The sequence below is a fragment of the Haemophilus parainfluenzae genome, from assembly GCF_900450995.1.
GTDB classification, from domain to species: Bacteria; Pseudomonadota; Gammaproteobacteria; order Enterobacterales; family Pasteurellaceae; genus Haemophilus_D; species Haemophilus_D parainfluenzae_O.
In genome coordinates, this window is record NZ_UGHY01000002.1 from 380,172 (window position 1) to 495,514 (window position 115,343).

The following is a 115,343-nucleotide window of genomic DNA, read 5'->3' on the forward strand; positions in this document are numbered from 1 at the left end:
TGTCTTAATAAAAATTGGCTGCATTGTACCTGTTATTTCGGGGATAATCCAATTACACGGGCAAACCAAGGTGAAAAATCCCCTCTCGCCTTTTCAATTTCAATCCCTTTTTCAGTAAAATTTAACCTTATATGACCTGAAATAGCCGTATTTTCGACCGCACTTTGATAACGATTTAGCCGTTCAATCACGGTTGGATGAGGAAAATTCCACGCATTCCATCGTCCACTTGAAATTAAGGCTATATCCGGTTTTGTCTGCGCCAGTAAAATCTCGCCAGTTGAAGTTTTACTACCATGATGTCCTACCTGTAACACGTTAATCTTGCCTAGTTTTTCAGCAAAAGATCTTTCTGTTGCCACATCCGCATCACCGGTTAAAAGAATTTGATACTGTCCATCCGTGAATAAAATCACGCAAGATTGAGGATTCTCCGCCCTGTCTGTAATTTGCGCTGGTGAAAGAATTTTAAAATCAAGCCCTCGCCACTGCCATTGTTTCCCCTGAAGACAAAAAGTGTGGTGCGTTTCGCCATAGTTTTTACGAGAAGGTGTGATTAGTTCAACTTCTGGGTATGCAGCTAAAATCGCTTTAGCACCGCCTGAATGATCATTATCATCATGGCTTAAAATCAAGGTTTCAAGTTCAATGCCTTCCCGTTGAAGATAAGGTAATATCTCTAATTCCGCCATAGAAGAGCTACCTATTCCACTCTGCCATGCGGGCCCTGTGTCATACAATACACCTTTCCCCTCTTTCACAATTAAGGTTGCTAAACCTTGTCCCACATCTAACGTATCTAACTGCCATTTGGGTTTCGTGAAATATCGATATCCTAGCGTACTCATACACATACTAAAAATAAGAATTACGCCCAATAGAGCTTGTTTATAATCTTTTGCTGATAAGATTTTTGTATGATTTAACGTGAAAAATCGACTCGATTTTAACGGTGTATTTTTTGTTTTCCCTTGAGATGCAAAATACAATCCACATAACATTCCGCCAAAAACAAGGCTTAAAAGTGCGGTCAGAATGAGAGATAAATTAATCGAAATCGGCATATACGAGCCTTGGAAAAAACTGAGGCATTGTGTAATACCTTGAGCAATCACATTTGCAAAATGCCAAGAAGAAAATGCACCATGGGTTAATACAGCAAAGAGAATCAAGGGTACAAGTAAGAAGCTATACAAGGGCACTGCGATTAAATTTGCTAAGAATCCATCTAATGCCAAGCCATTAAAAAAGAAAAGCTGAATGGGCGTGAATAAAACCAGCAGCCCAAGCTGTAAATGAAACAAGCCAAAAATCCACCGCACTTTGCTAGATAATTTTTTATGTTGCCACTCCATTATTGATAAGGGAACATATCGGTACCATACAATCAAACAGGTAACAGCACCAACTGAAAGCCAAAAGCTGACCGAAAGTGGCATAAGCGGATCACAAAACAGTAAAAATGCCACCACCAAACACAGCATTTGCGAAGGCGCGTAGTATCGCCGAGAACATTGAAGGATTGCAATAAAAAGCAATGCCATCATTGCACGAAAGGTTGGTAAACTAAATCCGGCTAAATAGGCGTAACCTAAGGCAATCAACACACCAAAGCAAAGCGGAAACCATGGCGAAATAAAGCGTGTTGGCAAGAGTATTTGCAATAATCGAGCAAAGAAAAAACCTAAGCCCATTGCTAAACCGATATGGAGTCCTGAAATAGCAATTAAATGTGCTGTATTCGTTTGTTGGTAAATCAGCCATGTTTTATCATCCAACCAAGCTCGCTCACCAAATGCCAATGCGATAAGTAAACCTTGTAAAGAAAGCCCTTCTGTCTGTTTGAGGCTATTCTGTAAAAAATGTGTGCGGAAAGAAAAATCGTCTCCAATTTTGACCGCTCTTTTCACATTTCCTACGGCAATAATCCTTTTAGAAAAATACCATTGCTGCCGATCAAATCCGCCATGATTTAATCTCGCCGAAATAGGGCGAAGCTTTACATCCACCCGCCAAATTTCACCTACTTGTGGCTTTTCTAGCGCTTTCCAATTAATAAAAATTTGTTGTTCTTTCCCATCAAATAAAGACGTCGTAGCAACCAACGTTTGATAATCTTGCTGATGAAGAATTTCTGAGATGTGGAGTTCTAACGTGATTTTATTCGGTAAACTGGAGATTTTTTCTGCTTGAGTCAATAACGACAAGGCTTGTGAATGCACGTAAGCTAAGGCAAGCAAAAAGCAAATGCCGTTAATGCAAAAATTTCTGACTTTAAAATAATTGAACCAATGGAAACAAAATGCGGTCATAACCAACAATAAAATGCTCAGCCCTGCTCGTTGCCAGGTCAACAGTAAAAAATCAGGCACGATAAGCAAAGAAAAGGCTGAAATGATGAGCATGATACACAGTTGAAATAGCGTGAGTTTCATTTGGAGTGTGATTTATCGCGAGAAAATAAGGCAACCTAGCCTTAACCTCATAAATAAACAAATAATTACGCCATTTTTTGCGATCTCGATCGCAAAATTTAAATTTCCAGGCTAAATTTATTTGCTAAATAGATGAAGTTCTGCTATTTATATCGCCCTTAAAATAACTAGGTTCTTATGTCAGCTATTTTTAGTAATAAGAACTAATCACAAAAACAAGACAGGACGTCATTAAATTCTGTACTATTATTAGGAGTTATCAATGTCTAAGGCATCTCTAAGTTTGCTGGATTTAGCCGGTGTTACACCTTATCAACCTAAGAAAGATGAGGAATACATGAATGAAGATCAAATTCTTCATTTCAGAAAAATTTTAACTGCATGGCATGAGCAAATTGTGGAAGAAGCATCAAGAACTGTTGCTCATATGCAAGATGAAGCGTCAAACTTCCCAGATCCTGCTGACCGTGCGACCCAAGAAGAAGAATTCAGTCTTGAATTACGTAACCGCGATCGCGAGCGTAAATTAATGAAAAAGATTGAATATACATTGAAAAAATTGGACACCGATGATTTCGGTTATTGCGATTCTTGTGGGGAAGAAATTGGCATTCGTCGCTTAGAAGCACGTCCTACGGCTGATCTTTGTATCGATTGCAAAACCCTTGCTGAAATTCGTGAAAAACAAGTCGCAGGTTAATTGATTCAAATAACCCAATGAAAAAGTGCGGTCAAAAATAACCGCACTTTTCGTGTTTTTATCAAATGCGCATTTAACACAGAGAATGGAGTAAATTATTCTTACTTATATAAAAAATTTATTTGGTAAAAAAACTAAAAAAGAAACTGAAACCAATATAAATTCGCCTGTCCCAAAAACGGCGCCCAAAACTGAAAAACCAAACGTTTCAAAAGCAGAGCGTTCACAACCCAAGATCGCCCCGTCCTCTTCTCACCACAAAAAAACGAACACCCAAGCGCATCGTCACGACAAACATATCGTTAAAGCCTCTCATTTTGGTATTAACCCACGTATGTTTAGCCGTAATGCCATTACCGTGGTAGAAAAATTGCAACGTCAAGGTTATGACGCTTATATCGTTGGTGGTTGTTTGCGTGATTTATTGTTAGGTAAACACCCAAAAGATTTTGATGTAGCAACGAATGCACGCCCCGAGCAAATTCAAGCGGTATTCCAACGTCAATGCCGTTTAGTTGGTCGTCGTTTCCGTCTTGCGCATATTATGTTTGGACGCGATGTGATCGAAGTGGCCACATTCCGTGCTAGCCATTCGGATGCACGCAGCGAAAATCAAGCGAAACAAAGCGATGAGGGAATGTTACTGCGTGATAACGTGTATGGCACCATTGAACAAGATGCGGAGCGTCGTGACTTTACCGTAAACGCCCTTTACTACAATCCGCAAGATAATACGCTGCGTGATTACTTCAACGGAATTGATGACCTGAAAAACGGAAAATTACGTCTGATTGGCGATCCTGTAACCCGTTATCAAGAAGATCCTGTGCGTATGCTACGCTCTGTGCGCTTTATGGCGAAATTGGATATGTTCTTGGAAAAACCAAGTGAACAGCCCATTCGTGAGCTTGCACCATTGCTGAAAAATATTCCACCGGCGCGTTTATTCGATGAAAGCTTAAAATTATTGCAGTCTGGCAATGGTGTAAAAACCTATAAATTACTTCGCCAATATGGCTTATTTGAACAGCTTTTCCCAAGCTTAACGCCTTATTTCACCGAAAAAGAAGACAGCCTTGCGGAACGCATAATTTTAACGTCGTTAAATTCAACAGATGAACGTATTGCCGATAAATTACGCATTAATCCAGCCTTCTTATTTGCGGCATTCTTCTGGTATCCATTGCGCGAAAAAGTGGATGTGTTGAAAAATGAAGGTGGTCTAAACAATCACGATGCTTATGCCCTTGCAGGCAATGAAGTGCTTGACCAATTATGCCGTTCATTAGCCGCACCACGTCGTCACACCTCTGTCATTCGTGATATTTGGATGTTGCAATTACAATTGCTTAAACGTACCGGTTCTCACCCTGCTCGCACGATGGAACATCAAAAATTCCGTGCAGCCTTTGATTTATTGGCGATGCGTGCTGAAGTGGAAGGCGGTGAAACCGTTGAACTCGCAAAATGGTGGCATGAATACCAACTCAGCAATCAAGAACAACGTCGCCAATTGGTTCAAGAGCAACAAAAATTGCATCCAGCGCCGAAGAAAAAATATTACCGCAGACGTAAACCTAAGGCGGCTAACTAATGGTTCAAGTATATATCGCCCTTGGCAGTAATTTAAATACGCCTACAGAACAATTAAATTCCGCATTAGAGGCAATTTCTGCGCTACCTAATACCGAATTAAAATCGGTCAGCGGATTTTATCAAAGCAAACCATTAGGCCCGCAAGATCAACCAGATTATGTAAATGCAGTAGCAATGATCGAAACCACTCGCCCACCGTTAGCTTTGCTTGATGAATTGCAACGTATCGAAAATGAACAAGGTCGCGTGCGTTTACGTCGTTGGGGTGAGCGTACACTGGATTTGGATATTCTGCTTTATGGTGATCAAATCATTCAAAATGAACGCTTAACCGTGCCTCATTACGATATGAAAAATCGCGAATTCGTGATTGTGCCGCTTAATGATATCGCACAAGATTTGTTTTTACCGGAAGGCGAAAAAGTCGCTGATTTAGTGAAAGCCTTTGAAAATCATCAAATGCATAAAATCAAAAACAGCGAAAAAATTGACCGCACTTAACTCAAAACAAAAGGGCTGATATTCACTATCAGCCCTTCTTTTTTACCTATCAAATTAGGCGGCAACAGAAACAAAGATTTCAGTGCCGATAATCACACAAATAAAACCAACCAACATTGGGACAGACATACGTTTTACGATTTCAAATGGTGAGATTTTTCCCATACCGGATACCACCACAACCACACCAGAAACTGGTGATAAACCACGACCTAGGTTAGAGGCTTGTAACATTGGAATGGTTAAGAACGCTGGGTTGACGCCAATTTGAGTGGCTAATTAGCGATTGAATTGGCAGTTGTAAATCAGTTCAATACGAAAATTGGAGATAGAGCACAAAAAGAGTTTTGGGGAGAAAGTGCGGTTGGTTTTGGAGGGATTTTTGAAGTTAAAAAACGTTTGAGAAAACGACCGCACTTTTTTAAAAACAGAACGATGGTTCAAGCGTCCTCGCTTGGACCAAATAAGCATAAGCGTGGACGCTTGCGTTATCTTGGGGATATTATTCTAATTTAATTAATATATTTAATTCTAAAGTATAGCCCTTATTACTTATAAAATTCTCTTTAGTAAAATTTATAATATAATTATCCACTTCCATTGAGAAAGGAATTTTCATCAAACACTCACTTGCTTGAATAGAAGTGCTCTTTGTTGAATTAACTAGTAAATGATCAAATACTTTTAAAATAACATTCTTTGTAGACTCTGATATCGATACATTATTAATATCCACTTTTAATTTTAATTCACTAACAATATTTTCATCCCCATATATATAATATGTAATTATATCTGAAAACAAATTTTCTTGTTCTATTAGTAATGGTCTACTATATGCCCACCATTTATCATCACAGCCTGAATGATAATCATTAGTTACCAAATTATCCTTTTCTAGAAAATTTCTAGCCAAATATGGAGACCATCCTTTATTTGAAGAAACAAAAGGAGGATTAGATTCTAGATCTTTTAATTTCTTTATATCACATACACTTTTTTCTAAATCAACTTTACTTCTCACCTGGTTAAGTCTGAGATTTCTGTTCCATCGTCTTAAGTAATCAACATTTAACTTAAACGATTTTAAACTTAATTTTTTTGCATATTTAAATAGGTCGTCATCATTAAAATATATTTTCAATGATGAAAACACTCTCTCATACTCCATATATATAGATAAGGAATATAAAAAAGGAATACATATTAAAGATAGAATTACTGGCAAAAATAATTCTATAACATTACTCAATAACCAATTAGCATTAAATAAACCAATTGATAAATATATTGAATGTAAAAAATATGCAACCATCCAAAAAACCAGAATGATATTAATAAGAAGTTTTATCTTAACATCATTCTTACTCAAACTATTATAGTTAACATATACGAACAATAATACTGAGATAGGAATCATAATAAACTCTATAAAAAATGAAAAAGAATGGAGCTCAATAACAAATGTCAAAAAAACACCAATATTAATATTTTCATTAAGCAATGATAAAAAATATTTCTTTTTATCCTCAGACTTACTACCCCCTATAATCATTGTAATTATTGAGAATGCAAACCATGTTAAGGTTGTTTTTATATTATTCCATTGCCAAATATTCATCTCATATAAAATGAATACGCCAATGCTCATCCATATAGCAGATAAGGCTATTACAAACAAAACCTTCTTATCAAAAAAGCATTTAATTACGTTACAGAAACTATCTCTTACACTCCTATGATAATAAAATAAGTATAAATGAGATTACAATCCATATTACAGTTGCTAATTCTCTATTATTAATATCCATATTAAAAACTTAGGTAATTGAATTACCGCTAACTACTTTAAAATGTTCCAATCATATTCAAAATCCGCTTCTCCGACACCTGATACTTGGTCCCCAACTGCTGCGCAAATAAACTCACCCGCAATTCCTCGATCATATAACGAATCTCCGCCACCTCATCAGAAATCGGTTTGGATTTCGGCAGTTTGGCAAGAAGTTGTTGGTAGGCCTGTTGCACCTGTTCTACGCGTAGCATCGCCGCACGATCACGGTTTACATCTTGAGCTAATTTATCAATACGTTTATCAATGGCTTGCAGATAGCGCTGTAAATCTGGTAGGCGATCATAACCACTCTTTTGCACAAAACCGGGATAAATCAGTCCGCTTAATTGCGCCTTAATATCAGAAAAGGCAAAGGCCATCGTGAAATCCATTTTACCTTTTAAACGTTGGTTTAAGGCATGATTGAGAGAGAGGATTTGTTCCACTCTCTGCGCAATATCCACGGTCACTTCATTCAGATTTTCTCGAACAAAATCACGCAATTTTTCAAAGCCTGCTTCATCCCAAACAAAACCGCCAAAATCGGCAATCAGTTTATCCACCGCACAAGCAATACAGTCGTCAATCAAATCCAACACACGACCGAACGGGGTAAAATATAGCCCCAATTTGGCTTTATTCGGCAATTTTTCATGCAGATATTTAATCGGTGACGGTACATTGAGCAACAATAAGCGGCGCAAACCTTGTTGCATTGCTACTGCTTGCTCAAACTCTGTTTCAAACAGTTTGATACCTACGGCATCTTTTTCATCTACGATGGCTGGGAACGCTTTGACGCTGAAACCACGTTGTTTTTGTTCGTAACATTGTGGCAGCTCTGCAAAGCTCCAAATATGCAGCCCACTTTGTTCAATGCCATCGTCTGCCACGGCGGAAATGCTTTCTTGCACACGGTCTTTTAAGCTAAATTTCAGCTCGTCCAAATTCATGGATTCGGCGATTTTCTTGCCGTTTTCATCCACCACACGGAACGTCATTTTCAAATGGCTTGGGATTTGTTCCCAATTCCAATGTTCTGCTTCTACGGTGACACCCGTCATACGACGTAATTCATAAATTAGCGTATCCAATAACGGTTTCTCCAATGGCACGGCACGACTTAAAAAAGCTTGAGCATAATTAGGTGCAGGCACAAAATTACGACGATAAGATTTCGGCAGAGATTTAATCAGCGCAATCACCAATTCTTCACGCAGGCCTGGAATTTGCCAGTCAAATCCCGTCATTTCCACTTGATTGAGCAACGGCAACGGAATATGCACGGTCACGCCGTCTGCATCCGTGCCTGGTTCAAATTGATAAGTCAGTTTGAGTTTTAAATTGCCTTGATGCCAGAAATTCGGGAAATCCAACTTGCTCACTTTTTCCGCATCATCATTAATCAAGAATGAACGTTCAAAATTAAGCAATTCAGGATCTTTTTGCTGTGCCTTTTTCCACCAGGTATCAAAATGTTTTTGAGAGACAACTTTTGTGCCAATACGCTGATCGTAAAATTCAAACAGTGTGCGATCATCCACCAAAATATCGCGGCGGCGACTTTTGTGTTCCAACTCTTCAACTTCTCGAACGAGTCGTTGATTTTCTTTGAAGAATTTATGCTTGGTATTCCAATCCCCTTCCACCAAGGCAGATTGAATAAAGATCTCACGGCTCACTATTGGGTCAATCGAGCCATAATTCACCGGTCTGGCTGCTACAATCGGCACGCCATATAGACTCACTTTTTCATCGGCAATCACAGCGCCACGAGATTTTGACCAACGGGGTTCTGAATAGGATTTTTTGATTAGATGCTCGGCAAGTGGCTCGATCCATTCTGGCTCAATTTCCGCCACCATGCGCCCCCAAAGTTTGGAGGTTTCCACTAACTCTGCCGCCATCACCCATTTCGGTTGTTTTTTGAAAAGCACAGAATTGGGGAAAATTGCAAAATGGGCATTACGTGCGCCAAGATATTGTTGTTTCTCCGCTTCTTTTAAACCGATATGAGAAAGCAAACCGCTTAAAAGTGCGGTATGAATTTGCTGATATTCTGCTTTTTCGGAATTAATCGGCAAGCCCATTTCACGGACGGTTAAACGAATTTGATGATAAATATCCTGCCATTCGCGGATGCGTAAATAATTTAAGAAATCCTTTTGGCATTGGCGGCGGAATTGGTTTTTACTCAATTCTTTTTGTTGTTCTTGTAGATAACGCCAAAGATTGAGGAAAGCTAAGAAATCTGATTTTTTATCGGCAAAACGACGATGTTTTTCATCGGAAGCTTGTTGTTTTTCTTGTGGGCGTTCACGCGGATCTTGAATAGACAATGCAGCGACAATAATCATCACTTCATGCAACGCACCTTGTGAGACAGCACTCAGCAACATCTTCGCCAAACGAGGATCCACTGGGAGTTGAGCTAATTGACGGCCTGTAACTGTTAATTGACGTTTCTCACCTGATTTGGTGCGAACAATTTCAAATGCACCTAATTCTTCCAATAGTTTTATACCATCTTGAATATGGCGTTTATCTGGTGCATCGACAAATGGGAAAGCTTCAATATCATCCAAACCCAATGCCGTCATTTGCAAAATAACGGAGGCTAAATTGGTGCGTAAAATTTCAGGATCGGTAAACTCAGGACGAGAATTAAAATCCTCTTCCGAATATAAACGAATACAAATCCCTTCACTTACACGACCACAACGACCTTTACGCTGATTAGCAGATGCCTGCGAGATAGGTTCAATCGGTAAACGTTGTACTTTGGTGCGATAACTATAACGGGAAATGCGCGCAGTACCTGAGTCAATCACATATTTAATGCCCGGCACGGTCAATGAGGTTTCTGCGACGTTGGTCGCCAACACGATGCGATTTAATCCGCTCGGATGGAAAATTTTATTCTGTTCTTGCGCAGACAAGCGTGCAAAGAGCGGTAGAATTTCCGTGTGTTTTAAATTTTGCTTTTGCAAAGCTTCGGCGGTATCACGAATTTCTCGCTCACCGTTCATAAAGATCAAAATATCGCCTCGACCTTCCGCTTGCAGTTCATCCACCGCGTTAAGAATACCTTGTAGCTGATCTTGATCGTCTTCTTCCACCACGGGACGATAACGCACTTCAACAGGATAGGTTCTGCCCGAGACTTCAATAATCGGGGCATTGTTAAAGTGTTTAGAAAAACGTTCCACATCAATAGTCGCGGATGTGATGATAAGTTTTAAATCACGACGACGTGGTAAAAGCTGTTTCAGATAACCGAGAATAAAATCGTTGTTTAGGCTACGTTCGTGGGCTTCATCGATAATCAGACAAGAATATTGATTGAGAAAGCGATCGTTTTGAATTTCCGCTAACAGGATCCCGTCAGTCATTAATTTGATTTGTGTATCATCACTGATTTGATCGTTAAAACGAACCTTATAACCAACTAAACCGCCAAGCTCCGTTTCCAGTTCTTCCGCAATACGCGCCGCCACAGAGCGTGCAGCAATACGACGAGGTTGAGTATGACCAATCATGCCTAAATTGCCGAAACCTAATTCCAAACACATTTTCGGCAATTGGGTGGTTTTACCCGACCCCGTTTCCCCTGCCACCACAATGACCTGATGTTCAGAAAGCAGTTTTTGGATTTCTGCTTTGCGTTGACTAACTGGCAAACTCTCTGGAAAAATGATGGGATTTTGCACCGCACTTTTACGATTTTCTACACGTAATTGAGCCTGTTCAATCTGCATCTGGATTTCTGCGGCAACGGCTTGTTGGGCCTCTTGGCTTTTAATTTTTCCAATACCATGAATGCGGGCGGATAAACGACGTTGATCCACCAGCATAATATCCTTGAGTTTCGAAAAGAGAGATTGTTGTATCGGATTTAATTCACGTTTGACTGATTTGTTCTTCATACTGATTTACTTTTAAAACCACCGTAAGCCAAGCAAAGCCAAGCAATTAAAAATAACGTACCGCCAATCGGTGTCACCCAAACGAGGAATTTGCCTGCACCAAGCGCAAGTGCATAAAGGCTACCGCTAAAGAGCAGAATACCGTACGCCCAAGTCCCTGCAGCAAGATTAACTATTTTGTTTGCAACCAATGATTCACGGCATAATTGCAAAATGCCAATCGCTAAAATCGCAATGGTGTGGAACATTTGATATTTTACACCCGTTTCAATCCAGGCTAATTCTTTAGGTTCTAAAACCTTGCTTAATCCATGTGCCGCAAAAGCACCAATCGCCACACACAAAAAACCGCTTAATCCCGCGATAAATAACCATTTGTTTTTCATTTAAATTTTCCTATTAATACCGCTAAAATCCCTGCAGCGATTAAAGGTCCCACCGGAATACCGCCCAAGAAAGACACACCAATAATCGTACCAATTAATAACCCTGTGACTAAAACAGGTTGTTCACTCATTAATGGCACGCCTTTCCCCGCGAGCCATGCGACGAATATTCCCGTTGCAATAGACACACCCATTTTCCAGTTTAAAAATGAACTTAAATCTGGAAGCTGAATTTTTCCCGACACTAACGGTGCAAGCACACCAATCGTTAAGATGATGATCCCGATTTTGACACCGTATTGTTCGAGTATGGGAATGTATTTGGATAATAAGGTTTGCTGCATAATTAACAGCACAGCGGCTGAGATGGTAATCGCACTATTTTGGCTAATTAAACCTAAAACAATTAAGAAAACCAATAACAACGCGACCATATTGAATTGTAATGTCATAGTACCTCTAAAGTGCGGTCAAAAAAACGTAGGTTTTTCAACGTTGGCTTTGCCAACGGCCCCACAAGGGGTGAACAAGCGAACGGGTGAGCTTGTGAATAAAAAACTGACCACTTTTATGCGTGTAAAGTTTTTGTAAATTATACCAATTTCTTGCTTTTCTGTGTTTTTTTATTTAGTGAAAAAAGGCTAGAATACAAGTCAACTTTCTTCTCATACTCCCTGTTTTTACTAAGGTTTTTTGCCCTATGTCGAATGTCGTCAGCCCTGAATTAATTAAAACTGTTGTCCTGCTTGCTACCAGTGTCACTATCGTGCCGCTTTTTAAGCGCATTGGCTTAGGTAGCGTATTAGGTTATTTAGTAGCGGGTTGTTTAATTGGTCCTTCAGTGTTTGGAATGATAGAAGATGCTGAATCAGTTCTCCATATGGCAGAACTGGGGGTGGTGATGTTCTTATTCATTATCGGTTTGGAGATGCACCCAGAACGTTTATGGGCGATGAGAAAAGCAATTTTCGGGCGAGGTTTTCTACAAGTCGGGCTATGTGGTGTTCTGCTTACCTTTGCGGGTATCTATATTTTAAATCTTCCTAAAGAGGTCGCATTTATTGCGGGTATGGGCTTTACCCTTTCTTCCACCGCTATTGTTATGCAAGTATTAGAAGAACGCGGGATTACGAATACACCAAAAGGCCAACGCGTTATTTCTACCTTAATTTTTGAAGATTTATCCATTGTACCACTATTGGCTTCTATTGCCTTTTTAACGCCTGAAACCAAACATATTGAACATCACACAAACTGGACATCTATTGCTATTGCACTCGGTGCCGTTGTCGGTTTAGTGGTTGCGGGTAAATGGTTAATGAATCCAATTTTCCGTTTGATTTCCAAAGCTCATATTCGTGAAATGATGACAGCAGCTGCTTTGCTTGTGGTATTAGGTGCGGCATTAGCCATGGAAGCGAGTGGCCTTTCAATGGCAATGGGCGCATTCGTTGCGGGGGTAATGCTTTCAGAATCCGCATTCCGCCACCAATTAGAAGCCGATATTGAACCATTCCGTGGTTTATTGCTCGGTCTCTTCTTTATGGGCGTGGGAATGTCGCTTGACCTCAGCTTAGTCTTCAATGATGCAGTTTGGTTGTTAGGTATCGTATGCCTTTACATCATCGGCAAAGCCTTAGCCGTTTATACCGTGGCACGTATTACGAAACTAGACCGCACTGAATCCGTTGGACGAATGACCATCATGGCACACGGTGGTGAATTTGCATTCGTACTCTTCTCTGCAGCGACTACTGCAGGCGTGATGACAAAAGATCAAAATGCGACTTTTACCGCTGCGGTCATTATCTCGATGTTATTCTCCCCACTAATTGGTTTATTGATGCGTAAAATCAACCAACGCAAATCAGCGAATCAAGAGGAAAAAGTCGATACTAGCGATCTCGACCCAATTGTTGATTTAGAAGATAGCGTGCTCGTAATTGGTTTTGGTCGTTTCAGCCAAATCGTGTGTCAATCGCTTCTGGTTCGTGGCATTAACGTATCGGTGATTGACCGTAATATCGAAAACATCCGTGCAGCAGCCAAATTTGGTTTTAAAGTCTATTACGGTGACGGTATTCGCCTTGATGTTTTACGTGCAGCGGGTATCGAAAAAGCTAAATGTGTTGTCATCGGGATTAACGATACACAACGTATTGAAAACATCGTTCAGAATTTGAAAGATGCTTATCCGAAACTCCCTATTTTGGCGCGAACTTATGACCGCAAAACAACCGTGAGTCTTATTAAGCAAGATGTAGACTTTATCGTGCGTGAAACCTTTGAATCTGCATTGACGCTCAGTCGTGCAACACTAATGCAATTAGGTATCAATAAAATTGAAGCTGATGAGGTCATTGCAGAAGTTCGTTACTTAGATCAAGAACGATTGAATGAAGAAGTTTTACATGGTTTTTCTACAGACATCATCCGAAAATATTGGATGCCAAAACCTTTCATTAAACCACATTCTGATGCTGAAGCACTCAATGAAGAAACGGCTGAGATCTTAGAAAAAGAAGATGACACCAATGACGAAGCAGCAGTTGAAACCCTTCTTCATGATGATTCAGAAACAGAGAAACAAAAAGAAGTCGAATAATAAAAAAGCCCGATAAATCATTATCGGGCTTTTTTATTAGGCTTTCAGTGTTACAATCCAGCAATTATGGATTTGTTTATTACGCTCAAAATCAAGCGGTAAAGTTTTCGCTGAAATTTCGACCGCACTTAATCCCAATTCATCTAACGCCTCAAAGTCCATTTTAAAACTACGTTTATTGTTCGAGAACACGACGGTGCCGTTATGGCGTAAAATACGTTTGAGATTACGCATCAATTTAATATGGTCACGTTGCACATCCCAACTATCTTCCATACGCTTAGAATTCGAGAATGTTGGCGGATCCACGAAAATCAAATCAAACTGTCGATCACATTTCTCTAACCACTGCAAACAATCTGCTTGTATGAGCTTGTGCTGTTTGCCTTCGATATCATTTAAAATCAGGTTTTGCTCTGCCCAGTTTAAATAGGTGTTCGACATATCCACGGTCGTCGTCGATTTTGCCCCACCTAATGCCGCATGCACTGTTGCGGAACCGGTATAAGCAAAAAGATTAAGGAAGTCTTTACCTTTTGCCATTTCACCAAGCATTTTACGGGTTAAACGATGATCTAAGAATAATCCTGTATCCAAGTAATCCGTTAGATTCACCCAAAGCTGTGCGCCGTATTCATTCACATAGAAATATTCGCCTTTATTGGCCAATTTTTCATATTGATTCGTGCCTTTTTGTTTTTGACGGACTTTCAAAATCAGTTTATTGGTTTCAATACCGGTGACTTGTAAAGTTGCAGTCACGGCATCCAATAAACGTTGACGCGCTTTGTTTTCATCAATATTTTTGGGTGCGGCATACTCTTGCACCACAATATGATCACCATAACGATCCACCGCTACGTTATATTCCGGTAAATCGGCATCATATAAACGATACGCATCAAGGCCTTGCTGCTTCGCCCATTTTTCAATTTTCTTGATATTTTTCTGCAAACGATTCGCAAAATCCACCGCTACCGTTGAAGTGCGGTCAAATTCAAGTGGATTTTCATCCGCACTTTCTTTACGTTCTGAAATTTGATAATTCTTCTGAACACAATCTAACGGGCCATTTTTCGCTTTAAATTGACGATATGAACGCATACGCAAGCAATCAAGCAACGTAGATTCACTACTGAAAATCGATGCATTCCAACCACCAAATTCATTTTTAAGACGTTGTCCAAAGACTGAATATAGTGCAATCAACGCTGGAGTTGTGCCTAAACGCTCACCGTAAGGCGGGTTACAAATCACTGTTCCCACTTCATCTGGACTTGGATTTTTTAATGCAGCGACATCACCTTGTTTCCAATGAATTAAGTGTGCTACGCCTGCATTTTGTGCGTTCTTTTGCGCTTTTTTCAGTACGCGATGATCGAGATCGAAGCCATAAAAATGCGGTTTTAGATTTTGATTAAAATAAGTTTCAGCTTGCTGTACCGCTTCTGCTTTCACCTTATCCCAAGCATCTTGATTATGCCCTTTCCAGCAATCAAAGCCCCAATGTAAACGATGTAATTGCGGTGCAATTTGTGCTTCCATTTGTGCAGCTTCGATTAACAAAGTACCCGAACCGCACATTGGATCCACTAATGGTGTCCCTTTTTTCCAACCTGAACGAAGCACTATCGCAGCGGCTAAGGTTTCACGTAAAGGCGCTTGCCCTGTATCTTCACGATAGCCACGTAAATGCAATGCTTCGCCACTTAAATCGAGTGAAACGACGAGTTCTTCTTTATTTAAATAAACATGAATTCGCACATCTGGATAGTCTTTATCCACATTTGGACGCGCTTTCCCTTGGCGTTCAAAATAATCCACAATGGCATCTTTCACTCGCATCGCACCAAATTGAGTGTGACGAATTTCTTGGTTTGTCCCGTTGAAATCAACAAAAAATGTGGCTTTCTCATCAAAATAACTTAACCAATCCTGCCCTGTCACAATTGAATACAAATCTAAATCACTATATACCTTGCCATTTACAATCGGTAACAAAATACGCGAAGCCAAACGTGACCATAATAAGCTGCGATAAAGTGTTTCATCATCAGCCTGAAAATGTACGCCGCCTTGTGCGATTTTACATTCTGTTGCACCAAGCTCTGTCAGTTCGACTTTTAAGAGTTCTTCAAAACCACGGGCAGTTGTGGCAAATAGTTGTTTCATGTGTTTTCTCGATAGGGAAAAATTGGGCGGATTATAGCACGAAAGTGCGGTTAAATTTGGGGATATTTCAAGAATATTCCCCCTCTTTTATAAAGAGGGGGGTAAGAGGGAGATTTTTGATTATTTACTTAAACATTGAGCATAGCTATCAGCGGTGGCTTGAAGGAAATTCGCATAAGAATTTGGACCAAGCTGTACGTTATCGCCAATAGGATCTAAACGACCAACATTAACTTTTGTACTTTGCGCAAGAGTATCAATCACTTTTGGTGTGAATTGAGGCTCCGCAAAAAGACAATTTACGCGATGTTCTTCAATTTCTTCTTTAATGTGAGCAATGGTTTTTGCACCAGGTGCCACTAATGGATTAATGGTGAAATAACCGGTTTGATTTAAACCATAAGCCTCATTGAAATAGCTATAAGCATCATGGAATACAAAGAAGCCTTTATCTTTAAGTGGGGCTAATTGCGCTTTGATCTTATCGTTTTGCTCGGTCAGAGTACGGTTAAAATCGGCTAAGTTTTTCGCGATGAGCTCTTTTTTATCCGGATATTGTTCTGTTAATTTATCCGCCACTTTCTGTGCCACAATTTGACTAATGGCTGGAGAATACCATAAGTGCCAGTTCACACTTAACCCATTTTCATCTACATCGTGGTGGTGATCGTGATGCTCATGAGCATGTTCGTGTTTATGATCGTGTCCATGCTCATGTTTATGGTCGTGCCCATGTTCATGTTTATGATCATGGCTGTGGCCATGCTCGTGTTCATCCCCCTCATGATAATGCTCATGATGAACTTTACTTAAAAGCGGTTTAATTTCTGGAATCTCAGAAATATTGATGACTTTTTTGCTATCAATTTGGCTAATTGGTTTTGCTAAAAAAGCATCAATATCTTCACCAACCCAAAGCACTAAATCCGCCGATTTCACTTTTTGCACATCTGAAAGTTTTAAGCTGTAATCATGAGGAGAAGCACCAGCAGGCACTAAAATTTGCGTATCCGTTACACCATTAGCAATAGACGATGTAATAAAACCGAGGGGTTTTACGGATGCCAATACATCTGCATTTGCCATCATTGGAAGCGTTAAAAGTGCGGTAGAAATTGCACTCATTTTTAATACTTGTTTCATTTTTGTTTCCTTACTTTTATTGGGAATTATTCTCAAAGCCAACATAGACTACGCCTTTTTGATAAAATTGCAACATTTCAAATTAAAAAAATGAAGTGATATTTCTTCATCTTATTGAATACTTTTATTCATAAAGAAAAAGCAACGTTTTCACGTTGCTTCATTTCTTTATTTTAATAACTTGTCTATTACCCTAGAAACGGCAAAAAATCCAAAAGTTGCAGTTATCATGGTTGCTGCACCAAAGCCATTTGCACAATTCATGGTGGCTGATACTTCACAGCCATCACCCATTTTAGGGAAAATCAGAGGCTGACTAGAAAACACCGCATCAACTGCGAACTTACGTTGTGGATTTTGGGTAAAATTAAAATCCTTACGTAAAACTGACCGCACTTTTGCCAATAATGGATCTTGGATCGTTTTGCTTAAATCGGCTATTTGGATTTTGGATGGATCTGTCTGACCACCTGCGCCCCCAATAGTAATAATCTTGATTTTATTACGTTTGCAATAGGCAATCATCGCCGCTTTAGTTTTTACATTATCAATGGCATCAATGACATAATCATAGCCACGATTTAAGTATTCGGCTTGATTATCCGGTGAGATAAAATCATCGATAATATTCACCACACATTCTGGATTAATCAACTTAACGCGCTCTGCCATCACTTCCGTTTTAAGCTTACCAATATTGCCGCTTAATGCAGGAAGCTGACGATTAATATTAGTGACACAAATATCATCCATATCAATCATGCTAATCTGCCCTACGCCACTTCGCGCAAGCGCTTCCACCACCCACGAACCTACGCCGCCAATACCAATGACGCACACATGAGCCTGACGCAAACGCGCCAAGCCTTCTGGTGTATAAAGGCGACCAATGCCGCCAAAACGTTGTTCGTAGTTATCGACACGAGCCATTATTGTAGTACCCAAACACGTCCATAGTGTTTTGATAAACCAGCAATGTGACCTGCTTGATCGCCAATACCACGGTATAAGTCAAAGTGGTGACCATTTACCGCGCCGCCCACATCAAGCGCCACCATTAAGTGTAATTTGTGTGTGCCCATCCAGTTACCATTGTTATCAATATCTGGCACTTCAACCAATAATACGGTACCAGAAGGAATGACATTGCGATCAGAAGCAACAGCAGCCATAGGCACTAAAGGTACACCAGCTGAACCTTTTACTTTACCTGTTGGATCGTTTTTAAAGAAAACATAAGATGGATTACGTTCTAATAATTCCTGTACACGAGATGGGTTTGCTTTACCCCATTCACGAATCGCTTGAATAGACATTTTTTCTTTTGGAATTTCACCATCTTCTACTAACAAACGGCCAACCGCTTGATACTTATAACCATTTTGTCCTGCATAGGCTAAATAATTTAAATTTCCATCGCCGTAATCAACATAACCACTACCCTGTACACCAAGTAAGAAGTTATCCATCATTGAATCACTATAAGCAAGCTCTAAGCCTTTTCCTGCCAATGCACCATTATAAATTTCCGCACGGCTATAACGTTTATAACTTGGCATCGCATAAATTGGGTATTGGTATTTGCCTTGTGCCATACGGCGAGCATGAATAACCGGCGAATAATAACCCGTCATCAAGACATTTTGGTAACCATCAAAACCTTTCATAATTTGAGGATTAATGCCATATTGTGCTAATTCATTCACATTGGCTCCTGCAAGTACCCAGTTAGTGATTTTGCCATAATTAGCAGCAAAGCGATTAGTAATTGAGTTTGAATAGCCGCGTACGTTAGAAAGCTGCGTTAAAAAATCACCTTGGTTTACAACCGCACTTCTGTTATCCACAGAAGCCACTGGGCTTAAAATAGCTTGTTGATAATTACGTCCGCTATACTTTGCCCCAAATTTTTGTGGATCATCACCTGTCGCGGTACGCGGTACGCTTGAATTATTTTTTGAAGAGACTTTACTTGGTGCTGAACCACATGACGCAAGCACCGAAACTGCCGCCATTACAGAGAGCATTTTTACAGCGAGATTTTGACGAAATTTCATTCTTATTTTCCTAAATTAAACTAACTAATACAAAGTTGCATACGCTATCAAAAATTCCCTTTTAGAACTAGCACTATTTCATAAAATGGTTAATTAATATTCATTTTGTTTATTTTCTTAACAAATAGAAAGTTAAATTCAGTTTAAATCTTGCAATAATTTTTGAAACGAGTATATTACGCACTCTCAGACGCGGGGTGGAGCAGCTTGGTAGCTCGTCGGGCTCATAACCCGAAGGCCGTCGGTTCAAATCCGGCCCCCGCAACCAAATTACAAAGCACCGAAATTTCGGTGCTTTTTTGTATTCAAAGTGACTGTTTTCTATTCTAGAATGTTGCCGTCACCCCAAATTTAATCGTTCTCCTCGGCGCAGGCATGGAGGAACGTGTCATTGGATCAAGATAATAACGATCAGTTAAGTTTGTCGCAGACAATGACAGTGCAAGATTCTCATTTACTTTGTAATTCATATACGCATCAACCAAGAACACAGGTTGCCAACGTGGGTTGTCATTGCTATTGGCAAACTAGCCTGCATCACGTAAAGATTTGTTACGAGTTTCTTTCACATTAGTGTGATATACCATACGAGTGCCGACTTCTAATCGCTCATCTAAGAAACGTACACCAAGATTTGAGGTAATGCTGTATTTCGGCAAAATGGCATTTTTTAAGTAGCCGTTTTCATTACCACCATTAACACATTCAGGATAGGCTTCAAATGTATGTATATCACCTATACGACCAACATCTCGAATTGCTGAACTTTTATCGCAGAATTTATTTTTGATGTTGTAGCTAATACCGATATCACCGAAGATGCGACCTTGATTATAACGAGCGGATAATTCTATACCTTCTAAAATCCGTTTATCAAACTGCTTCATCTCATAATTAATATCACGGTCAAAAATATTTTTCGTGGTATTTTTGTACCAATTTAGGCGAATATCCGCACGGCGTAAACTTGGGAAGAAACCACGTAAATCATGCACATAGCCCACTTCAATATTTTTGCTGTGTTCCGGTTTGCGTTTATAAAGTGGCGTGAGAATATCAATGGAATAGCCAATGGTATCTTCAAAAATACTTGGCATACGTTTGGTTTCATCATAGCGCACATAAATTCTGGCGTTATCACTTAAAAATGCGGTAGCACTAAAGGAAGGTGCCCAAGCGTGATCTTTACGCTCTGCCTTTTTCATTTTTTCCCCACTGTTCTTTGGTTATTGGTGTTTTTTCTGGCGAACCGGAAAAATCAGCACCAATGTCATATAAATAATCTTCTTTCCCGGTTCATGGATGGATTACTTTTTTTTCTAACATTTCTTTTGTAATACGTCCATCCGTAAGCGGAAAATGCTCAACAGAAAAATTACCATATTCATCCCGTTCCCAATAAATGGTCTGCGTTGCTGATTCATCCCATTGACCATTATTACCACTGAGCATTGACCAACTATCATATTCCTCATCTGTGGTTGGAGTCCAGCCATGTGAAACAACATACTCATCACGATCATCAAGCCATTTTTGTAATTCTGGTGAATCATCAGCAGGTATTGGATGTAATTTTTCAAATTCTGCCTCAAGTGAAGCTCTTAAATAATTTTTTCTTTCAAAATTTATATAGTCTTGTGTTATTTCAGGGGCGACTTGTTTCAATTTTCTTACTGTAAATGGAATTCGTGATTCGGTTAATACCTCTTCCTGTTTTAAGTTTGCAATTTTTTCCTGCAAACCGCGATCTTTAGATTTGTAATGGGTATATTTCATCCCGGCAGTCAGTAATAACCAATCAGTTGGTGAATATTCAAATTTGAAGCCTGCATTAAATTCATTTCGGTTGCCTTTTCTATTTCCTGAACGAGCAGAGTTTGATACTCGGCAAATACCATGCAAATCGCCTTCCATACAGGTAAATTGTTCCCCTTCTGTTTTAGCATCAGTCTCGTATTGATTAAATGCAGTAAGTTGATATTTATCCCAAAGCTCATAAACATTGGTACTGTCTAAAGTTTCACGACGATAATTTGTCATGATGCTGAAGCGAAGTTTTGGACTTAGTTCCGTGACATTGCTAAAGGTTATTCCCATATGATTATCACGGGCAAATTGCACTTGCGCGGGTTGAGTATTAAAAATCCCATCAATATTTTTAAATTTAGGGTTTTTCATATATTCCTTTATTTTGCTATTAAAAATTTCGTAAAAACGATCTTTTATACGTTTATATTCAACGGGATCTTTCACTTGATCTAATTCATAGGCTTTATCACCAAACTCATTTGCGAGATCAATTTGAGATAAAGTACCAATCATTTGAGTATTATAATCACTAAAAAGTACATCGCCCGGTGAGCCGCCTGATGTATTAGTTGCCGTATCATTTTTTACTGCCCAGATACCTATTTTTAAATCAAGCCATTTGTTATCGGGAGGATTATAGGAAAACTCAACATTACCTGTTTTTTGTTTTACATCTGCTAGTGGCCATTGTGTGACGGTATTACGCGCAGCATAGTTATAGCCAAGTCGGGAAGGCATTATGTCACCATAATTTATTTGCGTGTCTCGGAAGTTCGCAGAAAGTGAAGCATATTTATTAAAGTGGAGTTTCCCCTTTAATAACCAAGATCGGCTTTCATAAGATGTATTTGGTACTTCTTCACCCGGTTTATAAATTCGAGCAATGAGTGGAATATAAGGGTCATCGGAGTTTTTATCTAAATCAAGCGGGCCGGTTGTTCCTTCACCGTATTTTTTCCCTCCCCGTTTACCGGCAAAATAATTTCCTTTGTTACGATAAGCATACGCCCCTAAGACTTCATAACCATCATCTTTTGCGGCTAACGCCAAACGTATGGCATTATCGCGTAAAGGTTTGTTTCTGCCTTTTTTTCTTGGGCTAATCCGATCATCATCTTTCAAATATAACGCCCATTCAGCTAATTCAGCACGCCCATCTGGTGAAACAAGTCGATAATCCTGACCAATAGGTACACCTTCATAAGAATGAGCCTTAATGGAATTGTTGGCAGTCTCCGTTTTAAGTTCAATACCCCATTTTTGGCCCGGTTTAATAATATCGTCAGGATTTAAAGTGGTCATACGAATCGTGCCTGCCGCACCGGAACGTAAAGAACGGTCTAAATTGGGGCCTTTTTCCACATTCACTTCACTCACTAAAAATGGATCAAGATAGTTACGATTGCTTACTCCAGAATAACCACGCCAAATGGTAATCGCCTGTTCAGTATCATCAACTAACACGGGAATCCGCCCTTGCCCCAAGAACTTCGAATAATAGGATCAATCGCACCGCCATTACGTGCATCACCACTATAGACACCCGTAATACCACTTAATAAATCAGATACAGATTGAGAATGATAAGTTTCAATTTCTTTTTTGCTTTTATATTCAGTGACATTGTTTTTACTATAAACCTCATCTTTACCCGCTAATATCTTATTTTCTGCCGTTGTATTAACATTAATGGTTTCCAATTGATTTATTTCTTCCGCTAGGGCTACTAAAGGGGTTATCCCCATAAAAGAAAAAAGCAATAAAGTTGCGGTGGTGTAATTTTTTTGAGTCATCCATCTCAACCCTCCTTAATTTAATAACGAAAATGATTATTATTATATATTAATCATTAAAAAAACCTAGCGTATAGATTGGGTTTATATTAAAAAATGAGAACAAGATCACAATTTTAATTTTTATAGAATACTAAAAAATAAAAAGGCACAATGTCGTGAAACATTATGCCTTTATCTATCAATCTTATTAGATTTGGTACTTTGTCTTATCGCCAATATCAAAGTGCAATGGCATTCGCCATTTTTGAACCGCAAGAATCAATAATAATCCGCCGACAATCAACGATAAAATTCGAGTAATCCACCCCCCTTCAAATACCCAAGCAAACCAAAGTGTGGCGACAAATGCTGGTTGTAAATTTAATAGCGGTACTCTAAAACAGAAATACTCTTTAAAACATAAACCGCCCAGTGTGACTAATGCACCACCTAACGCTAATTCATACCAACCTAAAAGCGCACATAAGAGTGCAAGCCACGTGGCAAATTGAAATGTTAAGCGGAAATGCTTTAAATAAATATGAAGCGATGATGCACAGCAAGTTGCTGCAATCAATACGGCAATTTGAGCCGGTTGAGGATACCATGTTAAAGCCAAGATGCTAAATGCCGCAATCACAAAGCCTGTGCGATAAATAATAACGGTGAGTTTATCCCAAACATCCATTGGAGATTGAATATGTGGATCAGCCATGCTATTTCCTTATTTTTGATGATAAAAAGTGCGGTCAAAAACACTCTCATTTTTGACCGCACTTTACATTGAGATTATTTTAATCTATCTAAAATCTTTTGATGAATGCCACCAAAGCTACCGTTTGACATCACAAGAATCTGATCTGTTGGTTTCGCTTCAGCCACTATCATATCCACTAATTTATCAATATTTCCTGTGTAATGTGCTGGTTGAATACATTGTCCCGCAATTTCAGCCACATCCCATGGAATATTATCTGGTTGTAGCATAAACACCGCATCAGCTCGCCCAAGTGCTGGTGCAATTTCATCTTTATGCACGCCCATTTTCATGGTGTTTGAACGAGGCTCTAATACGGCAAGAATACGTACGCCACCACCTACTTTGTCACGCAACGCAGTAAGTGTCGCCAGAATTGCTTCTGGATGGTGAGCGAAGTCATCATAAACCGTAATACCATTGACTTCCCCCTTCACTTCTAAACGACGTTTTGCATTGATAAAGCTGCCCAATGCATGACATGCATCTTCAATTTTGACACCCGCATGGTAAGCCGCCGCAATCGCCATTAAAGCATTGTGCATATTGTGCTGTCCGACAATATTCCATTTCACTTCAGCCACTTTTTTACCGTGATGGAATACGGCAAATTCAGAACAATCATTAGTAATACGTTCCGCAAACCATTCTTTATCTTTACCGATAAATTGCTGTTCTGACCAACATCCCATATTGAGGGTTTCTTTCACGCTCTGTTCATCTGCAAAAGAAAGAACGCGTCCTGTGGAAGGAATGGTTCTAATCATATGATGGAATTGACGTTGGATCGCATGAAGATCATCGAAGATATCAGCATGATCGAAGCTAATATTGTTAATGATCAAGGTTTTCGGATTGTAATGTACAAATTTAGAACGTTTATCAAAGAACGCCGTATCGTACTCATCCGCTTCAATCACAAAGAACTCACTTTCTCCTAAACGAGCAGAAGTACCAAAGTTGCCCGCAATTCCACCGATTAGGAAACCTGGTTTTAACTCATTTTGTTCTAAAATCCAAGTCAACATACCCGTTGTTGTGGTTTTACCATGTGTACCTGAAACCGCTAACACCCAACGATTACGCAATAAGTGGTCGTGTAACCATTGTGGACCTGATGTGTAAGGCAAGGCATTATCCAAAACATATTCCACGCAAGGATTACCACGCTTCATTGCATTCCCGACAATCACCATATCTGGCGCAGGCTGAAGTTGAGCTACATCATAATTGGGAATAATTTCAATGCCCTGCTCTTGTAAAAAAGTGCTCATCGGTGGGTAAACATTGGTATCGGAACCCGTTACTTTATAGCCCATTTGTTTGGCAATCATCGCAACGCCGCCCATAAAGGTACCACAGATGCCTAAAATATGAATATGTTTCATTATTCTTCTCTAGTTGCTAAAAATGCTGACTATGATAAATCAACTCAAAGATTGAGTAAATAAGGGCTGTTTACATAAACAGCCCCTTTATTATTTGATTCGGTCAAAGCCCGCTTGAAGATCAGCTATTAATTCATCTGTGTCTTCAAATCCAATATGCACACGAATTAATGAACCCGTTAATTTACGCTCAATACCTGGGCGAATTTTTGTAATTTCTTCTGGTTGATTGCATAAAATAAGCGATTCAAACCCACCCCAAGAATAAGCCATTGTGAAAAGATCAAAATGATCCATAAAGGCGGAAAGCTCTTCATCGTTTAAACGTTTATGTAATTCAAAAGAGAATAAACCGCTTGCGCCAGTAAAATCACGTTTAAAGTTTTCATGGCCTGGACAGCTTGGCAACTCAGGATGATACACTGCTTTAACTTGTGGTTGTTCACTTAACCATTTGGCCACTTTTAAACTGCTTTCATGATGTTGTTTTAATCGCACACCTAAGGTACGAATACCGCGTGCTGTTGTATAAGCAGAATCCGCATCAACCATTTGCCCCATTAAATAGGAATGTTCGCGCAATTTATCCCAAGTACGTGCATTAGCCACCGCAGTACCAATCATAATATCAGAATGCCCCACTAAATATTTCGTTCCTGCTTGAATAGAGATATCAATACCATGTTCTAATGCTTTAAATAATACGCCTGCCGCCCATGTATTATCGATCATAATGACAATTTCAGGACTCACGGCTCGAACGGCTTTAACAATCGCAGGAATATCTGGCACTTCCATTGTTAAAGAACTTGGTGACTCTAAAAATAAGACTTTCGTATTTGACTGCACAAGTTTCGCAATCTCTGTGCCTATCATTGGATCATAATAGGTCGTATCAATATGCATTTTTTTCAAAATCACATTGCAAAAATCTTGTGTCGGCTCATACGCCGCTCCTGTCATTAAAACGTGATCGCCCGTTTCTACAAATGATAAAATAGCGTTTGTTACCGCTGCAGCACCACAGGGATAAAGATAACAACCTGCCCCGCCTTCCATTTCACACATTAAATCTTGAAGTGCAAAGTGCGTTAACGTGCCACGACGACCGTAGAAAAGCTCTCCCTTGTAACGATTTTTTGTGCAATGTTTTTTATCCGCAATGGTCTCAAATACTAAAGAAGATGCGCGTTGAACCACGGGGTTAACAGAACCTTGAGTAAAACGTTTTTTACGTCCTGCATGAACCAATGTGGTCGATAAAGTATGATGTTCTGACATATATTTCACCTATAACTTAGACAATATTAATTAATTCAATAGATAAAAACAGCTGTTAAAGTGCGGTTAATTTTTTTAAAATACTACCCGCATTTTGCATCCGCAAAATTTTTATTAACATTCATATAGGAATTATGACTATGGTATTAGTAACTCGTCAAGCTCCAGATTTTACTTCCTCTGCAGTTTTAGGCAATGGTGAAATCGTTGATAACTTCAATTTCAAAAAACACATCGAAGGTAAAGCAGCGGTATTATTCTTCTACCCATTAGACTTCACTTTCGTTTGCCCATCTGAGTTAATCGCATTCGACCACCGTTATGAAGAATTCAAAAAACGTGGTGTTGAAGTTGTTGGTGTATCTATTGACTCTCAATTCACTCACAACGCATGGCGTAATACCCCAACTGAAAACGGCGGTATCGGTGCAGTTAAATATGCATTAGCAGCTGACGTTAAACACGAAATCGCTCAAGCATACGGTATTGAACATCCAGAAGCTGGCGTTGCATTACGTGCATCATTCTTAATTGACAAAAATGGGGTTGTTCGCCACCAAGTGGTTAATGACTTACCATTAGGTCGTAACATCGATGAAATGTTACGTATGGTTGATGCGTTACAATTCCATGAAGAACACGGTGAAGTTTGCCCTGCTCAATGGGAAAAAGGCAAAGAAGGTATGAAAGACAACCCAGAAGGCGTTGCTAAATACTTGAAACAAAACGCTGACAAACTTTAATTTTTAAGAAAAAGCCACTTAATGTGGCTTTTTTTATTTTTGTAGATCCTTTAGAATGAACGTATCTTTAACCAAAGTGCGGTTATTTTTATGAAATATAATATTCCTATTTTCCTGACGATTCTCCGAGTGATTTTAATTCCATTCTTCGTCGTAGCATTTTATTTGCCTATCCCTTCTGCTCCTTTTATTACAACGCTCATTTTCTTTATTGCTGGTGTCACCGACTGGTTTGATGGCTATCTCGCTCGAAAATTAAAACAAACAACTCGTTTCGGTGCTTTCCTTGATCCTGTAGCTGATAAAGTGATGGTTATTACCGCACTTGTATTAATTGTGGAATATCAACATTCTTTCTGGATTACCATTCCTGCCATTATTATGATTTCACGTGAAATCATTATCTCTGCTTTACGCGAATGGATGGCTGAATTAGGTGAACGTAATAAAGTGGCCGTTTCATGGCTAGGAAAAGTGAAAACGACATCTCAAATGCTAGCCTTAGGTGGATTACTCTGGCGATATAATGTGTATATGGAAACGCTAGCAATTGTATTGCTCTATTTAGCTGCGATTTTAACGGTTTGGTCAATGCTCCAATACTTAAAAGCAGCAAAAGGCAGCTTGTTAGATAACATTAAATTATAGAATTGACTAAATTTTAAATAAAAGGTGCGGTTATTTTAATCGTACCTTTTATTTTTGAATTATTTTTAACCAATTAAAAACTTTTTTTACGAATTTTATTTGACACAATAAGATAAATCCGTAAAATACGCCCCGTTGTTTGGCAACAAGCAAACGCGGGAATAGCTCAGTTGGTAGAGCACGACCTTGCCAAGGTCGGGGTCGCGAGTTCGAGCCTCGTTTCCCGCTCCAATTTGCCCGAGTGGTGGAATCGGTAGACACAAGGGATTTAAAATCCCTCGCCTTTCGAGGCGTGCCAGTTCAAGTCTGGCTTCGGGCACCATTTCAAAAATGATACCAGTGGGTCGTTAGCTCAGTCGGTAGAGCAGCGGACTTTTAATCCGTTGGTCGAAGGTTCGAATCCTTCACGACCCACCACTTTAAATCAGCACCTTAATTGGTGTTTTTTTATGTCTAAAATTTAGGATAAAGACTTTCCTACTCTCTTTTCTAAAAAACACATAAAAAATAAATATACTTTGAGCTATCCCTATACGTTTGGACAGATCATCAATTCACTTAAATTCAATGATATTGAATAATGCTTACGCATCAGAATTTGTATCTCAATCAATTACTTGATTTACACAACTTTTGAGAGATAATCAACCTTCGGCTGTTTTTTTACTCATAAAGCTGTTTCACCTGTTGAGGTGTCATCAGGCGCTGGTATTTGCTGAATTCTTTTGCCATATAGTAAGCACCAAAATTTGTTAAGTGATCTTGATCCCCATACAAGTATTTTCCTTCTGCTATAACGCTATCTTTTGGTAAATACTGTTGAGCATCTACCCAATAAACATTAGGAATATCTTTGACTAAATTGTGAATGATTTTGTTGCTAGCATCAATATCGCCCATTCTACGAATAGGTTCCAAATACTTTTCAAGCCCATATTTTCCTAGTAAATACCCTCGAACGGGAGATCTACTAATAGAGCTGTTATTTGCAAAGATATAAACAGGTTTTGATTTAGCGAGTAATTTTATAGTTTCAACAAAACGAGTTTTGAAGTTATCAATAAAGTAAGCCTGAGCGTTAAATCGGGGAACAGGTTGTCCTCCCATTCTTAAATCATAAAATCCAGAAATAAAAATAGCTTTGTATTTAGGTGAATTAATCTCATCAAGTACCCCTTGACACTCAGGTGTTATTCTATTGTTTTTATCCACTAAAACAAAACAATCTTTACCTTCAGTTATGCTTAAAATAGTCGACTTCCATCCTTCTTGCTTACCAAGATATTTTAAAAAATAAGTAAGATGACCAGCATGAGAATCCCCTATTGTTAAAACTGTAGTTGGGAAGTTATTCTCTAAATTAACAGATAAAACATCTTGTTCAATATGTTCTTTTTCTTTTCTAATCTGTTTTCTTTCATAAGTGTTATAACCAATAATAAAAAAAGATGGAATTAGATAAAGATAGATAAATGCCTGTTTAAAGTTTAATTTTGATTTTCTTATAGGTTGCTCAATTAAATAATAACTTGTGATAGAAAAAACAATAGTTAATATAACAACAATTAAAACTGCAATGCCTTCAATCTGCTTGCTGCCAGTAATGTAATAAGCGAGCGCAATAAAAATCCAATGATATAAATAGAGTGAATAAGAAATTTTTCCAATAAACACCATCACTTTATTAGATAAACATAATTTAATAATGTTATTTTGTAATGAGGTATGAATAATTAATGCTGTAAAAATACAAGGGAGAATTAAAGTAACTCCCGGAATATATGCAATATCATTATTCATTAAAAATAAACAGGAAAATAATAGTAATGTACTTAAAACAGCCAGAATATTACTTGCTAGCTTACTCAATTGAATGTTATTTGAAAAATTATGATAAATGGCTAGTAATGAACCTACAAGTAATTCTGGAAATCTTAGGTTAGATAGATAATAAATATTAGGTTGATGAAATACCTCTTTGTAAACATTAGCTGGAATAAAAGAGGTGGCAAGTAAAATAAAAAAAAAAACTAGCGTTATAGCAAATAATGCTTTAATTTCTCTAAATTTTTTATAAGCTAAAATTAGGATTAGTGGAAAAATAAGATAGTATTGCTCTTCTACAGCTAATGACCAAATATGTAGTACAGGGTTTTCATTTGCACTTAAGTCAAAATAACCTTGTGTTAAACCTAAATAGAAATTAGATAAGAAAATAGTGGCTAATTCTATTGTTTTTCTTAATTGGTTAAAATCATTATAAATAAAAATAGCAGATGCAATGAAAGACACTAATGCGATCACTGTAATAAAAGCAGGATAAATTCGTTTAATTCGTCGAGTATAAAATTGCTTAAATGAAAAAGAATTCTGTTGAATTTCTGTGATAATAATACCAGTAATCAGAAAACCAGAAATAACAAAGAAAATATCCACCCCAAGAAAACCACCTGGTAACCAGTTTTCATTAAGATGATAGATAATGACAGAAATAACCGCAATCGCTCGTAACCCATCAATTTCTGGGCGATATTTAATAGATGACATAATATTTCACTTAACCAATATATTAATATAAACAATTACTTAGAAAAACCATCTCATAAATTTATAACCGTTTATAGATTGACTTAACTACAGATATCCACATTGTACAGTTTTCGAAATCTGTTTAGATACGTTTTAACTATGCAACCAAAGATGCATAAGCAGGAATAGAAAGATTATTTGCCAATTCACGGGTGACAATATCTCACACCAAATATATTAAATAACTTGATACTTAAAAAGTTATCTAATATGTTTGCCCATAAAAATCTTCGATTTAATCTGCTAATCAAAGTCTCCAATTTCTAGGGCAAAGGTTATCTTCATTCGGTTGATTATCTATATTCTTAAATGATTATCCGTGATAACGTCCTACGCCTAATTCATCTTCTTTACGAGTACGGTTCATGACTTCTTGTGGTGATTGTGCAATACGTAATCCCATTTGATCTTCAGTACGCACGACATCGCCACGTAGAGAGTTAGTATAAACATCGGTAATCTTGATATCGACAAACTTACCAATCATATCTGGTGAGCCTTGGAAATTCACAATACGGTTGTTTTCAGTACGTCCTGTTAATTCCATAATATCTTTCTTAGATGGACCTTCCACCAACACGCGTTGCTCTGTGCCAAGCATACGGCGGCTATATTGTGCCGCTTGTTGGTTGATGCGCTCTTGTAAAAGATAGAGACGTTGTTTCTTCTCTTCTTCGGTTACATCATCTGGCATATCTGCCGCAGGTGTACCTGGACGCGCGGAATAGATAAAGCTAAAGCTCATATCAAAATTCACTTGTGCGATTAGGTTCATTGTTTGTTCAAACTCTTCATTGGTTTCACCTGGGAAACCCACAATGAAATCTGAGCTGATTTGAATATTTGGACGCACAGCACGTAATTTACGAATGATCGATTTATATTCTAACGCGGTATGACCACGTTTCATCATGGTTAAAATACGATCTGAACCAGCTTGTACCGGTAAGTGTACGAAGTCCACCAACTCAGGCGTATCGCGATACACGTCAATAATATCATCAGTAAATTCAATTGGGTGGCTGGTGGTAAAACGTAAACGGTCGATACCGTCAATAGACGCTACTAAACGCAATAATTCCGAAAATGTACAGATACCACCATCAAATGTCGGGCCACGATATGCGTTTACGTTTTGGCCTAATAAATTGATTTCACGTACACCTTGATCGGCTAACTGCGCAATTTCAAATAATACATCATCAACAGGACGGCTCACTTCTTCACCACGGGTATAAGGCACCACGCAGTAAGTACAATATTTATTACAGCCTTCCATAATAGACACAAACGCAGTTGGACCTTCTGCGCGAGGCTCTGGCAAGCGATCAAATTTTTCAATTTCAGGGAAACTTACATCCACCACCGAACTTTTACCGCCACGAATTTGGTTAATCATTTCTGGTAAGCGATGTAAAGTTTGCGGACCAAATACGATATCCACATAAGGTGCACGATGACGAATATGCTCACCTTCTTGTGAAGCTACACAACCGCCCACACCAATCACTAAGTTTGGATTTTGTTTTTTTAATTCTTTCCAACGCCCTAATTGGTGGAACACTTTTTCTTGTGCTTTTTCACGGATAGAACAGGTGTTAAGAAGTAACACATCGGCTTCTTCTGGAATATCAGTTAATTCTAAACCATGCGTATTTAAGAGAAGATCGGCCATTTTTGATGAATCGTATTCATTCATCTGACAGCCCCATGTTTTAATATGTAATTTTTGCGTCATTTTGCTTAAAAATAAAGATTAGTTAAAAGATAAAATCGGTCGGCTATTGTACAGAGTTGTGGGAATTCTGGCTAGTGTAAAATGGACTTTTACCCATTTCGGTATAGAAAAAGTGCGGTTAAAATCACCTGAATTTTAACCGCACTTTGTTTAGTATCCTTCTTCCTCCATATTTGGCAGGAATGTTTTTTGTTTAATTCGTTTCACTCTCGTTTCAATTCGCCCATCTGGATATAGCTCAATTTCACGCCAACCTGGTTGTAAGGTATCTAAAGCAAAATGATTGCTGTCTGGCTTAAATTGAATACAAGTCGCAGGCGTTGCCATAGTTTGATAACCTTGCCAATAGCCATCGACTTCTTGATGAATATGACCGTATAAAATCCCTTTTACATTGTTGAATTGAGACAAAATCTCTGAGAATTCATGAGCATTACGTAAGTTATGCTGATCAAGCCATGCTGAATTTGTTGGCAATAAATGGTGATGCAATACAACTAAGCTATGACGTGCTGGATTTTCGGCTAATTTCATTTTTAACCAATCTAGCTGATAAGCACTCAATTCGCCATGAGGCACACCAGAAACTTGGCTATCTAACAAAATCACTTGCCAATGTTTGCCAAGAAGTAAATGTTTTGATGCGTTAATAGGTGATTGGCTTAAATGCTCGACCATTTTAGGTTGAAAATCATGGTTACCTGGAAGCCAAAATACTGATTTATTTAACGGTTTAACCATTTCAACAAATCGTAGATAGCCTTCTTCGCTACTATCTTGTACCAAATCACCTGTCGCAAGCACGACATCATAATTAAAAGACTCTGCCTGAATTTCTTTTAACACCTGAGAAAAGCTTTCGTGTGTGTTGATACCTAATAAGTCTTTGCTTGTATCCTTAAACAAATGAGGATCGGTGATTTGTAATAATTTGACGATCTCACTTGCAGGCTCGCATTCAAATGTATTGTTCATGGGACTCCTATTGCCAGCGCTGCCGCAATTGGGCGTAATTTAATTGAAGCCATTGCAAGCCCATTACTGCAATACCATTATCAATTTTGCCATCACACATCCATTGATAGGCTTGCTCACGTTTCACCACATGAACACGGATGTCTTCATTCTCTTCAGCTAAACCATGAATACCTTTGGCTTGAGAGCTATCTACTCGACCGACAAACAAATGAATACGTTCGATGACACCGCCTGGGCTATCCCATACACTTAAACAATGAGTAAGATCTTGAACTGAGACCCCCGCTTCTTCTTCACTTTCGCGCAAAGCCACTTCTTCAGGTTGTTCCCCCGCTTCTACCATGCCAGCGATCAACTCTAATAACCAAGGAGAACGAGCTGATTCAGGTTGATATGCACCAATACGTACTTGCTCAACTAAAACCACAGCATCTTCTTTCGGATCGTAAGCAATCACGGCAGAGGCGGCACCTTTTACCAACAACTCTCGTGTTACGACACCACTTTCGCCACCGGCAAAAAGCTTGTGTTTGAACTGTACTTTCTTAAGTGTAAAAAAACCTTTATAAACAGTTTCTTCATTAAGAACTTCAATATCATGCTGACTAAACTGTTGAATTTCTGACATCGTAAATCTCCCAATACTGAGGTCGCATAATACTCTCATAGAAAAATAAAAAAAACCAAACCGCTCGTGTTTTTGTCGAAACTTTGAAGCCGGTCACAAAAAAAGAAAACCTATGATGATTTCTTATTCATCATAGGTTTACATTAAGAATCTATTTGAATTAACAAGCGCAGCTGGTTATTTCCCCATCTGCCACCTTCGTTTTAATCGTATCGCCTGTTTTGACTTGTTTCACACTCACAATGGCATGTCCCTTAGCATCCTCTGCAATGGAATATCCTCGCGCTAACACTTTCAATGGGCTTAATCCATCTAACTTGCCACACAATGTCGCTAATTTATTTTGACGTTCCGTGACTTGACGATTCGCCCCTAAATTTAACCGCACTTGTAACTGAGCTAAATATTGGGATTGTTTTTGCAATCGATAAGGCAACGGATTTTGTTTTAAGCGCGCTGAAAGTGCGGCCAATTTTTGTTGCGTTTTATCCATTTGTCGCTGCATCGCTAACAAGAGACGATGATGTAATTGCGCCGTTTTGGCTTTCTGCATCAATAATTGATTTTGCGGATGTTGGTTTTGCAGGCGTAAACGTAACTGTTGTAAACGCTGTTGTTGATGACTAAAAATACGATCTAACGCCATCTCTAAGCGCTGTTGTTTATAGGCTAACTGTTGAAGTAATTCCTGCTGATTGCGACTCACTAACTCCGCCGCCGCAGAGGGGGTTGGCGCACGTAAATCAGCTACAAAATCTGCGATGGTGACATCCGTTTCGTGACCTACCGCACTGATAATCGGTAAATTAGAACGGAAAATCGCACGCGCCACTTCTTCTTCATTAAAGCACCAAAGATCTTCTAAAGAACCACCGCCACGGCCGACAATCAATATATCCACTTCTTGACGCGCATTAGCGAGCTCAATCATTTGGACGATTTCAGCCGTTGCTTCTTTGCCTTGCACTGCCGTTGGATAAATCACCACTTTTAAACTTGGATCGCGGCGAGCCAAAATATTCAGAATATCTTGTAAAGCCGCGCCTGTAGAAGACGTAATAATACCCACTGCTTTGGCAAAGTCTGGCAAGCTTTTCTTCAAGTTTTGCGCAAACAATCCTTCAGCTGCCAATTTCATTTTGAGTGCTTCAAATTGCTGTTGCAACAATCCCTCACCAGCAGGGTGCATGGATTCAATAATCAGCTGATAATCACCGCGAGGCTCATATAAACTGACATTCGCCCGCACCAAGACCTGCATGCCGTTTTGCGGACGAAACCCCACACGCAAATTTTTCATGCGGAACATCGCACCGCGAACTTGGGCATTTTCATCTTTTAGCGTTAAATACCAATGCCCTGACACAGGTTGAGTGAAATTAGAAATCTCCCCTGTAAGCCAAATCTGTGAAAAATTCCCTTCCAACATTTGGCGGGTTGCGCTGTTAAGCTGGGAAACGGAGTAAATGTTTTCAGACATTATTCAATCAACACCCAACCGTCATCTAGCCAGTTACAAATCGAATCAAGTAATAATTCCATTGTACTTTCAGGATCTTCTGTGTCATTCACTAAATTATTTAAGAATACCCAATCTAGCGCTTCACCATCGGAAAGGCGTTTCAACACTTCCGCTTCAATAACATTCACCTCATCTAACCATTCGCCATTAGCATAAATGCGGAGTGGATTTTCGGTGTAAAGCAATTTGCAGTTATTGTCCTGCATTAATACACCTTGTTCCTCTTCTAAAATTGACCGCACGTCGTCAGGATCGGACATCTCATCGGATACTAACATTTCATAACGACGTGAGCTCACTGTACTAGCTACTGCTTGTTTGAACAAGGCATCAAAGGCTTCTGACTCTGCCAATTTCGCTAAGAATTGCTGTTTCATTGCTTGAATATTTTCATCTGCCAATTTGCCCGTACGCTGCTCTGATTGCGTTAAGCGTAACGGTAATTGGAATTCGCTTAAATTCAATTCAGGATCTTGATGACAAAACGCTTTATTCACGTTATCGAAAATGTCTGCTAAATTCGGGTAACGCAAACCGAAAGAAAAGGTCAAGCAATCATCTTCTGCCACACCGTAATGTGACATACGAGCTGGAATATAAAGAATATCACCTGGGTTCATCACTTCATCAATCACCAATTCACCCATATCGTCAAAAATACGGATCGGCTGATTCGGTTTAAATTCTGTGGAAGAATCACACCATTTGCCTAGCTGCCAACGGCGATGTCCATAGCCTTGCACCAAGAACACATCATATTCGTCATAATGCTTACCAACGGAACCGCCTTTAGGTGCATAAGACACCATAATATCGTCGCGTTGCCATTGTGGGATAAAGCCAAATTTATTCCAAAATTGACCTAATTCAGTACTCCATTGTTCTAAATTTTGGACAAGCACCGACCATTTCTCCGGTACATCCGCAAAATCTTCTTCGGATAACGGACTAAAAAATACTTTCCAATTATCATCTGAAAAGGTTTTCACTAAACGCGCGGTCACATCTTCGCCTTGTGCTAATTCGATGATATCGTCAGGCTCAAATTGACCCACAATTTCAGGCAAACCATTACGAATAATTAATGGTTTTTTCTGCCAATAATCACGCAGGAAAATTTCAGGGGTAATGCCATCAGGCAGACAATATTGGTTGGAAAGTGCGGTCATTTTTTTACTCCTTTTCCTGTTTTTCTTGTTGAGCTTTTTCTTGTGCGGCTTTGGCTTGCTCTGCTGCACGTTTACGACGAATCTCTTTAGGATCGGCTAATAATGGACGGTAAATTTCAATACGATCGCCGTCTTTTAATTGATCGTTTAGTTTTACTGGACGGGAATAAATCCCCACTTTATTTTCACGCAAATCGATTTCGGCAAACTGTTGTAAAATACCTGATTGCAAAATAGCCGTTTGGATCATTGTGCCTTCATCCACTTTGAAGGATTTCAAATAATAGCGATCCGGCAAGGCATAGGCGATTTCAATATTAATTTGGTTCATGTCTTATTCTGTCTTGATGAGTTTTCCGTTATTATAGCGGAAAAGTGCGGTCAATATTAACGATAAAATAGGAAGACATCATGAATTGGGTATTTTTTGCTATTGGTTCAGCCTTTTTCGCTGGACTTACCGCTATTTTAGGCAAATTAGGGGTTGAAGGCATTAACAGTAACCTCGCGACTTTTATCCGTACGATTGTGGTTTTACTCGTTACAGCAGGTATCATTAGCGCACGTAACGAATGGCAACTGCCACAACATATTGCTGCAAAACCGTTTACCTTTTTAATTCTTTCTGGTGTTGCTACGGGCCTATCTTGGCTTTGTTATTATCGCGCGTTACAAATGGCGCCCGCCTCTTGGGTTGCACCTATTGATAAACTCAGTGTGGTGATTGCCATTATTTTAGGCGTGGTATTGTTAGGCGAACCCTTAAGCATGAAATTAGTCATAGGAAGTCTATTAATTCTCTCAGGTGTTTTAGTCTTAGCCTTATAGATTGAGAAATTAGCCCTTCTTCGCTACAATACGCCACTATTTTTATTCAAGCAGAAAACTATGTCTGAAATTAAACTCATCGTGGGGTTGGGAAACCCTGGCGATAAATATGCGGAAACCCGCCACAATGCAGGGGAATGGCTGATTGAGCGTTTAGCTCGTCGCTTTAATGTTTCGCTTAATGCAGAAAATAAATTCTTTGGTTACGTAGGAAAAACGTTAATTAATGGCAAAGAAGTCCGTTTTTTAGTGCCGACGACGTTTATGAATTTAAGTGGAAAAGCCGTAGGCGCACTTGCTAATTTTTATCGCATCAAACCAGAAGAAATTTTAGTGCTACACGATGAATTAGATTTACCGCCTGGCACCGTAAAATTAAAACAAGGTGGCGGCATGGCGGACATAATGGTTTAAAAGATATCGTGGCTCAGCTTGGTAACAGCAACAATTTCTATCGTTTACGCATTGGCATTGGCCATCCTGGACACCGTGATTTAGTTTCAGGTTTTGTGCTTAACAAACCTGCGCCTGCAGAAAGAGAAGCACTCGATAAAGCGTTAGATGAAGCTACCGATTGCATTGAATTGCTTTTCAAAGAAGGCATGGTGAAGGCCACCAATCGCTTAAACAGTTTTAAAATTTAACTCAAAAGTGCGGTGAAAAAACACCATAAATTTTAACCGCACTTATGCTTACAATAAGGAAAACATCATGGGATTTAAATGTGGTATCGTTGGTTTGCCAAACGTCGGTAAATCTACCCTTTTTAATGCATTAACCAAAGCCGGTATCGAAGCGGCAAACTATCCGTTCTGTACAATCGAACCAAATACTGGCGTGGTACCCATGCCGGATCCGCGTTTAGATGCGTTAGCGGAAATTGTTAAACCTGAACGTGTATTACCCACCACTATGGAGTTTGTGGATATCGCTGGTTTGGTTGCGGGTGCAAGTAAAGGTGAAGGCTTAGGTAATAAATTCCTAGCTAATATCCGTGAAACTGATGCAATTGGTCATGTTGTTCGTTGTTTTGAAAATGATGACATCGTGCACGTTGCGGGTAAAATCGATCCATTAAGCGATATCGAAACCATCAATACCGAATTAGCCCTTGCTGACTTAGACAGCTGTGAACGTGCTATTCAACGTTTACAAAAACGAGCTAAAGGTGGCGATAAAGACGCAAAATTTGAGCTGTCTGTGATGGAAAAAATCCTTCCTGTACTTTCTGAAGCAGGCATGATTCGTTCTGTTGAATTGGATAAAGATGAGTTATTGGCGATTAAAAGCTATAACTTCCTCACATTAAAACCAACCATGTACATTGCGAACGTAAATGAAGACGGTTTTGAAAACAACCCATATTTAGACAAAGTACGTGAGTTTGCAGAAAAAGAAGGCTCTGTTGTGGTGCCTGTATGTGCGGCGATTGAAGCGGAAATTGCTGAACTTGATGACGATGAAAAAATCGAATTCTTACAAGATCTCGGTATTGAAGAACCTGGCTTAAACCGTGTAATTCGCGCTGGTTATGCCTTATTAAATCTTCAAACCTACTTCACTGCAGGCGTGAAAGAAGTTCGTGCATGGACGGTTTCTGTGGGTGCAACCGCCCCTAAAGCAGCGGCTGTAATCCACACAGACTTTGAAAAAGGCTTCATCCGTGCAGAAGTGATTGCTTACGATGACTTCATCCAATTCAAAGGTGAAAACGGTGCAAAAGAAGCAGGTAAATGGCGCTTAGAAGGTAAAGACTACATCGTGCAAGATGGTGATGTCATGCATTTCCGCTTTAACGTATAAAAATTCTTCAGACCGCATGAATATGCGGTCTTTTTGTATTTATAAAAGGAAAAAAACAATGTCGGATAAATTAAATCAACTCATCGAATTGTTAAAATTAGAAAAAATTGATGATCTTATCTTTCGCGGAGCCAGTGAAGACTTAGGTTTTCGCCAAGTATTTGGTGGCCAAGTCGTGGCACAATCTCTTTCAGCCGCGATGCAAGTTGCCCCCCCGGAGCGTGTACTCCATTCTTGCCATGCTTACTTTTTAGCACCTGGCGACAGTCAACACCCGATTATTTATGATGTGGAAACCTTACGTGAAGGACGCAACTTCTCTGCGTTACGCGTAAAAGCCATTCAACATAAAAATGTGATTTGTCATGTCACTGCTTCATTTCAAGTACCCGAAGAAGGCTTCGACCATCAATCAGCCATGCCGCAAGTACCGGGACCAGAACAATGCATTGATGAACACGAAATCATGTTAAAAGTGGCGCAGACTTTACCAGAAAGCTTGAGTGAAAAATTTGCTCAAGAACGCCCATTTCAAATTCATAGCCGATATTTGAACAATCCATTTGATGGTCGAGAACTGCCACCCGAACAATATGCTTGGTTTAAAACCAATGGAGAGGCGCCATTAGATTTGCAGACGCAGCAATGTCTTTTAGGGTATTTTTCTGATTTTCACTGTATTTTGACCGCACTTCATCCACATAGGAAAGGCTTTTTACAAAAAGGGATGAAAGTGGCTACAATCGACCACAGTATTTGGTTCCACCGCCCTTTCAATTTAAATAATTGGCACTTACATGCCATTGAAAGTAACAATGCTTTTGCGGGACGAGGTTTAGCGAGAGGACAAATTTTTGCTGCAGATGGCACATTAATTGCCACCACACAGCAGGAAGGGTTAATTCGTTATCAAAAATAACCGCACTTTAAAACCAGGTGCAGACTACCCTTCGTAACCGATATCTTCTAAAGTTGGGTTTTCCGCACCTTGTTTGGCTAGTTCATCACAAATTTCATTTTCACGATGGCCGGAATGGCCTTTCACCCACTGCCAATCAATGTTATGGGTTTGAATTGCCTGATCTAACGCAATCCATAAATCCTGATTTTTTACCGTCTTTCCCGTACTCGCTTTCCAATTGTTTTTCTTCCAATTGTAAATCCATTGTGTGATACCATTTTTCATATATTGGCTATCACTATAAAGCGTCACATGGCAAGGCTCTTTTAAGCTATTTAAAGCCTCAATCACTGCTCGTAATTCCATGCGATTATTGGTGGTTTTGAAATACCCTTTTGAAATATGTTTTTCGTGCTGTTTATAGCGCAGGACAATCCCTATGCCACCGGCTCCCGGATTGCCTAGGCAAGATCCATCCGTAAAAATTTCAATCTGTTTTTGCATAACTAATTCGAGCTTGTGTAAAATAGGCAGTATTTTAAAGGAAACAAATAGGTAGAACAATGATAAATCCGGATCGCCAAATTGTACTGGATACTGAAACCACCGGTATGAACCAAATTGGCGCACATTACGAAGGACATTGCATTATTGAAATTGGCGCCGTGGAAATGGTTAACCGTAAATACACAGGCAATAATTTTCACATTTATATTAAACCGGATCGTTTGGTTGATCCCGATGCTATTAAAGTTCACGGTATTACGGATGAAATGCTTGCGGATAAACCGGATTTCAAAACGATTGCACAAGACTTTATAGAATACATTCGCGGTGCCGAACTTCTGATTCATAATGCCCCCTTCGACGTGGGCTTTATGGACTATGAATTCCGTAAACTTGGGTTAGATATCAAAACGACCGACATTTGCCTGGTCACCGATACGTTGCAAATGGCGCGCCAAATGTATCCTGGAAAACGTAATAGCTTAGATGCGTTGTGTGATCGTTTAGGCATTGATAACAGCAAACGAACACTCCACGGCGCGTTGCTGGATGCGGAGATTTTAGCCGACGTTTATTTGTCCATGACAGGCGGTCAAACCAGTCTATTTGATGAAGATCATGCGGATAGTTCAATTATCCAAGCTGGCACCAATATGCAAGATCTTCAAAGTGCGGTCAATTTTTCGCAAAATTTAAAAGTGTTACAACCCACCGATGATGAACTTCAAGCTCATTTAGATTTCATTAAATTGGTCAATAAAAAAAGCGATGGCAAATGTTTTTGGTCTATTCGTACGGGTGACGAAACCTCACATTAATCGGTTATCTATTAATCAGATAAACATAAAAAAGAAAAAAAAGATTGACGGTTTTAACGTTCATCATTATTATACCCAGCACTTAGCGGAGTGGTAGTTCAGCTGGTTAGAATACCTGCCTGTCACGCAGGGGGTCGCGGGTTCGAGTCCCGTCCATTCCGCCAATTTAAAACTTGTCTTAATATACTCACGGAGTGGTAGTTCAGCTGGTTAGAATACCTGCCTGTCACGCAGGGGGTCGCGGGTTCGAGTCCCGTCCATTCCGCCAATTAAGCCGAGATAATGAAGCACCAGAAGGTGCTTTTTTTATGTCCGAATTTTACCTGCCAGCCAACATTCGCTATAATTAACCAAATTTACACTTTACAGAGATATTTTTATGACAACTCCTGTCGTTGCCTTAGTGGGTCGCCCAAACGTAGGTAAATCCACCCTATTCAACCGTTTAACCCGTACTCGCGATGCGCTTGTCGCTGACTTTCCTGGTTTAACCCGAGATCGTAAATACGGTCATGCCAATATTTCTGGCTATGATTTCATTGTGATCGATACCGGCGGTATTGATGGCACTGAAGAAGGCGTTGAAGAAAAAATGGCGGAGCAATCCTTATTAGCGATTGAAGAAGCCGATGTAGTGCTTTTCTTAGTGGATGCACGCGCAGGTTTAACGGCTGCAGACATTGGCATTGCCAATTACTTACGCCAACGTACTAATAAAACAACCGTGGTTGTAGCAAATAAAACTGACGGTATTGATGCTGACTCACACTGTGCGGAATTTTATCAATTAGGCTTAGGTGAAATTGAACAAATCGCCGCATCACAAGGCCGTGGCGTGACTCAATTAATGGAGCAAGTACTTGCGCCTTTAGCGGAAAAATTACAAGAAAACGAAGCAGAAAATGACCGCACTTCTGATGAAGAAGAAAAAGATGAATGGGATAACGAATTTGACTTCGATTCAGAGGAAGATACTTCATTAATTGATGAAGCATTAGACGAAGAACTTGAAGAAGAACAAGATAAAAATATCAAAATTGCGATTGTAGGTCGTCCAAACGTTGGTAAATCCACATTAACCAATCGTATTTTAGGTGAAGATCGCGTGGTGGTTTACGACATGCCTGGCACAACACGTGACAGTATCTACATTCCAATGGAACGCGATGGGCAACAATACACCTTAATTGACACAGCAGGTGTGCGTAAACGTGGTAAAGTGCATTTAGCCGTTGAGAAATTCTCTGTCATCAAAACATTACAAGCGATTCAAGATGCAAACGTGGTGTTACTCACAATTGATGCGCGTGAAAATATTTCAGATCAAGATCTCTCTCTACTTGGCTTTATCTTAAATGCAGGACGCTCGCTCGTGATCGTCGTGAATAAATGGGATGGCTTAGATCAAGATGTGAAAGATCGCGTCAAATCCGAATTAGATCGCCGTCTTGATTTCATCGACTTTGCCCGTGTTCATTTCATTTCTGCTTTACACGGCAGTGGCGTGGGGAATCTTTTTGATTTGATTAAAGAAGCTTATGCTTGTGCGACGCAAAAAATGACGACTTCCCTTCTCACCCGTATTTTACAAATGGCAACGGATGAGCATCAACCACCAATGATTGGCAGTCGTCGTATTAAATTAAAATATGCTCACCCAGGTGGCTATAACCCACCAATTATCGTGGTGCATGGTAACCAAATGGATAAATTACCGGATTCATACAAACGTTATTTATCTAATTATTATCGAAAGAGTTTGAAAATTATTGGTTCACCAATTCGCTTGCTATTCCAAGAAGGTTCAAACCCATTCGCGGGTAGAAAAAATAAACTTACACCAAACCAATTACGTAAACGTAAACGTTTAATGAAGTTTATCAAAAAAGCGAAACGCTAATCTTAACAAACAAAGAGCGATCAAAAATCACTGTGAATCTTGACCGCTCTTTTTATTGAAAAATAAATTATTCGTCTATAACCACTTTGCCAATATAGCCTAGATTACGATAACGTTGAGCGTAATCAATACCATAGCCGACAACAAATTCATCCGGAATAGAAAAACCAATCCATTCAACCGGTACTTCCACTTCTCGGCGAGAAGGTTTATCTAACAAGGTACAAATTGCCAAGCTCGCAGGATCGCGTAAATTTAAAATACCACGTACTTTTTCGAGGGTGTACCCCGTATCAATAATATCCTCAACAATCAGCACGTGTTCATTACGAATATCGCCCTCGAGATCTTTCGAAATCTTAACATCGTGATTACTTGTCATCCCAGCGCCATAACTCGATGTGGTCATAAACTCCACTTCTACCGGTAATTTTAATTCACGTACGAGATCGGCCATGAACATAAATGAACCACGTAAAAGCCCAACAACAATCAGTTTATCAATGGCTTGTTGTTGATAAAAATGCGTAATTTCTGCACCAAGTTCAGTAATGCGGCTACGAACATCCGCTTCTGAAATTAAAATATCGACGTGGTGTTTTTTCATGGTCTTTCCTTTTTAATTTAATCGTTTGCGTATTCTACAATAAAAAAGGCTGAAGTTTAAACCTTCAGCCTTTTTAACCCTAACGAATTTACTTTCTACTCTACCTGTTGGAGCAATCTGCAATCGCTGCTAAACAGATGTGCGTATAGTAGCAGAAAGAAATTGCGTGTCAATAAGAATTATTATCATTTTTAAAAAATTTATTAATTTCCTGAAATTTTCATCTTATCTAACAAGATTGAACCTGTTTGGATATTGGATCGATGTTCAATATCATCTGCTACTGCCACAATATTTTTTAACATATCCTGCAATTGACCAGCAATAGTAATTTCAGCAACTGGATATTGGATTTCACCATTCTCTACCCAGAAACCCGCTGCACCACGAGAATAATCCCCCGTCACAATATTTACGCCTTGCCCCATGACATCTGTCACCAATAAACCTGTGCCCATTTGACGTAAAAGTGCGGTCAATCCGCCCGTTAAATTTGGTTTCACAAGCCAGTTGTGAATCCCGCCTGCATGACCGGTACTTTGCATGCCCATTTTTCTACCGCTGTAACTGGTGAGCAAATAGGTTTGCAATACGCCATCTTGAATAATTTCAAGATCCTGTGTTCGCACCCCTTCGCTATCAAAAGGCGTGGAGGCTAAACGTTTTAACAAATGCGGACGCTCACTAATTTGGAACCAATCTGGCAACACTTGTTTTCCAAGATGATCGAGCAAGAAGCTGGATTTACGATATAAGCTGCCACCACTAATCGCGCCCGTTAAATGAGAGATTAATCCTGTTGCCACATCATTTAAGAAAATCACCGGCACTTCACGTGTCGTTAATTTTTGTGGATTTAAACGCGCAATCACTTTTTTTGCACAATTCTGTCCTACCCAATCCGCTGAAGAAAGAGTATCAAACTCACGTGAAACTGTATATTCGTAGTCATTTTCAAGTTGATCTAGTTCTCCACCAATCACTGAACAAGATAAAGAATAACGGCTAGATAAGTAACTTTGTAACATCCCATGTGTATTACCATAAACACGCACACCGGTATGCGAATTAAAACTAGCACCGTTACTATTCACAATTTTATCATCGTATTCCAAAGCCGCTTTTTCAGCTTCTAAAGCTAATTTCGTAGCCTGTTCGACATCAACACTTGCCCCATGATAAAGCGCTAAGTCAGGTGCTTCAAAAGCCATTAATTCTTTATCCGCTAGCCCTGTGCAATCATCTGGCGAGGTATATTTTGCAATAGCAAGTGCTGCTTCAACGGTGTTTTTAATGGCTTCTTCGCTTAAGTCTGAGGTAGAAGCATTGCCTTTTTGTTGGCCTAAATAAACAGAAATGCCTAATGCTCCATCATTAGTAAATTCAACATTTTCAATCTCTTGCAGACGGGTTGAAACCGATAAACCACTCACTTTTGTCACGCCAACTTCAGCGGTTGCCCCCGCTTTCTGTGCAGTTTCAATCGCAAAACTGACTGCATCACGCAATGTTTGCTCTTGAGATTTTAAAAGTGCGGTTAAATTTTCTGCTGTTTTCATGATGATAATCCTATTAAAAATTTGCACCATTTTATCTTATTTTGAAAGTTTATGCTAAAATACACCAAATTTTTCATAAGGTAATAGAATGGCAAAACGTAAGAAAAAAGAAGCCTTTGATTGGGAAGATGAAGACCAAGAAGAGATTATTTGGGTAAGTAAAAGTGAAATCAAACGCGACGCTGAGGATTTAAAACAGCTCGGCGAGAAATTGGTGAACTTAACCAAAGCAAATCTGACTAAGGTTCCACTAGACGATAGCTTGAAAGATGCCATTGAATTAGCGCAACGCCTACAAAAAGAGGCGCGTCGTCGCCAATTGCAATATATTGGTAAACTCTTACGCTCAATTGATGCTGAGCCTATTCGTGAAGCTTTAGAAAAAATTGAAAACAAACATAATCAGCAGCAAGCGATGTTGCATAAATTGGAAATCTTACGTGATGAGTTGGTTGCGAAAGGTGATGCAGCACTGACTGATTTGTTAAATGAGCATCCTTCTGCAGATCGCCAACAATTACGTAATTTGATTCGTGCAGCACAAAAAGAGAAGGAACAAAATAAGCCTTCAAAAGCTTATCGCGAGATTTATCAGATCTTAAAAACACTCATTTTAGAAGACTAAAATACGGCTATTTTTGACCGCACTTTGTGTCAAAAAAGTGCTATGATTAGTTACCCTTTTAAGAAGGAAAGAACGTTATTTATGAATATTCGTTGGAATATTATTTTAGGTGTCATCACTCTGACTTTATTAGGCTGGTATTATTCGCTTAATCAAGATCATAGCGATTTACAAAGCCTAATCAAAAAGCCTGATAGCCCAGAATACGTTGGTAATAAAATGGAAACTACCGTATTCTCGCCTGAAGGCAAAAAGCAATATCTCGCGATTTCCGACAAAGTGGAATATTACACACAAGACGGTCATACGGATTTTATTTCGCCGTTAGTCTATCTTTTTGATGTCTCTTTGGACAATAAAGACAAAGAAACGAAAACCGATAAAATTCAGTTAGAAAAACAAAATTGGAAACTTAGCGCACAAAAGGCAAAATTAACAAAAGATCAAATGCTCTATCTTGAAGGTAGTGTGGTTGCCGAGAGTCTTGATCCTTTATCTCGCCTACAACGCGTTGAGACAGAAGCCGCAGTGATTAATTTAAAAACACAAGACATTACTTCCGATACACAGGTAAAAATTAACGGATTAAACTTTAACTCAAGTGGATTGAAGCTCGTCGGAAATTTACGTCAGCAAGTTGCAACTCTAAAGGAACAGGTAAAAACATATTATGAAATCAACAAACAATAAAATTCTGCTTTTAACAGCGTTAATGATGACTTCTTTATCTGCTTTTGCGTTAAAAGATGATACTAATAAACCGATCAATATTGTCTCAGATAATCAGTCTTTAGATATGGAAAACAGCGTGGTAACCTTTACTGATAACGTTGTGATTACACAAGGTTCCATTTTGATTAAAGCCAATAAAGTGGTGATTACTCGTCCGCCAGAAAATTCAGGTAAAAAAGAAACTGTTGAGGCTTTTGGCACCCCTGTTACCTTCCACCAACAACTTGATGACGGTAAACCGGTTGATGGTAAAGCAAATAATGTTCACTACGATTTAGGCACTGAATTCTTAACATTAACCGGTAATGCTGAATTAAAACAATTAGATAGCAAAATTAACGGTGAACGCATCACTTATGATGTAAAAAAACAGCAGTTAAAAGCGAATGGTAATGGAAAATCACGCGTACAAACCGTCTTAATTCCGACCCAATTACAACAAAAAGGTAAAAAGTAACCGATGTCTGTATTACAAGCTGAATTTCTCGCAAAAAGCTATAAGAGCCGAAAAGTGGTTTCTGATGTGAGTTTAACCGTAAACTCCAATGAAATTGTTGGTCTACTTGGTCCAAATGGTGCGGGTAAAACCACTACTTTCTACATGGTCGTCGGTTTAGTGCGTCACGATCAAGGTAAGATTACCATTGATGGTGATGATATTAGCGTATTACCTATGCATGAACGTGCACGCCGAGGAATTGGCTATTTACCTCAAGAAGCCTCTATTTTCCGCCGTTTAACGGTGTATGAAAATCTTATGGCGGTATTAGAAATTCGTAAAGATCTCACTGCAGAACAACGCAGAGAGAGAGCGGATGAGTTAATTGATGAGTTCAATATTAGTCATATTCGTGATAGCCTGGGACAATCGCTTTCTGGTGGTGAACGTCGTCGAGTAGAAATTGCGCGCGCCTTAGCTGCAAATCCAAAATTTATTTTATTAGATGAACCTTTTGCGGGGGTGGATCCTATTTCGGTCACGGATATTAAGAAAATTATCACGGATCTCCGCAATCGAGGCTTAGGCGTATTAATTACCGACCATAACGTACGCGAAACCCTTGATGTTTGTGAACGCGCTTACATTGTTGGTGAAGGGAAAATTATCGCGACCGGCACACCGGAAGAAGTCATGAATGATGAGCACGTTAAACGTGTCTATTTAGGCGAACAATTTAAACTATAACCTATGAAATTTACGACATTGCTCTCCCCTGATGATATTCGTCAGGGGTTGCTTTTTCTAGCAAGAAACGATTATTTGAATCTATTGCCGCGTTCGTTGTGGAAAAACTTCACTGCGAAAATGGTGAACAGGCTTGTTTTGAATGTTTATTTGAACGGGAAAAATTAGGTAATTCAGGATTAGGCAATGGTGTTGCTATGCCTAAAGCCAAGTTACCTGCTACGGTCTCAGATAAGATCCTAACGGTATTTATGCAATTAGAAACGTCTGTCGAATATGATGCGGCTGATAATAAACCCGTGGATATCGTTTTTGCAGTGCTCGTACCCGAAAATCACTGCCAAGAATATATTCCTGTTCTGGCAGAACTCAACGAAAAATTAACTGATAAAAACTTAATTAAACAACTTCGTTCAGCACAAAGTGCGGATGAAATTTGGCAAATTTTTGAATGTGCCGATCATTCAGAGGAATCTGAGGATGACACAAATTTAGATAATATTGAACCTCAAGAGGTATAACCTAACCTACCAACCATAAGGAATCACGCAGATGGAAATTATTATTATCAGCGGTCGCTCAGGTGCAGGAAAATCTGTCGCATTACGAGCTTTGGAAGATATGGGCTATTATTGCGTGGATAATCTTCCTCTTGATTTACTTCCTCAACTCACCAATATTCTCGCCAAAACTCAAACGGCTGTCGCCATCAGCCTCGATATTCGAAATCTTCCTCATTCAAGTGCTGACTTAGACAAAATCCTGACAGATATTCAAGCTACTTATTCCGTCAAAATCATCTTTCTGGACAGCGATCGTAGTACACTTATTCGTCGTTACAGTGATTCACGTCGTCTTCATCCACTTTCTGCACAAGATCTCCCGCTTGAATCAGCGATTGATTTAGAATATCAGCAACTTGAGCCTTTAATTCAACATGCTAATTTTATTATTGATACTGCGTCACTTTCCACTCATGTGTTATCTGAACGTTTAAGAGAAGTTTTACGCGGTAATACTGATAAAGAACTTAAGATCGTGGTTGAGTCATTTGGCTTTAAATATGGCATTCCGCTTGACGCCGATTATGTCTTCGATGTGCGTTTTCTACCTAACCCACACTGGAATCCAGAACTGCGCCCAATGACGGGGCTTGATGAGCCTGTTGCGCAATTTTTACTTGCGCATGATGAAGTGAATAATTTTATCTACCAAACGCGTAATTACATTGAAACGTGGTTACCGATGTTAGAGCAAAATAACCGAAGCTATCTCACCATTGCCATTGGTTGTACGGGTGGCAAACATCGTTCTGTTTATATCGCTCAACAAATTGGAGAATATTTCCAAGCAAAAGGTAAGAATGTGAAAATTCAGCATAAATCCTTGGAAAAGAATAAAAAGAATTAATCAAACCATAAAAAAACGCAGCGACTCGCTGCGTTTTTTGTTAAACCACATATTGCTCAAAAATCTCAGGTAAGTGTGTAATTAACGTTTCTTTTCCAGCCACGGTTTCATGCTGCCAAACTTGTAATAGCACATCTGGCGTAAATAATCGTGAAGCCAGCTCTGCCAACGGTAAATAGCTAATATGCCAAGGCTCTCGGCCGATTTTTTTACCTTCTGGCTGACTGATAAATGGCAAAACAAAATCAAAGTGCGGTAGATTTTCAGTAAGAAATTCGCTAAGTTCAAAGAAATAACCACCCTTTTCATATTCCCAAGGTTCAAGTTGTAAAGATTGACCCTGAAGCAAAAGATCAGGATCAAAAATATCGATTTCTGTTCCCCAATGATGACGACTGCCACCTGGAAGCGCTGACCAACGTAAAATGGCTTGTGCTTTTTGCCAATCATCTAACAACGTTAAATCTAATGGATTTCCTGCATCATCATGAACCTTGCGTTCACCGTTAAATTTACCGTTCCAAATGAGTTGTTGACGTTCAAAATCACGAAAGCTACTCGCGGGTTGCAAATTAAAACCATTTTTGACCGCACTTTGTTGCAATCCTTGAAACGCTTTCATTGCCTCTGCTTGCAAAAAATGATTCGGAGAATGAGGTGTAGGCAAATTGATCAAATGCTCACGGGATTTGCCGGTTAACATTTCTGGCGTTAATTTCATCTTACTTATCCAATAAATTCACTAACATTTGATGATAAATCTGACCGCACTTGGCAAGATCATCAACGTTTACACATTCATTCACTTTATGAATCGTTGCATTAAGCGGCCCAAATTCCACAACTTCAGCGCCCATTAATGCAATAAAACGTCCATCAGAGGTACCGCCACCTGTTTCTGCTTGTGGTGTAATACCGGTTACTTGCTCAATTGCCGTCGTTAATGCATCTAATAATTTACCCGGTTTCGTTAAAAATGGTTTACCCGATAAATTCCAATCAATACGGTATTTCAAGCCATGTTTTTCAAGCATTTCTGCCACTTTCTGCTTAATGCTTTCGTCAGTGACTTCCGTACAATAACGTAAATTAAATTGCACATAAAGCTCACCAGGGATGACATTATTACTCCCTGTACCCGCATGGATATTTGCAATTTGTAAACTGGTCGGCGGGAAAAATTCGTTACCGTTATCCCATTGATACGTGGTTAATTCCTGCAAGAAAGGCGCCGCTTTATGAATTGGGTTTTCCGCTAAATGAGGATAAGCCACATGACCTTGAATGCCTTGAATGTAGAGGTTACCTGTAATCGAACCCCGACGACCATTTTTGACTACATCGCCTAATGTTTTCGAGCTCGACGGCTCGCCTACCATGCAATAAGTAATTTTCTCACCGCGCGCCATTAACGCCTCGACAACACGTACCGTACCATCTTTCGCAGCGGCCTCTTCATCAGAAGTAATCAACAAAGCAATCGTGCCTTTATGATTAGGATTAGCTTTCACATATTCTTCCGCCGCTACAATCATTGCTGCCAATGAACCTTTCATATCTGCCGCACCACGACCATAAAGCATATCATACACAATTTCGGCAGAAAACGGCGGATAAGTCCATTGCGTTTCATCTCCGGTCGGTACCACATCGGTATGCCCAGCAAAGGCGATGACTGGCTCACAACTACCATGCTTCGCCCATAAATTTAACGTATCGTTGAAAGGCATCCATTCAATTTGAAAGCCGAGTTTTTCCAAACGTTCCGCAATTAGTTGCTGACAGCCCTCATCATTTGGGCTAATAGAGGGGCGACGAATTAATGCTTGTGCAAGCTCAATAGTTTTTTGTTTCATAATATTCAGTGACGACTAAAAGTGCGGTCTAATTTAACAAAATTTTCCTTCAATTTAAATCTGTTCAAATAAAAAACGGACAACCTCGTTATCCGTTTTTATTAGTTTATGAAGAATCCTAGAATTGAACTTGCAAACGTAACCAATATTGACGTCCTGGCTCATTCACTCGAACAGTTTGAAGTCCCGCTGAAGGATCTGCGCCTTTACTCACAAACTCTGCATAGGATTTATTAAATAAGTTATCAATTCCGCCCTGCAAAGTGGCATATTTATTAATTTTCCACCCTGTATTAAAGGATAACGTTCCAAAGCCTGCTGAAGCACCAATGTCTTGCCCAATAATGTTGCCTTGTCCCGCTGCATAGCGTTTTTGAGCCGAAACCAATCGCCATAAAACTCCTGCACTCAAGGTTTCATTATCCCAAGTTAATGAGTTTTTCCATTCTAATGGCGGGGTTTGAGCGAGTGGACTGTCGTCCGTGCGATTTTTACCATAAGTATAAGCAAGACTACTACCGATTTCCCAGTGACGAGCAAATCTCCATTTGCCTTCAATTTCGCCGCCTAATCGGGTTGCCTTGATATTACGAGCTGAGACATTTTTACCCACTCGTTCTAACATAATAAAATCGTGAACATCACTACCAAATAACGATACAGAAAAATCAAAGGCATCATTTTTCCAAATTAATCCCGTATCAATTTGGCGGTTTTGCTCTTTATCTAAAACTTGGCTTGCACGGCGTTCCCAATAATCTGGCGCTCGCTCTGCAATCCCTACACCGGCATAATATTTAATGCCATTGATTTCTTCTTCCCAACGGAAGAAACCTGAATGTAAACCATAAGTATGGTGTTTATTTGGGTTATTCGCCATTAAAGTGTCGTATTCAGCTTTCACTTCATCATAACGATAACCAGAAATAAACTTACGACTATCGCTTGCCGTCCAAGCTCCCTCAATAAATCCGCCCCATTGAGTAAAGTTTTGCTGTGGTTGATAAGGTTTATGTCTGTATCCTTCCCCCTTCATTTCCATACGCGCAAGGTGTTTGTCGCGCATATAATCAATGCCAATCTGTAAATTAATATCCGGCCAATCAAAGGTTGCTTTCAAATGCCCTGTATTAGTTTCACGTTTTGGATTCATCGCTTTTTTAACTTGATTTCCCATCATGCTTAAATAACGCATACTATAAGTATCCATCACATGATCAATCTTACTTTGACCGTAGCGTAATTCAAGTTCAGTGAACCACGGTGTAATATTTCGTTGTACCAAACGTACATTCCATGCATCACGATCAAACTTACTTCCATCCATCATTTGATCCGCATAAGCCGCTTCGCCTCGACTACGTTCATAAGTTCCGGTCAATAAAGTGTTTTTTGTCGGAGTGAAACCAAGCTGTAACATTTGATTACGACGCTCAAAAGAAGAATGAACGCGATTACCATCACCATCTTTGTAATTACCTGCTTCATTATGTGACACACTGGTACGTAAATAACCATATTTGCCACCCGCCATCGCATCAAAATAAGCATCACGACGTTTATTTCCACCAAGGGTTACACTGCCATTTAAATAAGTGTTTTGCGTATCAAATTCAGGTTCTTTACGAACAAAATGTACGGCTCCAGCCACTAGACCTGTGCCTTGTGTGACTGTTTGAGGTCCTTTAGTAACAACGACTTCATCATAAGCGGATGGAAAAATATAAGCAGTTGGTGGATCCATACGATTGCTACATCCTCCATAAATAAATTGATCATCCGCTTGAATACTCAAACGAGAACCACCTAACCCGCGAAATAATGGATCACCCGAACTCCCACCTTTACGAATCACGCTCATATTTGCCACAGAGTGCAATAAATCTGCACCATCACCAGCGGGTAAAGGTTGAAGTGTCGTTTTTGGATTAAGCTTGACTGAATTAGCATTCGTCTGAGTAACACCGGTAACCACAATAGGCTCCAACAATGTTACAGATTGCGTATCTTCAGCAAAAGCATTAGATATAAAAAATGAAAGAGGAAGGAGGGTAAAATAAGATTTGTTATGCATAATCAATCCCTTGTTTTGGCACTTGAGTCATAAAAACCACAATTCAACCACATAAAATCTTTCAAACAAATAAGCAACCGTTATGAAACATTTATCACATCAATGATTGAGATTGTAACAATACTGTAATGAATATTATTCTTATTAAGTGCAAAAGGCAAGGTTAAAAGATGACTATTTACTTATGCATTTTTGGTAAACATACTACTGCCAGCACCAATTGAACTATCTCCGAAATAGATAGAATCCTCCCTCTTTAATACTACTTAAATGCTGCAATATATTCTTTTTCGTTAAAGCCAATCAATGCCTTACCATCTTGCAAAATAATCGGACGTTTGATTAATGTTGGATTTTCAGCTAATACGGAAAGTGAGGTGGATTTCGAGAGTGTATTTTTCACATTTTCATCAAGATTACGCCAAGTTGTGCTACGTTTATTGACTAAATTTTCCCAACCAAATTGTGCTTCTGCTTGTTGCAAGAACCGAGTATCTAATCCATCAACTCGGTAATCATGTAATTTATGTTCAATATTATGTTCAGTTAACCACTTCAATGCTTTTTTCACTGTATCGCAGTTTTTAATGCCATAAACGATAATCATATTCTCACCTCTAAAAATAAAAAATCCCCGATTTCATTTAGAACGAGGATTCTAACTGTTACATAGATTAATCATAAATAATTAACCCGATACAAATTTTTACATCCAAAAGAAAAAGTGCGGTGAAAATCAACCGCACTTTCAAAAGGGAAATTAGAATTCGTAACCTACGCCCACTTTAGCGCCATAGTTATTCACTTTAGTATCGTCAAAGCTACCTAAACGATTATATTCTAAACCACCGTTTGCATACACTTTGTCTGCTAATTTATATTTAGCACCCGCAACTACACCATAACCCACTTTAGTTTCAGAAGAACTTTTATAACGTTGTTCTGCTCGGTCTTCAAATTTGAAACGGTTAGCCGCAAGACGAGCACCAACATAAGGTTCAATTTGAGAGTTGGTATCGAAGTCATAGAACACTGTTGCACCTAAGCCTTGAACTTTAGTGCCTTGGAAATTACCGTGATGAGTATAATCACCAGCTACACGTACATTACCTAATTTGTAACCTACTGCAACACGCGGCTCAATTTTGGTTTTGCTTGAACCACCATTACTTAATTTAGTTCTTGAAAGACCAAGATCGCCTTCTGCATATAAACCTGCATTTGCAGTTGAAGCAACTGCTAATGCACCGACAACGATAGCTAATAATAATTTTTTCATTGGATAACCCCTGTTATTTGATTGAAAACGTTAGGAATATATCACAGCACGCATTAATTTTCACTATGAAAAACCAATTTTCCCTGACATTTTCGACATAAATAGGCAATTTTATCGCGTTGAATGCGATTATGCCGACGAATCGTTAAATAATGGGTCTGGCATTCGCATTGATAAGCAAACATTTTACCTTGTACACTTTCCACATCAAATTGGTGACAAGTATCGGCAGGGAGATTAAATAACTGTGTCATCACTGCTTGCCATTCCCGTCCATGCGATTTCACCCGACCAAATACTTGATACACAATAAGGTGGGCTAATTCGTGTGGAACCACCTGACGAATAAATTCATCTGAGTTCTCGAGTAGCAAAGTGCGGTTAAATTTAATCTCATTTTTCTGCAAGTAGGCAACGCCAGCCTTTACTCCTCGCAAGTCATAACTGATTATCGGAATAGGAAATTTCCGTTGAAAGTGATTTTCAGTGAGTTGTAATGTTTCTGCAAGTTTGCGCTGTACCTGCATTTTTAAATGCCGAAATTGAGTTTGAGATGACATCATCATGCTAAGTAAACAAAAACCGCCAGATTAGCGGTTTTTATCATACAAACTTTATTTACTTATTTAAGACCTGCTGCTGCACGTAATTCTTCTGCACGATCTACTTTTTCCCATGGGAATTGTTCACGACCGAAGTGTCCATACGCGGCAGTTTGGCGATAGATTGGTTGAATTAAATTTAACATTTTAATTAAACCATAAGGACGTAAATCAAAGAATTCACGCACTAACTTAACCAATAATTCGTTGGATACTTTTCCTGTACCAAAGGTTTCCACCATGATAGAGGTTGGCTCTGCCACACCAATTGCATAAGAAAGTTGAATTTCACAACGATCTGCAAGACCTGCTGCAACAATATTTTTCGCCACATAACGCGCGGCATAAGCGGCTGAACGGTCTACTTTTGATGGATCTTTACCAGAGAATGCACCACCACCATGACGAGCTGCTCCGCCGTAGGTATCAACAATGATTTTACGACCCGTTAAACCGCAGTCGCCCATTGGGCCACCAATCACAAAACGACCGGTTGGGTTAATAAAATATTTTGTTTGTTGAGATAACCATTCACTTGGCAAAATTGGCTTGATGATTTCTTCCATCACGCCTTCGTAAATTTCTTTTTGTGAAACTTCTTCACTATGTTGTGTAGAAAGCACTACCGCATCTACACCTACGATTTTGTTATCTTCGTATTTTAAAGTGACTTGGCTTTTCGCATCAGGGCGTAACCACGATAGTTTTCCACTTTTACGTACTTCCGCTTGTTTTTCCATTAAACGATGCGCATAAGTAATCGCTGCTGGCATCAAGACTTCGGTTTCATTTGTTGCATAACCAAACATGATCCCCTGGTCACCCGCACCTTGATCCAATGGATTCTCACGATCCACACCTTGATTAATATCCGATGATTGCTTACCAATCGCATTTAATACGGCACAAGAATTTCCATCAAAGCCCATCTCTGAATGTTTGTAACCAATATCACAAATCACTTGGCGTGTAAGGTTTTCAATATCAACCCATGCTGATGTGGTAATTTCACCACCGACCAACGCCATCCCTGTTTTGACATAGGTCTCGCAAGCCACACGTGCTTTAGGATCTTGTTTTAAAATTTCATCAAGTACCGCATCAGAAATTTGATCGGCAATTTTATCTGGATGTCCTTCTGAAACAGATTCAGAAGTAAATAAATAGCTAGACATAAGTTCTCTTCTTTTTTTGGATGTATTGACGTATAGACGTCTATAATACGTATTTTTGGATAATCCGCAAGCATTTCTATCAAGTATTTTTGAAATTTAACCAATTTTGTAACATTTGTTCACCGAATTCTGACATGTAAGACTCAGGATGAAATTGCACAGAAAAAATAGGTAAATTTTTGTGCTGTGTTGCCATCACGATTTCATCATCACAAACAGCTGTAATTTCTAATGTCTCTGGTATGCTCTCAGTTTGTACTGCCCAGGAATGATAAAGACCTATTTCAAATTCGGCAGGAAGCCCTAAAAATAAGCCTGAATTTGACCGCACTTTTAAGCGGCGTTTCTGCCCATGTCGCACACTTGACAAATTATAAAGTTCTCCGCCAAAGAATTCACAAAGGGTTTGATGTCCTAAACAAACACCTAAAATAGACTTTGTTTGATAAAATCGTTCTAACATCGCAAATAATTGTGGATACGTGCTTGGAACATCTGGTCCTGGAGAAATTAAAATATGTGTATAACCTTCTACACAATCTAATGATAAATCTTCAATACTTACCACATCAAAACGCACCTGTAATTGGCGAATAAGATCCACTAAATTATAAGTAAAAGAATCATGGTTATTGATAACTAAAATTTTTTTCATACGGGCTAGTGCCATAATTCGGTGACTAAATTCATTTCAACATTATAGCGATTCTGCGTTAAAATCCTTTTTATTTTTTTATCTACAGCCATGCAAACATTTATTCATCAAGCTAATGCTTATGGCGCATTACGCCAACCTTTTTTCTTCTTAATTGATTTTGAACAGAAGAAACCGCTTATTTGTTCTTTTGATGAAAGCACTGAAAAAGGGCTGATTTGGGATATTCAAGGCGTAAAAAATATCCCTGAAAATCAACCGCACTTTGCTTTGTCTATCATTGATAAAAAGCCCATTACATTACATCAATATGAACAAGGATTTCATCTTGTTCAACACGAATTACAAAAAGGTAATACCTATTTACTCAATCTCACTTATCCTACCGAAATCAAATTAAATGGGGATTTAATCCAAATTTTCCATTCAGTTGAGGCGACTTATAAATTACTTTTTAAGGAGCAATTTGTCTGCTTTTCACCTGAATCCTTTGTACAAATTCGACAAAACAAAATTTACACCTATCCTATGAAAGGAACGATTGATGCGAGCCAGCCTAATGCCAAAGCTAATTTGTTAAAGGATGAAAAAGAGCAACGAGAACATTACACCATTGTCGATTTAATGCGTAATGATCTTGCAATGGTTGCCAAAAATATCAAAGTATCTCGTTTTCGCTACATCGATAGTATTTACACAGAACAAGGCGAAATACTACAAACCAGTTCAGAAATTTACGGTGAATTAGAAGATAATTGGCAAAATAAAATTGGCTCAATATTAGCCGCACTTTTACCTGCTGGCTCAATTAGCGGAGCGCCTAAAGAAAAAACGGTTTCCATTATCCAACAAGCTGAAAAGCAAGAACGAGGTTATTACACAGGAATTTTCGGTATTTTTGATGGCGAAAGCCTAAATAGTGCCGTCGCAATTCGCTTTATTGAACAAAGAGGTGATAAATTTTATTTTCGTAGTGGTGGTGGCATTACCATTCAAAGCCAACTTGAAGACGAATATCAAGAGCTGATTACCAAAGTTTACCTTCCAATCCAAAAGGAAAAGTAATGTTCCCTTTATTTGAAACCATCGCCATTGAAAATGGCAAAATTAAAAATATTGCTCTGCATCAAGCACGCTATGAGCGTAGCCTTATCACTTATTATGGAAAAAGTGCGGTCACTTTTTTTAATCTTTTAGATCTAATTCAAGTGCCTAAGGAGCTACATAATAAGCTTGTTCGCTGTCGAGTTGACTACAACGCTCATCAAACCCAAATTTTATACGTTGAATATACCCCTAAAACACATCGTGTATTCAAGCCCATAGTCTGTAATGAAATTGATTATTCCCTCAAATATGCTGATCGTGAACTTATCAATACCTTATTTGCACAAAAGGGAGAGGCTGATGAAATCATTATTATTAAAGGGGATTTTGTCACAGACTGCTCTATTGGCAATCTCGCCTTTAGAAAAGGAACTCAATGGTTCACACCGAATACCCCTTTATTAAAAGGCACACAAAGGGAATATTTACTACAATCCGGTCAACTTCAAGAAATTGAAATTAGACAAGAACAACTTGAGCAGTTTGACGAAATTCGAGTTATTAATGCATTGAATGAACTATAAAACGCCCATTCATTTGCCTCATTTTACTTGACTAAATCCAACATCTCTTGTGCATTCGCTAAAGCAAGATCCGTAATTTCACTGCCACCGAGTAATCTTGCAAGAGCAGGAACGCGTTCTTCTTGAGAAAGTGCGGTCATTTTAGTTTCTGTTTTATCATCAACGGTAAATTTCTCAACATTAAATTGATGATGTCCGTGACATGCTACTTGTGGTAAATGGGTCACACAAAGCACTTGGCATTTATCACCTAATTGACGCAATAATTTACCCACTACACTCGCGGTTTTTCCACTAATACCAACATCCACTTCATCAAAGATCAGCGTTGGAATCGCCGATTGATCGGACGTTAAGACTTGAATCGCTAATGAAATACGAGACAATTCACCACCTGATGCCACTTTTGCTAGCTGTTGTGCCTGTTGACCTAGATTACTGCGTAAAGTAAAGACGATATTATCTGCCCCATTTGACGCAACTTTAGTTAAATCCGAATTCACTTCAATGAAAAATTCTGCATTTTCCATTGCAAGCCCTTTGATAGAATGTGTAACCTGCTGTGCTAATTTCTCTACAGCTTGGCAACGGCTTTCATGTAATTGTTTTGCCGTATGTTGCATTTTCTCAAAGGCGGATTTTTCTTCCAGAATCAGACGTTCTTCACTTTCTGAAAAATCTAAAAGTGCGGTCAATTCTGCTTTTAATTTTTGATGCCATTCCACTAACTCTTCAGGTTTCACATTGTGCTTGCGAGCGAGTTGTAAAGCTTGACCTAAACGCTGCTCAATCTCTTGTAATAACATCGGATCTTGCTCAATATGAGATGCAAGATGTTGGACTTCACTTGTCGCCTCTTGCACTTGGATAAGTGCATCATTCAACATTGTTTGAACGGAAACATATCGAGGATCTAACTCACTTAATTCATCAATATACTGTGTCGCACGATAAAGCATAGAATCGATACTCACGGTCTCATTTTCACTGAGTAGCTGTAAGGCTGATTGTGATAACTGTGTCAGCTGTTCACTATTTGATAGACGACGTTGATCCTCTTCTAATTCTAAATATTCATTTGGACGAAGGGCAAACTCATCCAACTCTTCTACCTGATATTGTAAAAGTTGTTTCTTCGCTTCATTTTCAGCGACTTTTTGTTGGAAATTTTTAACTTGCGTTTGAAGATTTTTCCATGTTCGATAATCTTCTCGCATTTGTGCAAGTAAATCATTGTGATGCGCAAATGTATCCACCAACTGAAGCTGATAATCATTTTTCAATAATAACTGCGAAGCGTGCTGCCCATTAATATGAATAAGATATTGTCCTATTTCTTTTAATTGGGAAGCCGATACGGGTGTGCTATTGATAAAGGCTTTAGAACGCCCATCTGCATTAATGACACGACGTAGAATACAATCGGAGGGATTATCAGGATCTTGCAATTCTTGCTCTTGCAACCATTGATAAGCGGGGTTAGTTGGTTCAATAAAAAATGTCGCGCAAATTTCAGCTCTTTCCTGCCCTTCTCGAACCATAGAAGTTTCAATACGCTGCCCCAAGCATAATCCCAACGCATCAATAGCAATAGATTTTCCTGCACCTGTTTCCCCCGTGATTACAGACATACCTTTCGCCAATTCAATCTCTAATTGACGAACAATTGCAAAATTATTGATGGTAAGTTGGGTTAGCATAAAAAATCTCCTTAACTGTATATCCATATATTACAACTGATATAATATACAGTAAAGAGATTTTTGACTTTTTGATTAGAAATTTTTAAGCCAGCCTAATTTCGTGCTTAATACATTGTAATAATTGTAATTTTTCAGGTGTAATAGGCGCAGTTTATGCGGACTTTTTTCAATATGCACCACATCATCTGGGCAAAAACCGAGTGCAATTTGACTATCACAGCCTAATTCCAACTGTGAAGTGTTATGTTCTGCAAAGCGAATTGAAATTTTACTGTCTCCATCAATTACTAATGGTCGAGAAGAAAGCGTGTGCGGGAACATCGGCACAAGGGCAATCGCATTTAAATTTGGCGTTAAAATCGGGCCGCCTGCGGAAAGTGAATAAGCCGTGGAACCTGTTGGAGTGGAAACAATCAAGCCGTCTGAACGTTGAGAAAAGGCAAATTTATCGTTGATATAAACATGGAAATCAATCATGTGCGCAATTTTAGCGGGGTGAATCACCGCCTCATTTACTGCATTACCACTAGAAATAATTTCGCCATTGCGTTCAATTTTAGCTTCCAATAAAAAACGCTCTTCGACAAAAAACTCGCCGCGTTCCAAACAAGCTTCAAGCTGTGCATAAGCATTTTTCGGGTCGATATCGGTCAAAAAGCCCAAGTTACCTCGGTTAATACCAATCATTGGAATATGATATTTAGCCAAAATACGAGCATGCCCTAGCATATTGCCATCACCACCGATCACAATCACAAGTTGTGCTTGCTCACCGATTTGTTCAACTGTCGCTAACACCTCTTCGGGTAAACCAAATTTTTCACCGACGTCTTTTTCCACTAAAACTCGATATCCTCGCTCTTTCAGCCATTGATACAAGTTTTTATGCATTTGCAAATTAATATCGCGACGTGGTTTTCCCATCAAGGCGATGGTTTTAAATGATTTGACTAATTCATCCATAACTATGATTGCTCCCAAGTGCAAACTCACCGATTTCTGACCGCACTTGAATTTAAAATTTTAGCCATTATATTACATAGCAATTCAGTTTTGCTAAAATAGCACTAATTTTTGATAAATGGAGAAAAAGATGTCAGAACAAGCACAAAACTTAAATGAAAATGAAGAACTTGTTGAAGAAGTTCAACAGGAAACCACTTCAACAGAAGATCCGTTAGAAGAAGCGATCGCTCGTGTACAAGAGCTTGAAGAACAATTAAAAGCACAAGTAGAAGAAACCTCTAAAAAAGAACAAGATTTATTACTTCGCACGCGTGCAGAAATTGACAATATGCGTCGCCGTAGCGAACAAGATATTGAAAAAGCGCATAAATTTGCACTAGAAAAATTTTCAAAAGACATTTTAAATACCATTGATAACTTAGAGCGTGCGCTTGCAACGCCTGCTAATAAGGAAGATGAAAACATCAAAGCCCTATTCGCTGGTGTTGAGCTGACTTTAAAAGAGTTACTCTCAACGGTTTCTCGCTTTGGTGTCGAACCTGTTGGTGCAGTGGGTGAAACCTTTAACCCGGATCTCCACCAAGCCATCTCTATGCAACCAGCTGAAGGGTTTGAAAGCAACCAAATCACCACCGTTTTACAAAAAGGCTATACCTTAAATGGTCGTGTGATTCGCCCAGCAATGGTAATGGTTGCAGCTTAATTTCTTTTCTATGACTTAAAGAGCGGACGATTTTTCGTCCGTTTTTTATTGCTAAAAAATTTGATTCAGATCAAATTTATTAAAAAATAATTTGAGAATAATTCTCAACAAAAAAACACTCTTGCTTTCCAGATTTACCAAGGTTTCAACTCAATTTCAACCATCAAAAACACAAAACAACACTACATATTGTGTGTTGATCTATTAAATAAAACCATATATAGTGCTTTCAATTTTTTCATAGCTACCTTACAGGAGTCATAAAATGAACGCTTTCTTTGTGATTAAGCGTGATGGTTCACGAATTGGGTTTGACCTACAACGCATTACTAATGCAATCAAAAAAGCAGCAAGTGCGGTCAATATTGTTGATGAAATTTATATTCATGAGCTGAGCCAGCGAATTAATACTGAAATTTTTAGTCATTATCAGCATGAAATTGATATCAACCAGATTCAAAAAATTGTTGAAGATCACTTAATGACAAGCAAGTATCCACAAATTGCTCGTACTTATATTGAATATCGTCACGATCGCGACCTGGCACGTGAAAAACGCAGCCAATTAACCAAAGAAATTGAAGGACTGATTGAGCAAAGTAACGTGGAATTGCTTAATGAAAACGCAAATAAAGATGCGAAAGTTATCCCTACCCAACGTGATTTACTGGCAGGTATTGTGGCAAAACATTATGCCAAACGTCATATTCTGCCAAGAGATGTTGTTGAAGCCCATGAAAAAGGGGAAATCCACTATCACGACTTAGATTATGCGCCATTTTTCCCAATGTTTAACTGCATGCTCGTTGATCTAAAAGGCATGCTTTCACATGGTTTTAAAATGGGTAATGCTGAAATTGAGCCGCCTAAATCTATCGGTACAGCAACAGCTGTTACTGCACAAATTATTGCTCAAGTCGCCAGCCATATTTATGGCGGTACAACCATTAATCGTATTGATGAAGTACTTGCACCTTATGTTCAACTCAGCTTTGAAAAACATTTGAAAAATGCCGCCCAATGGCAAATTCTGGATGCGGAAGGTTATGCGAAAGCACTAATTGAAAAAGAATGTTTTGATGCGTTCCAATCCCTTGAATATGAAGTCAATACGCTCCATACATCAAATGGTCAAACACCATTTGTTACCTTTGGTTTTGGCTTAGGTACAAGTTGGCAAGAACGGTTAATTCAGCAATCGATTTTGAAAAACCGTATTCGTGGTTTGGGTAAAAATCATAAAACGCCCGTCTTCCCTAAGCTGGTCTTTACCATTAAAAAAGGCGTGAACCAAAACGAACAAGATCCAAACTATGACATTAAAAAACTGGCATTAGAATGCGCTTCAAAACGCATGTATCCAGATATTTTAAACTATGATCAAGTGGTTAAAGTCACTGGCTCGTTCAAAGCCCCAATGGGTTGCCGTAGCTTCTTAGGTGCTTATGAAGAAAACGGCCATGAAGTGCATGATGGTCGCAATAATTTAGGCGTGGTAAGTCTGAATCTGCCTCGCATTGCTCTGGAAGCACAAGGAAATGAAGAAAAATTCTACCGCACTTTAGATGAACGCTTAGCCCTCGCGAAGAAAGCCTTACTTACCCGTATTGCGCGCTTAGAAAATACCAAAGCTCGTGTCGCGCCAATTCTCTATATGGAAGGCGCTTGCGGCGTTCGACTAAAAGCCGATGATAATGTTGCGGATATTTTCAAAAATGGACGAGCATCAATTTCTTTAGGTTATATTGGCATTCATGAAACCATCAATGCACTGTATAAAAAGGGACATATTTTTGACGATGAACAACTACGTGAAAAAGGTATTGCGATTGTGCGTCGTTTAAGCGAAGCGGTAAAACAATGGCAGAAAGAAACCGGCTATGCATTTAGCCTTTATTCCACACCAAGTGAAAACTTGTGCGATCGCTTCTGTCGTTTAGATATCAAACAATTTGGTGTCATTGAAGGCGTTACCGATAAAGGCTACTACACTAATAGCTATCACCTAGATGTAGAGAAAAAAGTCAATCCATACGATAAATTAGACTTTGAAATGCCTTATCCTGAACTAGCAAGTGGCGGCTTTATCTGTTATGGCGAATACCCTAACATTCAACATAACCTCAAAGCACTCGAAGATGTATGGGATTATAGCTACGATCGCGTGCCTTATTACGGCACTAATACGCCAATTGATGAATGTTACGAATGTGGTTTCACAGGAGAGTTTAATTGCACAAGTAAAGGTTTTGTTTGTCCGAAATGTGGCAACCATGACAGTGCAAAAGTCTCCGTGACCCGACGAGTTTGTGGTTATCTCGGCAGCCCTGATGCTCGTCCATTCAACGCTGGCAAACAAGAAGAAGTAAAACGTCGAGTGAAACACCTATAATGTCGCAACATTGATTATGATAAAATAGCTCATCAAAAGTGAGCTATTTTTATTTCAATAAATAAGGAAGTACCATGCCAACACTTACACAAATCACGCAATCCATTATGCAAGATCCCGATAATCAATCATTCACAGCAAAAGGAATTGAACCGCTTTTTGCGGCACCAACGACAGCTCGTATTAATATTGTCGGACAAGCCCCCGGAATTAAAGCCCAAGAAAGTCGTTTATATTGGAATGATAAAAGTGGTGATCGCCTGCGAGAATGGCTAGGCGTGGATCGTGATACCTTTTATCACTCAGGTATGTTTGCTGTCATTCCGATAGATTTTTATTACCCTGGGAAAGGCAAATCTGGTGATTTACCGCCACGCAAAGGCTTTGCAGAGAAATGGCATGCACCGATTTTAGCTAACTTGCCCAACATAGCGCTCACCATTCTTATCGGGCAATATGCACAAAAATATTATTTACCAGAAAACGAACTTAATGTGACTGAAACGGTTCACCATTTTCGTGATTTTCTCCCTCACTTTCTCCCGCTTGTTCACCCTTCTCCACGCAATCAAATTTGGCTCAAGAAAAATCCATGGTTTGAACAAGAGATTATCCCAGTATTACAAAAGCAAGTGAAAGCGATTTTATTTCGTTAAACAAACATTCCACTCATAAAGTGCGGTCAAAAATATCTGATTTTAGCCACACTTTGCTTTGATACTAATCAATTTTTAGTATGCCTTATTTTCTGACTGAGGCCTGTTATGCTACAATCGCCGACCTTAAAAAATATAGGAAAAAATATGCAAGTAATATCTGTCACAAAATCTCAGCGAAAAGCATGGAATAAACAAACTATTATATTCCTTTCTGATGTAGCTCTCTTTTTTATTCTACTCAATACACTTCCTTTTGAACCTGCGGCAAATAAAGGGTTATCTTTACTAGCATTTGTAGCTATTTTATGGCTTACCGAAGCCGTCAGTGTAACGATCACTGCATTGTTCGTACCCATTTTATCTGTCTTATTAGGATTAGCTAATAGTCGTGAAGCGCTTGTTGCCTTTGCTGATCCAACTATTTTCTTATTCTTTGGTGGCTTTGCACTTGCCACCGCATTAAATGTGCAAAAAATCGACCAAATGATTTCTAATAAAATCATGCAATTAGCAAAAGGTCGTCTCTTTGTTGCGGTATTTTACCTCTTCTTAGCAACAGCATTTTTATCCATGTGGATGAGTAATACCGCTACTGCGGCGATGATGATCCCGCTTTCTATGATCATTTTGAGTCAGTTAGACCGCAATAAAGATCACAATACTTATGTATTTGTGTTATTGGGTATTGCCTACAGTGCCACTATTGGAGGGATGGGTACGCTTGTGGGAAGCCCTCCTAATGCCATCGCTGCCTCTCAGCTTCATTTAGGTTTTGCTGACTGGTTAATGTATGGCACGCCAGTGATGTTAATTTTATTCCCGCTTATTATTGGTTGGTTATACCTTGTTTTTAAACCGAAACTCGGTCTTCGTTTTGATGCTGAATTTGCCAAAATTCACATGACGAAAAAACGTATTTTAACCTTAACTATTTTTGTGACCGTGGCGATTCTTTGGATTTTTGGTGGTTACCTCAATCCAATTCTTTCTCAATTATTAGGGCTACCAAAACCAATTGGCAGTTTTGACAGTATGGTTGCACTCTCCGCAGCAATTATTATTTGTGTGACTGGGATCGCAAGTTGGAAAGAAATACAAGAAAATACAGAATGGGGGGTACTGTTCCTTTTCGGTGGCGGTTTAACCTTAAGCTCAGTATTGACTCAATCTGGCGCAAGCAAAATCATGGCGGATGGCATTGTCTTCATTATTGAGGGTGGCCACTACTATATGATGGCATTAATTGTTGCAGCCTTTATCGTCTGCTTGACTGAATTTACGTCAAACACAGCAAGTGCGGCCTTACTCGTTCCAATCTTTATTTCTATCGCACAAGCACTGAATATGCCACCGCTTGGTTTTGCGATGATTATTGGTTTGGGTGCATCTTGTGCCTTTATGATGCCGGTTGGTACACCGCCGAATGCAATTGTGTACTCCACAGGCTTTGTTAAACAAGCCGAAATGATCCGCGTTGGTAAATTTATTGATTTAACCTGTATGCTAATTATCGGAACAATTGCTTATCTATTCTGGATGTAGTCTTTAAATCAAACAAGTGCGATTGAAAATCACGTAGTTTTTAACCGCACTTTTTTTATCCCCCTTCACGCAAACGTTTGCGACAAATAAAAATTAACGTATAATTCGCACAATTTTTTCTACTTAAGGGAACCTAATGAATAACAATCTACTTTATACCGTGGAAGATAAGCTACCTTTCGGATTGAGTCTACTCCTTGCGGCACAACATTTACTTGCCGCACTTGGGGAATTATTGCCGTACCATTGGTGATTGGTAACGTCTTAAAATTACCGACCGAAGATACCATTACATTAGTTAATGCTGCGCTTTTAATTTCTGGTGTAGTGACCGTTATCCAATGTAAAGGCTTGGGGCCTGTGGGCATTCGTTTACCAAGTGTAATGGGAACCAGTTTTACTTTCGTTGCTGCTGCACTTGCCATTGGTTTCAGCGAATATGGCATCGCAGGTATTTTAGGTTCTTCTCTCATTGGTTCCTTAGTGATGATTATCGGCAGTTTCTTCATGCCCTATATTCGCAAATTGTTCCCACCACTTGTGACAGGGACTGTTGTTATGATGATCGGTTTAAGCCTAATTCCTGTTGCCGTTGACTGGTTTGCAGGTGGTCAACGTGGTGATGCGAATTATGCTACGCCAGAAAACTTAATGATGGCGAGCTTTGTATTAATCATCGTAGTCGCACTCGTGCAATGGGGCAAAGGGATTTTCTCTGCCGCAGCGATCGTTATTGGAATGATGACAGGCTATCTCGTTTGTTTAGCCATGGGCTGGGTAAGCTTTGAAGGCGTAAAACAAGCACAAATTTTCGCGATTCCACAACCACTACACTTTGGCTTAGCCTTCCCAATTTCAGGTATTATCGGCATGTCCATTGCGTATTTAGTGACGATCGTTGAATCAAGCGGTAACTTCCTAGCACTAGGTAATGCAACCCAAACAGAAATCACCGGCAAACATTTACGCGGTGGCGTTTTAGCTGATGGTTTAGGATCAGCCTTAGCTGCCATTATGTCCACTACACCATTCTCTTCATTCTCACAAAATATTGGTGTCATTTCTCTAACTGGTGTAGCAAGTCGTCACGTGGTTGCGCTAACCGGTGTACTTCTAGCACTAGCAGGTTTATTCCCTGTATTCGGTGCATTAATTGTATCAATTCCATTACCAGTATTAGGCGGTGCAGGCTTAATGATGTTCGCGATGATTATCGCCGCGGGTATCCAAATGTTAGATAAAGTTGCACGTAGCAAACGCAATGGTTTAATCATCGCCATTTCCATTGGCTGTGGCTTAGCCGTGACGACTCGTCCAGAATTGCTTGATAAATTACCGCATTTTTTCAAAGAAGTGCTCGGTTCAGGCATTACCGTAGGTTCATTACTTGCCTTAATTCTTAACCTCGTGCTTCCAGAAGATAAAGTGGAAGAAACAAAAGAATAAAAATAGATCGTAAATAAGGGTAGATTAACACTGCCCTTTTCTTTTCCTGTAAAACATTTCTAAAACTGACTGCACTTTGTTAAAATCAGGCATCATTTTCCATTTATCAAGGAATAAAAATGGCAGATTTACCTTTCTTAGTTGAACTCAACGAACAAAATCTTACTGAAACGTTGCAACGTTCTGTTGAAACCCCGCTTGTCATTAACTTTTATGCACCAAGCCATAAAGAATCAGCTGATTTTGCAAAAGTTCTACAACGTGTTGCAGAACAACACCAAGGACAATTTATCCTCGGCTTAGTCAATTGTGAAACAGAGCAAATGATTGCTGCACAATTTCGTATTCAAGCGTTGCCTACAACTTATCTTTTTAAAGAGGCACAAGCATTAGATGCGTTCCCTGGTGCATTAGATGAAGCCAGTTTATTGCAACGTTTGAGTGCAATTTTGCCAAAAGAAGAAGATTTAAAATTCCAAAAAGCCTTGGATTTTTTACAAGTGGAAGATTACAACTCTGCCCTTCCATTACTGAAAGAGGCCTGGGAGCTTTCAGATAAGAAAAACAGCGATGTAGCATTACTTTATGCAGAAACCTATATCGCCATGAAAAAAACAGAGCCTGCGGCAGATATTTTAGCGCAAATTCCTATTCAGGATCGCGACAGCCGTTGGCATGGCTTACAAGCGCAGATTGAACTTTTAATTAAAGCAGCAGATACGCCAGAAATTCAGCAATTACAAACAGATTATGCGAAAAATCCAACGTCTGAAATTGCATTGAAATTAGCGGTACAACTACATCAAGCCAACCGAAACGAAGAAGCGTTAGATTTATTATTTAGCATTCTAAAACAAGATCTTTCTGCGGAAAACGGTGAAGTGAAACAACAGTTTTTATCTATTTTATCAGCCATTGGCAATGCGGATCCTATCACCAATAAATATCGCCGATTACTGTATTCATTGCTTTACTAATACAATCAACTATTTTTTTATGTATGAAGGCTTTATAATGAACAAACACCAAAAGCCTCATGCTTTATTTTATAAACAAAGGATTCTTTATGTCAGACGTTAAACACAGCAAATTATTAATTTTAGGTTCAGGTCCTGCAGGTTATACCGCGGCTATTTATGCCGCACGTGCAAACTTAAAACCTGTTTTAGTGACCGGTCTTCAACAAGGTGGGCAACTTACTACCACGGATGAAATTGAAAACTGGCCGGGTGATTTTGAAATGACAACTGGCCCAGGTTTAATGCAGCGTATGTTGCAACACGCTGAAAAATTTGAAACTGAAATCGTGTTTGATCATATCAACAAAGTCGATTTATCTTCTCGCCCATTCAAACTTTATGGTGATATGCAAACCTTCACATGTGATGCATTAATCATCGCAACAGGGGCATCAGCACGTTATATCGGATTAGAATCTGAAACCGCTTATAAAGGCCGTGGCGTTTCAGCTTGCGCAACCTGTGATGGTTTCTTCTATCGTAATAAACCGGTTGCCGTTGTTGGTGGCGGAAATACTGCTGTTGAAGAAGCACTTTACTTAGCTAATATTGCGTCTGAAGTACATTTAATCCACCGTCGTGATAGTTTCCGTGCAGAAAAAATCTTAATCGATCGCTTATACAAAAAAGTCGAAGAAGGCAAAATCGTGCTTCATACTGACCGCACTTTAAATGAAGTGTTAGGCGATAACATGAGCGTAACTGGTGTACGTTTAGAAAACGTAAAAACTGGTGAAAAAGAAGACGTGAAACTAGACGGTTTATTTATTGCTATCGGTCATGCGCCAAACACTGAAATCTTCCAAGGTCAGCTTGAACTTAACAATGGTTATATTGTGGTTAAATCAGGTCTTGAAGGCAATGCAACAGCAACCTCTGTGGAAGGTGTATTTGCTGCGGGTGATGTAATGGATCACAACTATCGCCAAGCCATTACTTCGGCAGGAACAGGCTGTATGGCTGCATTAGATGCTGAACGTTATTTAGATGCACAAGAATAAGTGCGCTAAATTCTCATGTAAGGTGCGTAAAACAAGGTTTCACGCACCTATTATTTTTCAAAGGTAGATTTTTTAATCCTCCAGCCAACCCATCCTATCCTAGGATAAACAAAAACAATGGATAAACTTCGCCAAAAATATTTACAAAAATGGCTTCGTGCGCAGCAACAACCTGTTAAAAAATTAATGCGCACCAATATTGCCCTTGCCACACTTTCCTCCTTAATTCTTGTGGCGCAAACCTATTTTCTTGCAACATTGCTCGACAAGCTGATTATGCAACATGTCGATCGCGCTGAATTGGTTCCCTATTTTATTGCATTAATCATTACTTTTGCTTTGCGTGCGGTCATTTTATGGCTGCGCGAAAAAATTGGCTTTAAAGCAGGTCGATTACTGCGCAATCATATGCGCCAAAAGATCTTAGACAAAATCCATCAAGTTGGGCCGGCCACCATCAATAATAAACCAGCCGGAAGCTGGGCAAGTATCATGCTTGAACAAGTGGAAAATCTGCATAACTTCTATGCCCGTTTTCTACCACAACAAAGTTTATCGGCTATTGTACCAATGGTGATTTTAATTGCCGTATTCCCACTCAACTGGGCGGCTGGATTGATTTTGATGGTCACTGCACCGCTTGTACCAATTTTTATGATTCTGGTAGGGATTGCAGCAGCAGATAGCAGCCAAAAAAATATGGCCACCCTTTCTCGCTTAAGTGCTCAATTCTTGGATCGCTTACGCGGTTTAGAAACCTTGCGTCTTTTCAACCGCACTTCAGAACAAACACAACATATTGAAAGCACAACGGAAGACTTCCGTGAAACGACCATGACGGTACTTAAAATGGCGTTCCTCTCTTCTGCCGTGTTAGAGTTTTTCACCTCCATTTCCATTGCTTTAATGGCGGTGTACTTTGGTTTTAGCTACTTAGGCCAAGTTGAATTTGGTACTTATGGCACAACGCTGACCTTATTTACCGGCTTTTTCTGCTTAATTCTTGCACCAGAGTTTTATCAACCATTGCGTGATCTTGGGACTTACTATCACGATCGTGCAGCTGGTATTGGCGCCGCTGATGCCATTGTCGATTTCTTAGAAGCGGATTATTTAATTGCACATCAAGGCAATGAACAAATTCCAGCGCAAAGTGCGGCCGAGATTCAGGCTGAAAATTTAGTGGCGCTTTCTCCACAAGGTCAACCATTAACTAAGCCGCTTTCATTCCATATTCCGAAAGAAAGCCATATTGCCCTTGTGGGCCAAAGTGGTGCAGGAAAAACCTCTTTAATCAATGTATTACTCGGTTTCTTGCCTTATGAAGGCAACTTAAAAATTAATGGTGTGGAACTTAATCAAAGTCGTTTAAGCGACTGGCGCAAACAAATTGCGTGGGTAGGTCAAAATCCATTACTGCTACAAGGCAGCATCAAAGAAAATCTACTTTTAGGTAATATTCAAGCCACTGATGAGCAAATTGAGCAAGCCTTGATTTCTGCTCAAGCGAAAGAGTTTACCGATAAATTAGGCTTAGATAGTGAGATTAAAGATGGTGGGATTGGTGTATCTGTAGGCCAAGCTCAACGCTTAGCTATCGCACGCGCTTTACTACGCAAAGGCAATTTATTATTACTCGATGAGCCAACGGCTAGCCTCGATGCTCAGTCCGAAAATCTAGTACTTGCCGCCCTTGCAGAAATGAGCCATAACCAAACGACCTTAATGATCACACACCGTATTGAAGATCTAAAACAATGTGACAATATTTTTGTGATGCAAGAAGGTGAAATCGTTCAACAAGGGGATTTCAACCAATTAAAAGATCAAGGCTTCTTTGCCGAATTATTGGCTCAACGAAAAGAGGATATTCAATAATGCGTGCTTTACTTCCCTTTTTACGTTTATTTAAATTCGCCAAGTTGCCTTTATTTTTAGGCTTGGTTTTAATGATTACAGGTCTCGCATCCAGCATTGGCTTGCTGACCACATCGGGTTGGTTTTTAGCAGCAACGGCCATTGCGGGTCTTGGCACGTTATTTAATTTCTTCTACCCTTCTGCTTCTGTGCGTGGGCTTGCTATTAGCCGCACCCTTTTCCGCTATTTTGAAAAATTAGTGACGCACGATGCGACTTTCCGCATTTTGGCTAAATTACGGGTACAAGTTTTTGAGAAGATTATTCCATTAAGTCCTGCAGTGTTAAATCGCTACCGTAACAGCGATTTATTAAACCGCTTAGTGTCTGATGTGGATACGCTCGATAGCCTTTATCTTCGTTTAATTGCACCATTTATTACGACTATTTTTGTGATTCTAGCCATGTGTATTGGCCTCAGTTTTGTCAATGCACCTTTGGCCTTAGGTCTAGGTGTGAGCCTGCTTTTATTAGTATTCATCATTCCAACCGTTTTCTACCAATTGGGTAAAAAATTTGGCGAAAAACTCGTGGATTCACGTGCACTTTATCGCACGCAATTCTTAGAATTTATCCAAGCACAAGCGGAATTATTGCTCTTTAATGCTGAAGATAAATTGAAAGATAACATAGCTAAAACTGAAGCTAACTGGCAAGCGGACCAGCAAAAAGAAGCCAATTTAAGCGGATTTTCAAGCGCTCTTTCGCTCTTTTTAAATGGTTTAATTATTGCCGCAATGTTGTGGTTTAGCTCACAAGCGGAATTTGGCAACGATGAATATCGCATGGCATTTATTGCGCTCTTCACTTTTGCAGCCTTAGCCTCATTTGAAATCTTGATGCCATTAGGCTCTGCATTCTTACATATCGGGCAAGTCATTGCTTCAGCTGAACGCGTGACAGATATTATCGAGCAGCAACCATTAGTAACTTTTAATGGCAAGGCTGAGTTCGATCAAAATGCTACAACATTAATTGAAGCCAAAAATCTTTCTTTCACTTATCCTGAACGTCAAAATCGTGCTTTAGAGAATTTGAATTTAACCTTTCAAAAAGGCAAAAAAGTCGCAATTTTAGGTAAAACAGGCAGCGGAAAATCCACGTTATTACAGCTTTTAGTGCGTAATTATGATGCTAATCAAGGAGAATTATTCCTTGCTGGAAAACCCATTGCTGATTATTCAGAAGACACATTACGCAGCCAATTCTGCTTTTTAACACAACGTGTTCATGTATTTAGCGATACACTTCGTCAAAATCTGCAATTCGCAAGTGCGGTCAATATTTCAGATGAAAAAATGATCGAGGTGTTAAATCAAGTTGGTTTAGGCAAATTGTTGGAACAAGAACAAGGCCTAGATATTTGGTTAGGTGATGGCGGCCGTCCACTTTCTGGTGGAGAACAACGTCGTTTGGGCTTAGCCCGTATTTTGCTTAATGATGCACCAATTTTATTATTAGATGAGCCAACAGAAGGTTTAGATCGCGAAACTGAACGCCAAATTTTGCGTTTAACTCTTGCCCATGCTGAAAATAAAACCTTAATTATGGTGACTCACCGCTTAACGGCGATTGAGCAATTTGATGAGCTTTGTGTGATTGATGAAGCGAAGCTAATTGAAAAAGGCACTTACGCAGAATTATTGCAATTAGAAAAAGGGTTCTTTAAACAATTAGTGGAGCGTGTGTAAAATAAGGAAGGATAAGTTGGGTGGAAATCTTCCCAGCTTATTCTCGGCACACAGAAATTCTGACTTTGGCTGCTTTCTTCCGAACCTGACCGAGTAAACCGGACACCGTTGCGAGAGACCGAGAAGATTTCCATTGATATCGCAATGCGATTAGGTGGGCTATTATGCAAGAATTGGCCCTGTATTGCAAAGGTTAATTTATCAATTCGGTGAATTTGACGAGAAAATCAACCGCACTTTTGAGGTAAAACCATGAACTATCTCCAATACTACCCTACCGATGTTGTAAATGGCGAAGGCACTCGTTGTACCCTTTTCGTTAGCGGTTGTACGCATGGTTGCCGAGGTTGCTACAACCAAAAGAGTTGGTCTTTTGATAATGGCGTATTATTTGATGAAGCGATGGAACAACAGATCATCAATGATTTAAAAGATACGCGCATTAAACGTCAAGGGCTTACGCTTTCTGGTGGGGATCCGATGCACCCTCGTAATATTGAAGCCTTACTTCCTTTTGTACAGCGTGTCAAAAAAGAATGTCCCGATAAGGACATTTGGGTATGGACAGGTTATAAACTGGATGAACTTGATGATTATCAACGTCAAATGTTGCCTTATATTGACGTGCTTATTGATGGAAAATTTATACAAGAACAGGCTGACCCAAGCTTAGTTTGGCGAGGTTCAGCCAATCAAGTGATTTATCGTTTTAAGGTTTAACCGAATAAGGTTAAGCTATTCTGCCAAGCCTTTTCTTTAATCACTTCAGCATTTTCACTTCTTAAACGGCATAACACCTCAAAGGTGAGAACAATCCGCTCTGGTCGATTAGGTTGTCCTTGAAAGCCAAACACTGGCATATCTGGTGTATCCGTTTCTAATACCAGTGCCTCTAATGGCAACTTCGCAATCGCTTGGCGCGTTTTATTCGCACGTTCATAAGTAATCGTGCCGCCTACACCAATTTTATAGCCTAAATCCACAAATCGTTTTGCTTGATCATAACTTCCAGAAAAACCATGCACCACACCACATTTTGGCAAATTAGCCTGTTTCAAAAAGCGGAATAATTGCTCGTGGGATTTGCGACTATGTAAATTGACCGACAGATTGTATTTCTTCGCTAAATAAAGCTGACTTTCCAAAAAGTGCTGTTGCTTTTGCCACAATTCATCCGTCAATAAATCTGGAATCGCACACTCTAAGCCAATTTCTGCTACGGCTGTACAATTTTGATTACGAACGGATAACGCCGCATCCAATATCTCTAAATCATGCTCTTGATGCTCTTTGATATAAAGCGGATGCAACCCAAGTCCACAATAAAGATGCTCAGGGAAAAGTGCGGTCATATTTTGGATCGTTTTAAAATCCGACTCTTTTACCGCCACAATCAAGATTTTTTGCACATCCGCTTGCTTAGCGTTCTCCACCAGCTGAACTAATGGCTCACCAGTATCATGATGAAGATAATCAAGATGGGTATGAGTATCGAAGAAAGGCATAATGTTATTTTACTTAAGAAAAAAGTGTGTAGATTACGCATCCACACACCGAATTAATTATTCTACAGAAACGGATGTAATCACCACATCTTCTGTCGGAACGTCTTGGTGGAAGCCTTTATTACCGGTTTTTACTTTCTTGATTTTATCAACCACATCCATGCCTTCAACCACTTCACCGAATACGGCATAGCCCCATTCTTGCACAACTTCACGGCCAAACATCTCTTTTGAACGGTAGTTTAAGAAGTCATTATCTGCCACGTTAATAAAGAATTGTGCCGTTGCAGAATGTGGATCAGAGGTACGCGCCATGGCGATTGTGCCACGTTTATTGCTTAAACGATTGTTAGCTTCATTTTGGATCGGTGCGTTTGTTGCTTTTTCGCGCATTCCGCTTTCCATACCACCGCCTTGGATCATAAATCCATCAATAACACGATGGAAAATTGTGTTATTATAGAAACCGTTTTTACAATAATTTAAAAAGTTTTCTGCAGTGATTGGCGCTTTATCAAAATCAAGTTTAATTTTAATATCGCCAAAATTTGTGTGTAATGTAACCATGTTGTTTTCCTCTTGAAAATTAAGGCATTCATTATTCCACAAATGGCGAGAAAGTGCCACAAGGAGCAGAAAAAGTGCGGTCGTTTTCCAACCTGTTTTAAGAGAAAAAATATGTTAAAGATTTTTAATACCCTCACTCGAGAAAAAGAAGTGTTCAAACCTATCCATGAAGGAAAAGTGGGTATGTATGTGTGCGGCGTGACCGTTTATGATTTATGCCATATTGGTCACGGCCGTACCTTTGTGTGTTTTGATGTGATTGCTCGCTATTTACGCTCTTTAGGCTACGATTTAACTTATGTGCGTAATATCACGGATGTGGACGATAAAATCATTAAACGTGCATTAGAAAACAAAGAAACCTGCGATCAACTTGTAGATCGTATGGTGCAAGAAATGTATAAAGATTTTGATGCGTTAAACGTACTACGTCCTGATTTTGAGCCTCGTGCAACGCATCATATTCCTGAAATTATTGAGATTGTGGAAAAACTGATTGCGCGTGGTCATGCTTATGTTGCAGACAATGGCGACGTGATGTTTGATGTGGAAAGTTTTAAAGAATACGGCAAATTATCACGCCAAGATCTTGACCAATTACAAGCGGGTGCACGTATTGAAATTAATGAAATCAAGAAAAATCCAATGGATTTCGTGCTTTGGAAAATGTCGAAAGAAAACGAACCAAGCTGGCCATCACCATGGGGTGCTGGGCGTCCAGGTTGGCACATTGAATGTTCAGCGATGAACTGCAAACAACTTGGCGAACATTTTGATATTCACGGTGGTGGTTCTGATTTAATGTTCCCACACCACGAAAATGAAATTGCGCAATCTTGCTGTGCTCACGGTGGCCAATATGTGAATTATTGGATCCATTCTGGCATGATCATGGTAGATAAAGAAAAAATGTCGAAATCCCTCGGCAACTTCTTCACTATTCGTGATGTATTAAACCACTACAATGCCGAAGCAGTGCGTTATTTCTTATTAACAGCACACTATCGCAGCCAACTCAATTATAGTGAAGAAAACCTGAACTTAGCACAAGGTGCATTGGAACGTTTGTACACCGCTTTACGTGGCACTGATCAAAGTGCGGTCGCTTTTGGCGGTGAAAATTTTGTGGAAGCCTTCCGTGAAGCAATGGACGATGATTTCAATACGCCTAATGCCCTTTCTGTCCTATTTGAAATGGCGCGTGAAATCAATAAATTGAAAACTGAAGATGCAGAAAAAGCCAATGATCTTGCTGCACGTTTACGTGAATTAGCGGGTATCTTAGGTTTACTTCAACAAGATCCAGAAAAATTCTTACAAGCTGGCTCTGACGATGATGAAGTCGCAAAAATTGAAGCGCTTATCAAACAACGCAACGAAGCTCGTGCAGCTAAAGATTGGGCTGCTGCGGATGCGGCACGTAATGAACTCACCGCGATGGGAATTGTATTAGAAGATGGCGCCAACGGCACAACGTGGCGTAAACAATAATCTCACTTTGATACAAAAACTGCGGTCAATTTGACCGCAGTTTCTCTTTTAAGAAGAAAGCATTACATTTTCAGGTTTTCCATTGTTTTTGCTTTTTTCTTCATTTCTTTTGCTTTCATTTCTTTTGTTTTCATATTATCCATTTTCATGTCGTGAGATTTCATATCATGAGATTTCATCATTCCATCAGATGCCATTTTGTCGTTCTGCATTGGCATAGCGTCTTTTGTCATCGGCATGGGATCTTTTGCCATCGACATTTCATTAGATTTCATATCGGTCGCATAAAGACTGGTTGCGAAGAAAAGTGCAGCAATAGCAGTAAAGGTTGTTTTTGCAGTAATATTTTTCATTTTGAATCTTCCTTAATTTGTGAATAATTAACGTTATCTAGAAAGGCCTTCCCCTTTCATTATCATTAGACGAATCAGGAACCTTTTTCTTACACATTTTCCAAGGAAAAAATATGGAAACCGGAATTTCCGATAAAGAACTGACACAAATTAGAGAGCAAATGCTGAAATTTGCCACATTACAGGTGAATAATCCTGTATTAGCTGAAGATTTGGTTCAAGAAAGTTTTTTGAGTGCATTTAACCATCTCGAGCACTTTAAACGACAAGCGGCATTTAAAACCTGGGTCTTTGCTATCTTAAAAAATAAAATCATTGATTTTCTTCGCCAGAAAGGCAAATTAATGCTAGAAACCGAAATTGAAGATGAAGAACAAACCAATCATTTCTTTGATGAAGGTGGACACTGGAAAGCTGAACATTCCCCGCTTGATCTTGAACAGAGCGAAAGTGCGGTCTATTCCGAAGAGTTTTGGCTGATTTTTGAAACTTGTTTAACTTGCCTACCGGCTAAACAAGCCAAAATTTTTATGATGAGAGAGTTTTTGGAATTATCTTCCGAAGAAATTTGCCAAGAAATCCAATTAAGCACAAGTAATTTGCACACGACACTCTATCGTGCCCGCTTACAACTGCAAAACTGTTTATCTCATAAACTTTAAGGAGTAAATTTATGAAATGCCGCCAAGCGACTCGACTCATTTCAGATGCGCAGGAACGCCCATTAATTACTAAAGAAAAAATTGGGCTCAATCTGCATCTTTCCATTTGTACACATTGTCGTAAATTTCAACGAAACTGCAATACATTGAGAAAGTTAATGAAGGATTTTAAGGGATAATAAAAAAGCGGAAGAAAACTTCCGCTTGTAAGTCTATTACTTCGCCATTAACGCTGTTGCACGAGAAATGACTTCCTTGACTTCATCATCCGTCAATTTACCTTCTTTCACAAATTGCACTTTGCCGGTTTTATCAAGCAAAATAATCACGCTATCTTTTTCACGTAATCCCCATGCATTTTTGACCGCACTTTTATCATCTAAAATCACTTGGCTGTGGGCATTTTCTTTTTTGCCTTTTTCTGCACTACTTTTCACAAACATGCCTGTGCCCACGACGGCATCATCCGCATTAATGATGGTCGTGGTTTGATATTTAGCTTGGTTAAAATGAGCCGCTTTGATGGCTTCGATCATTGCTTGATTTTTCTCTTTTGCCGCACTTCTACCTGCAATATGTTGAATCACACGGACTTTGCCAGGTAATGCCGTTGAGCTCCATGATTTATAAGCCACATCATTGCCATTTAAAGTGATTTCACCTTTATCCGAAACCGTTACATTGGCCAAAAGTTGGTTAGGTTGGATATTGTGCGCGAATGCATTAACTGAGATTAAACTCCCCATCACTGCACTCAAAAGCATAATTTTTTTCATAAATACCTCATAAATTTCGTGAAATTGCCCATTTTTTGGCGAATAGTCACTTTTTTGTTATACTCCGTGCGCATTATACTTTGCTTAAATCAGATAAAGAAGGAAAAAGAAATGGATCAAATGCCAGCTTGCCCAAAATGTAAAGGCGAATATGTTTATCATGATTCTGTGAATTTTGTTTGCCCTGATTGTGGCAATGAGTGGAATGGTAACGAAATAGTTGAAGCCGATGAAAATCAACTGATTGTAAAAGACAGCAACGGTAATTTATTAGCCGATGGTGATGATGTGCTTTTAATTAAAGATTTAAAATTAAAAGGTTCATCTGAAGTGTTAAAGAAAGGCACTAAATTCAAAAACATCCGTTTAGTCAACGGTGATCACAACGTTGATTGTGGCAAAATCATGTTGAAATCAGAGTTCTTGAAAAAAGCTTAAGAATTACAAATAAAAGAGCGGTCGATTTTAACGTTGTTTTAAATCGACCGCTCTTTTTTTATTTTCGTTATACCTTCGCAGGCTTCACTATTTCACTTGGATAACAACCAAGTACCTTCAGATAATTACTGAATTGCTTAAGCTCTTCCAAGGCAATTTGGGTATCAGGATGATGAATATTTCCTTCAATCTCCAAATAAAACATTTCTTCCCAAGGTTTGCCATAAATAGGACGTGATTCAAGCTTAGTCATATTAATACCATGCTTTTTAAACACAAGTAAAGCATCCACTAGAGAACCCGCTTGTTGCGATGTTGTCATCAACAATAAGGTTTTAGTATGAATTTGCGGTGAAACTTCTCGAGCTTGTTTGGCTACCACAATAAAACGAGTAATATTGTTTTCTTGATTCGCAATATTATGTTTTAACACATGTAAGCCGTAAAGCTTGCCGCCATCTTCATTACCTAATGCCGCAATATTCGGCTTATTCAAACTTGACACAAGCTGCATTGCATGAGAGCTACTTTCGCAGTACTCGATATGCACACGCTCAAGACTTTGAATAAATTGACTACACTGCTGAATCACCTGTGGATGGCTATAAAGTGTATCAATTTTGCTTAAATCATCCTGCTCATTCACTAAAACACAGTGCTTGATAGGATAAGCCAACTCGCCTACCAAAGATAAGTTGGTATGTTGAAGCAAATCATAAACTTCATTAATTGCACCTGATGTAGTGTTTTCTAAAGGAAGTACGCCATAATCAGCTTCTCCGCTTTCAACTTTTTCAAAAATTTGAGCAAAGGAATCGCAACTGATTTCAGCAAATTGTTGATGATAGCGAGCCGCATAATTACGTGCAGCCAAATTAGAGTAAGAACCACGCTTGCCTAAGAAAGCGATATGTAACGTTTCTTCTCGTTGCTCATTGAGTTTTTTCTGCAAATACACTTGCTGTGTGAGCACAGAATCTTCAATGATCTTTTGGAAGACTGCGGTAATATATTGTGGTTCAAGCTGATAATTTTGACTTTCAGAAAATTGCACAAGCTCTTGCAATAGCTGCTGCTCGCGCTCTAAATCGCGCAACGCTTTTTGTGTCACTTCTTTACTTCTTACTACATCATACGCCAGGCGATGACGCTCTGAAAGCAGCTTTAACAAGCTGCGATCAATTTGCGTAATTTGCTGACGAATTTCTGATAAATCTAATGCCATTTCATTCCTTATTTAAAGGTTACTTCATTATGAGGGATATATTTTCCAGCACTAATAGGTGAATTTTTCTCAAAAAATTCTTTTAAAACATCCGCATCAATAAAACCTGTGTTAACGAAAGTTGGATTTTTGGTCATAACCGGATAACCATCTCCACCAGCTGCATTATAGCTTGGGACAGAAATACGGTAAGTTTTATTTAAATCCAATGGTTTACCTTGAATTTTCACATTTTCAACTTTCTTATCCACACGATTTACTGTCATGCTGATACCTGAATATTGTGCATAGGCACCAGAATCCACTTCTTTCAATGCGACTACATTTAAATAATCCAATAATTCTTTACCGGTTAATTCAAAATAGCTCACAATATTACCAAATGGATGGATTTTTAAAATATCTTTATAGGTTACATCACCTTCTTGGATAGAATCACGAATACCACCTGAGTTCATGATACCAATGTCTGCTTTCGCTTTTTGACGTTGCGCTTCTGCAATTAAGTGACCAAGGTTAGTTTGTTCAAAACGAATAATGGTACGATCACCTTCTAACTTACCATTTAATTTCCCCACTTTTTGGCTTAATAAAGCATCACCTTTATCTTGGTAAGACTTTAAAAGTTTTTCCATTTCCGGATCTTGTGGAATCTCTTCGGCATAGTTCACATATTCCGTTTTACCATCTTCTTTTTTCACTTTCTTCTTCAAGTTCACTGGAATTAATTGATAATTCACTAATTTTAATTCACCATTTTTGAACTCAAAGTCTGCACGACCAACATATTTACCATATTCAAATGCTTGCATAATCCAAGTACCATTTTGGAAATCTGGTTTACATGGTTGAGTTGGTTGATAATCTTTAATCCATACCCCTTTATCATCCACACAAATCGGATCATGGCTGTGACCACCGATAATCATATCGAATGCGCCTCTATCTAAATTACGCGCAAGACTCACATCACCTGGCGCATTTGAACCATGTTTCGCATCATAATAATAACCCATATGCGTTAAAGCGATTTTCACATCTGGCTTAACTTTTTCATTTAGCTCCTTTAATGTGGCTTTTGCTACCGTTGTTGGATCTTCAAATTTCACATTGTGAAGGTATTCTGGGTTACCTAATTTTGCAGTATCTTCCGTGGTTAAACCGACCACGGCAATTTTAAGATCTTGTTTATTTAAAATGGTATAAGGCTTAACTAAGGTTTTACCTGTTTTGGTATTAATGACGTTTGCAGATAAGAATGGGAAATTCGCCCATTTTTCTTGCATATCCAGTACTTGTAATGGATTATCAAACTCGTGATTACCTAATACGGTTGCTTCATAGCCCATCGCATTCATTGCTTTAATGTCAGGTTCTGCCGTTTGCATATCTGACTCAGGTACACCAGTATTAAAATCACCTGCATTTAATAAAACGAGTGAGCCACCTTTTTGCTCGACTTCAGCTTTTACGCGATTAACAATTGTTTTGTGTGCTGGAAAGCCATATTCACCTTTTGCATTCGGCCAAAAATGTCCGTGCGTATCATTGGTATGCAATATAGTAAATTGATAGGTTTTATCTTGTTCATATGCCATTGCCGCAGAAGTTGCTAGCACAAGAGGAAGCGCGGTAAATAATTTTTTCATAATAAAAAACACCTCTATTTTTGACCGCTCTTTACCTTCGCAGAAAACAAAAATAACAGAGCAAGATGGGAAATAAAAAAGCTATACTCCCGAAAGAAGTATAGCTTTTCAACAAAACATTGTTAGATGAGTACCTGTGCAGGCGCGACATAACCTTGTGGAACTTGTTTCTTATCTTCAAAGGTAACAAATTCCCACGCTTCCTGATCGGCAAGTACAGCACGGAGTAGCTTGTTATTTAAACCGTGACCAGATTTATAAGCTTTGAAATCACCGATGATGTTATAGCCACACATATAAAGATCGCCAATCGCATCAAGCATCTTGTGACGAACTAATTCATCTCTGAAACGTAATCCATCTTCATTTAAGATACGGTAATCATCTAATACGATAGCATTATCTAAGCTACCACCTAGCGCAAGACCTTGAGATTGAAGATACTCAATATCTTTCATGAAACCAAAGGTTCTTGCACGACTAATTTGATGTACGAATGCTTGTGCTGAGAAATCCATCACGTAATTACGTACATTTTTACTAATCGCTGGATGATCAAAGTCGATTGTAAAATCTAAACGGAAACCATTGTAAGGTTTAAATTCTGCCCATTTATCACCGTCTTCTACTCGTACATTTTTCTTAATACGAATAAATTTCTTCGGTGCATTTTGTTCTTCAATACCTGCGTCTAAAAGCAAGTAAATGAATGGGCTTGCACTACCGTCCATGATTGGAATTTCAGGTGCATCAACTTCGATAATGATATTATCGATACCTAAACCTGCTAATGCTGCGTTTAAGTGTTCTACGGTTGAAACACGCACACCTTGTTCATTCACAAGTGCAGTACAAAGCATTGTATCGCGCACTGAATCCGCATTCGCAGGGAAAGTCACCGGCGGATTAAGATCGGTACGACAGTAAATCACGCCAGTATTCGGCATAGCCGGGCGCAACGTTAATGTTACTTTTTTACCGCTATGTAAGCCTACACCTGTGACTTTAATGCTTTGTTTTAATGTTCTTTGTTTAATCATCTCTTTTACCTTATTGCTTCACAACAAGATTACTTTTACTCTTATTTCTCATCACGACCAAATGATGCCGGATTAAAGAAATTAGGATTATTTCTTAACTGTTCTAAACGACTTGGATCAAGCGGTTTATTTAAGTTACCGTATTGTGGATTTTGTTCCTGTGCTGGTTCAGGTTGTGGATTATGTCTTAATGCATCTAAACCATGTAAACCAACTGGCGGTTGTGGTTGAATCGTTTCTTGCGCTACAGGTTGTTGAACTTGAGCTTGTTGCATTGTCGCTTGAGGGCGAGCAATCACTACAGGCTCTGCTGAAACTACATCACCTAAACCTGTCGCAACGATCGTTACACGAATTTCATTGCTCATTTCAGGAACTAAACTGGTACCTACTACGATAGTCGCATCTTCTGATGCGAAGCTACCTACAGTGTCACCTACCACGTTAAATTCATCAAAGCCGAGATCCATGCCTGAGGTAATATTAACAAGGATACCTTTAGCATTAGAAAGATCGACTTTCTCTAATAAATCATTTTTAATTGCAAGACGCGCAGCTTCTTCTGCTCGACCCGCACCTGGTTCACTTTGAGCTGAACCAAAACCAATCATCGCTTGGCCCATTTCCGACATAACGGTTCTTACGTCAGCAAAGTCCACGTTGATTAAACCTGGAGAGGTAATCATATCGGAGATGCCCATAACAGAGTTACGTAATACGTCATTTGCAGCAGCAAAAGCATCAATTAATGTTGCATTTTTTGGGAGAACTTTTTGAATTTGTTGGTTAGGAATGATGATCATTGAATCCACATATTGTGAAAGATCTTTAATCCCTAATTCAGCAAATTGCATACGTTTTTTGCCTTCAAAGCTAAATGGCTTAGTAACAACAGCTACAGTTAAAATGCCCAATTCTTTCGCTACTTTAGCAACGATTGGTGCCGCACCAGTACCTGTACCACCGCCCATACCGGCTGCGATAAAGACCATGTCTGCACCTTCAAGCATTTTACGGATTTCTTCTTGGTCATCTTCAGCCGCTTTACGACCTACATTTGGGTTTGCGCCTGCACCAAGACCTTTCGTTGTTGCCCCACCAATTTGTACAGTTTGTTGAACTTGGCTTTTGCGTAATGCTTGCGCATCGGTATTCACCGCATAGAATACGATCTTACCGTGTTCATCGCTATCAATTGCACTTTCGCCCAAGAAATTACCATTGAATTCTTGTTGCACCATGTTAGCAACCATGTGGTTAACCGCGTTACCGCCGCCTCCACCAACACCGACAACCTTAATCAGTGCACCTGTTTGCTCTTCAAAATCACCATACTCTGGGTATAACATTTGCTGTTCTCCGTTACTGCTAATACTCTGCTAGCATATTAATAAAAGTTAGATCTTTCTTATTCTAAATGAAAAAGTCAAAATTATCAAAATTCTGATTTCACTTTATTGAAAATATTTTTAAGGCCTTTCCAGAATTTTCTGCCAACACCTTCATCACCATAGTTACTATCTACAGGATCATTATCACTATTTTGATGATGATATTGTAGTAATCCGACTACAGTTGAATATTGTGGGCGATTTACATAATCCGTTAAGCCTGTAATATTCAATGGACTACCAATACGTACTTGGCAACCAAATACATTCGAAGCACAATCTTTTAAGTCTTCAATTTGTGCACCACCACCGGTAATAACGACACCAGCAATCAATTCAAATTTAATATGTTTGCTTTCTAAATCTGCTTTAAGCTTATCTAATTCGTCCTTAACAACGCCTAATAGTTCAATATATCTTGCTGAAGTGATTAAAGATAAATCACTTTTTGTTAAAGCACGTGGCGCTCGACCACCAATACTTGCTACTTCAATTTTCTTATCGCCATGTAAACGTGCCGGATATAATGCACTCGCATAATTCACTTTAATGCGTTCAGCTTCTGCACGAGAAACGGTACATGCATGGGCAATATCATTGGTTACAATGTTCCCTGCGTAAGGAATAACCTTGCTGAAACGCAACGAGCCATTGGTGTAAACCATCATATTCATGGTACCTGCACCAAAATCAACTAAGCAAACACCAAGATCTTTTTCATCTTCAGTTAAAACAGAATGTGTTGCTGCAAAGCCGGAGAACACGACTTTATCGACTTGTAATCCGCAACGCTCAACTGCTTTTTTCAAGTTATTTTGCCAGTCTTGATGACACGCAATTAAGTGTACGTTTGCTTTTAAACGAACACCTTGTAAACCTAATGGGTTTTTAATATTAACTTGTTTATCCACGGCATATTCTTGTGGGATTATGTGTAATAAAGAAAGACCCTCAGGTAATTTCACTGAGCTCGCTGTATGTAGAGCATCATCAATTTCATCTTGAGTCACTTCATTTTCAGAAATAGCAACAAAGCCGCTCTCATTCAGGCTTTGAATATGCTCACCTGTAATCGCAAGAGTCACGCTCATAATTTGGCAATCGGCCATTGATTCAGCTGCTTCAATGGCACGTTGGATAGAATTAACAACGGCATCTAAATCAGTAATACTGCCACGATCAATCCCTTTCGATGGACAACTACCCACGCCAAGTACATTTACTACACCATCAGGAAGCACTTCCCCAACGACAGCAACAACTTTTGATGTACCAACTTCAAGACCTACAATTACTTTCGGTTCCAACTCTTTTGCCATTTTCTTATTACACCTAATGAATTATTTTTTATTTCTCTGTCAATCCAACTGCTGCTGATGCAGAAGCATAGCGCAAATCTACATAGTCAATTCGTTTACCTTCAGGCACTTCAATTTGTGGGTAAATCGTTACAAATCGATCTAATTTAGGTTTCCAATCTCCACGCCCAAGTTTCAGTACTATATCATTATCTAGCGTAACTTGCCACGCACCACGATCATCAATTGTCACACCTTTAACCAGCAAATTTTTCGCCTTAAAATCAGCAAAAATTTGATTCCAAGCTTCTAAGACCTTCAAGCTTTGATAATCTGGACCACCTAAATAAGGTAAAGCTTTTTCTTTTAACTTATCCATCGGCAATTGGAAAACCGTTCCCTCTTTTGTCACGAACTCTGTTTTGTTCCAAATGGCGACTGGCTGATATTCTGATAACCAGATACTTAAACGATTTGGCCAAATTTTACGAACTACTGCACCTTTTACCCAAGGAATCGTTTCAAGCTGTTCTTGAATTTGCTTAACGTCTTGTCCCCAGAAGCCCTTGAGAGAGCCCATTTTGAGCAACACATCTTGCACATCCGGATAAGTTGTAAATTCATTTTGACCTACTAAGGCATAGGCAGTAATTTTTCTATCACCGTCTAAGCTTTCAAGCCAATTTTGCCAGTTTGAATAAACGAAATACCCTAGCCCCGCACAAAGTAACACCAAAGCAAGTTTAACCTGCAACATAAAACGGAATTTACCTTCTCCGTTAGATGAACGAGCAAATTGCGTTGGCGGTGTATTTTTGCGCTTAATTACATTCATTACGCACTCAACTCCAAAATTTTCACGACGAGTTGTTCAAATGAAATACCGACTGTTGACGCAGATTTAGGGAATAAACTGTGACTTGTCATGCCTGGGTTCGTGTTTACTTCGACTAAACGGAAATTACCTTGTCCATCAGTCATTACATCAATGCGGCTCCAGCCACGACAACCCACGACGTCATAAGCTCGTTTAACTAATTTCGCCAATTCTTGCTCACGTTCAGCTGAAAGGCCAGCAGGGCAAAAATATTGAGTGTTATCTGAAATATATTTCGCATCATAATCATAAAACTCACCTTCTGGCACAATGCGAACAGCAGGCAATATTTCGCCACCTAAAACAGGCACAGTTAATTCATCACCTGCTAACCATTCTTCAATCAAAATGGTGTTATCAAATTTGAGTGCATAATCGACCGCACTTTTTAATTCTTCGACTGCTTTTACTTTCGTTAAACCCACACTTGAACCTTCAAGAGATGGCTTAACCATCAAAGGTAAACCTAATTTTTCGACTACTGCTTGTGGGTTTAGTTCGTGAGCGTTTTCTTTCGTCACAATCTCCATATCGGCAACAGGTAAACCAAAGGCTTTCCACAACATTTTAGTACGCATTTTATCCATGGTTAATGCTGAAGCCATCACCCCACAACCGGTGTAAGGCAAGCCGATTTGTTCTAATAAACCTTGCATAGTGCCATCTTCACCACCGCGACCATGTAAAATGTTAAAAACGCGATCAAAACCATCTGCTTTTAAATTCGCGACATTATATTCTTTAGGATCGATACCGTGTGCATTATAACCTTGGCTTACTAAGGCATTTAACACAGCTGCGCCAGAATTAAGAGACACTTCACGTTCAGCTGATGTGCCGCCTAACAACACAGCAATTTTTTCTTGTTTTAAATTCATTGTTTTATCCTGTTTTCCTTTATTCTTCATCAAAAGTAAGGTTATTTTTCGATGTATTTATGCTTTCCAACGTTCTGCTAGACCACGAGAAATTTTGCTTACACTTCCCGCACCTTGAGCAAGAATTAAATCGCCATCTTGAATAATTTGATCTAACACATCACCGAGTTGTTCCGTATCGGAAACTAAAATTGGATCGACTTTTCCTAGATTACGAATAGAACGACAAAGTGCTTTGCTATCTGCACCGACAATTGGCGCTTCACCTGCCGCATAGACATCTAACATAATCAATGCATCCACTTGGGATAATACTTGCACAAATTCATCAAATAAATCGCGAGTACGTGAATAACGGTGAGGCTGGAAGATCATGACAATACGTTTATCTCCCCATCCTTCACGCGCTGCTTTAATTGTTACATCAACTTCTGTTGGGTGATGACCATAATCATCTACTAAGCGTACTTTACCATTTGGACGAATAAACTCGCCTAATTGGTCGAAACGTCTGCCCGCACCTTGGAAATCAGCAAGTGCTTCTAAAATCGCTTCATTGCCAATGCCTTCTTCTTTTGCCACAGCAAGTGCTGCCGTCGCATTTAACGCATTGTGTTTACCCGGTACATTCAATAATACATTAATACGTTCACCACTTGGACAAACTACGGTGTAATGACCTTGGAAACCAGTTTGTTCATAATCTTCGATACGATAATCAGCGTGTTCACTGAAACCATACGTTAACACCTGACGACCAACTTGAGGAACTAGCTCCATTAATACCGCATCATCTGCGCACATCACCGCTAAGCCATAAAACGGCAAGTTATGTAAGAATTTTACATAGGTGGCTTTCATTTTCTCAAAGTCACCTTCGTAGGTATCCATATGATCCGGCTCAATATTCGTCACAACAGAAACCATTGGCTGTAAGTGTAAGAAAGAGGCATCACTTTCATCTGCTTCAGCGATTAAATAACGGCTTGCACCTAAATGTGCATTTTTACCGGCTGATTTAACTAAACCACCATTAACAAAAGTTGGATCCAGTTTCGCTTGAGTATAAATCATAGAAATCATGGCTGTCGTTGTGGTTTTACCATGGGTGCCAGCTACTGCAATACCATGACGGAAACGCATAATTTCAGCTAACATTTGTGCTCGCTGGATAACTGGAATACGATTTTGTTTAGCGGCAATTAATTCTGGATTATCTTCATGGATCGCGCTTGATACAACAACGACACTTGCCCCTTGCACATTTTCCGATTGATGACCAATGAAAATTTTTGCGCCTGCTTGAGCAAGACGCTGAGTCACGACACCATCTGCAATATCGGAACCAGAGATATCATAACCTTCATTTAATAAAATTTCGGCAATCCCACTCATACCGGCACCGCCGATACCAATGAAATGGATTTGTTGAACCCGACGCATCTCAGGGATAATCTTTCTAATTTCGTCCGAAATATGTTTCATATTATTTCACCTTTATTTTTAACCGCACTTTTAGGTTAAGGGTTTATTTACTCCACCCTTCACTTCTGTGTCCTTATTTCGCGTTCTCTACAATGACATCAGCTACACGTTTAGCCGCTAATGGTGCTGACATTTCTTTTGCCTTAATCGCCATCGCTAGCAAAGTTTCACGATCTGTTTTTTCTAAGAAATCGACTAACACATCCGCATTTAATTCATTTTGCTGAACGATTTTTGCTGCACCGACATCAGCAAGGTATTTCGCGTTTAAATATTGCTGTTGATCTTTATGCTGGAATGGCACGAAAATCGCCGGTGTTCCCACTGCAGCTAATTCACATACTGTTAAAGCACCAGAACGGCAAATTACCACATCCGCCCAAGCGTAGGCTTCCGCCATATCATCAATAAATTCTGTAATTTTGACCGAATCTGCCTGTTCACCATAAAGTGCAGTCACGCTTTCAACTGAACCTTTACCCACTTGATGACGCACTTCTAGTTTATCTGCCAAACACGCTACTACTTGCGGAATAGTCTGATTGAGTACGCGAGCCCCTTGGCTACCACCCACAACGAGCACTCTCAGTTTTCCACTTCTTTCTGAAAAACGTGCTTGTGGTGATGGCATTTCAAATAAATCTTGGCGAACTGGGTTTCCTACAACTTCGGCATCTTTGAATGCCGTTGGGAAAGCTTGCAATACACGTGTCGCAATTTTAGCCAGCCATTCATTAGTTAAGCCTGCTACGGCATTTTGTTCATGTAAAATAACTGGCACACCACAAAGTTTTGCAGCGATACCACCAGGGCCTGATACATAACCGCCCATGCCTAATACCGCATTAGGTTGATATTCTTGAATAATTTTACGAGCTTGCAATACTGCTCTTAAAATAGCAAAAGGGGCACCAAGTAATGCTTTAATGCCTTTACCACGTAACCCTGAAATTTGAATAAAACGAATCGGAATACCATGCTTTGGTACAAGCTGTGCTTCCATGCGATCTTTAGTACCTAACCAGCAAATTTCCCAACCTTCTTTTTGTAAGGTTTGAGCTGCAGCAATGGCAGGAAAAACATGTCCACCCGTACCACCTGCCATAACTAATAATTTTTTACTCATAAATATCTCTAATCATCTCTCAAACGAGCTTGACCACCACGTTGTAATCTATTTTCATGGTCAATACGCAATAAAATCCCTACAGTTGCCGACATAATGATGATACTTGAACCACCGTAACTCACTAATGGGAAAGTTAAACCTTTTGTTGGTAACATCCCTAAAGCCATGCCAAGATTCACGAAACCTTGGAAGAAAATCCAGAAACTAATACCTAAAGCAAAAAAACCACGGAAACGTTGTTCTAACATGAGTGATTCCCGTCCAATTTTCATCGCACGGAAAATCAATAAACCTAAGAGAACCACTACCACCAAAATACCAATAAAACCAAATTCTTCGCCGATAATCGCCATGATAAAGTCAGTATGTGCTTCAGGAAGATAATCAAGTTTTTGAATAGAGTTACCGAGCCCTTCCCCACTAATTTCACCACGACCAAACGCCATCAAAGAGTTAGTCAGCTGGAATCCTGTTCCATAAGGATCTTTAAACGGTTCTAAGAAACCGGTAAAACGTTTTAAACGATACGAAGCTGAAAGAACCAGCCATACAAAGAGAAGTATGCCTGTACCAATTAGCAAAATAAATTGCCAAAAATTTGCCCCAACAATAAAAAGCATGCCAAAGGTAATAACGAAAAGTACAACGGTACTCCCTAAGTCAGGTTGGGCTAATAAGAATACACCTAATACGCCCATCACAATAAAAGGCTTAGCTGCACTGAATTTTTTACCACGTACTTCATCATAACGACGTGTAAAATAGCTCGCCAGGAAACAGGTTAACGCTAACTTCGCAAATTCCGCAGGCTGGAAATTTAAAATTCCTAAAGAGATCCAACGTTTTGCACCATTAACAGAAGTTCCTATACCGAGAACCAGTATTAATAAAACAATAGCCAACAAGAAAACTTTTGCGTGCCACTTTTCCCATTGAGAAGAAGAAATTTGGAGAGTTAAATAGCAGGTTGCTAACGAAAGCAAAACATACACTGCATCACGTTTAGCAAAATAGAATGTATCATTAAATACACGTGCACTGTAAGGCATCGAAGCAGAAGTTACTGCCACTAAACCAATTAACAATAGCACGACAAAAAGCCAAAACAATGCGCGATCATAGAGTAATCCTTGTGGCGTCACTCTCGCCCATTGTTCATAATTTTGTTTAATTTTATTGATAAATTCCATTACTACCCTAATTTTTAAGCTAATTTTGCTAGACGAGTAAACTCTTCTCCACGTTTCTCAAAAGAGGCAAACTGATCCAAACTTGCGCAAGCAGGAGATAATAACACCATATCGCCTGATTTTAAATGTGGACGTAAAAATGAAATGGCTTGTTCCATGGTTTCAAACAAATGACTTTGACTTGAAAGTGCTGCAAGTTGTTTGCCATCACGACCAAAACAATAGGTTGAGATATGAGGTTGGTTGATTAAATCAGCGAGTTCAGAAAAATCTGCACCTTTGCCATCACCACCTAATAAAAGATGTAATGTTCCTTCAACATATAACCCTGCTAATGCCGCAACGGTACTGCCTACATTGGTGGCTTTAGAATCATTAATCCAACGAATACCATTCGTTTGATGCGCTAATTGGAAACGATGGTCTAAGCCTTTAAATTGACGAAGTGCGGTACGAATTGCCTCTAAATTTATACCTACTGCTTGCGCTAACGCTGTCGCCGCTAAAATATTCATGTAATTATGACGGCCAACTAAGGTCGCTTCATCACAAGGTAAAATTACTTCCTCTTTCGCCATTAAGTACTGTTTACCGTTTTCAGTTTTCAACCAGTAATCTGCTTGATTTTCAGCAAAAGATACAACCTTCTTAGCTTGATTTTCACCTTCGCCAAAAGTGAGTTTGTCTTCTAAATTCACTACCGCTGTTTCTGCATTGTGGTAAATACGTAATTTGGCTTGGCGATAATCTTCTAAATCTACATAGCGATTCATATGATCTTCAGTCACATTGAGCACAGTCGCTGCAGCCGCTTTCAAACTATAAGTGGTTTCTAGTTGGAAACTGGAAAGCTCTAATACATAAAGATCATAATCTTCATTTAATAATGACAACGCAGGAATACCAATGTTTCCGCCCATGCCCACTTTTATTCCAGCCGCTTTTGCCATTTCATAGACCAATGTTGTCACGGTGCTTTTACCATTAGAACCGGTAATCCGACAATTGGCTTCGTTGCTGCTCGGCAGAATAATTCGATATCCCCGATCACTTCCACACCTGCTGAAAGTGCGGTCTGAATTTCAGGTGTTTTTACCGCGAGCCCTGGGCTAATGACAATAATATCGCTTTCAAGTAACCATTGTTGATTTAGACTACCCATGTGTAAAGGAACATTTTTAGGTAATTGATCTGCGCCTGCTGGATGTTGACGAGTATCAATCACCCGGATATTAGCTTGTTGAGATTGAAGATATTCAACGCAAGAAAGGCCTGTTTTTCCGAGGCCTATGATGGTGATCGTTTTATTTTGATATAGAGTTGTCATGTTGTTTTTCTTCTCTCGTATTCTGGGATCACGCAGGGTGCAACAAGTGCACCCTACAAAAATTATCTTAGTTTGAGCGTTACAAGCCCCATCAACACCAACATCAAGGATATAATCCAAAACCGAATAATCACTCTTGGTTCTGGCCAACCTTTTAATTCAAAGTGGTGATGAATCGGCGCCATTCTAAAAATACGTTGTTTTCTTAATTTGTAAGAACCCACTTGCAAAATCACAGACAAGGCTTCAACAACAAATACACCGCCCATAATTACTAATAGGAATTCTTGACGAACAAGGATGGCAACAACACCAAGTGCACCACCAAGTGCTAGAGACCCCACATCGCCCATAAAAACCTGAGCTGGATAAGTGTTAAACCATAAGAACCCTAAGCCTGCCCCTACGATTGCAGTACAGAACACCACGACTTCAGAACTATATTTGATGTAAGGAATATGTAAGTATTCTGCAAAATTAACGTTACCGGTCGCCCATGCAATTAAAGCAAATGCACCTGCGACTAAAGCTGTTGGCATGATCGCAAGACCATCTAAACCGTCGGTTAAGTTTACCGCATTGCCTGTGCCCACAATCACAAAGTAAGACAACACAATATAGAATAGGCCTAATTGCGGCATGATATCTTTGAAGAATGGAATCACTAAACGAGTTGCATCTGTATCATGACCTAACCAATACAACCAAATGATCGCCACTAATGCGACTACTGACATCCAGAAATATTTCCAACGCGCAATTAAACCATCGGTATTTTTACGCGTGATTTTACGGAAATCATCCACAAAGCCAATCGCGCCATAACCAAACAATACAAATAAGCAAATCCAAACGTAAGGATTCGTTAAGTTAGCCCATAATAACGTACTGACACCAATGGAGAATAAAATCATCACACCGCCCATAGTTGGCGTACCTTTTTTCGCAAAGTGACTTTCAGGACCATCATTACGCACTTCTTGCCCAAATTTTAAAATTTGAAGGCGTTTGATCACTTTCGGACCAATCCATAAAGAAATGAAAAGTGCGGTCAATAATGCCAAAATCGCACGTACGGTAATATAGGAAATGGCATTGAATGCCGTTTCATAGCGAACTAAGTATTCAGCAAGCCAAACTAACATAAGCTATCCTTTAATGAATAAATCGTCTCTTCCATTTTCATTGAGCGAGAGCCTTTCGCTAATACGACGACTTTTTGGTTTTCTTGTAATTTCTGTTTAATAATATCTAACGCATAAGCTGTCAATTCAGCTTTATCTGTAAAATGTTTTCCCAAAACAGCTTCAGAAATGACCGCACTTTCTGTTCCGTAAGAAAGCACTAAATCTAATTTAGCTTGTTTGACGTGCTCACCCACTTGTTGATGGCATTTTAGGCTATCCTCACCTAATTCTTTCATATCGCCCACAAGTAGAATACGGAAAGCATCATAACCTTTTAAAACATCAATCGCAGCTTGTAAAGAATCAACATTCGCATTGTAAGTATCATCTAATAAAAGTAGATATTCATTCACTTGAATCGGGAATAATCTCCCTTTTACTTGAGAACGATGTTCAAGACCGGCTTTAACATCAGCAAGACTCGCGCCCACATTCATAGCAAGTGCGGTCGCTGCCAAAGCATTTTTTACATTATGCTCACCTAAATAAGGCAAATTAATTTGAATGCGACCTTTTGGTGAAACTAACGAAAACGTCGAGCCATTAGGTGAATGTTTTACATTTTCAGCTTTGTAATCGCCACCATTAAAATATTGAATAGCATGGGAGCTAATTTCTTTTTGCCATAATTCAATATAATTATGTTCGCTGTTAATAATCGCCACGCCATTTTGAGTTAAACCGCGGTAAATTTCACCTTTCGCACGTGCTACACCTTCAATGGAACCAAAACCCTCTAAATGTGCAGCGGCCACGTTATTCACTAATGCAGCTTCTGGCTGTGCAAGATGCGTTGTGTAATCAATTTCACCTAGATGATTGGCACCTAACTCAATAACTGCAAATTTATGCTGCTCAGTTAAGCGTAATAACGTTAATGGTACACCAATGTCGTTGTTGAAATTACCATTAGTGAATAAAACTGCTTCTGGATTGCCCGATGTTTGTTGCAGAATGGATGCTGTCATCTCTTTCACCGTCGTTTTACCCGATGAACCAGTCATCGCCACGGTTCGAGGATTAATTTTTTCACGCAACCATTTTGCTAATTGACCAAGGGCTAAACGTGTATCTGCAACAACTACTTGTGGTGTTGCAATTTCGGCATTGGGGTGTTGTACAACTAAGGCTGTCGCACCTTGCTCAACGGCTTGGTCTAAGTATTGATGTGCATCAAAATGCTCACCTTTTAATGCAAAGAAAAGCGAGTTGGGCAAAGCTTTACGTGTATCAGTATTAATATTTTCAACAACAACTTGCCCATCCCAATAAGACTAGCATTGAAAATTTGGGCAAGCTGCTGAGTTGTTAGTTTAATCATTCTATTTTTTTATTTTTTTGTTAAATAGGCTTCCGCCACTTCTTGGTCTGAAAAATGAAGTGTTTTATCTCCAATAATCTGATAGTTTTCATGGCCTTTTCCTGCAATCACGATCACATCATCTTCAATTGCATTCTCAATAGTAAATTTGATGGCTTCTTCACGATCCGGAATTACACCAACATCTTCCATTCTACTAAAACCAGTAAGAATATCTGCTTCAATTTTATTTGGATCTTCTGTGCGCGGATTATCTTGAGTTACGATCACTAAATCAGCAAATTGCTCTGCAGCTTTTGCCATCAGTGGACGTTTACCCGCATCACGATCACCACCACAACCAAAGATACACCAAAGTTTACCTTTACAATGTTGACGAGCAGAATTCAATGCTTTTTCTAGTGCATCTGGAGTATGTGCATAGTCAACGATAACGGTTGGTTTTCCTACTTTTTTAATTAATTCCATTCTTCCATTTACTCCTTTTAGCTGTGAAACAGTACGGATAAGATCATCGAAAGAATAACCTAAAGCCAATAAAACAGCCGTGGCTAACAACAGATTACTCACGTTAAAAGCGCCAATTAATGGGCTATGTAATGTGCCATTCCCCCAACTTGATACAAACTCAATGACTGCTCCTTCATGAGTAAAACGAATTTGAGTAGCATAAAGCCATTGTTGAGATGTTGGATGGAAATTGGGGTGACAGCTGACTGCGATACCATTTGGTAATTCATTTAACCATGCGGCCCCAATTGGATCGTCAGCATTAAGAATTTGTAACTCAGGTGCCAAATCAACGAAAAAGCGTTTTTTAGCTTCAGCATACTTTTCCATTGTTTCATGATAATCCAAATGATCACGACTCAAATTGGTAAAAATAGCGGCTTTAAATTTAAGGGCTTCAACACGGTGTTGAACTAAACCATGTGAAGACACTTCGATAGAAGCAAAATCAGCCCCTTTCTCTACAAAATCAGCGAGGTTTTCTTGAACTTCAACGGCTGAACCTGTGGTATTTTTTGCTTCCTTAACTTGACCTAATAAACCATTACCAATCGTGCCCATAACCGCTGCTTTATGACCTAACAGCGTAGCCCATTGAGCTAATAATTGAGAAACGGTGGTTTTACCATTTGTTCCAGTCACACCAACTAAAGTCAATTTTTCGGAAGGATTATCATAAAATTGACCTGCCAATGCTGAAAGATGAGCTGATAAATGATAGAAGTGAATCACTGGCACATTATTTTGCCATTCGATGTTTAAATGCTCGTTTTCTAAATCTGTTTCTAAAACGACCGCACTTGCACCAGAAGAAATAGCCTGAGGAACAAATTGACTCGCATCAAAACGATGTCCTTTTACTGCCACAAATAGATCTCCTTGAGTCACTTTGCGGCTATCTAACACCATCGCCTTCACATTAATGTCTGAAAGCACCAGAAGATCAAAAAGTGCGGTCAATTTTTTCATTGTTTTGCCTTTTCTTAATTCATTTTTTCAAATTTTTGATCGCTTAAGCGAACAGTACGTCTTGCTGTTTTTTCTGTTGGTTCTGCATCTGGCGCTATACCGTTAGCACGTAAGGTATAACCCATAATGCTCGAGAATACTGGTGCAGATACCGCACCACCATAGTACTGCCCTGCTTTCGGATCATTAATCAAAATAACTAATGCATAACGTGGATCGCTAATTGGTGCAATACCTGCTGTAAATGCCACATATTTATTAACATAGTGACCATTTTCAATTTTACGTGCTGTACCTGTTTTCACACCAACACGATAACCTTCAACCATTGCACGTTTATTTTTGATCGCGACTTTTTCTAACATGCCCACTACATCTTTCGTGATTTTTTCAGAGAAGACTCGCTGACCAATAACTGGCGGATCAACTTTAGTGATAGAAAGCGGACGATAAATCCCGAAGCTACCTAAAGTTGCATAAGCGCGTGCAATTTGTAATGGTGTTGAAGTAATACCATAACCATAAGCTACCGTTGCACGTTCGATATCGGCCCAACGTTTACGGTTTGCATTTAATACACCGCGTTGTTCACCAATTAAACCTAACTCGGTATCTTTACCTAAACCTGCATTTTGGTAAGTTTCCATTAAGGCAGAAGGTGGCATACGTAACGCAAGACGACTCACACCACGGTTACTGGAATTAATTAAAATTTCATCTAATGTTTGTTGTGGACGAGGTGCTACGTCAACAATTTCTTTACCACTTACAGTAAATGAACCTGTATTAATCACTTCATCACGTCTCACCGCGCCACGTTGAAGTGCGGTCAACACAACGAAAGGTTTTACGGTTGAACCTGGTTCAAAGGTATCGGTAATCGCACGGTTACGTTTTAATTCATCTTTAACATTAGCCAAGTTATTTGGGTTGTAAGAAGGCGCCGTTGCCATTGCTAATACTTCACCTGTACGCACATCTACCAATACCGCAGTACCTGACTCTGCATTGTTCTCTGTTACCGCTTTTTTAATTTCTCGATACACCATTGATTGTAACTTTTCATCAATACTTAAGGTAACATCTTGTGCATCATATTTTTTCTCATCAGCAATATGTTCAACCACGTTACCGCGTTTATCTTTACGCACAACGCGAGCACCGTCTTTCCCCACTAACATTGGGTTGAAACTTGCCTCAACCCCTTCAATCCCTTTACCATCAATGTTAGTAAAACCGACTAATTGAGCCGCTTCTTCTACACGCGGATAAAATCGACGTGGTTCAGTCTCTAATGAAATGCCTTTAATTTTGAGTTCACGGATATAATTTGCCTTGCTCGCCTCTACTTGACGCGCTAAATACAAGAAACCTGATTTTGCATTTTTCTCAATTTTTTTCTCCAACTCAGCTGGTGTCATATTTAATTCGTTAGCAAGGGCTTTAATACGTTCTTTGTCATCTAATGCATTTTCTTTTAGCATTAAACGCGGTTCAGCCACGATCGCACTCATCGGCACACTCACCGACAACAATTGGCCATTACGATCTAAAATTGAACCACGAACAGAAAGGACGTCATCTTTACGTAATGAACGTTTGTCCGCTTCACCAGAAAGGATTTCAGAATTAACAGATTGCACATAAGCAGCACGAGCCACTAATGCGCCTAAGCCTAAGAAAATAAAACTTGTCGCGATGAGATAACGAGCACGAAGGAAACATTTCTCAAACACCATTTTCGGTTTGTTCGGTTTTACTGACACAGGTTGAGCCAATTTTCTAATTGTTTTCTTTGGCTTTGCTGGTTTCTTAGAGGAATTAAATCTAACCATTTTATTTAAAATCCCTATTCAAAAATAACCACTTCTTGTTCACTTTGAACACGTTGCATTTTTAATGTACCAATTGCAATGGATTCAACTCTTGTATTATCACTTTCGGTTGCTTCTTGTAATTGCAAATTGCGATATTCGTTTTCAAGGGCTTGATGTTGTAATACTAACTGCCCATTTTCAGAAATCAAGCCTCGTGTTTGATGGGTCATCCAAATCGTGCCCATTGCAGAAACTAAAATTAATAAAAGTAGGACGACAATTAATTTATTAGAAGAAAAAATATCTTCAACGAGAATATGTTGTAAAGGATAACGTTCGCTATTTTCTAACATCTTATTTTACCCTTTCCGCTATACGTAATACCGCGCTTCTTGAACGTGGATTCGCTGAAATTTCTGCCTCACTTGGCTGAATCGCCTTACCAATGATTTTTAATTTTTGATTACGTTGGATTTGATCTTCTCGCAATGGTAAACCTCTCGGGATATCCTCACCTTTACTATGTTTACGCATGAAATGTTTTACCATTCTGTCCTCAAGTGAATGGAAACTGATAATCGATAAACGCCCTTCTGGTGCCAACATATCTAATGCAGAATTTAATACACTTTCTAATTCATCTAATTCAGCATTAATATAAATTCGAATGGCTTGAAAACTACGCGTCGCTGGATGCTTATATTTATCTTTAAACGGCACAGCTTGAGCAATTAATTCAGCGAGCTGAGAAGTACGGCTTAAACATTCTGTGCCATTTTTGACTGCACTTTTATTGAATTCTACGATAGCAGTAGCAATTCGTTTTGCAAAACGCTCTTCGCCGAAGGTTTTTAACACCCAAGTTAAATCATCAACAGATACTTGTTTTAGCCACTCTGCTGCTGATAAACCTTGTGTGGTATCCATGCGCATATCTAACGGACCATCTTTCATAAAACTGAAACCACGATCAGCTTCATCAAGCTGCGGAGATGAAACGCCTAAATCCAGCAAAATTCCGTCAACTTTACCAACTAAATCAAGTTTTTGACAGATGTCTGGAATGTGTGAAAAGCTCGTATGTTCGATATGAAAACGAGGGTCTCGAATTTTTTCAGCTTCAGCAATCGCACGCGGATCACGATCTACCGCAATTAAACGACCATTTTCAGAAAGTTGAGAAAGAATAAGGCGAGAATGGCCGCCTCGTCCGAAGGTGCCATCAATATAAATTCCATTTTCTTTCAACGCCAAACCATTCACCGCTTCGTGAAGCAAAACCGTGATATGTTCAGGTGCAGAAAAGGAATTTTGCGTAGTCATAAGTAAAAAAGTAAACGTTAAATCAAAATCGATAAAGAGAAGATAGAGCGGCGCAAGCACCGCTTATCCTGCTAGTGCTGCTGTTCTATAATGACAGCATTTTTAATTCTTCAGAAGCACCGAATTCAGCACTTGAGCCAATTTCGATATCTTCATCAATTTGTGCGAACCATTCTGTATCGCTCCAAATTTCAAATTTGTTCAACTGCCCAACCAACATTAAGCCTTTTTCTAATTTTGCGTGTTGACGTAATGGACCACTTAATAAGATACGACCTTGTGCATCCATTTCACATTCTGTGGCATAACCAAGCATAACACGTTGTAAACGACGTTGATTTGGGTCAAAGTTGGAAAGTGAAAGTAATTTTTGTTCGATTTTTTCCCATTCATCTAAAGGATAAAGTAATAAACAAGGCTGACGAATATCAACAGTACAAACCATTTGGCCTTGGTTCTTTTCCATGATTTCAGCACGATAACGCGTAGGAATCGCTACTCGACCCTTCGCATCTAAATTTACCGCTGCTGCACCACGAAACATTTTTCTACCTTTAAACGTTTTTTTAGAAAAATTAGCAGAATTCTCCACAAAATTCCACTTTTCACCACTTTATGTAAGTTTATCGGTTGTAGCCTTAACTTGCAAGCAATTAAAACGTAAAGATTGGTAAATTTTGGTAACAAAATAAACAAAAAAACCGTTTGAGGTTTTCCTCAAACGGTTTTCAATTTTTAACTCGATTTAATTAGTTATTTACATACGCTTCTTCGTCACGATCACCTAATGGTTTAAGCTGTGTGAAGAATAAAACTAAACAAAGTACTGTTAAGCCTAAGCCGATATAAACAGATAATTGATAGTCTAAACCAAAACCGATTTTGTTGTATGCAAGGTAAGTAAAACATACGGTACTGATAAATGCCGCAGGGATTGTACATATCCAGTGGAATTTATTATAGCGATATAAATACGCAGCTGCAGTCCATAACATAACCATCGCAGTAGTTTGGTTCGCCCAAGTGAAGTAACGCCATAAGATAGAGAAATCCACTTTTGATACGATATAACCAACCACGAATAATGGCACAGCAATAATTAAACGTTTAGCTAAGGTTTTTTGTTCTAAATGGAAAAATTCTGCAATAACAAGACGTGCCGCACGGAATGCTGTATCGCCTGATGTAATTGGAAGAACAACCACACCTAACACTGCAAAAATACCACCAACAAGACCTAAGAAGTGGATAGAAGAGTCATAAACCACTTTAGAAGGAGAACCTGCTTTAATCGCTGCTAATAAATCTGGTAAAGAATCATAGAAACTTAAACCAACTGCACACCATACTAACGCAATCACACCTTCACCGATCATCGCACCGTAGAAAATGAAACGTCCTTCTTTTTCGTTTTCAGTACAACGCGCCATTAACGGGCTTTGTGTTGCGTGGAAACCAGATAATGCACCACAAGATATTGTTAAGAACAAGAGTGGCCATAATGGTAAATCTGCACGGGTTTCAAAGTTTTGGAAGAATTTCTCAAAAGACATACCGTCCACAGAACGATAAAAAGAAATTGGGTCTGCTGAGCTAAGATCTGCACTGACTAAACCATATACCATACCTACAGACATAAAGAGTAATAATGCACCGAAGAATGGGTAGATACGACCGATGATTTTATCAATCGGAAGTAATGTCGCAAGAATATAGTAAATGAAAATGATACCAGTCCAAACACTGATAACAGTCGCTTTATCCATACCCCAAACGGTAATACCACCTGCTTCAGCTACTTGATGGATTTCTTCCGCATTGCTAATAGAAATGCTACCTGATGCAGCACCGAACACATCCATTGTAATCGTACCCATTAATTGAGCTGGACTTGCAACGAATACCACACCCACTAATAATAAAAGTACAACAGCTAAGATGTTAATAAATGCTTTAACTGGACGACCTAAGTATTTACCTGCAAGGTTAGGCATAGATGCACCGCCATTACGCACACTTAACATTCCACAGAAATAATCGTGTACCGCACCGGCAAAGATACAACCCACCACAATCCAAAGCATTGCAACTGGTCCGTATAACGCACCAAGAATCGGACCAAAGATTGGGCCTGTGCCTGCAATATTTAATAATTGAATTAACCAAATCTTAGTTTTAGACATTGGCATATAGTCAACGCCATCATTCATGGCATACGCTGGCGTTTGACGATTTGGATTGATCACAAAAATGCGCTCAATCACTCGACTATAAAAGAAATAACCTGCAAGCAACAACGCCACGCAGAAGAAAAACCACAACATAAAAAATACTCCTCAGGAATAAATGAATACCGAAATTTAGTCATATACTAGACTTCGTCGGCGGTATTCTAAGTGAAAATCATCAAAATCAAAATTTTAATTTTTACAATGTTTTAATTTTGTGATCCATATCACGTTTATCATTACTCTTTTTTCACTTACAATAGGGATATAAATTCAAATAATTAATAAAGGATCATCAATGGCCCTCACCCGCTGCCCTGAATGTCGTAAAAAAATCAGCGAATCTGCCCAATTTTGTCCAAATTGTGGGTTTTCTTTTAAAAAAGAACATCTTGAAATTTACAAACAAAAACTTGAACAACGACGCCAACAAAATGCCGAAATTAATCGAAAAAGCACCAAACTTCACCTTATCTGGTTCGCTATTTTCACTATCGTTATTTTGCTCGCAAGCTGGCTGACAGGAGAATAAAAAGTGCGGTCAAAAACCAATGAGTATTTTGACCGCGCTTTAATCAGAACCCAATCCGCCTTGTCGCTGCAGAAAACGCTGGTTTCACCTCACATTCACCTTGTAATGCGCTCAACCAATCTTGCACCTTTTGAAAAGGGGAAAATTGGTGACGACGAGCCACTGCAGCAAAATCTCCAGGGGTCAGTAAATTAAGCGATTCAATCTGACTTAAATCCTCTTCCGATAATGATGGCAACGCTAAAATTTCAGCCTGTTGTTTAGCAAAATCTAAACGTTGTTTCAGCGTTAAATAATCAAACTTCAATTTCAAATCAAAACGGCGTAATGCCGCAGGATCGAGCGCTTCAATCAGGTTTGTTGAAACCACCATCAATCCCTCAAAACGTTCAATTTGGGTCAGCATTTCATTCACTTGTGAACGTTCCCAACTTCGATTTACGCCCTCTCGAGAAAATAAGAACGTATCCACTTCATCTAATACTAATAATGCGTTATCGGCTTTCGCTTGTTCAAAGGCTTGAGCAATATTTTGTTCTGTCCCACCCACATAAGGATTAAGTAGATCAGAGCCTTGTCTTAGTAACAGAGGCATGTCCAACTCTTCAGCAAGCCATGCTGCCCAAGCAGTTTTTCCTGTTCCCGGCGGGCCATAGCAACAAATTCGCCCTTTTTTCGACTGTTTTAACCCTTCACTAATACGATGAATATTGTCGTTACAAGCCACATAATCCAAGTTATAGTCGGCTTTGCCTAAAACAAGCGGTTCAATTTTCGGTTTATTTTGCGATTTTAACGTTTGATTAAACATCATGAGCAAAGTCTCAGCAAAATTTGATGTATTGAGTTCCTTTGCCACCCGAATTGTGCGACTTAAAATCGCCGGCGTTAATGACCGCACTTTAGCAAAATGTTGTACATAAGCCGGACTTAATTTTCCCTCGGCTAACTGCGTAATAAGTGCTGATTTATTTTTCAACGGCAAATCCGGCATTTCTAAAATAAAATCAAAGCGGCGTAAAAAAGCAGGATCTATGCCCGAAACAGAATTAGATAACCAAATCATCGGCACGTTATTGTTTTCCAATAACTGATTTGTCCAAGCTTTATTTTTTTGTGCAACAGAACGCTCTATAAGCGAGCCGTTAAACACATCTTCAATTTCATCAAAAATTAAAAGCGCCTGCTTGCCGTTTAATAACGTTTGAGCAAGGCGGCTGTAGTTCAGGCGTTGCTCTGCCTTCACAACATCTCCGTCAGAATCCATGTAGGTAATGTTATACGCCGAAATCCCTAATGCTTGTGCAAGCAATCCGGCAAATTCGGTTTTACCGGTGCCCGGCACACCATAAATTAAAAGATTCACGCCTTTCCGATGATGTTTTAGTGCTTGTTGCAAATAAGTCAACATCATCTCTTTCATGACGGCAATATGGGCAAAATCATCCAGTTGCAGACTTGGTACTTGAGCGACTTCCGTACAAGATTTTAATAGGACGTTTTCGTTTAATGGTTGGGTCACAAATTCATCAAAATCTAAGGTTTCGCCCCAATCTAAATAATCATGCACACTATCGGGGCGATAATCGCGATCAATCAGGCCATAAGCATCGAGTTTACTGCCTTTCTTTAAGGCAGATAGAATCTGATTTTTCGGCTGTTTAAGTAAATCCGCCATGATCCCAGCCGTTCTTTGTAAATCCGATTTCGGCAAGTAGCCAAACAAATCTCGCATAGCTCCTTCACTACGTAAATGCATGGCAAAGCGGAGAAGTTCCTGTTCAACGGGATTCAACTGCAAAAATTCTGCCAACGTTGCCAAATTTTCATACGCCTGTTTCCATAACTCTGGTAAAAGTGCGGTGGATTTTTGAAGTGTTTTATACCGCTCCTTTAAAAGCCGACGAGCAACCGTGCGTAAATTTTTATCATTCTCTAATTCTTCAGGCAGCCCAAACGCACTGGCGATTTCATCACTTCGCCAGCTAGTCTCCCGAAACACTTCGGAAAAACCTTTATGCTCAAATAAAACTTTAAGCATCATATTTTCAGTATAAGAAGACACTGTCGGTGGGTTTAATTTATATTCAGACATAAAAAATACTCCTTACTAGGTTAGTAAGGAGTATTTTAGTGAGGAGTGCGACAAAATGTGTCGCTATAGATAGTTCTAAGAGCGTTTTTTAATCAACCACTGAACCAAGCCTGCACTAATGACAAGTTCAGCCATTTTATGACTATTTATTAGCTTAATTCCTTCAGTTTGATAAGCTGTAACTTGGTCTTCATTAATATTTTCTAAACCTGAATGATATACATAATACATTTCTGAATAACCGTAGTTTTTATATTCGCTTTGAAACTTAGAAACATACTCATCTAATTGTTTACGATCTGTATAAGACTTAATTTGCACAAATACTCTCTTCTCTGTTGAAGGTGAATATAAATCAAGATCTATTCCTTTCTCCGTTTTACCTAAAACAGAGTATCGCTGCCATCCTAATTTAGAAAAAACAAGATCTGTTAAAAGTTCAAAATCACTCCACCATAAACCTTTAATTAATTTTTCAACCGAGTTAATTAATGTACCATACGCCTTTTCTGCTTCTGTAATTTCCTCAATAACTTCGCCATTTATACGGCGTATTAAATAATCTTCCATCTCAACACCACAAATCGTCCCTCTATAAGCTTGGACCTTTGTTACTCTACCATCAAGGTTATCGATTGTTAGCTCTTTACCCTTTATATCTAGACAAGACCATTTTCCCCCATTACTCTTCACTTTGCGCCATCTGGTTTGATCCTCATCTAAATACACTGTGCTATCACAGAACGCCCAGTAAAGCTTTCTACCATAAAATGTAATCCAAAGCGTATTCTCATCCAACGTATAGAAATCTCTGATTTGATTAACATGTCTTGTAACCGCACCACTATCTTTGCTCCAATGTTCAATACAATATTCTCGACATTTATCCCATCTATCATTAAGGCATTCTTCATGCATATTGGTTTCTGGCTTAAATTCATAACCTAAACGAATCACATTTTCTTTCGTTATGCTTTTTTCTTCCCAACACCCGTTTGCTCCCAGCTTAATAAAACGAATATTAGTAGGTTGAATTTTTTCAAACATAGTTTTCCCTTATTTTTAGTTAAATTTCACTGAATCATATTCAATCTAGAAAAATAATTCTAGTGTATTTTTAGTCAAAAATAAAATGGCAACAAACCACCGACAAATCATCATAAAACCGTTGTTTCGTAACTAATTTACGACACACGGTCAATCGAGATTTATCATTATCATATTGTTTCCAAATTTTTTCTCTCACTTCAGCAGAAACTCCATCTGTTAATCCATCAGAACAAAGTAATAAACTTTCCCCTTTTTGAATTTCAATTTCTTGATAAAAAATTTTATCTTGAAATTCGGAATAATCCGCGACTAAACAAGAAGAAACGCCCCCATAAATCGTGGCAAAATCTTCTTCTTTTTTATCGGGAAAATCCGCCAATAATTCAGACAGAATAGAATGATCTTGGGTGATTTGGTGCCATTTTCCTTGCGCATCAATCAAATAAGCACGGCTGTCGCCCACGCTGAGAATTTTCGCTTTACGGGTTATTTGATCAATCTCAGCCGCCAAAAATGTGGTTGCTGAGCCAAAATAATCTTCGGCTAATTCTGCTGATAAACTAGATTGTAAATCGTAGATCGTTTGACGGTTTATGCTTTCCATTTGGCTTAACAATTGCATAGCCAACTTGCTCGTTTTTTCAGGTCGATTACTATTGGAAATACCGTCTGCCACGCCCACAATAAAGTGCGGTCGGTTTTCAAGGCGTTTTTCAGCCGTTTTGAGTTTATATTGAAACACCGCCTCGCCATTAAAAAGAGCATCTTGGTTGTGTCGCTTGTTGCTGCCAATTTGTTGGCAGAAGGTAATTTCGCAAAAATCTTCCATTATTCAACCGCTTGTTGAGAAGGATTTAGAAGGCGATCAATCGCTTTTAGCGCATCTAACGCTTTCATTTCTAGACTTAAAAAGTGCATTTTCAGCACGCCTGCATCTTGAGGGTTAATACGGATAAATCCACCCTTTTTTGCTTTCGCCGTACGCTCAGAAAATCGACGCACAGTTGGAATGGCTTTACCCGCCCCAGTTCGATGACGACGAGATTTTGCACTTCTTTTAACCACAAATCGAGCTTATTTCGTTTTAAATTTTGATAATTACTGCTGTAAAAATAATCGTCAAACATAAGCACATTTTGTCTTGCTAAACGCTGACAATAATGGCAACGAGGCGGCTCACTCAATAAGCGCAACTTTTCGTTATCCACCACTGGTTGAAATTCTTTTGCAGACCAACTCAAATCACGGCAATTATGAACACATTGTAAACGCTCTAATGTGCCATGCACTTCATAAATACGCCCCTCTTCAAACCCCGCTTTCTGAAAATGCCCATCCACATTGCTTGTAAAAACAAAATAACCATGCGGTTTACTTTCTGCCCAACATTTTAAAATTTGGTAGCCTTCATGTGGGCTTGTTGCACGATATTGCAACAAACGATGCCCATAAAACCAATAAGCTAACTCTTGATGGGTTTCATAAGCCAATGGTGTCGCAATATCTTGGAAATTGATATTACGGCCTTTAAACATTGGATAGGCATTCCAAAACCCGCCGACACTTCTAAAATCCGGCAAACCTGAATCCACGCTCATTCCAGCCCCAGCAGTAATTAAAATACCGTCTGCCTTGCAGATAAGTTCCACTGCATAATTTAAGTCATTTTTCATAATACTTTTCTATGTCCATTTTTCATTGGTGAAATAACGCCTGCTTCTTCTAGTTGTTCTAAAATTCTCCCTGCTCGATTAAATCCCAAACTAAATCTGCGTTGAATCCGTGAACCAGATGTAAATTTTTCTTGTTGCACAAATTTTTTTACATCCTCAAAAAGTGGATCTCTTGCCATAATTACTTTCATTGCCATTATTTGCTCCTTTTTCTTAATTAAAGGCTTTATAAATATGTAAGAAGTAAAGAATTTCTCTTTATGGAAAAATTATATGAAAGGAAGCGACAACTTGTGTCGTTTGTGAATATTGAAAGCGGTTATTTTTAGAAGGTTTTTTGCAAATAAGATGATCTGTATTGCAATATGCATATTTATCTAGTTATATATACATGTAAGTTATTAAGGAAAATAATATGAATAACCAAAACCCGATTGAAATTTACCAAGCTCAAGATGGCACAACGCAAGTGGAAGTGAGATTTGAAAATGACACCGTTTGGCTTTCCCAAGCGCAGATGGCTATGTTATTTGGTAAAGATATTCGCACCATTAATGAGCACATTACCAATATATTTGATGACGAAGAACTTGAGAAAGAATCAACTATCCGGAAATTCCGGATAGTTCGCCAAGAAGGTAAACGCCAAGTCAATCGTGAAATTGAGCATTATGATTTAGATATGATTATCTCTGTTGGCTATAGAGTAAAATCTAAACAAGGCATTAGTTTCCGCCGTTGGGCAACTGCACGTTTAAAAAAATATCTGACTCAAGGCTATACCATTAACCAAAAACGTTTACAGCAAAATGCTCACGAATTAGAACAAGCACTAGCGCTTATTCAAAAAATGGCAAATTCATCAGAATTAACGCTAGAAAGTGGTCGCGGATTAGTGGATATAGTCAGCCGTTATACGCATACCTTTTTATGGCTACAACAATATGATGAAGGTTTACTTACCGAACCACAAACACAGCAAGGCGGTACATTACCGACTTATGCTGAGGCTTGTTCTGCACTGGCAAAGTTAAAATCACAGCTGATGGCAAAAGGTGAAGCAAGTGATCTCTTTGGACGTGAACGAGATAATGGCTTATCTGCGATTCTAGGCAATTTAGATCAAAGTGTATTTGGTGAACCCGCTTATCCAAGCATTGAAGCAAAAGCGGCGCATTTACTTTATTTTGTCGTCAAGAACCATCCTTTTTCAGATGGTAATAAACGTAGTGGCGCATTTTTATTTGTAGATTTCTTACATAGAAATGGGCGTTTGTTTGATCATAACGGGCATCCAGTTATCAATGATACTGGCCTTGCCGCACTCACTTTATTAGTGGCAGAATCTGATCCAAAACAAAAAGAAACGCTTATTAGGCTTATTATGCATATGCTTAAGCAAGAGAAAAAATGATAAATAGCGACCAAAGTCGCTATTTATCTATCAACGTTAAACTTAATAAAAAAATTATTTACATAATTCTTTTACTGACTCTACTAATGCTTCCATTTTGTCGTAAGAATTAATGCCACTTGAGCCACCAAAAAATGGGCAAACACAAATTAAAGTATCATTGTACTTGCGATAGAAGATATTAAATTCTTTCAACGCTTTAGTTTCATATACGGCTTCTCCAGTAAAAAACTTAAAGAAGTTATCTTTTTCAGTGACTCCCGTACAAATAATCACTTTAGGATTACATTCATCTATAAGTTGACGATAAAAAGCACCACGATTTTCAACACACCATTCTCTATATTCATCGAATGTTTCAAATCCTGTCATCTTAATGAATTGTTCATTCCATTGAATTGATGCTCTATTTTTGAAATTGATTGGTAGCATATTTAGTTTAAAACCAATACCCTGTGGATAAAGCACATTATAAGTACTAACAAAATACTCATAGCTTTCACCACTTTTCCAATCTAAATTATAGTAGTACCACAAAAACCAACATAATTTTTGATTATATTGCGTAGTCCAACTACCATCAAAATCGTCCTCTAACCAAGAGTGCGGTATTAATTTAGGGCTTAAACTAAATTTCTTATAAAAATCATCAGGAGAAGCTTCATCACCAATCCCCCATTCTAATCCACAAAACCAAACATCTGAGTTAGGATTTCCGCCATCTCCTCCAGCGAAGGATACTGCCACTTTTTTAAAATCTTCTGTTACCATCATTTTATCCTTATTGTTTAAGTAGATTTGCCCAAATTTCCATTGTTTCTTCTTGAATTACGCCTTTTTCTTGACCTAATTTTATTGCCAGTTGCTGTAAACTTTTAGCCAACTCAGGATGACCGCAATAATTTAAACTACGAATGATGCGGGAAATCTTCTTACTTTCATGCCCGATATTACGTAGCCAAACTTTACGTTCACTCAATTCTGTTTTTGGGAATATTTTATTATCTTCACGATATAAACAGAAGTAATCCAGAATAATATCGATAGAATGTAAATATTTATTTTGAATTACTTCATCTCCAATAAAAATAGCTAGATCTTCTTCGTTAAAAACCGGTACTGAACGATTCCATTTGGAACTTTCAGTAACAGGTAAAAGCCAAGGAATATAAAAATAAGCATCGCCAATCATTCTTTTGGGCATCGCCCAAACATCTTGCAAAGATAAATTATATTGGTTTTTTCTTTGCTCTAAATAAAATTCAATTACGGGGTGCATACATTTCTCGTTAATTCATAAACAATAAAATAGCACAGCATAGCGACAATTCGTGTCGTTAAAAAATAACAACATAAAAATCGCTAGTTGTTTAAAAAGTGCGGTCAGTTTTCTATGATTTTTTAATTTTCTCCAATAACTCGGCGACCACCTTAGGAACGCCCTCACCCGCTTTTTCTTTTATTGCAATCACTTTCTTACGAACAAATCCTGTATTGGGATTAGGATCGATCAAATAGATAAGTGAACCGTATGGAGCTAGATTTACCAATCCATTAGCTGGATAAACTTGTAATGAAGTGCCAATAACAATCACAATATCTGCCTTTTTCACTAACTTTTCTGCTTTAGGAAACATTGGTACATTTTCCCCAAAAAAGACTATATGTGGACGCATTGGATGACCGTGATTATCCTTATCCTCCAATAGTTGATCACCCAAACATGGAACAATGTAATCGGTATTAAAACTGCTGCGAGCTTTATTCAATTCACCATGTAAATGGAGTACGTTAGTACTTCCCGCTCGCTCATGTAAATCATCCACATTTTGAGTGATTATATGAACTTCATAAAATTCTTCCAATTCAACCAAAGCTAAGTGTGCGGCATTAGGCTCTGCAGCTTGAGCATTACGACGTCGTTCATTATAAAACGCCAATACTTTTGCACGGTTTTTCTTTAAGGCTTCAGGCGTGCAAACTTCTTCTACTTTATGCCCTGCCCACAATCCATCTTCCGCTCTAAAAGTAGGAATACCACTTTCTGCACTAATGCCAGCACCGGTTAATACTACGCAAATTGGTTTCTTTTCCAAAGTCATTTTTCAGGCTCCTTTTTGTCCTAAAATTTCATCAACCTGTCTATCTCTCGCCATCATGCCAAAAATATTCCCTGCTTTATAAAGAGGTTGATAAGTATAGCTTTCAATATGCAAGAATGGTTTATCTGAAAGGCGTTGGAAATATTGTTTTAGCTGTGATTTTGAGCGTAATAACACATCATATTCAGTTTGAATATGAGCACACATAGCTTCAATACGCATTTTAAATTCATCTCTGAGATAAGGGCTGATAATTAAATAGACTGTTCTGTGTTCGGTTGCTGTTTCATCCGCATAAACACATGCCAAATTAAACACTTGCCATTTATAACGATCTGCAAAAGCACCAATGACTCGGCCTTGCTCCTCAGTTTCAACTTGCACTAGGGCGGCTGGCTTTTTCAAACAATCTTGCAACACATCACTTGGTGTAAAAGGTCCACAGCCTAAGTAAGATAAGACACAATTCCAATTAGCAAATTGTTCTGTACCAAAATGAACATGTTCGCCTTGAAATTTGCCAGCACCATTTTTAGTGCGATCATCAATTAAATAATCACCTTGGTTGAGATTTTTATGATGGGATAAAATCAATCGTTTGTATAAGGCTGAACCTTTTTCTTCACCGAAATAATGTTGAATCCATTTTACTTTATCACTCCAAGCGGAAGGATTATGCCAAGGCGCAGTTGAAAGCACATAAATATGATATTTTTTCATTAATTTATGCACAGCAGAAATCGCATTCGGCATGGGTTCCATTAAGCTAAAAATACCCTCGACTTCATCATATCGACCTTCATATTCTCGCTTGGTTTTATCATCTAGTTTTGCAATACCTGATGGAAAATCTACCATCACATTATCCATATCAATGTACACAATCTGTTTCATTTGAATGCCCTCTCTTCAGATAGATTTATCATAAAGCACAAAGCGACAATTTATGTCGTTATACTGTTTCTTCTAAATATACACGCTCAATTTCTTGATAATTTTCACCAAAGTGAGCTATCCACCACTCCAGCATAGCGCTCTCAATCACGGTGGCTGAAATTTCATATTCAGTGCCACAATCTTTTACGCTTTGATCAGCTGAAAGCGGGGTTTCTGTCAAAAAGCCTCCCGTTTGTTTATCAATACGGAAAGTTAAACGTATTTTTTTACCTGAACTAAAACCAAAGTTTTGGCTTTCAACATAAACTTTTAGATTAAATTTCGGGCGTTCAAATTGCATTGTACTGACATTCACTTCAAGTAAACGATGCAAGGCTAAATGTAAGATATCACCATGTTCATATTCTGCCACCACATAACTGCTAGGACCTTGCTGAACAAGGGCAAGCGGCTTAACTTGAGCCTTATGCTCCTTGCCGTGAACGCTACGATAATGCACTTGCAAAAATCGGTTTTGATACAGTGCAGTACTAATTTGCTTAAAAATTTCAGGATCAATTTTCGCTGGCAACAATGGCTGACTAGTTGGTGCAATAGCCACTTTATTGAGCCACTCTGAAGCGCCTTTTTTATGCGATTCATAAGCAAGATTGTAATCCGCTTGTTTAAAGAATCCTTCCATCGATTGCATTATATTGGCAGGTAAAATGCCAGCTAAATATTGCTTTGCCAACATCAACACTAACGATTGTTGTTCATTTAAAATTGGCATATCCAAGCCTTTCGCATCAGGCTTCCAGCGATAACTATAGGGCTTATCATTGGTATTGCAGTCAATTTCAAACTGCTCACATAACGTATTCAGTGCACGCTGAATACTGCGCAAATCGCGCTCAATACCTAATGCGAGCAATTTCTCTCGCAGCTCTAACGAGCTAATGGAAGTGTTTTTCGGTATTAAACGTAATAGTTCGAGGTAGAATTTTAGGGAAGATGATTCGGACATAATTGCCTCATAAATAAAAATATTATTTTTAATCATATAAAAAATCGGGCAATTTTTAAACTGCCCGATTTGTTTCTATTTTTGACCGCACTTTATGCTTTTGCGGTATCAATACGTTCGAATGACAACACTTTATTTTCTAACTGACGGAGTAATAAAGTGGCGATACCAGTAATGATGAGGTAAATACCGCCTGCAATACCGTAGATAGTTAACGCATCATATTCTGTGCCATAAAGTTGGCGTGCGTATCCCATGATATCCATGATCGTAATGGTAGAAGCTAATGCTGTACCTTTAAATACTAAAATAATTTCATTGGTATAAGAAGGGAGTGCGCGTTTTAACGCATAAGGAATGAGAATTTTTAAAGTCTGCAGACGACTTAAACCTAATGCTGCACAGCTTTCCCATTGACCTTTAGAGATCGCTTTTACTGCTCCGTGGAATAATTGGGTTGAATAAGCGGCACTATTCAAAGCCAAAGCTAATGCTGCACAGAACCATGCATTGGAGAATAATCCCCATAATGAGCTGTCCACCAACCATTGGAATTGGCCTGGGCCTGCATAAATTAAGAAAAATTGCACTAAAAGTGGGGTGCCTGTAAATAAAACAAGGAACAAATTGACCGTACTTTTCACCAATTTATTGCCAATAGAAAGCAAGAAAGTTAAGCCCAATGCTAGGAAAAAGGCAATAAACAATGCGACAACCGTAAGCAACAGACTAGTCGGAATACCTTGAGCAATAACAGCTAAATACTCTTGAAACATTATTCGACTCCCCGTTCAAATCGAGTGAAACGTAATTCTAATTTGCGAATCCCCGCTTGGCTGATCAACGTAATCACTAAATAAATCAAGGCTGCAATGCCATACCAAGTGAAAGGCTCATGAGTATTGGTATTGATGTATCCTGCTTGACGCATTAAATCATCGACACCAATTAATGATACCAACGCCGTATCTTTTAATAACACGAGCCATTGATTGCTTAAGCCTGGTAAAGCATGTCGCCATACTTGTGGCATAATTAAATTGATGAAGGTATAAGGACGGCTTAATCCTAAAGCTGCACCTGATTCCCACTGCCCTTTTGGAATAGCTTGAATCGCGCCACGTAAGGTTTGGGAAGCATAAGAGGCAAAAATCAAAGACAATGCAAATACACCACAACCAAAGGCGCTGAATTCAATATACTCTCCCGTTAGCATTTCCACAACTTGGGTTGAACCAAAATAAATCAATAATACGACTAAGATTTCTGGTAAACCACGTAATAAAGCAATAATAATCGCCGTTGGTTTTGCAATAAATGCATATTTATTAGCCTCTAGTCCTGTAAAAACAATGCTGAGTAATAAACCGACAATCAGAGAGCAAATAGCAAGCCCTAAGGTCATTAGGGCTGCATGTCCAATTAATGTAAGATAATCATAAAACATAGATTATTTAGTCATCCATTTATCATAGATTTTTTGGTATTCGCCATTTGCTTTTACCGCTTCTAAACCTTTATTCAAGCTTTCTAGCAATTCTTTACTTGATTTATTTACCGCGATACCTAAACCGTTACCGAAATATTTTTTGTCTGTCACTTTGTCACCTACAAATTGAATTTCAGCTTCTTTTGAAATCATATCAGCTAGCACCGCTGTATCACCGAAGATAATATCAATACGGCCATTTTTTAAGTCTAAGATCGCATCTTGAAGGCTGGCATAAGCTTTCGCATTATATTGTTTGCTTTCTGCTGCAGTATATTGTTGGAATGTTGTTCCGTTTTGAACACCAACTGTTTTTGCTGAAGCTAAATCCGCTTTGCCTTTTAACGCTACATAGCTTGCTGAACTATCATAGTAAGCATTAGAAAACGCTACTTGTTTTGCACGAGCATCCGTAATATCAATCGCAGAAATTGAAGCATCAAAACGTTTTGCTTTCAAACTTGGAATTAATGCATCAAAAGATTGGCTTTTGAAATGACAAGTCGCTTGGATTTCTTTACAAATTGCATTCGCTACATCCACATCAAAACCAATGATTTCGCCTTTTTCATTCGTTGTTTCAAATGGCGGGTAGCTCGGTTCCATCGCGAAAGTGATTTCTTGTGCATTCGCAGCAAAAGCTGAGCCCATTAACATTGCGGTTAAAAGTAATTTTTTCATGTTGTGTTTCCTTATTCTGAGTGTGAAAGATATTGTTTAAATTGTTCGGTTTTTGGATTATCAAAGCAATCTGCACTGCCCATTTCAATAATCTTACCTTGTTCCATATAAACGACCTTTGTCGCCACTTTTTGTGCCACATTCACTTCATGAGTCACAATCACCTGAGTAATACCCGTTTGCTGAAGTTCTTTAATGATA

At 39.0% G+C, this 115,343-nt stretch carries 104 protein-coding genes, 6 tRNA genes, 1 other RNA gene and 7 pseudogenes (1 of these 118 only partly in view); 43 read left to right on the forward strand and 75 right to left on the reverse strand.

The genetic code is table 11. The annotated features are described in order from the left end of the window. Positions 1–32: 32 nt before the first annotated feature. Positions 33–2,435 (reverse strand): DNA internalization-related competence protein ComEC/Rec2, encoded by a 2,403-nt coding sequence (locus DX522_RS01810; RefSeq protein ID WP_115179616.1) that lies wholly within the window; start codon positions 2,433–2,435, stop codon positions 33–35. A gap of 262 nt (positions 2,436–2,697) precedes the next feature. Here DX522_RS01810 and dksA point away from each other — a divergent pair, with 262 nt between their 5' ends. The 3 genes from dksA (at position 2,698) to folK (ending at position 5,232) form a co-directional block, all read left to right on the forward strand. Continuing rightward, a complete protein-coding gene (gene dksA / locus DX522_RS01815; RefSeq protein WP_014065107.1) occupies positions 2,698–3,135 on the forward strand; it encodes an RNA polymerase-binding protein DksA in 438 nt (145 codons plus the stop codon). 235 nt (positions 3,136–3,370) lie between these two features. After that, on the forward strand, positions 3,371–4,729 hold the full coding sequence (pcnB, locus tag DX522_RS01820) for a polynucleotide adenylyltransferase PcnB (RefSeq protein WP_262054270.1): 1,359 nt from the start codon (positions 3,371–3,373) through the stop codon (positions 4,727–4,729). Further along, positions 4,729–5,232, forward strand: a complete 504-nt coding sequence (gene folK / locus DX522_RS01825) for a 2-amino-4-hydroxy-6-hydroxymethyldihydropteridine diphosphokinase (RefSeq protein ID WP_115179618.1) — start codon at positions 4,729–4,731, stop codon at positions 5,230–5,232. Before pcnB ends, folK begins: the two co-directional genes overlap by 1 nt. Before the next feature lie 54 nt (positions 5,233–5,286). Here folK and dcuC read toward each other — a convergent pair. Beyond that, positions 5,287–5,511: pseudogene (gene dcuC / locus DX522_RS01830) on the reverse strand (anaerobic C4-dicarboxylate transporter DcuC); the annotation flags it as partial. 12 nt (positions 5,512–5,523) lie between these two features. Between dcuC and DX522_RS01835 the strand changes: the two are divergent. After that, positions 5,524–5,748, forward strand: coding sequence for a hypothetical protein (locus tag DX522_RS01835; RefSeq protein ID WP_115179619.1), 225 nt, complete (start codon positions 5,524–5,526; stop codon positions 5,746–5,748). Here the strand turns inward: DX522_RS01835 and DX522_RS01840 are convergent. From DX522_RS01840 to DX522_RS01860, 4 genes are all read right to left on the reverse strand, one after another. Next, positions 5,735–6,883, reverse strand: coding sequence for a hypothetical protein (locus tag DX522_RS01840; protein WP_262054142.1), 1,149 nt, complete (start codon positions 6,881–6,883; stop codon positions 5,735–5,737). The genes DX522_RS01835 and DX522_RS01840 overlap by 14 nt on opposite strands. Positions 6,884–7,080: 197 nt before the next feature. After that, positions 7,081–10,992, reverse strand: coding sequence for an ATP-dependent RNA helicase HrpA (gene hrpA / locus DX522_RS01850; protein ID WP_115179620.1), 3,912 nt, complete (start codon positions 10,990–10,992; stop codon positions 7,081–7,083). Further along, positions 10,989–11,378, reverse strand: coding sequence for a DUF423 domain-containing protein (locus DX522_RS01855; protein ID WP_115179621.1), 390 nt, complete (start codon positions 11,376–11,378; stop codon positions 10,989–10,991). Before DX522_RS01855 ends, hrpA begins: the two co-directional genes overlap by 4 nt. Beyond that, positions 11,375–11,830, reverse strand: coding sequence for a DUF441 domain-containing protein (locus DX522_RS01860; protein WP_115179622.1), 456 nt, complete (start codon positions 11,828–11,830; stop codon positions 11,375–11,377). Before DX522_RS01860 ends, DX522_RS01855 begins: the two co-directional genes overlap by 4 nt. A 248-nt stretch (positions 11,831–12,078) precedes the next feature. Between DX522_RS01860 and DX522_RS01865 the strand changes: the two genes are divergently transcribed. Then, positions 12,079–13,983, forward strand: coding sequence for a monovalent cation:proton antiporter-2 (CPA2) family protein (locus tag DX522_RS01865; RefSeq protein WP_115179623.1), 1,905 nt, complete (start codon positions 12,079–12,081; stop codon positions 13,981–13,983). A gap of 36 nt (positions 13,984–14,019) precedes the next feature. Here DX522_RS01865 and rlmKL read toward each other — a convergent pair whose 3' ends face one another. The 4 genes from rlmKL to mltA form a co-directional block, all read right to left on the reverse strand. Beyond that, positions 14,020–16,155 carry a bifunctional 23S rRNA (guanine(2069)-N(7))-methyltransferase RlmK/23S rRNA (guanine(2445)-N(2))-methyltransferase RlmL gene (gene rlmKL, locus DX522_RS01870; protein WP_115179624.1) on the reverse strand — a complete coding sequence of 712 codons (2,136 nt, stop codon included), beginning with the start codon at positions 16,153–16,155 and terminating at the stop codon, positions 14,020–14,022. Between the two features lie 120 nt (positions 16,156–16,275). Continuing rightward, complete coding sequence (gene znuA / locus DX522_RS01875) at positions 16,276–17,298, reverse strand: zinc ABC transporter substrate-binding protein ZnuA (RefSeq protein ID WP_115179625.1); 1,023 nt, start codon at positions 17,296–17,298, stop codon at positions 16,276–16,278. Positions 17,299–17,466: 168 nt separating this feature from the next. Next, a complete protein-coding gene (gene tcdA, locus DX522_RS01880; protein WP_262054143.1) occupies positions 17,467–18,228 on the reverse strand; it encodes a tRNA cyclic N6-threonylcarbamoyladenosine(37) synthase TcdA in 762 nt (253 codons plus the stop codon). Next, positions 18,228–19,355: a murein transglycosylase A gene (gene mltA / locus DX522_RS01885; RefSeq protein WP_115179627.1), complete on the reverse strand. Its 1,128-nt coding sequence runs from the start codon at positions 19,353–19,355 to the stop codon at positions 18,228–18,230. The genes tcdA and mltA overlap by 1 nt, the downstream gene beginning before the upstream one ends. A 191-nt stretch (positions 19,356–19,546) precedes the next feature. On the opposite strand from mltA, the gene DX522_RS01890 reads away from it, so the two are divergent. Continuing rightward, positions 19,547–19,623: transfer RNA gene (locus tag DX522_RS01890), tRNA-Met, on the forward strand. 58 nt (positions 19,624–19,681) lie between these two features. Here DX522_RS01890 and DX522_RS12035 read toward each other — a convergent pair. From DX522_RS12035 to metC, 7 genes are all read right to left on the reverse strand, one after another. Then, positions 19,682–19,825 (reverse strand): hypothetical protein, encoded by a 144-nt coding sequence (locus DX522_RS12035; protein ID WP_410002733.1) that lies wholly within the window; start codon positions 19,823–19,825, stop codon positions 19,682–19,684. 57 nt (positions 19,826–19,882) lie between these two features. Further along, entirely contained in the window at positions 19,883–20,560 is a 678-nt protein-coding gene (locus DX522_RS11625) for a TonB-dependent receptor domain-containing protein (RefSeq protein WP_410002734.1), read from the reverse strand. A 91-nt stretch (positions 20,561–20,651) separates the two neighbouring features. Continuing rightward, the gene (locus DX522_RS11630; RefSeq protein ID WP_262054144.1) at positions 20,652–22,628 is read right to left on the reverse strand and encodes a hypothetical protein; all 1,977 of its coding nucleotides are present in this window, start codon (positions 22,626–22,628) and stop codon (positions 20,652–20,654) included. After that, the gene (locus DX522_RS11635) at positions 22,622–22,957 is read right to left on the reverse strand and encodes a Plug domain-containing protein (protein WP_262054145.1); all 336 of its coding nucleotides are present in this window, start codon (positions 22,955–22,957) and stop codon (positions 22,622–22,624) included. The genes DX522_RS11630 and DX522_RS11635 overlap by 7 nt, the downstream gene beginning before the upstream one ends. Positions 22,958–23,147: 190 nt before the next feature. Next, positions 23,148–23,654, reverse strand: coding sequence for a DUF2301 domain-containing membrane protein (locus DX522_RS01900; protein ID WP_115179628.1), 507 nt, complete (start codon positions 23,652–23,654; stop codon positions 23,148–23,150). Between the two features lie 74 nt (positions 23,655–23,728). Continuing rightward, complete coding sequence (gene mpl / locus DX522_RS01905) at positions 23,729–25,084, reverse strand: UDP-N-acetylmuramate:L-alanyl-gamma-D-glutamyl-meso-diaminopimelate ligase (RefSeq protein ID WP_115179629.1); 1,356 nt, start codon at positions 25,082–25,084, stop codon at positions 23,729–23,731. A 90-nt stretch (positions 25,085–25,174) separates the two neighbouring features. Next, positions 25,175–26,365 carry a cystathionine beta-lyase gene (gene metC, locus DX522_RS01910; RefSeq protein ID WP_115179630.1) on the reverse strand — a complete coding sequence of 397 codons (1,191 nt, stop codon included), beginning with the start codon at positions 26,363–26,365 and terminating at the stop codon, positions 25,175–25,177. 140 nt (positions 26,366–26,505) lie between these two features. On the opposite strand from metC, the gene DX522_RS01915 reads away from it, so the two are divergent. The 5 genes from DX522_RS01915 (at position 26,506) to DX522_RS01935 (ending at position 28,173) form a co-directional block, all read left to right on the forward strand. Beyond that, on the forward strand, positions 26,506–27,108 hold the full coding sequence (locus DX522_RS01915) for a peroxiredoxin C (protein ID WP_115179631.1): 603 nt from the start codon (positions 26,506–26,508) through the stop codon (positions 27,106–27,108). Positions 27,109–27,198: 90 nt separating this feature from the next. Continuing rightward, positions 27,199–27,756 carry a CDP-diacylglycerol--glycerol-3-phosphate 3-phosphatidyltransferase gene (gene pgsA, locus DX522_RS01920; protein ID WP_115179632.1) on the forward strand — a complete coding sequence of 186 codons (558 nt, stop codon included), beginning with the start codon at positions 27,199–27,201 and terminating at the stop codon, positions 27,754–27,756. Between the two features lie 155 nt (positions 27,757–27,911). Beyond that, a tRNA-Gly gene (locus DX522_RS01925) sits at positions 27,912–27,987 on the forward strand. 4 nt (positions 27,988–27,991) lie between these two features. Continuing rightward, a tRNA-Leu gene (locus DX522_RS01930) sits at positions 27,992–28,078 on the forward strand. Between the two features lie 19 nt (positions 28,079–28,097). After that, positions 28,098–28,173: transfer RNA gene (locus DX522_RS01935), tRNA-Lys, on the forward strand. A 246-nt stretch (positions 28,174–28,419) separates the two neighbouring features. Here DX522_RS01935 and DX522_RS01940 read toward each other — a convergent pair. From DX522_RS01940 to DX522_RS01970, 7 genes are all read right to left on the reverse strand, one after another. Continuing rightward, positions 28,420–30,303: an acyltransferase family protein gene (locus DX522_RS01940; protein ID WP_115179633.1), complete on the reverse strand. Its 1,884-nt coding sequence runs from the start codon at positions 30,301–30,303 to the stop codon at positions 28,420–28,422. 355 nt (positions 30,304–30,658) lie between these two features. Then, a complete protein-coding gene (gene miaB / locus DX522_RS01945) occupies positions 30,659–32,083 on the reverse strand; it encodes a tRNA (N6-isopentenyl adenosine(37)-C2)-methylthiotransferase MiaB (RefSeq protein WP_115179634.1) in 1,425 nt (474 codons plus the stop codon). Between the two features lie 150 nt (positions 32,084–32,233). Further along, positions 32,234–33,058, reverse strand: coding sequence for a 3',5'-cyclic-AMP phosphodiesterase (cpdA, locus tag DX522_RS01950; protein ID WP_115179635.1), 825 nt, complete (start codon positions 33,056–33,058; stop codon positions 32,234–32,236). Between the two features lie 7 nt (positions 33,059–33,065). Continuing rightward, positions 33,066–33,689, reverse strand: coding sequence for an ADP-ribose diphosphatase (gene nudF, locus DX522_RS01955; RefSeq protein ID WP_115179636.1), 624 nt, complete (start codon positions 33,687–33,689; stop codon positions 33,066–33,068). A gap of 160 nt (positions 33,690–33,849) precedes the next feature. Continuing rightward, the gene (xseA, locus tag DX522_RS01960; protein WP_115179637.1) at positions 33,850–35,169 is read right to left on the reverse strand and encodes an exodeoxyribonuclease VII large subunit; all 1,320 of its coding nucleotides are present in this window, start codon (positions 35,167–35,169) and stop codon (positions 33,850–33,852) included. After that, positions 35,169–36,380, reverse strand: coding sequence for a cupin domain-containing protein (locus tag DX522_RS01965; RefSeq protein WP_115179638.1), 1,212 nt, complete (start codon positions 36,378–36,380; stop codon positions 35,169–35,171). The genes xseA and DX522_RS01965 overlap by 1 nt, the downstream gene beginning before the upstream one ends. A gap of 4 nt (positions 36,381–36,384) precedes the next feature. Continuing rightward, entirely contained in the window at positions 36,385–36,711 is a 327-nt protein-coding gene (locus DX522_RS01970; protein ID WP_115179639.1) for an RnfH family protein, read from the reverse strand. Positions 36,712–36,791: 80 nt separating this feature from the next. Here DX522_RS01970 and DX522_RS01975 point away from each other — a divergent pair, with 80 nt between their 5' ends. The 4 genes and pseudogenes from DX522_RS01975 to tesB all read left to right on the forward strand — a co-directional run bounded on the left by DX522_RS01975 (position 36,792) and on the right by tesB (position 39,930). Further along, a complete protein-coding gene (locus DX522_RS01975) occupies positions 36,792–37,208 on the forward strand; it encodes an EamA family transporter (RefSeq protein WP_065244332.1) in 417 nt (138 codons plus the stop codon). A gap of 60 nt (positions 37,209–37,268) precedes the next feature. Continuing rightward, a pseudogene (pth, locus tag DX522_RS01980) lies at positions 37,269–37,777 on the forward strand (aminoacyl-tRNA hydrolase); the annotation flags it as partial. A 142-nt stretch (positions 37,778–37,919) separates the two neighbouring features. Next, positions 37,920–39,011, forward strand: a complete 1,092-nt coding sequence (gene ychF, locus DX522_RS01985) for a redox-regulated ATPase YchF (RefSeq protein ID WP_049355809.1) — start codon at positions 37,920–37,922, stop codon at positions 39,009–39,011. Positions 39,012–39,069: 58 nt separating this feature from the next. Next, positions 39,070–39,930, forward strand: coding sequence for an acyl-CoA thioesterase II (gene tesB / locus DX522_RS01990; RefSeq protein ID WP_115179640.1), 861 nt, complete (start codon positions 39,070–39,072; stop codon positions 39,928–39,930). Between the two features lie 24 nt (positions 39,931–39,954). On the opposite strand, the gene rnhA is transcribed toward tesB, so the two are convergent. Continuing rightward, positions 39,955–40,416, reverse strand: a complete 462-nt coding sequence (gene rnhA / locus DX522_RS01995) for a ribonuclease HI (protein ID WP_115179641.1) — start codon at positions 40,414–40,416, stop codon at positions 39,955–39,957. 59 nt (positions 40,417–40,475) lie between these two features. Here rnhA and dnaQ point away from each other — a divergent pair, with 59 nt between their 5' ends. From dnaQ to der, 4 genes are all read left to right on the forward strand, one after another. Then, positions 40,476–41,237 carry a DNA polymerase III subunit epsilon gene (gene dnaQ, locus DX522_RS02000; protein WP_115179642.1) on the forward strand — a complete coding sequence of 254 codons (762 nt, stop codon included), beginning with the start codon at positions 40,476–40,478 and terminating at the stop codon, positions 41,235–41,237. An 87-nt stretch (positions 41,238–41,324) separates the two neighbouring features. Continuing rightward, positions 41,325–41,401: transfer RNA gene (locus DX522_RS02005), tRNA-Asp, on the forward strand. Positions 41,402–41,428: 27 nt separating this feature from the next. Next, a tRNA-Asp gene (locus DX522_RS02010) sits at positions 41,429–41,505 on the forward strand. Positions 41,506–41,616: 111 nt separating this feature from the next. Then, positions 41,617–43,137 (forward strand): ribosome biogenesis GTPase Der, encoded by a 1,521-nt coding sequence (der, locus tag DX522_RS02015; protein WP_115179643.1) that lies wholly within the window; start codon positions 41,617–41,619, stop codon positions 43,135–43,137. 67 nt (positions 43,138–43,204) lie between these two features. Here the strand turns inward: der and hpt are convergent, their stop codons facing one another. Both hpt and pmbA read right to left on the reverse strand, forming a co-directional pair. Continuing rightward, a complete protein-coding gene (hpt, locus tag DX522_RS02020) occupies positions 43,205–43,744 on the reverse strand; it encodes a hypoxanthine phosphoribosyltransferase (RefSeq protein WP_049381715.1) in 540 nt (179 codons plus the stop codon). A gap of 203 nt (positions 43,745–43,947) precedes the next feature. Beyond that, entirely contained in the window at positions 43,948–45,303 is a 1,356-nt protein-coding gene (pmbA, locus tag DX522_RS02025; RefSeq protein WP_115179644.1) for a metalloprotease PmbA, read from the reverse strand. A gap of 88 nt (positions 45,304–45,391) precedes the next feature. Between pmbA and yjgA the strand changes: the two genes are divergently transcribed. From yjgA to rapZ, 6 genes and pseudogenes are all read left to right on the forward strand, one after another. Next, positions 45,392–45,928, forward strand: coding sequence for a ribosome biogenesis factor YjgA (gene yjgA / locus DX522_RS02030; protein WP_014065072.1), 537 nt, complete (start codon positions 45,392–45,394; stop codon positions 45,926–45,928). A gap of 81 nt (positions 45,929–46,009) precedes the next feature. Continuing rightward, a complete protein-coding gene (gene lptC, locus DX522_RS02035) occupies positions 46,010–46,618 on the forward strand; it encodes an LPS export ABC transporter periplasmic protein LptC (protein ID WP_115179645.1) in 609 nt (202 codons plus the stop codon). Further along, entirely contained in the window at positions 46,599–47,117 is a 519-nt protein-coding gene (gene lptA / locus DX522_RS02040; protein ID WP_049381711.1) for a lipopolysaccharide transport periplasmic protein LptA, read from the forward strand. The genes lptC and lptA overlap by 20 nt, the downstream gene beginning before the upstream one ends. Before the next feature lie 3 nt (positions 47,118–47,120). Beyond that, positions 47,121–47,846, forward strand: coding sequence for an LPS export ABC transporter ATP-binding protein (gene lptB, locus DX522_RS02045; RefSeq protein WP_049364392.1), 726 nt, complete (start codon positions 47,121–47,123; stop codon positions 47,844–47,846). 3 nt (positions 47,847–47,849) lie between these two features. Continuing rightward, positions 47,850–48,367: pseudogene (gene ptsN / locus DX522_RS02050) on the forward strand (PTS IIA-like nitrogen regulatory protein PtsN). Positions 48,368–48,398: 31 nt separating this feature from the next. Continuing rightward, on the forward strand, positions 48,399–49,256 hold the full coding sequence (rapZ, locus tag DX522_RS02055) for an RNase adapter RapZ (protein ID WP_115179646.1): 858 nt from the start codon (positions 48,399–48,401) through the stop codon (positions 49,254–49,256). Positions 49,257–49,296: 40 nt separating this feature from the next. On the opposite strand, the gene DX522_RS02060 is transcribed toward rapZ, so the two are convergent. The 8 genes from DX522_RS02060 to DX522_RS02095 all read right to left on the reverse strand — a co-directional run bounded on the left by DX522_RS02060 (position 49,297) and on the right by DX522_RS02095 (position 56,912). After that, entirely contained in the window at positions 49,297–49,977 is a 681-nt protein-coding gene (locus tag DX522_RS02060) for a M15 family metallopeptidase (protein ID WP_115179647.1), read from the reverse strand. Position 49,978: 1 nt separating this feature from the next. Continuing rightward, a complete protein-coding gene (dapE, locus tag DX522_RS02065) occupies positions 49,979–51,112 on the reverse strand; it encodes a succinyl-diaminopimelate desuccinylase (RefSeq protein ID WP_115179648.1) in 1,134 nt (377 codons plus the stop codon). A 118-nt stretch (positions 51,113–51,230) separates the two neighbouring features. Next, positions 51,231–53,186: a TonB-dependent copper receptor gene (locus tag DX522_RS02070; protein ID WP_115179649.1), complete on the reverse strand. Its 1,956-nt coding sequence runs from the start codon at positions 53,184–53,186 to the stop codon at positions 51,231–51,233. A 262-nt stretch (positions 53,187–53,448) separates the two neighbouring features. Then, the gene (locus DX522_RS02075; protein WP_115179650.1) at positions 53,449–53,793 is read right to left on the reverse strand and encodes an ArsC family reductase; all 345 of its coding nucleotides are present in this window, start codon (positions 53,791–53,793) and stop codon (positions 53,449–53,451) included. A gap of 153 nt (positions 53,794–53,946) precedes the next feature. Beyond that, a complete protein-coding gene (locus DX522_RS02080; RefSeq protein ID WP_115179651.1) occupies positions 53,947–54,465 on the reverse strand; it encodes an opacity family porin in 519 nt (172 codons plus the stop codon). A gap of 53 nt (positions 54,466–54,518) precedes the next feature. After that, complete coding sequence (locus DX522_RS02085) at positions 54,519–55,031, reverse strand: SprT family zinc-dependent metalloprotease (protein ID WP_049364400.1); 513 nt, start codon at positions 55,029–55,031, stop codon at positions 54,519–54,521. Between the two features lie 56 nt (positions 55,032–55,087). Continuing rightward, positions 55,088–56,242 carry a methionine adenosyltransferase gene (gene metK, locus DX522_RS02090; protein WP_115179652.1) on the reverse strand — a complete coding sequence of 385 codons (1,155 nt, stop codon included), beginning with the start codon at positions 56,240–56,242 and terminating at the stop codon, positions 55,088–55,090. 79 nt (positions 56,243–56,321) lie between these two features. Next, the gene (locus DX522_RS02095; protein WP_115179653.1) at positions 56,322–56,912 is read right to left on the reverse strand and encodes an anthranilate synthase component II; all 591 of its coding nucleotides are present in this window, start codon (positions 56,910–56,912) and stop codon (positions 56,322–56,324) included. A gap of 75 nt (positions 56,913–56,987) precedes the next feature. Between DX522_RS02095 and DX522_RS02100 the strand changes: the two genes are divergently transcribed. After that, a complete protein-coding gene (locus DX522_RS02100) occupies positions 56,988–57,962 on the forward strand; it encodes an aminodeoxychorismate synthase component I (RefSeq protein ID WP_115179654.1) in 975 nt (324 codons plus the stop codon). Next, positions 57,962–58,528: an aminotransferase class IV family protein gene (locus DX522_RS02105; protein WP_115179655.1), complete on the forward strand. Its 567-nt coding sequence runs from the start codon at positions 57,962–57,964 to the stop codon at positions 58,526–58,528. The genes DX522_RS02100 and DX522_RS02105 overlap by 1 nt, the downstream gene beginning before the upstream one ends. 23 nt (positions 58,529–58,551) lie before the next feature. On the opposite strand, the gene recN is transcribed toward DX522_RS02105, so the two are convergent. Both recN and DX522_RS02115 read right to left on the reverse strand, forming a co-directional pair. After that, positions 58,552–60,228, reverse strand: a complete 1,677-nt coding sequence (recN, locus tag DX522_RS02110) for a DNA repair protein RecN (RefSeq protein WP_115179656.1) — start codon at positions 60,226–60,228, stop codon at positions 58,552–58,554. Positions 60,229–60,303: 75 nt separating this feature from the next. After that, entirely contained in the window at positions 60,304–61,194 is an 891-nt protein-coding gene (locus tag DX522_RS02115; protein WP_115179657.1) for an NAD(+) kinase, read from the reverse strand. A gap of 130 nt (positions 61,195–61,324) precedes the next feature. On the opposite strand from DX522_RS02115, the gene grpE reads away from it, so the two are divergent. From grpE to cydC, 9 genes and pseudogenes are all read left to right on the forward strand, one after another. After that, a complete protein-coding gene (gene grpE, locus DX522_RS02120) occupies positions 61,325–61,900 on the forward strand; it encodes a nucleotide exchange factor GrpE (protein ID WP_083313296.1) in 576 nt (191 codons plus the stop codon). Positions 61,901–62,165: 265 nt separating this feature from the next. Continuing rightward, positions 62,166–64,292: an anaerobic ribonucleoside-triphosphate reductase gene (gene nrdD / locus DX522_RS02125; RefSeq protein WP_115179658.1), complete on the forward strand. Its 2,127-nt coding sequence runs from the start codon at positions 62,166–62,168 to the stop codon at positions 64,290–64,292. 74 nt (positions 64,293–64,366) lie between these two features. Beyond that, positions 64,367–64,948 carry a uracil-DNA glycosylase family protein gene (locus DX522_RS02130; RefSeq protein WP_115179659.1) on the forward strand — a complete coding sequence of 194 codons (582 nt, stop codon included), beginning with the start codon at positions 64,367–64,369 and terminating at the stop codon, positions 64,946–64,948. A 147-nt stretch (positions 64,949–65,095) separates the two neighbouring features. Continuing rightward, on the forward strand, positions 65,096–66,493 hold the full coding sequence (locus DX522_RS02135; protein WP_262054146.1) for a DASS family sodium-coupled anion symporter: 1,398 nt from the start codon (positions 65,096–65,098) through the stop codon (positions 66,491–66,493). A gap of 136 nt (positions 66,494–66,629) precedes the next feature. Beyond that, a pseudogene (locus DX522_RS02140) lies at positions 66,630–67,939 on the forward strand (nucleobase:cation symporter-2 family protein). Between the two features lie 119 nt (positions 67,940–68,058). Further along, positions 68,059–68,916, forward strand: a complete 858-nt coding sequence (locus tag DX522_RS02145; protein ID WP_115179660.1) for a co-chaperone YbbN — start codon at positions 68,059–68,061, stop codon at positions 68,914–68,916. Positions 68,917–69,005: 89 nt separating this feature from the next. Next, entirely contained in the window at positions 69,006–69,959 is a 954-nt protein-coding gene (gene trxB, locus DX522_RS02150) for a thioredoxin-disulfide reductase (RefSeq protein WP_115179661.1), read from the forward strand. A gap of 117 nt (positions 69,960–70,076) precedes the next feature. Continuing rightward, entirely contained in the window at positions 70,077–71,837 is a 1,761-nt protein-coding gene (gene cydD, locus DX522_RS02155; protein WP_115179662.1) for a heme ABC transporter permease/ATP-binding protein CydD, read from the forward strand. Beyond that, on the forward strand, positions 71,837–73,567 hold the full coding sequence (cydC, locus tag DX522_RS02160) for a heme ABC transporter ATP-binding protein/permease CydC (protein WP_115179663.1): 1,731 nt from the start codon (positions 71,837–71,839) through the stop codon (positions 73,565–73,567). Before cydD ends, cydC begins: the two co-directional genes overlap by 1 nt. 26 nt (positions 73,568–73,593) lie before the next feature. Here the strand turns inward: cydC and ffs are convergent. Then, positions 73,594–73,692: signal recognition particle sRNA small type (gene ffs, locus DX522_RS02165), an RNA gene on the reverse strand. 127 nt (positions 73,693–73,819) lie between these two features. On the opposite strand from ffs, the gene nrdG reads away from it, so the two are divergent. After that, positions 73,820–74,287, forward strand: a complete 468-nt coding sequence (gene nrdG, locus DX522_RS02170) for an anaerobic ribonucleoside-triphosphate reductase-activating protein (protein WP_049370111.1) — start codon at positions 73,820–73,822, stop codon at positions 74,285–74,287. Here nrdG and DX522_RS02175 read toward each other — a convergent pair. Together DX522_RS02175 and DX522_RS02180 are read right to left on the reverse strand one after the other, a co-directional pair. Beyond that, complete coding sequence (locus DX522_RS02175) at positions 74,284–75,072, reverse strand: TatD family hydrolase (protein WP_115179664.1); 789 nt, start codon at positions 75,070–75,072, stop codon at positions 74,284–74,286. The two genes, nrdG and DX522_RS02175, sit on opposite strands and share 4 nt — an antisense overlap. Positions 75,073–75,129: 57 nt before the next feature. After that, positions 75,130–75,639: a peptidylprolyl isomerase gene (locus tag DX522_RS02180; protein WP_005699853.1), complete on the reverse strand. Its 510-nt coding sequence runs from the start codon at positions 75,637–75,639 to the stop codon at positions 75,130–75,132. Positions 75,640–75,750: 111 nt separating this feature from the next. On the opposite strand from DX522_RS02180, the gene cysS reads away from it, so the two are divergent. Next, the gene (cysS, locus tag DX522_RS02185; RefSeq protein WP_115179665.1) at positions 75,751–77,130 is read left to right on the forward strand and encodes a cysteine--tRNA ligase; all 1,380 of its coding nucleotides are present in this window, start codon (positions 75,751–75,753) and stop codon (positions 77,128–77,130) included. Between the two features lie 62 nt (positions 77,131–77,192). Here the strand turns inward: cysS and DX522_RS02190 are convergent, their stop codons facing one another. After that, complete coding sequence (locus DX522_RS02190) at positions 77,193–77,483, reverse strand: hypothetical protein (protein WP_115179666.1); 291 nt, start codon at positions 77,481–77,483, stop codon at positions 77,193–77,195. 113 nt (positions 77,484–77,596) lie between these two features. Between DX522_RS02190 and DX522_RS02195 the strand changes: the two genes are divergently transcribed. Further along, a complete protein-coding gene (locus tag DX522_RS02195) occupies positions 77,597–78,145 on the forward strand; it encodes a sigma-70 family RNA polymerase sigma factor (RefSeq protein ID WP_115179667.1) in 549 nt (182 codons plus the stop codon). A gap of 11 nt (positions 78,146–78,156) precedes the next feature. Further along, complete coding sequence (locus DX522_RS02200) at positions 78,157–78,324, forward strand: dsDNA-mimic protein (protein WP_049381690.1); 168 nt, start codon at positions 78,157–78,159, stop codon at positions 78,322–78,324. 36 nt (positions 78,325–78,360) lie between these two features. Here the strand turns inward: DX522_RS02200 and DX522_RS02205 are convergent, their stop codons facing one another. After that, the gene (locus DX522_RS02205; RefSeq protein ID WP_115179668.1) at positions 78,361–78,921 is read right to left on the reverse strand and encodes a YtfJ family protein; all 561 of its coding nucleotides are present in this window, start codon (positions 78,919–78,921) and stop codon (positions 78,361–78,363) included. A 111-nt stretch (positions 78,922–79,032) separates the two neighbouring features. Between DX522_RS02205 and DX522_RS02210 the strand changes: the two genes are divergently transcribed. Beyond that, positions 79,033–79,359 (forward strand): zinc ribbon domain-containing protein YjdM, encoded by a 327-nt coding sequence (locus DX522_RS02210; protein WP_115179669.1) that lies wholly within the window; start codon positions 79,033–79,035, stop codon positions 79,357–79,359. A 67-nt stretch (positions 79,360–79,426) separates the two neighbouring features. Here the strand turns inward: DX522_RS02210 and pheA are convergent, their stop codons facing one another. From pheA to DX522_RS02305, 19 genes and pseudogenes are all read right to left on the reverse strand, one after another. Next, entirely contained in the window at positions 79,427–80,584 is a 1,158-nt protein-coding gene (pheA, locus tag DX522_RS02215) for a prephenate dehydratase (RefSeq protein ID WP_115179670.1), read from the reverse strand. A gap of 8 nt (positions 80,585–80,592) precedes the next feature. Next, entirely contained in the window at positions 80,593–82,233 is a 1,641-nt protein-coding gene (gene ushA / locus DX522_RS02220; RefSeq protein ID WP_115179671.1) for a bifunctional UDP-sugar hydrolase/5'-nucleotidase UshA, read from the reverse strand. 122 nt (positions 82,234–82,355) lie between these two features. Next, positions 82,356–83,273, reverse strand: coding sequence for a UDP-3-O-acyl-N-acetylglucosamine deacetylase (gene lpxC, locus DX522_RS02225; protein WP_049364420.1), 918 nt, complete (start codon positions 83,271–83,273; stop codon positions 82,356–82,358). A gap of 41 nt (positions 83,274–83,314) precedes the next feature. Then, entirely contained in the window at positions 83,315–84,622 is a 1,308-nt protein-coding gene (ftsZ, locus tag DX522_RS02230; RefSeq protein ID WP_115179672.1) for a cell division protein FtsZ, read from the reverse strand. A gap of 86 nt (positions 84,623–84,708) precedes the next feature. Then, a complete protein-coding gene (gene ftsA, locus DX522_RS02235) occupies positions 84,709–85,983 on the reverse strand; it encodes a cell division protein FtsA (protein WP_070591373.1) in 1,275 nt (424 codons plus the stop codon). 28 nt (positions 85,984–86,011) lie between these two features. After that, entirely contained in the window at positions 86,012–86,797 is a 786-nt protein-coding gene (locus DX522_RS02240; protein WP_115179673.1) for a cell division protein FtsQ/DivIB, read from the reverse strand. Next, entirely contained in the window at positions 86,797–87,717 is a 921-nt protein-coding gene (locus DX522_RS02245) for a D-alanine--D-alanine ligase (RefSeq protein WP_115179674.1), read from the reverse strand. Before DX522_RS02245 ends, DX522_RS02240 begins: the two co-directional genes overlap by 1 nt. A 57-nt stretch (positions 87,718–87,774) precedes the next feature. Continuing rightward, positions 87,775–89,202, reverse strand: coding sequence for a UDP-N-acetylmuramate--L-alanine ligase (gene murC, locus DX522_RS02250; RefSeq protein ID WP_115179675.1), 1,428 nt, complete (start codon positions 89,200–89,202; stop codon positions 87,775–87,777). Positions 89,203–89,275: 73 nt separating this feature from the next. Then, complete coding sequence (gene murG, locus DX522_RS02255) at positions 89,276–90,328, reverse strand: undecaprenyldiphospho-muramoylpentapeptide beta-N-acetylglucosaminyltransferase (protein ID WP_115179676.1); 1,053 nt, start codon at positions 90,326–90,328, stop codon at positions 89,276–89,278. An 8-nt stretch (positions 90,329–90,336) separates the two neighbouring features. Beyond that, positions 90,337–91,521: a putative lipid II flippase FtsW gene (gene ftsW, locus DX522_RS02260; protein ID WP_115179677.1), complete on the reverse strand. Its 1,185-nt coding sequence runs from the start codon at positions 91,519–91,521 to the stop codon at positions 90,337–90,339. A gap of 14 nt (positions 91,522–91,535) precedes the next feature. Then, positions 91,536–92,848 (reverse strand): annotated as a pseudogene (gene murD, locus DX522_RS02265) (UDP-N-acetylmuramoyl-L-alanine--D-glutamate ligase). A 62-nt stretch (positions 92,849–92,910) separates the two neighbouring features. Beyond that, a complete protein-coding gene (gene mraY, locus DX522_RS02270; RefSeq protein ID WP_005696533.1) occupies positions 92,911–93,993 on the reverse strand; it encodes a phospho-N-acetylmuramoyl-pentapeptide-transferase in 1,083 nt (360 codons plus the stop codon). Beyond that, positions 93,987–95,356, reverse strand: a pseudogene (gene murF, locus DX522_RS02275) (UDP-N-acetylmuramoyl-tripeptide--D-alanyl-D-alanine ligase). Before murF ends, mraY begins: the two are co-directional and overlap by 7 nt. 9 nt (positions 95,357–95,365) lie before the next feature. Beyond that, on the reverse strand, positions 95,366–96,835 hold the full coding sequence (gene murE, locus DX522_RS02280; RefSeq protein WP_115179678.1) for a UDP-N-acetylmuramoyl-L-alanyl-D-glutamate--2,6-diaminopimelate ligase: 1,470 nt from the start codon (positions 96,833–96,835) through the stop codon (positions 95,366–95,368). Positions 96,836–96,849: 14 nt separating this feature from the next. Continuing rightward, positions 96,850–98,670, reverse strand: a complete 1,821-nt coding sequence (locus tag DX522_RS02285; RefSeq protein WP_115179679.1) for a penicillin-binding transpeptidase domain-containing protein — start codon at positions 98,668–98,670, stop codon at positions 96,850–96,852. 14 nt (positions 98,671–98,684) lie between these two features. Beyond that, positions 98,685–99,005 carry a cell division protein FtsL gene (ftsL, locus tag DX522_RS02290; protein WP_115179680.1) on the reverse strand — a complete coding sequence of 107 codons (321 nt, stop codon included), beginning with the start codon at positions 99,003–99,005 and terminating at the stop codon, positions 98,685–98,687. Position 99,006: 1 nt separating this feature from the next. Continuing rightward, the gene (gene rsmH / locus DX522_RS02295; protein ID WP_115180875.1) at positions 99,007–99,975 is read right to left on the reverse strand and encodes a 16S rRNA (cytosine(1402)-N(4))-methyltransferase RsmH; all 969 of its coding nucleotides are present in this window, start codon (positions 99,973–99,975) and stop codon (positions 99,007–99,009) included. Between the two features lie 85 nt (positions 99,976–100,060). Next, a complete protein-coding gene (gene mraZ / locus DX522_RS02300; RefSeq protein WP_070714066.1) occupies positions 100,061–100,519 on the reverse strand; it encodes a division/cell wall cluster transcriptional repressor MraZ in 459 nt (152 codons plus the stop codon). Positions 100,520–100,724: 205 nt separating this feature from the next. Continuing rightward, complete coding sequence (locus DX522_RS02305) at positions 100,725–102,299, reverse strand: carbon starvation protein A (protein WP_115179681.1); 1,575 nt, start codon at positions 102,297–102,299, stop codon at positions 100,725–100,727. Between the two features lie 202 nt (positions 102,300–102,501). On the opposite strand from DX522_RS02305, the gene DX522_RS02310 reads away from it, so the two are divergent. Then, complete coding sequence (locus DX522_RS02310; protein WP_115179682.1) at positions 102,502–102,735, forward strand: zinc ribbon domain-containing protein; 234 nt, start codon at positions 102,502–102,504, stop codon at positions 102,733–102,735. A gap of 43 nt (positions 102,736–102,778) precedes the next feature. On the opposite strand, the gene DX522_RS02315 is transcribed toward DX522_RS02310, so the two are convergent. The 5 genes and pseudogenes from DX522_RS02315 to DX522_RS02335 form a co-directional block, all read right to left on the reverse strand. Next, the gene (locus DX522_RS02315) at positions 102,779–104,830 is read right to left on the reverse strand and encodes an AAA family ATPase (RefSeq protein WP_115179683.1); all 2,052 of its coding nucleotides are present in this window, start codon (positions 104,828–104,830) and stop codon (positions 102,779–102,781) included. 75 nt (positions 104,831–104,905) lie between these two features. Further along, entirely contained in the window at positions 104,906–105,877 is a 972-nt protein-coding gene (locus tag DX522_RS02320) for a restriction endonuclease (RefSeq protein ID WP_115179684.1), read from the reverse strand. 70 nt (positions 105,878–105,947) lie between these two features. Then, positions 105,948–106,709, reverse strand: a complete 762-nt coding sequence (locus tag DX522_RS02325; RefSeq protein ID WP_115179685.1) for a PP2C family protein-serine/threonine phosphatase — start codon at positions 106,707–106,709, stop codon at positions 105,948–105,950. Beyond that, positions 106,709–107,553 (reverse strand): annotated as a pseudogene (locus tag DX522_RS02330) (SIR2 family NAD-dependent protein deacylase). The gene DX522_RS02325 and the pseudogene DX522_RS02330 overlap by 1 nt, the downstream one beginning before the upstream one ends. Then, complete coding sequence (locus DX522_RS02335) at positions 107,550–107,750, reverse strand: DNA translocase FtsK (protein ID WP_115179686.1); 201 nt, start codon at positions 107,748–107,750, stop codon at positions 107,550–107,552. The pseudogene DX522_RS02330 and the gene DX522_RS02335 overlap by 4 nt, the downstream one beginning before the upstream one ends. A 218-nt stretch (positions 107,751–107,968) precedes the next feature. Here DX522_RS02335 and rhuM point away from each other — a divergent pair, with 218 nt between their 5' ends. After that, on the forward strand, positions 107,969–108,967 hold the full coding sequence (gene rhuM, locus DX522_RS02340) for a RhuM family protein (protein ID WP_115179687.1): 999 nt from the start codon (positions 107,969–107,971) through the stop codon (positions 108,965–108,967). A 54-nt stretch (positions 108,968–109,021) separates the two neighbouring features. On the opposite strand, the gene DX522_RS02345 is transcribed toward rhuM, so the two are convergent. From DX522_RS02345 to artP, 9 genes are all read right to left on the reverse strand, one after another. Beyond that, positions 109,022–109,738 carry a hypothetical protein gene (locus DX522_RS02345; RefSeq protein WP_115179688.1) on the reverse strand — a complete coding sequence of 239 codons (717 nt, stop codon included), beginning with the start codon at positions 109,736–109,738 and terminating at the stop codon, positions 109,022–109,024. A gap of 10 nt (positions 109,739–109,748) precedes the next feature. Continuing rightward, the gene (locus DX522_RS02350) at positions 109,749–110,246 is read right to left on the reverse strand and encodes an opioid growth factor receptor-related protein (protein ID WP_115179689.1); all 498 of its coding nucleotides are present in this window, start codon (positions 110,244–110,246) and stop codon (positions 109,749–109,751) included. 112 nt (positions 110,247–110,358) lie between these two features. Further along, positions 110,359–111,069 carry an SIR2 family NAD-dependent protein deacylase gene (locus tag DX522_RS02355; RefSeq protein WP_115179690.1) on the reverse strand — a complete coding sequence of 237 codons (711 nt, stop codon included), beginning with the start codon at positions 111,067–111,069 and terminating at the stop codon, positions 110,359–110,361. A gap of 3 nt (positions 111,070–111,072) precedes the next feature. Continuing rightward, the gene (locus DX522_RS02360) at positions 111,073–111,963 is read right to left on the reverse strand and encodes a 5' nucleotidase, NT5C type (RefSeq protein ID WP_115179691.1); all 891 of its coding nucleotides are present in this window, start codon (positions 111,961–111,963) and stop codon (positions 111,073–111,075) included. 58 nt (positions 111,964–112,021) lie between these two features. Then, positions 112,022–112,972, reverse strand: a complete 951-nt coding sequence (locus tag DX522_RS02365; protein ID WP_115180876.1) for a helix-turn-helix transcriptional regulator — start codon at positions 112,970–112,972, stop codon at positions 112,022–112,024. A gap of 92 nt (positions 112,973–113,064) precedes the next feature. After that, entirely contained in the window at positions 113,065–113,748 is a 684-nt protein-coding gene (gene artM, locus DX522_RS02370) for an arginine ABC transporter permease ArtM (protein WP_115179692.1), read from the reverse strand. After that, on the reverse strand, positions 113,748–114,419 hold the full coding sequence (gene artQ / locus DX522_RS02375) for an arginine ABC transporter permease ArtQ (protein WP_115179693.1): 672 nt from the start codon (positions 114,417–114,419) through the stop codon (positions 113,748–113,750). The genes artM and artQ overlap by 1 nt, the downstream gene beginning before the upstream one ends. Positions 114,420–114,422: 3 nt before the next feature. Then, positions 114,423–115,142, reverse strand: coding sequence for a lysine/arginine/ornithine ABC transporter substrate-binding protein (locus tag DX522_RS02380; RefSeq protein ID WP_115179694.1), 720 nt, complete (start codon positions 115,140–115,142; stop codon positions 114,423–114,425). A gap of 11 nt (positions 115,143–115,153) precedes the next feature. Continuing rightward, a protein-coding gene (artP, locus tag DX522_RS02385) for an arginine ABC transporter ATP-binding protein ArtP (RefSeq protein WP_005696556.1) crosses the window boundary here: on the reverse strand, positions 115,154–115,343 show its 3' end. It continues 548 nt past the right edge of the window; only the last 190 of its 738 coding nucleotides appear in the window; the start codon falls outside the window, past its right edge — the gene reads right to left on this strand; its stop codon occupies positions 115,154–115,156.

Coding starts and splice junctions, on each gene's coding strand:
- DX522_RS01810 (WP_115179616.1), bottom strand. CDS start 2,435: ATGAAACTCACGCTATTTCAACTGTGTATCATGCTCATCATTTCAGCC.
- dksA (WP_014065107.1), top strand. CDS start 2,698: ATGTCTAAGGCATCTCTAAGTTTGCTGGATTTAGCCGGTGTTACACCT.
- folK (WP_115179618.1), top strand. CDS start 4,729: ATGGTTCAAGTATATATCGCCCTTGGCAGTAATTTAAATACGCCTACA.
- DX522_RS01840 (WP_262054142.1), bottom strand. CDS start 6,883: ATGAGCATTGGCGTATTCATTTTATATGAGATGAATATTTGGCAATGG.
- hrpA (WP_115179620.1), bottom strand. CDS start 10,992: ATGAAGAACAAATCAGTCAAACGTGAATTAAATCCGATACAACAATCT.
- DX522_RS01855 (WP_115179621.1), bottom strand. CDS start 11,378: ATGAAAAACAAATGGTTATTTATCGCGGGATTAAGCGGTTTTTTGTGT.
- DX522_RS01860 (WP_115179622.1), bottom strand. CDS start 11,830: ATGACATTACAATTCAATATGGTCGCGTTGTTATTGGTTTTCTTAATT.
- DX522_RS01865 (WP_115179623.1), top strand. CDS start 12,079: ATGTCGAATGTCGTCAGCCCTGAATTAATTAAAACTGTTGTCCTGCTT.
- rlmKL (WP_115179624.1), bottom strand. CDS start 16,155: ATGAAACAACTATTTGCCACAACTGCCCGTGGTTTTGAAGAACTCTTA.
- znuA (WP_115179625.1), bottom strand. CDS start 17,298: ATGAAACAAGTATTAAAAATGAGTGCAATTTCTACCGCACTTTTAACG.
- tcdA (WP_262054143.1), bottom strand. CDS start 18,228: ATGGCTCGTGTCGATAACTACGAACAACGTTTTGGCGGCATTGGTCGC.
- mltA (WP_115179627.1), bottom strand. CDS start 19,355: ATGAAATTTCGTCAAAATCTCGCTGTAAAAATGCTCTCTGTAATGGCG.
- DX522_RS12035 (WP_410002733.1), bottom strand. CDS start 19,825: ATGAATTACAAAGTAAATGAGAATCTTGCACTGTCATTGTCTGCGACA.
- DX522_RS11625 (WP_410002734.1), bottom strand. CDS start 20,560: ATGAAAAAGGCAGAGCGTAAAGATCACGCTTGGGCACCTTCCTTTAGT.
- DX522_RS11635 (WP_262054145.1), bottom strand. CDS start 22,957: ATGACTCAAAAAAATTACACCACCGCAACTTTATTGCTTTTTTCTTTT.
- DX522_RS01900 (WP_115179628.1), bottom strand. CDS start 23,654: ATGGCTGATCCACATATTCAATCTCCAATGGATGTTTGGGATAAACTC.
- mpl (WP_115179629.1), bottom strand. CDS start 25,084: ATGAAACATATTCATATTTTAGGCATCTGTGGTACCTTTATGGGCGGC.
- metC (WP_115179630.1), bottom strand. CDS start 26,365: ATGTCAGAACATCATACTTTATCGACCACATTGGTTCATGCAGGACGT.
- DX522_RS01915 (WP_115179631.1), top strand. CDS start 26,506: ATGGTATTAGTAACTCGTCAAGCTCCAGATTTTACTTCCTCTGCAGTT.
- pgsA (WP_115179632.1), top strand. CDS start 27,199: ATGAAATATAATATTCCTATTTTCCTGACGATTCTCCGAGTGATTTTA.
- DX522_RS01940 (WP_115179633.1), bottom strand. CDS start 30,303: ATGTCATCTATTAAATATCGCCCAGAAATTGATGGGTTACGAGCGATT.
- miaB (WP_115179634.1), bottom strand. CDS start 32,083: ATGACGCAAAAATTACATATTAAAACATGGGGCTGTCAGATGAATGAA.
- cpdA (WP_115179635.1), bottom strand. CDS start 33,058: ATGAACAATACATTTGAATGCGAGCCTGCAAGTGAGATCGTCAAATTA.
- nudF (WP_115179636.1), bottom strand. CDS start 33,689: ATGTCAGAAATTCAACAGTTTAGTCAGCATGATATTGAAGTTCTTAAT.
- xseA (WP_115179637.1), bottom strand. CDS start 35,169: ATGTCTGAAAACATTTACTCCGTTTCCCAGCTTAACAGCGCAACCCGC.
- DX522_RS01965 (WP_115179638.1), bottom strand. CDS start 36,380: ATGACCGCACTTTCCAACCAATATTGTCTGCCTGATGGCATTACCCCT.
- DX522_RS01970 (WP_115179639.1), bottom strand. CDS start 36,711: ATGAACCAAATTAATATTGAAATCGCCTATGCCTTGCCGGATCGCTAT.
- DX522_RS01975 (WP_065244332.1), top strand. CDS start 36,792: ATGAATTGGGTATTTTTTGCTATTGGTTCAGCCTTTTTCGCTGGACTT.
- ychF (WP_049355809.1), top strand. CDS start 37,920: ATGGGATTTAAATGTGGTATCGTTGGTTTGCCAAACGTCGGTAAATCT.
- tesB (WP_115179640.1), top strand. CDS start 39,070: ATGTCGGATAAATTAAATCAACTCATCGAATTGTTAAAATTAGAAAAA.
- rnhA (WP_115179641.1), bottom strand. CDS start 40,416: ATGCAAAAACAGATTGAAATTTTTACGGATGGATCTTGCCTAGGCAAT.
- dnaQ (WP_115179642.1), top strand. CDS start 40,476: ATGATAAATCCGGATCGCCAAATTGTACTGGATACTGAAACCACCGGT.
- der (WP_115179643.1), top strand. CDS start 41,617: ATGACAACTCCTGTCGTTGCCTTAGTGGGTCGCCCAAACGTAGGTAAA.
- hpt (WP_049381715.1), bottom strand. CDS start 43,744: ATGAAAAAACACCACGTCGATATTTTAATTTCAGAAGCGGATGTTCGT.
- pmbA (WP_115179644.1), bottom strand. CDS start 45,303: ATGAAAACAGCAGAAAATTTAACCGCACTTTTAAAATCTCAAGAGCAA.
- yjgA (WP_014065072.1), top strand. CDS start 45,392: ATGGCAAAACGTAAGAAAAAAGAAGCCTTTGATTGGGAAGATGAAGAC.
- lptC (WP_115179645.1), top strand. CDS start 46,010: ATGAATATTCGTTGGAATATTATTTTAGGTGTCATCACTCTGACTTTA.
- lptA (WP_049381711.1), top strand. CDS start 46,599: ATGAAATCAACAAACAATAAAATTCTGCTTTTAACAGCGTTAATGATG.
- lptB (WP_049364392.1), top strand. CDS start 47,121: ATGTCTGTATTACAAGCTGAATTTCTCGCAAAAAGCTATAAGAGCCGA.
- rapZ (WP_115179646.1), top strand. CDS start 48,399: ATGGAAATTATTATTATCAGCGGTCGCTCAGGTGCAGGAAAATCTGTC.
- DX522_RS02060 (WP_115179647.1), bottom strand. CDS start 49,977: ATGAAATTAACGCCAGAAATGTTAACCGGCAAATCCCGTGAGCATTTG.
- dapE (WP_115179648.1), bottom strand. CDS start 51,112: ATGAAACAAAAAACTATTGAGCTTGCACAAGCATTAATTCGTCGCCCC.
- DX522_RS02070 (WP_115179649.1), bottom strand. CDS start 53,186: ATGCATAACAAATCTTATTTTACCCTCCTTCCTCTTTCATTTTTTATA.
- DX522_RS02075 (WP_115179650.1), bottom strand. CDS start 53,793: ATGATTATCGTTTATGGCATTAAAAACTGCGATACAGTGAAAAAAGCA.
- DX522_RS02080 (WP_115179651.1), bottom strand. CDS start 54,465: ATGAAAAAATTATTATTAGCTATCGTTGTCGGTGCATTAGCAGTTGCT.
- DX522_RS02085 (WP_049364400.1), bottom strand. CDS start 55,031: ATGATGATGTCATCTCAAACTCAATTTCGGCATTTAAAAATGCAGGTA.
- metK (WP_115179652.1), bottom strand. CDS start 56,242: ATGTCTAGCTATTTATTTACTTCTGAATCTGTTTCAGAAGGACATCCA.
- DX522_RS02095 (WP_115179653.1), bottom strand. CDS start 56,912: ATGGCACTAGCCCGTATGAAAAAAATTTTAGTTATCAATAACCATGAT.
- DX522_RS02100 (WP_115179654.1), top strand. CDS start 56,988: ATGCAAACATTTATTCATCAAGCTAATGCTTATGGCGCATTACGCCAA.
- DX522_RS02105 (WP_115179655.1), top strand. CDS start 57,962: ATGTTCCCTTTATTTGAAACCATCGCCATTGAAAATGGCAAAATTAAA.
- recN (WP_115179656.1), bottom strand. CDS start 60,228: ATGCTAACCCAACTTACCATCAATAATTTTGCAATTGTTCGTCAATTA.
- DX522_RS02115 (WP_115179657.1), bottom strand. CDS start 61,194: ATGGATGAATTAGTCAAATCATTTAAAACCATCGCCTTGATGGGAAAA.
- grpE (WP_083313296.1), top strand. CDS start 61,325: ATGTCAGAACAAGCACAAAACTTAAATGAAAATGAAGAACTTGTTGAA.
- nrdD (WP_115179658.1), top strand. CDS start 62,166: ATGAACGCTTTCTTTGTGATTAAGCGTGATGGTTCACGAATTGGGTTT.
- DX522_RS02130 (WP_115179659.1), top strand. CDS start 64,367: ATGCCAACACTTACACAAATCACGCAATCCATTATGCAAGATCCCGAT.
- DX522_RS02135 (WP_262054146.1), top strand. CDS start 65,096: ATGCAAGTAATATCTGTCACAAAATCTCAGCGAAAAGCATGGAATAAA.
- DX522_RS02145 (WP_115179660.1), top strand. CDS start 68,059: ATGGCAGATTTACCTTTCTTAGTTGAACTCAACGAACAAAATCTTACT.
- trxB (WP_115179661.1), top strand. CDS start 69,006: ATGTCAGACGTTAAACACAGCAAATTATTAATTTTAGGTTCAGGTCCT.
- cydD (WP_115179662.1), top strand. CDS start 70,077: ATGGATAAACTTCGCCAAAAATATTTACAAAAATGGCTTCGTGCGCAG.
- cydC (WP_115179663.1), top strand. CDS start 71,837: ATGCGTGCTTTACTTCCCTTTTTACGTTTATTTAAATTCGCCAAGTTG.
- nrdG (WP_049370111.1), top strand. CDS start 73,820: ATGAACTATCTCCAATACTACCCTACCGATGTTGTAAATGGCGAAGGC.
- DX522_RS02175 (WP_115179664.1), bottom strand. CDS start 75,072: ATGCCTTTCTTCGATACTCATACCCATCTTGATTATCTTCATCATGAT.
- DX522_RS02180 (WP_005699853.1), bottom strand. CDS start 75,639: ATGGTTACATTACACACAAATTTTGGCGATATTAAAATTAAACTTGAT.
- cysS (WP_115179665.1), top strand. CDS start 75,751: ATGTTAAAGATTTTTAATACCCTCACTCGAGAAAAAGAAGTGTTCAAA.
- DX522_RS02190 (WP_115179666.1), bottom strand. CDS start 77,483: ATGAAAAATATTACTGCAAAAACAACCTTTACTGCTATTGCTGCACTT.
- DX522_RS02195 (WP_115179667.1), top strand. CDS start 77,597: ATGGAAACCGGAATTTCCGATAAAGAACTGACACAAATTAGAGAGCAA.
- DX522_RS02200 (WP_049381690.1), top strand. CDS start 78,157: ATGAAATGCCGCCAAGCGACTCGACTCATTTCAGATGCGCAGGAACGC.
- DX522_RS02205 (WP_115179668.1), bottom strand. CDS start 78,921: ATGAAAAAAATTATGCTTTTGAGTGCAGTGATGGGGAGTTTAATCTCA.
- DX522_RS02210 (WP_115179669.1), top strand. CDS start 79,033: ATGGATCAAATGCCAGCTTGCCCAAAATGTAAAGGCGAATATGTTTAT.
- pheA (WP_115179670.1), bottom strand. CDS start 80,584: ATGGCATTAGATTTATCAGAAATTCGTCAGCAAATTACGCAAATTGAT.
- ushA (WP_115179671.1), bottom strand. CDS start 82,233: ATGAAAAAATTATTTACCGCGCTTCCTCTTGTGCTAGCAACTTCTGCG.
- lpxC (WP_049364420.1), bottom strand. CDS start 83,273: ATGATTAAACAAAGAACATTAAAACAAAGCATTAAAGTCACAGGTGTA.
- ftsZ (WP_115179672.1), bottom strand. CDS start 84,622: ATGTTATACCCAGAGTATGGTGATTTTGAAGAGCAAACAGGTGCACTG.
- ftsA (WP_070591373.1), bottom strand. CDS start 85,983: ATGGCAAAAGAGTTGGAACCGAAAGTAATTGTAGGTCTTGAAGTTGGT.
- DX522_RS02240 (WP_115179673.1), bottom strand. CDS start 86,797: ATGAATGTAATTAAGCGCAAAAATACACCGCCAACGCAATTTGCTCGT.
- DX522_RS02245 (WP_115179674.1), bottom strand. CDS start 87,717: ATGAATTTAAAACAAGAAAAAATTGCTGTGTTGTTAGGCGGCACATCA.
- murC (WP_115179675.1), bottom strand. CDS start 89,202: ATGAAACATATTTCGGACGAAATTAGAAAGATTATCCCTGAGATGCGT.
- murG (WP_115179676.1), bottom strand. CDS start 90,328: ATGAGTAAAAAATTATTAGTTATGGCAGGTGGTACGGGTGGACATGTT.
- ftsW (WP_115179677.1), bottom strand. CDS start 91,521: ATGGAATTTATCAATAAAATTAAACAAAATTATGAACAATGGGCGAGA.
- mraY (WP_005696533.1), bottom strand. CDS start 93,993: ATGTTAGTTTGGCTTGCTGAATACTTAGTTCGCTATGAAACGGCATTC.
- murE (WP_115179678.1), bottom strand. CDS start 96,835: ATGAAAAAATTGACCGCACTTTTTGATCTTCTGGTGCTTTCAGACATT.
- DX522_RS02285 (WP_115179679.1), bottom strand. CDS start 98,670: ATGGTTAGATTTAATTCCTCTAAGAAACCAGCAAAGCCAAAGAAAACA.
- ftsL (WP_115179680.1), bottom strand. CDS start 99,005: ATGTTAGAAAATAGCGAACGTTATCCTTTACAACATATTCTCGTTGAA.
- rsmH (WP_115180875.1), bottom strand. CDS start 99,975: ATGACTACGCAAAATTCCTTTTCTGCACCTGAACATATCACGGTTTTG.
- mraZ (WP_070714066.1), bottom strand. CDS start 100,519: ATGTTTCGTGGTGCAGCAGCGGTAAATTTAGATGCGAAGGGTCGAGTA.
- DX522_RS02305 (WP_115179681.1), bottom strand. CDS start 102,299: ATGTTGTGGTTTTTCTTCTGCGTGGCGTTGTTGCTTGCAGGTTATTTC.
- DX522_RS02310 (WP_115179682.1), top strand. CDS start 102,502: ATGGCCCTCACCCGCTGCCCTGAATGTCGTAAAAAAATCAGCGAATCT.
- DX522_RS02315 (WP_115179683.1), bottom strand. CDS start 104,830: ATGTCTGAATATAAATTAAACCCACCGACAGTGTCTTCTTATACTGAA.
- DX522_RS02320 (WP_115179684.1), bottom strand. CDS start 105,877: ATGTTTGAAAAAATTCAACCTACTAATATTCGTTTTATTAAGCTGGGA.
- DX522_RS02325 (WP_115179685.1), bottom strand. CDS start 106,709: ATGGAAGATTTTTGCGAAATTACCTTCTGCCAACAAATTGGCAGCAAC.
- DX522_RS02335 (WP_115179686.1), bottom strand. CDS start 107,750: ATGGCAATGAAAGTAATTATGGCAAGAGATCCACTTTTTGAGGATGTA.
- rhuM (WP_115179687.1), top strand. CDS start 107,969: ATGAATAACCAAAACCCGATTGAAATTTACCAAGCTCAAGATGGCACA.
- DX522_RS02345 (WP_115179688.1), bottom strand. CDS start 109,738: ATGGTAACAGAAGATTTTAAAAAAGTGGCAGTATCCTTCGCTGGAGGA.
- DX522_RS02350 (WP_115179689.1), bottom strand. CDS start 110,246: ATGCACCCCGTAATTGAATTTTATTTAGAGCAAAGAAAAAACCAATAT.
- DX522_RS02355 (WP_115179690.1), bottom strand. CDS start 111,069: ATGACTTTGGAAAAGAAACCAATTTGCGTAGTATTAACCGGTGCTGGC.
- DX522_RS02360 (WP_115179691.1), bottom strand. CDS start 111,963: ATGAAACAGATTGTGTACATTGATATGGATAATGTGATGGTAGATTTT.
- DX522_RS02365 (WP_115180876.1), bottom strand. CDS start 112,972: ATGTCCGAATCATCTTCCCTAAAATTCTACCTCGAACTATTACGTTTA.
- artM (WP_115179692.1), bottom strand. CDS start 113,748: ATGTTTCAAGAGTATTTAGCTGTTATTGCTCAAGGTATTCCGACTAGT.
- artQ (WP_115179693.1), bottom strand. CDS start 114,419: ATGTTTTATGATTATCTTACATTAATTGGACATGCAGCCCTAATGACC.
- DX522_RS02380 (WP_115179694.1), bottom strand. CDS start 115,142: ATGAAAAAATTACTTTTAACCGCAATGTTAATGGGCTCAGCTTTTGCT.